The following is a 115,343-nucleotide window of genomic DNA, read 5'->3' on the forward strand; positions in this document are numbered from 1 at the left end:
TAAAGTTTTTGTATCTTTTGTAGTAGAGAAAAACGGAACCTTAACAGATGTTCAGATTACCAGGGGCCTTACAAAAGAAACGGATGATGAAGCAATAAGGGTATTGAGCAAATCGCCAAGATGGAACCCGGGCTTGGTAAGTGGCAAACCTGTGCGGGTGAAATACAACATTAATGTAAATTTCAAAATGGACTAGATTTTAAAATCCACAATTTACTTAAACGCACAAAACCCCAGCAAAAATTGCCGGGGTTTTATGTTTTCTCTCCTGTCTCGGAGGACTAAATTTAGGAAAATTTTAATGTATATACAAATATTACAGAATAAAATTTCTATTTAGGCAAAATTTTAATATGCAGACATAAGATTGTTGCAACTTTCGCAAACTTTTATTTCGCAGCTGCTTTGTTGTACTAGGTTTCGATTTTAAACCTTAGGCTTTCGAATGTTTTCAAAACATCAAACAAATGTTAAATCATGTATGAGTTTTCATGACAAGGCGACTAAGAAAACAACATTATTTAATAAATATATTGGTAATCCATTAACCTGTATTTAGGCAAATACCATGAGCATAATTGGGAATAAAGCTCCTTATTAAAACTAGAAAGCCCCCACAATGTGGAGGCTCAAGAATTCCGATGAATCGGAATGCACAGTATATTTTAAACGGTTTCTTCTGAAATGAATTTGGCAGAAGCGAAATCGCGGTTCATACGGGCTATATTTTCTAAAGAAATTCCTTTAGGGCATTCTGCTTCGCAAGCACCGGTGTTGGTACAGTTACCAAAACCTTCTGCATCCATTTGCGCTACCATGCTCTGTACCCTGCGGTAACGTTCTGGCTGGCCTTGAGGCAATAAAGCCAACTGAGAGATCTTAGCGGACACAAAAAGCATCGCTGAAGCATTTTTACAGGTTGCCACACAAGCACCGCAACCAATACAAGCTGCAGCCTCGAAAGCAGCATCTGCCTGCATTTTAGGAATTGGAAGGTTGTTTGCATCCTGGGCATTACCAGTGTTTATCGAAATAAAACCTCCAGCAGCAATAACCCTGTCAAATGCAGAACGATCAACCGTTAAATCTTTCACTACCGGAAAAGCAGCCGCTCTCCAAGGCTCAACTACGATAGTATCGCCATCTTTGAAAGAACGCATGTGTAACTGGCAGGTAGTAACCAGATCTTTGGGTCCGTGCGGACGGCCGTTGATAAACATTGAACACATTCCGCAAATACCTTCGCGGCAATCGTGATCGAATACAACCGGCTCTTCGCCTTTATTGATTAATTGTTCGTTTAATACATCGAACATCTCTAAGAAAGACATATCCGGTGAAATATCGGCCAATTTATAATCTACCAAAGCACCTTTGGTTTTGTTATTTTTTTGACGCCAAACTTTTAGCGTTAAGTTCATATTTCCTGTACTCATGATATTGAGATTTAAGCATCAAGTATTAACTATCAGGTATCAAGATTAATTAATTCAAGTCTTGATACTTGATCTTAGTTACTTAATACTATTTATAACTTCTTTGTGCTACTTTAATATTTTCAAACTTCAGTTCTTCTTTATGAAGTTCGAAGTTCACCCCTTCTTTAAATTCCCAGGCGGCTACGTATGCGTAATCTACGTCATCACGTAAAGCTTCACCTTCTTCAGTTTGATACTCTTCACGGAAGTGACCGCCGCAGCTTTCGTTACGGTTTAAAGCATCAATACACATTAACTCGCCCAGCTCAATAAAATCGGCAACACGGCCAGCTTTTTCCAATTCAGTGTTCAACTCATCAGCCGTACCAGGTACACGCACATTGCTCCAGAATTCGTGACGTAATGCCCTGATTTCTTCGATAGCCTCTTTTAAACCTTTTTCGTTACGGGCCATACCACATTTCTCCCACATAATGTGACCTAAACGTTTGTGGAAATGATCTACCGACTTGGTTCCTTTGATATTGATTAAAGTATTTAAAATACCCATAGCCCTTTCTTCAGCCTCAACAAAAGCAGGGTGATCTGTTGGGATTGCCTTTACAGAAATTTCTTTTGATAAATAAGCTCCAATCGTGTAAGGAAGTACGAAATAACCATCAGCCAAACCTTGCATTAAAGCAGATGCACCTAAACGGTTAGCACCGTGATCGGAGAAGTTAGCCTCGCCAGTACAATATAAACCTGGTACTGATGTCATTAAGTTATAATCAACCCATAAACCACCCATGGTATAGTGAACAGCAGGGTAGATACGCATAGGTGTTTCGTAAGGATTTTCGCCAGTAATCTGTGCATACATATCGAACAGGTTACCATATTTTTCCTTAATCACGGCTGTACCTAAACGCATACATGTTTCTTTATCAGGATTGTGGTTACCTGCTTTAGAAGCTTCGATTTTACCATAACGTTCTGTATTGGCTTTAAAATCTAAGTAAACCGCTAATTTAGAAGCACCTACTCCATAACCAGCATCGCAACGCTCTTTAGCCGCACGAGAGGCCACATCACGAGGCACCAGGTTACCAAAAGCAGGGTAACGGCGCTCTAGATAATAATCTCTTTCGTCTTCAGGAATTTCTGAAGCTTTACGGTTATCATCTTTCTTTTTAGGTACCCAAATACGTCCATCGTTACGTAACGACTCGGACATCAGGGTTAATTTTGACTGGTGATCGCCGGAAACCGGGATACAGGTTGGGTGGATCTGCGTGTAACAAGGGTTTGCAAAATAGGCACCCTGTTTGTGCGCTTTCCAGGCCGCTGTAACGTTACTACCCATAGCATTGGTAGAAAGATAGAATACGTTTCCGTAACCACCTGTTCCTAATACCACGGCATGACCGAAGTGACGTTCGATTTCTCCTGTAATTAAGTTACGTGCAATGATACCGCGTGCTTTACCATCGATTTTAACCACCTCAAGCATTTCGTGGCGGGTATACATTTCTACTTTACCCATCCCAATCTGGCGTTCTAAAGCAGAATACGCACCTAATAATAACTGCTGACCGGTTTGACCTGCAGCATAAAAAGTACGCTGAACCTGTGTACCCCCGAATGAACGGTTATCTAACAAACCACCATATTCTCGTGCCAAAGGCACACCTTGCGCCACACACTGATCTATAATATTTGCACTTACTTCTGCTAAACGGTGTACGTTAGCTTCGCGTGCCCTGTAATCGCCACCTTTAATGGTATCGTAAAATAAACGGTAAACGCTATCACCATCATTTTGATAGTTTTTAGCGGCATTAATACCACCCTGAGCAGCAATGGAGTGTGCTCTACGTGGTGAATCCTGAAAACAGAAACATTTTACTTTGTAACCCATTTCGGCTAAAGTAGCGGCTGCCGAGGCACCTGCTAAACCTGAACCTACGATGATTACCTCAATAGTTCTTTTGTTCGATGGGTTTACCAAAGGCACAGAAGACTTATATTTTGTCCATTTGCTGGTTAATTCGCCTTCTGGAATATTTGAATTAATATCTGACATATCTTTTGTGCTAAAAATTATTGAATAAGACCGAAATAAACTGCAATCGGCATGGCCGCGAAAAGGATCGAAATAATAATCGAATACCAAACGCCAGCTCCTTTAATGATACCGTTATATTTTGAGTGGTTCCATCCCAAAGTTTGGAAAGCTGAAGCAAAACCATGTAACAGGTGATAACACAAAGAAAACATAGCCAAAATATATACAGCAACCCTTACCGGATCCTGAAATTTCTCTTTCATTACGGCATAAAGATCTTCATGGCCGTTGGCATCAACTGTTGGGATTCCGGTAAAGCGAGAAACTACCCAGAAATCTTTCAGGTGGACAACCAAAAAGATCAGCAAAAGCGTACCTAATAAGCCCATAGAACGGCTATACCATTTGCTATTTGCTTTACCATCGTTTACAGCATATTTAACCGGCCTGGCTTTTTGGTTTTGCAGTGTTAACCGTAACGCCTGAAAAATGTGCGCAAGCAAACCAATAAACAACACAATTTCGCCTGCCCGGATAATCCAGTTGGTGGCCATAAAATGTGCGCCTACGTTAAATGTTAAACCACCGTCGTTAATAAATATTAAAGCATTAATACCGCAGTGTACAATTAAAAAAAGTATCAGGAACAAACCTGTAATACCCATGATGAATTTCTTCCCTATTGATGAAGAAAATGCATTTCCGAAACCACTCATTTGATTAGGATTTATATCTAAATTTCTTGCAAAAGTATCTAATTATGAGTTTAATTTATAAACGATTATGACAAAACAACGATAAATCATTTATTTAGAAACATTCTAAAGCATAATCGGAAATAATTGAAAGATTGGGAGGTTATTTATGGTTTCGAATGTTGATATCAGCGGTTATGCTAAATCATTTTACCAGCAGGAAACTGGATTTACCGTCGGTTATCCGTTTTTACCATTAAGGACATTAAGAATTTCTATATCTGCAATACTCATTTGTCCGGCAAAATCTTAAAATATTCATTAACGATAGGCACTATACTTTTGGTAATGTTATCAGTAAAAAAATTGATTAGCAATCCCTGCGGGGCACCAAGAAGTTTCATATAAGTTTGAAGTTGTGCATGATGCACAGGTAAGATATTTGCAATGGCTTTTATTTCCACTACAACACAATCATTAATGTATAGATCAGGTCGCAGATTTAAATCCATTGGCAAATCATCGTATATAACGGAAAGCGACAATTGCTGACAAACCTTGTATCCGTTTTTTTCAAGTTCGTATTTTAAACAACGTTCGTATATACTTTCCAATAATCCAGGACCAAGTACACTATGTACTTTAATAGCGAATCCTGTTATTTCGTATGATAATTGTGTAACCTCTTTTTTAGTCATCTCCTAGTTATTAATAACATGCGGTATTTAGGGATGATTGTAGGGAATTGTTAAGAAACTGCCTGTTTAGGAACTAAAATAAGAATTATTTTCTTGATTGTTAATAGTAAAAGATAAAAAGTAACGCAACAACTATTAAGTGATTAAGCACATTAAGAGAAGTAACCTATAACCTTAACTTTTTCTTAACTTCTTAATGATAAACAGATAAACCAAGGCAACAACCATTAAGTAATTAAGCACATTAAGAGAAGTAACCTATAACCTTAACTTTTTCTTAACTTCTTAATGATAAACAGATAAACCAAGGCAACAACCATTAAGTGATTAGGCACATTAAGAGAAGTAACCTATAACCTTAACTTTTTCTTAACTTCTTAATGGTAAAAAAGGATACATACAAAAGTTCACCCCACAAAAAAAGTCCCGGTTTGCACCAGGACTTTTTACGATTTATGTGTTCGAGTTTTCTTAAGCTACTTTTACATTTACCGCGTTTAGGCCTTTTCTACCTTCTTCTACATCGTAGTTTACGGTATCATTCTCGCGAATGTTGTCGATTAAGCCTGAAGCATGAACAAAAATTTCGGCATCGCCATTAGATGGAGTGATAAATCCGAAACCTTTAGTTTCATTAAAAAATTTTACTGTTCCTTGTTGCATTATATTGTATTTTAATTTGCTCCAAAGATAGAGTTAAATACCTATAAATCAATTTTTTATTTTTTATTATATAAATAATTGCTAAATATATTGAATATATGCCTTTTAAGCCCTATTTAGCTGCCCGATTTAATCCATCGGTGCTCGATGTATCGCCCGGTTTTATCAATAAAGCACGTTCAAAACAAGCCTTCGATTCGGGTTTTCTGCCTGAAAAAAGCAAAGACCAGCCTAGCATATGATTACCATCGTAGTCAAATGGATATAAAGCCACCACTTTTGCAAAGTATTTTGATGCGGCTGCATATTGTTTTTTGTTATAAATAATAATACCTGCCCAATAGTTAGCCTGGGTATTTTGTGGGTCGATTTTAAGGATGTTGTTGTATTGTTCCATCACTTTTTCCCAGCTACTTAAAAGAGACAGTGGTTTTATTAAGCCAAATTTTGCTTCAACAGCATTCGGTCTGGCGTTTATGGCCCTGGTATAATAATTTTGTGATGCCGTATAATTTTTTGCCAGATAATACAACCAACCAATACGGAGATTAATTTCATAGTTATTTTCGGCATAAAAAGGCATTACATCACTAATGGCTTCTGCATAATTCTTTTTGCCTTCTTCGTTATAACTATTCTGAAAAGCTTTCTGCAACGCAGCATTTGTTTGGGCACTTACCTCAAAAACAGATAAGCAAAACATTGCAAATACGGTAAATCGCTTTAAAAATTCCATGTAATGCCTCCGTTTATTGAGTGTTGTAAATAGTTAAATTTAAAAATATTATCAGATTTACGTTCAAATGTATAACTCAATCCTAAAACTAGGTGGTGTTTTAACAAAAAATAACAATTTGCACCTGCTTTAAACTTAGTTTTATCAAAACCATTATACATATATAGTGCATCGGCTTCTGCGTAATTATACTGATTACCTAAAGTAACCACACCTTCAAGCCAAAAATTATGGACAGGTTTTACACCAAATAATTGTTGAAAAACGAGATTATTCTCATTCAATACATTAAGAAGCGAGAACCTGCTGATGCTGTAAAAATTTAAATTACCTGATATATATTTAACAAACTGCAAATTATATTGCTTTGTTTTTTCGTCGCCGATTTGCGAAAGCACAAAATCTCCCTGCAAATCGCTTCCATTACCGGCATATTTAATACCTGCCAACAAAACATTATTCTGGTAAACCAAACGCCTTAAATTAGACCGCATATAATGGTAAGCGCCAATGAAACTGATTTGCCTGAAAGGAGTATAATTAAGTTTAGCATAATAACCCGGCTGGCTGATGTTATCGTTATGGACAGGCTGGTTATAATAAGAAAACGAAGTGGATAAATTTAGTTTATAGTTCAACCTCATATCGATAAAAGCCCTCGAAAAGGATGAATTTCCACGTTCGTAAATGTTGGTAAACTTTATCCCGCTTTCGGCTCCAATATCCAATAATTTAAAGGAATGGATGTGCTCCCCCTCTACCACATTACTATCTAAATGCGAAGCCAGATAACCCGCATTATCATCTCGGTTTAAATAAGTATTACATAAATACGCGCAATAAAGTGCAATCTGATTATATTTATCGTAATCTAAAACTTTATTGTAGTTGGTTAAAGCTTCAACATAATTTCCCCTTACATAATTTGCATAGGCGATCCTTAATCGCAACAAAGGAAAATCTTCGCCATTATTCAGTGCCTCCTTTCCGTAAACGATTAGCTTCTGCCATTCTGAAGCATTGAAAAGCGCCAAAGAAGTGCTATCCGTTTTTTGATAAGAGATTTGTGCTTTTCCGATCGTTACTAAAACAATTAAAAGCAATGCGGTTAAACAAAGTTTGTTTCCCATTTTACTTTTAATTTTTTGTTTTTGTATTCAAATTCCATTCCTGTTATGCCTCTGCTATCGAGATAGATTTTAGCATTTAGAAATATTTTATGGTGGTTAAAAATTTGTTTTTGTACCTCAGCAGTGATGCTCAATCCATCGTTTTTAGGCGTTATGTAATTAGAATAGATATTCTGGCTAAAAATAAAAAATGGAGCGATGAGGTCCTGGAGCCAGAGTGACGGTTTAAACTGCTCAGCGTCGATAGCATAATAATCTGTCGTTACGTGCGCAGAAAGATTGATTTTATAGGCAGATTGATAAAAAAGAAACAGGATTGATCTTTTATCACCATAAAACCTGGTAAAATAAAATACATTGGCATTATTTACAAAATAGGCTACAGCCTGGTTTTCTCGACAATAAAAATAAGTCGCATTAAACGCATCGGTAAATACTTCCCAGGTTTCCTTTTTTCCTTTATCATCCGTTATTACACCGATATATCCGGGCTGGAAATGAAAGGCATTTTTTAAATGGGGATTAATTTCCGGTTTTTGAATAATTTCGCCTGCTTTTGGAATCTGGAAAGATTTTGAATTGTTTGCTGATGAAAAATAAGCGAATGGATAAGCGAGGGTTTTAGAACCGATGTAAGGTGTAGCCTGTACCTGAAAATGCAGATGTGGTTCTGGAGAGCGGCCTGAATTACCACAAAGCCCAATAATATCGCCTTGTTTTACCTTATCGCCAACTTTAACCTTTGTGCTGTTCTTTTTTAAATGCGAAACTTTTGTAAATAAATATTCTGCATGTTTAATCACGATGGTGTTACCCCAATTCTGCTCCAGGTTAACCTGTCCGATTATATTATCGTCGATATGGCAGATCACTTCCTGAACAATTCCATCTGCTGCAGCAAGAACAGGTTTGTTAAAACAATAATAATCTTCTGGTCTTATACCGGGCAGCTCGTAACTTTTCCCATCGATATCGGTTAATACAAAATCTAGTGCATGCTGCCAATCACCTTTATGGGTAATTTCGCCATCATAACCCTGAGAAACCGTCCACGCACCCATAAAAGGCAAACCCAGGTTAAAGTATTTAAAATCTTTAAGCCTTTCTTCCCCGTTTAAAAACTGATAAAGGTTGGTTTCCGGCGAGTAGTTCTGCAAGGTGGTAAGCTGTAGTTTCCCCTGGCCTTTCCTGAGCATAAAGAAGTAAAGTAAACCAATACCGGCCAAACAGAATGGCATGGAGAATACAGGGAGATTATACATACCCACAACCCTGGAAAGTCCGTTTAAAACTAAAAATGCAAATGGTACCACTACAATTGCCCAACAATAGGAACGCCAAGATGGGATCAGAAAAAAGCCGCCTATTGCACAGCTTATCATCATAAAGTTTGCGCCGAGATAATAATTGCTGATACCATCAGGATAGGTACCGTTGATATTATTTACTAAACACGCGGTAATGAAACCGGTTAGCAATAAGCTAAAAGCAATACGCGAATGGATAAAAACCCCGATACTGATTAATATGCCAGCCAATACACTATTCTGAAATAACACAGCACTAACCGACCTGAAGAAAAGTAATGCGTACGCAGGTATTTTTAAATGATCGAAAAAGTGGCAAAGTTTGGTAAAATGCGAAGGTGCGTCGGTATTCAGCTCAAACAACAAAGAACTGCTTTTCTGCATTAACCCCATTCCTGGATAAGCACTTGCAGCAATTAAAACAACCCAAAAAGTAATGATAAATGGAATAGATAAGGTTGGCAGGGCGTACTTACCTAAAAATGAAGTTAAATTAACACTTAGCACTACGCAAAGCAAACATGCTGCTGATAACCAAAACCAAAAACTAAGGTTAAAATTGAAAAACGTACCAAAACCAATGCCCAGCAGTAACGAATTAAAACTATAAAGGCCTGACTTAATGTTTTCTCTATCGAACTTTAAAACGTTTACCAAAATTAACGAGCAACTAACACAAATCAGGCCTGAGAACCCTGCATTTAAATTAAACATCGAAACTACAAGCAATAACACACCTAAAATCTTATTCTGTGAAAAGAATAAGATTGCGTAGCTGTTTAAAGCTGCATTAAGATAGTATTGTAGTTGTTTTTTCAATTTTTGATTTAATCTTGGTCATTTAATCTCGGCATCATTAATTTTCGGGCTGAGCTTGTCGGCGCTTCCTGATAATCATATAAAACTTTTATCTTTCGATAAGCTCAGGACGACATCCTTTGTTTATTTTATCACTCAAATTAATTGCATTTACAGGGGGTTATTTTATTTTAAATGTACCGGCACTTCCTCCATCATTTCTAAATAGGCCAGTGTTTCAGGTTTTCTGATCTGGTGACTTTTTCCCTCCATATCGATCAATACCACCGCCGGCCGCATGTTGATAAACTGCATCCATTGGGTCATGTTATAGGCCCCGACTTTGTGTACCACCACTTGATCTCCACGCTCTAAAAGCGGCAAAGTGATGCTCTCCCGTACCACATCAATATTCATACATAAGGGGCCAAACAAAACAGTTTCTTCGGTATATTGACCGGCTTCTTTAGCAACGCTGATTTTATGATCGTACCAATTGGAAGTGAATAAAATATTGATACCAAAATCGAGGATGGTTGCCCGTCTTCCATCGCTCAACCGTTTGTTAGCCAACACACTTCCAATTAAGTAACCGGCATCATCAATGAGTACCCTACCACTTTCTAAAATTAAAAGAGGAAGTTCATCAGGCGCGAAGCCGAAATCCAAAATGGTATTGGTAATGGCTTCGGCAAAATCTTCAACAGATGGCACGGTATCAATCCCAGGCAGATAAGCGCCTTTTAAGGTATTGGTTGAAGGAAAACCTCCGCCTAAATCTAAATATTGGATAGGATTCTGCAATTCATTTTTACAGCGCATGGCCAAATCGCAAAGTTTGGTTGCAGCCACCGAATAAGCAGCGGCAGACAACATAAAGGTACCTATATGGCAATGTAAACCAACCAGCTCGAGCTGTTCGGCAGCTACAATTTTATTGATTGCCATCCACGCCTGCCCGTTTTCGTAGTTAAAACCGAAACGATCCCAAACAGGATAAACACCGGTATCAAAATTAACCCTAAGCGCTACTTTTGCTTTTTTATTGATGCGTTTACAGATGTCAATGATTAAATATAACTCGTCATTATGATCAATATGAATCAGTGAATGATTTTCTATAGCAAGGATTAAATCTGCTTCCTTTTTATCCGGTCCGTTAAATATAATCTGGTTACCAGCAACACCATTACCTAAAGCTTTATGGTATTCGAAACCTGAGACTACTTCAGCCCAGCTTCCTTCCTGGTGAAAAACCTTGCAAACGGCATTTAAATAATTGGTTTTATAACTCCAGGCGAATTGAACTTTCGGATAACGCGTTTTGAATGATCGCACGGCAGCCTGATAATTACGCCTGATTTGCTTTTCTGATAATACAAAAACCGGCGAGCCAAACTCAGCTGCCAAACTTTTAACCGGAACACCATCTATCGCTTCTACAGGATCGAAATCGCTACGGGTACCAAACTTGTTCATCAGTCCGGTATTCATCTTCCTTATGGTTGGTCGTTCGTATTTTTGTTTCATTGTTTTAGCGTTAATTTGTATAGTATCGAGTATCAGGCTATAAGTATCAAGATGTGAGTATTAAGTATCAAGTAGTGAGTATCAGGTATCAAGATTGAATTGATCCGGGATTAGTCGCCTTATACCTTACGCCCTAAAACTTCTACCTTTCTCATAGTTCTCCAAAGGCCGATAGCTTCTGGAATTCTTCTACATCTACAATATTATCCCAGGCATAGCGGATAAACATTTTACCCGCCTTATAAGTATTCATTTCGTCTGTCGGTCTGCCCAAAGCCAGATCTACCAAAGCTTTTGGCTGGTTTTGTCCGGCGGCAACCGTTAAGTACACCCAGGCCGGAAAGCGTGGATTTACCTCCATAATGTACAAGCTACCATCATCTTCCCTCATAATTTCGAGTTCGAAACCGCCTTTCCAATTGGTTGCTTTTGCAAAATCTTTGGCCAGGGTTATCAATTTTTCATCTTCGATCGTAATCCCTGCCCAGGCTTTACCCTTTTCAGTAATGTAAAGTTTACGCATCGGAATCACACTGATGGCATTTCCCTTTCCATCGCCTAATCCTGCAATGTTAATTTCGGTTCCTTTTATAAATTTTTGCAAAATGATAGGCAAACCCCATCTGGCATGCAGTTTATGAAAAGCTTTATGCGCATCGGCAATATTCAATGCGGTATGTGCCTCGTAAAATTTACCTTTCACCATTAATGGGAAGCCGAATTTATTCGCAACATTGTCTATTTCAGAAGCCGTAAAAATTACTTCATCAGCAGGTACATTAAACTGATACTTTTCGCCAAATTGGCGCAGGTTAACTTTATCCCGCTGCTCCAGTTGATGGTGTGATGGCAAAAAGGTCCTGATTCCCATTTGAAACAAAGCCTGCTCTATTTTTATAAAATTGTATAATTCTGCATCAAAATTAGGGATGAGTACATCTATATGCTCTATTTCCTGAATCTGCTGTATACGGGTTCTTAAAGCTTCAGTTCCGGCTGTTGGGTAAGGAATCCGATAGGTTTTATCGACCTGATCCCGCAAATAAATCGCCGGTTCCAGGGTTTCGTAAGCTAACCCGATAATGCGTAAATCAGCTCCAAAACCAGCACGCAATGCGCGTATAACTGCCAAACCAGGGCCTGGGTTATCGTTTGCATTTAAACCCGTAACCGCAATGGTGAGGTTTTTGCTTTTATTTAGATCTGGAGAAACGTTCATGATTGGTTTTTATTTTTTTGGTTACAAATCTAACAGATTCGCTTCCTTTAATTGTAACATGTAATCATCCCAGTCTCTTTCTAACTGATTTGATTCTACTTCGTAATGCTCCGATATTTTCTTTTTGATTTCTGCTTCACTTTTACCTAATTTCATATCAACTAAAATCTCGGCAGCAATGGCATTACTGGTAAATGAATCGCCGGTAGCGGGATTAAAAATAAACCCATTTTCGCTGGTTGCAATATTTGCTTTTAACTTCATATTCCTTTTTGCTGATTAATGAAACCGCTATATGCATCGCCAACAGGCAACTCTGCGCTGTTTAGGTGCACTTTTCTGTTATGAATTGATTTTATTTTAGACAATGCGGCAATAAAACTCCGGTGAATGCGGGCAAACTGATCTTCTGGTAATTTCTCTAAAACCTTTTTCATCGTCATAAGGGTTAAAACCGGCTTATCAATATTGGTGAGGTAAATTTTAAGGTAATCGCCCATACTCTCGATATATTCAATATCACGGAGCAATATTTTAATCATTTTATATTCCGAATACACATAAATACTTTCATCATTGGTATTTTCCTGTGTGGCATTTTTGTATTTATGATAATCGATCGCTTTTTCTACCGCGGCCGTAAAACGATTAAAATCTATCGGTTTCAACAGGTAATCAATGGCCTGTAACTCATAACTCTCGAAAGCATAATTCCGGTAGGCCGTGGTAAAAATTATCATCGGACTGTTTACCAAACTCCTTACCAGCTCCACCCCGGTAATATCAGGCATGTTAACATCTACAAAAAGTAAGTCGACTGGGGTTTGCTTCAGGTATTCAGCACCGGAAAGCGCATCTTCAAAAAGCTGCACCAATTGAAGGTCGGGGAATCGGGATACATACGTTTTGATGAGCTCGAGTGCCAATGGCTCATCATCAATAGCTACACATTTTAAGGCCATATCTGTTAATTTAGCAATCTACACAAAGTTTAACAGTGAATATACTGCTGGTGTTTTCTATGTCCAACCGGTGTTGCTGGGGATAAAGATGCGCTAACCTTTGACGGGTATTTGCAATTCCAATCCCGGAACGTTCTAAATTAGACTTGTGGTTATAAATTTTGTTCTGGCATGAAAAATCAATTCTTTCAGCATCGATGCTTAAATTGATATTGATGACCGTTTTTTCTTTTTTGGTTACACCATATTTAAAGGCATTTTCTATGAAGGTCATGAAAATCAACGGGGCTATTTTTTTACCGTCAGGTTTGCCCTGTACATTGAAATTAATTTCGGCATCAGCACCCAATCTTAACCTCTGCAGTTCGATATAATCACGCACACAATCAATCTCATCTTTCAGCATTACAAAATCCTGTGTTACATCATCTGTTACATAACGCATGATGTTCGATAGTTTCATGATGCTTTCTGAAGTATGCTCGCTATTGATAACCGATTGGGTATAAATGTTGTTGAGGGTATTGAATAAAAAATGTGGATTAATCTGCGCTTTGAGGAAAGAAAGTTCGGCAGTGGCTTTTTCTGCTTCGGCTTTTACCACTTTCGATTCGGCCGTTTGCCAACGTTGTACCGTGCTGGTGGCAATGCTCAAACCCATAATCATAAAGAAAATAAAAAGACTGATCACATCGATATTCATGGGCTGGTGCAGATCCAAAATTCCATCGGGCTTTCTTAAATTCGGATCCTGCATACGGAGATCTTCATTTGGCAGCGGACCAAAGGGCATTTCTACATTAGGGCCAACATCAGGGTCTTTACCCGGCTGTAAAGATTGGTTTAAACCTTTGGGTTGCGAATTGGGTGGGCCATTTAATGCAGCCATTACACTTTTGTTATGTCCCAATAAATTATCATAAGGTTGTGCATAGTACACAAAACTAAAGAGCAATAATACTGCAGCAACATATATTACATACCTTTTTTTAAACATCAGGCGTGGTACTAAAACCAGCGCATTGAAGTAAAACATGAGCATGTAAGTACCGCAGAAAAGCCAGTAATAAGGCGATGCAAGTAACAAAAAACTACTTTGCCCCGATTGTTCGTTATTGATGAACAACAGTGGAAAGGTGAGAAATAAAAGCCAACCAGCCGCATGAATGATGAAAGTTGGGGTTTTAAATTGCTGCATGCTACAAATTAATGATATTTTTTCGGGCTACCTGGTTAAACGGATGCTAAATTTAGCTATAAACCAGACTTTCATGATGCTGGTAATTCACGATCAGGTTTTCGGTGATCTTAACCATTAAAGTTTCTTCTTCATTACCATTATAGCTTAAAATCAGCAAATCGCCGATGATTTCGTGCAGGATTAATTTTGGACTGGTATAAGTTATGGAAACGACATGAGCACCTTTATTTAAAAGATCTGAGCTGCAAATATGTAATTCGGCCCAATCAAAAAGTATTGCCCTATCTTCAAGATCGTTTAGCACAGGCATTTTACGTTCTAATGCGGTGATGTTGTTCATTACCGAATACTGAAGTTTTTGATGCAGCGAACTTGCCTTTTCATTGGCCTGCTGCATCTGTAAAAAAGTGTGAAGGTGTTGGTTTAAACTGTATATTCTTGATTTTTTTTGAAACTCTTTGTAAGTATCGTGAAATATTCGTCTTTCAAAATCGGTTTTGCACATGAAATTGAAATATTGTTTTACACTGAGGTTAATGTGAGCTAAAGCCATAATATTCGGTTTTGGTTGCTGATTCAAATATGGGACAATAAAAAAAATTAATTTATAGAGTATCGGTAAACACTGATTATCAATCGGTAAATGGCGAAACTAAATCTTGATTATGAAAAACGGATGAATATTGCTTTCCGTATAAGAAACGGAGCTGATTAGCACCGATTTAAGGATTTTTAACAAATAGACCCGTCTACTGTACTCGAATCAATTGTCATTCTGAACGCAGTGAAGAATCCCTGTCATATGAAAACCTAAACAAACCAATACAAACCCTTGATCAGCATCCGATAGCTACCGGATCAGGATAACAATTCTCCGAATTAATCCGTGCATTCCGTAGCAAAAATATATCACTCTACAACCCGTGGCGACACAGGGCATGGGGTTAGTTCATTTTTTTTAAAAACAAGTTTAATTGCCTGCAGGTTATTACTATACAAAACATTTATAACCAAAATCTTAAACGATATGGAAACGAGAAATAACCATGGCTTAATTCAGGCTTTATTAGATTGCGCTCTGGCATGCGAACATTGTGCTTCATCATGTTTAAAAGAAGAAGATATCAATATGATGATCGGTTGCATTAAACTCGACAGGGATTGTGCGGATATCTGTACCCAGGCAGCAAGATTGCTCCAGAGAGACTCCGTTATTGCACACCAATATTTATTACTCTGTGAAGAAATCTGCAGGCTTTGTGCAGCAGAATGTGGCAAACACGATCATGAACATTGCAGGCAGTGTGCAGTGGCCTGCGAAGAATGTGCAGAAGCCTGCCATGCCAACCACGAACCGATTAACCAGGACTAAAAAAAAACTTCCCGATGTAAATCGGGAAGTTTTTTCAACTATTTTTTATCTCAATTAATTACTGTGCAGGGAAACTGTAGTTATACGAACCTTGCGCACCAACACCGGAAATACTCACCATGTTGTTTCTGCCTAGAGGCAATGCTTTTTGAACATCTGCCACAGAATTTACCGGTTGTCCATTTACTTTGGTGATGATTAAACCTTTTTCTACACCAATGTTATCGAAAGCTTTTCCGGTGGTAACTGAAGTTACAACCACACCACTGTTAATGCCATATTTCGTTTTTTGTGCCTGGGTGGCCGGAGCAAAAGTTGCACCCAACTTACCTACTTCAACACTTTTGCCTGCTGCATTATTTGCAGTTAAGCCTACACTTGCTTCACCTTTAAGGGTAACGGTATAATCTTTTAAAGCACCATCGCGTAATACGGTTAATTTAACTTTATCGCCAGGGTTTAAGCGACCTACCCTTTCCTGAAGGTCAGGTGAATCGTTAATAACCACCCCGTCAACTTTTTTGATCACATCACCTGATTTGATACCTGCTGCAGCAGCACCGCCACCAGCAACAACATCGTTCACATATAACCCACTAATTTCGTTGGTTTTAATACCTTCTGGTTTTTCTTCGCCACTTAGCGGCACGAAGTTAACACCAATATAACCACGTTTAACTGAACCATATTTCATGAAATCATCAACAATTTTACGGGCTAAGTTAACCGGAATTGCAAATCCGTAACCCTGGTTATAACCACTTTGCGAAGCAATTGCAGAGTTAATACCCACCAGTTCGCCATTTGCGTTTACTAAAGCACCACCGCTATTACCAGGATTAATGGCCGCATCGGTTTGGATAAACGACTCAATGCTTGTATTTGCCGGACGATCTGGTCTTTTACCGGTACGTTGATATTCGCGGTATTCTTCTTCTGTAATTTCGTTGCCTTGCTGCTCGCGACCAATAATACCGATACTACGGTTTTTAGCACTTACAATACCGGCAGTTACTGTTGTATTTAAATCTAAAGGGAAACCAACAGCCAACACCCACTCTCCTACCTGAACATTATCGGAATTACCCATTTTTACAACTGGCAAACCCGTTGCATTTACTTTAATTAAAGCTAAATCAGTATTCGGATCGCGGCCAATAACTTTAGCTTCTACTTTACGTCTATCCGTTAATACTACCTCAACTTTTTCAGCATTCTCTACTACGTGGTTGTTGGTAACGATATAACCATCCTGACTGATAATTACACCCGAGCCTGATGCTGCCCTTGGTTGGCGCTGCATTTGGCGACCGCCGCCTCCACCAAAGAAATCTTCCATCATATCAAACGGAGAAGATGATCCCTGCCCTTTTGATGCGGCATAAGTTGTTTTAATGTGAACCACACCCGGTGCAACTGCAGCTGCTGCCTGCGTAAAATCTGTAGCACCAGCTGAAGTTACTTTTAGTGGATTATTGGCAAAATACAAGTTCTGTTTTTCAGTAATGGTACTGCCAGTCTGGTTACGCTCAAATAGTTTGTAACCTCCAATTGCTGCTGCTCCACCTATAAAAGCAGCTAACACGGTAATTCCTAATATTTTTTTCATGTGTTTGTATATTGTTTTTTAAAGCCATGATTTTATAATAAGCTGTTTTGCTAGCTAATTGTTTAGCTTATCATATTTCATTTGTTAAATATTATTGTTTGCAGGAGCGCTTTTCACTTTGATTTAAGCAGAATGCTCCGGCAGTTTTTATCTGCTCAAATTTTCTTTCGTAAGTTTATTCAAATTTAATACCATATAAACGATATTTGTATCTTCAAAGCACTTAGTTTTGTGTTAAAAAATGTTAAATTAAAAAACACAATCCGCTTATTACCTTTTGCAACTCAAATATTGCATTAAAAAATGAAGCTTTCATGAAAATTAATTTTTATAAATACCAGGGCGCAGGCAACGATTTCATTTTAATAGACCACACTTCAGGTCCTTTAAAAAATATTGATAATCAATTGGTTGAACAATTATGCCATAGAAGATTTGGCATTGGTGCGGATGGATTAATGTTCATTACCAAACATGAAAATTACGATTTTGAGATGCATTATTTTAATGCAGATGGCAAATTGGGCAGTATGTGCGGAAACGGTGGCAGGTGCATTGTCGCCTTTGCCAAACAGCTTGGCATTATCGATCGCGAAACCAACTTTTTGGCAGTAGATGGACCACATTATGCCAGAATTTCAGAAAGCGGCGAATGGGTTGACCTGCAGATGATTGATGTAGATACCATTACCAAAGATGGTGAAGCTTACGTACTCAATACCGGTTCGCCACATTATGTTGCTTTACAAATTGATTTAAAAAACCTTGATGTTTTTCATGAAGGAAAAAGCATCCGTTACAATGCAACTTACGCCGAAAAAGGTATTAATGTAAATTTTGTAGAAGATAAGGGCGATCATTTGTTTGTGCGCACCTACGAGCGTGGTGTTGAAGATGAAACTTACGCCTGCGGTACGGGGGTAACAGCTGTAGCCATGGCCATGGCAAAACATAAAAACCAAACCGGCCATATTAAAACCGATATTAAAGTTTTAGGTGGCGATATTAATATAGAATTCGACTATAACGGTAAAGCATTTACCAATGTATTTTTATGCGGACCAGCTAAATTGGTTTTCGAAGGAGAAGTAGAATAATCTTTTTTTTCCAAACCTATCGGGTTTTAAAAACCTGATAGGTTTAATAATGTAAAACATACACCACCAACGCTTTTTATTGACTAAAATAAACAGCATTTATTTACAATAAAAATCCTCCGTAACAACCTGTTTTAACACCATTTAACATCTGTCGCAAGATATTTACACATTCATTTGAGCGATTTAAATTGAGATAAAAAGCTTTAAAACAGTGTTTTAACCCTAAAAAAGCGCATTTTTAATCACGAAATAAATCAATCGATTGATTAAATGACAGAATTTGGACAGAATTATTTTTTTTTAGGCTCTATTTTTGGGCAATTATTAGCGGAAATCGAAGTCTCATTTTTGACGATGCTCTTAATTCCGGAAATTTACATTTATACACACACAGAAATAATCCATGAGAAAAGTAACAACTCTCTTTTTTAGCGTAAGCATGGGTATGCTTTTAGCATCCTGCGGAAATAACGACGCCGCTAAAAAAGCAGCCGCTGCAGCAGCAGCCGGTCCACAAGCTTACCCGGTTTTTACAGTAACTTCACAAAACACGACTTTAGAATCTGATTATCCAGCAAACATCGAAGGGATCCAAAACATTGATATCCGGCCTAAGGTTGATGGTTTTATCGAAAAGATTTTGGTAGATGAGGGCGCCGTAGTTAAAAAAGGCCAGTTACTTTTTACCATTAATGCCCCTCAGTACGAGCAGCAGGTAAGAACAGCAAGAGCTGCCATTAGCAGTGCCGAAGCCGATGTTAATGCCGCTCAGTTAACCGTAAACAAAACCAAGCCATTGGTAGAGAAAGATATCATCAGCAAATACGATCTTGATGCCGCACAGTTAACACTACAAAGCAGAAAAGCAGCATTGGCACAAGCTAAGGCTGAGTTAGCAAATGCACAAGTTAATTTAGGCTATACTTCAGTTAAAAGCCCGGTTGATGGCGTAGTTGGAAGCATCCCTTTCAGAAATGGAAGTTTGGTAAGCAGTACCAGCACCCAGCCTTTAACTACCGTTTCTAATACCTCTAAGGTTTATGCTTACTTTTCATTAAATGAAAAACAGCTTTTAGATTTTTCTAAAACCTATAAGGGGAATACCCTGGCCGAACAAATGAAAAATATCCCTGCCGTGAGCCTCGTGCTTGCTGATGGAACAATCTACGCACAAAATGGTAAAATCGAATCCATCAATGGCCAGATTAATACCAGTACAGGTTCTGCAAGTTTAAGGGCAACTTTCCCTAACCCGATTTCTTTATTAAAAAATGGTGCCAGTGCCTCTGTTAGAATTCCTCAGCACATCGATAATGCCATTTTAATCCCTCAAAAATCAACAATCGATTTACAGGGTAAAAAGTTCGTTTATGTTTTAGGCGATTCTGCTAAAACCATCAGCACCGAAATCCAGATTATGGAATTGGCTAAAGGCAAGTTTTATGTGGTAACCAAAGGGCTGAAAGCTGGAGATAAAGTTGTTCTTGAGGGTTTCCAATCGTTAAAAGACGGAACAAAAATCAAACCTGAAGAAAAAAATGCAGATTCAGTTTACGCTGATATCAAAAAATAAAAATATAATCTTGCCAATCACACTATCACAGTGTAATCAATATTAATTATGTTTAAGAAATTTATAGAAAGACCGGTTTTATCAACGGTTATATCCATTATCATCGTAATTCTCGGTGTTTTAGGTTTAGCTACGTTGCCGGTTTCACAATATCCGGAAATTGCCCCACCAACGGTGCAGGTTTCTACTTCATACCAGGGGGCCAACGCCGATGTGGTAATGAACAGCGTTGTTGTTCCGCTGGAAGAGCAGATAAATGGTGTTGAAGACATGACTTACATGACTTCTACCGCCAGTAATGATGGTACCGCAACCATTACCGTAAACTTTAAGCTGGGTACAAATCCCGATCTTGCTGCTGTAAACGTACAGAACAGGGTTGCACGTGCTACCAGTTTATTACCTGCAGAGGTAACCAAATCGGGGGTTATTACCGCTAAAAGACAAGCGAGTAACGTATTGATTTTTGGCCTATATAGCGACGATCCTTCTTATGATCAAAAGTTTTTGCAGAATTATGCAAACATCAACATCATTCCGCAGATTAAACGTATTAACGGTGTTGGGGATGCGAGTGCATTCGGAACGTTGGATTATACCATGCGTATCTGGTTAAAGCCTGATGTGATGGCCACTTACGGTCTGGTTCCCAACGACATTAACGTTGCCCTTGCTGATCAGAACGTAGAGGCTGCTCCAGGACAATTTGGCGAACTGGGCGATCAGGCATTCCAATATACTTTGAAATATACAGGTAGACTTAAAGATGAGACTCAATTTGGCAACATCATTATCCGTACTACCGATAATGGCCAGATTCTTCGTTTAAAAGATATTGCCCGTATAGAATTGGGTGCACAGAGTTATGCCAGTTCGGTTAAATTTAACGGAAAACAGGCTTTAGGTATCGCGATTAACCAAACTGCAGGTTCAAATGCAAAAGAAGTAATCGAAAACTCCATCAAAACCCTTGATGAAGCCCAAAAATCTTTTCCTAAAGGCGTACATTATTCAACTTTGGTTAACGTAAACGACTTCCTGGATGCATCCATCGAAAAAGTGCTTCACACCTTAATAGAAGCGTTTATTTTGGTATTCTTAGTCGTATTTATTTTCTTACAGGATTTCCGTTCTACCCTGATTCCTGCCATCAGTGTTCCGGTGGCGATTATTGGAACGTTCTTCTTCCTGAGTTTATTTGGCTTCACCATCAACTTACTTACCTTGTTCGCCCTCGTACTGGCCATTGGTATTGTAGTGGATGATGCGATTGTGGTAGTTGAGGCGGTACACGCCAAGCTGGATGAAGGTTATACCGATGCCAGAAAAGCAACAATAGATGCGATGGATGATATTAGCGGTGCGATTATTTCGATCACCCTGGTAATGGCTGCCGTGTTTATCCCGGTAAGTTTTATCTCCGGATCATCTGGTGTATTTTATAAACAGTTCGGTTTAACACTGGCTATTTCCATTATTTTATCGGCCATTAACGCATTAACATTAAGTCCGGCATTATGTGCTTTATTCTTAAAACCACACAAAGAAGAGCACCAGAAATCTAAAAACTTTTTAAACCGTTTTTATGATGCGTTTAATACCTCTTTTGATGCTGTAACCGGAAAATATAAAAAATCGGTAGGTTTTCTATCCAGAAAAAAATGGATTGTTGGATTGGCTATTGCTTTCTTTGCTGTAGTATTGGTTTGGACGATGAATACCACACCAAAAGGTTTTGTACCAAATGAGGATTTGGGAACCATCATGAGTGATATTTCATTACCAGCAGGAACCTCACAAGAGGAAACCAATATTGTAATTGCAAAAATCGATAGTATCGCACACAAAATACCTGAAATTAAAAATACCTTAAGGGTTGTGGGCCGTAGTATGATTAGTGGTTCGGGTAGTTCGTATGGTATGGTAATTTCGCGTTTAACCCCTTGGGATGAACGTAAAGGCCGTGATGTAAAAACGATAATTGGCGAATTATTTGCAAAAACAGCAGGTATTAAAGGAGCTAAAATTATTTTCTTTGCTCCGCCAACCATCCAGGGTTTTGGTACTAGTGGTGGTTTCGAGTTCCAGTTACAGGATAAAACCGGTGGAGATATTAAAAAATTCAATGAGATCGGAAACGGATTTTTAGCAGCGTTGAGCAAACGCCCTGAAATCCAATATGCATCAACCTCTTTTAACCCCAATTTCCCACAATATCAGATTGATGTAAATGTGGCAAAAGTTAAACAGGCTGGCTTAAACGTTAGTGATGTATTAGGTGTAATGCAGGGTTACTATGGTGGTGTTTATGCCTCAAACTTTAACAAATTTGGTAAACAGTTTAGGGTAATGTTCCAGGCAGATGCTCAGTATCGTGCAAACGAGCAAACGCTAACGCGCATTTATGTTAGAAACTCGTCGGGTGGGATGGCTCCGGTTTCAGAGTTTATTACGTTAACCAAAGTATACGGACCGCAGGCTATTTCACGTTTCAACTTGTTTACTTCAATTTCGGTAACAGGTAACCCGAATGCAGGTTATAGCTCTGGTGATGCGCTGAAAGCGGTACAGGAAGAAGCGGCGAAAAACCTTCCGGCAGGATATGGTTATGAATTTTCAGGTTTATCTCGTGAGGAGATGGCCGGCGGAAGTCAAACTGTTTTCATCTTTTTACTTTGCGTAATCTTTGTTTATTTCTTACTTGCTGCACAATACGAAAGTTATATTTTACCATTAGCGGTTTTATTCTCGTTACCAGTTGGTTTGGCAGGTGTATTTGTTTTCGACAAAATTTTCGGAGTAGATAACAATATCTATACACAGATTACCCTGATTATGCTTGTGGGACTACTCGCGAAGAACGCGATTTTAATTGTAGAATATGCAGTAGATAGAAGAAGAAAAGGCATGAGTATTGCTAACGCGGCAATTGATGGTGCAACGGCACGTTTACGTCCGATTTTAATGACCTCTTTCGCCTTTATTTTGGGTTTATTGCCTTTGATGTTATCATCAGGTGTTGGTGCCGCGGGTAATACCTCAATTGGTACAGGTGCTGTGGGTGGTATGTTAATCGGAACCATATTCGGGGTTTTCGTAATTCCGGCCTTGTTTATCATATTCCAGTCTTTACAGGAGCGCATCAGTAATAAATCACCTTTTAACGAAGGTATTGAGCATGAACAAACGCCAGAGGAATATGAATTGGCTACTGCGAACAGCAAACATTAATATTAAGAAAATGAATTTTAGATATAAACATTCCATTTTAACCGGTTTAGCCATTATTACCCTGAGTGCCTGCGTAACTAAAAAATACGAGCGCCCCCAGGTAAAAAATGAAGGTTTATACCGCGATAACAATACAACGGATACCACCACCATTGCAGATTTGCAATGGAAAACGTTGTTTTCTGATACTGCTTTACAATCTTTGATTCAACAAGGGATCAATGAAAATCTAGACCTGAAACAGGCCATCGAGCGGATTAAAATTGCAGAAGCGACCTTAATACAAAGTCGTGGTGCGTTATTACCAAGTTTGCAGGCTGATGTTAACGTTACAGACAATAAAGCATCGGCAGCTGCACAAAATTTTCCGGCAGGGATTAACATTAATTTAGAAACCCAAACGTATAAAGCACAATTAAGCACCAGTTGGGAAGCTGATATCTGGGGAAAATTAACCAGCGCAAAACGTGGTGCTTATGCTACATTACTGCAAAGTGATGCCGCAAAAAGGGCGGTACAAACCCAGTTAATTGCAACCATTGCCAATAACTATTATACTTTACTGGCATTGGATAAACAACTGGCTATTACAGAGCAAACCATCAAGGTAAGAACAAAGGATGTGGAAACCATGAGGGAGCTAAAGCAAGGTGCGGTAGTGAATGGTGCGGCAGTTGTACAAAGCGAAGCTAATTTGTATGCTGCACAAGTAACCCTTCCGGATTTAAAAAGAAGCATTAAAGAAGCTGAAAATGCATTGAGCGTATTGGTTGCCAAAGCACCTAATGCCATTAACCGTACTACACTTGATCAGCAAACGCCGTACGCCAATTTACAAACCGGTGTTTCTGCACAGTTGTTAAAAAACCGTCCGGATGTGATTGCAGCTGAATTCGGTTTCAGGGCAGCTTTCGAAAACACCAATGTAGCTAAAGCTTATTTCTACCCTGCGCTAACCATCACCGCAGCAGGTGGTTTATCGAGCTTACAATTGAGCGATTTCTTCAGCAAATCTATCTTCTATAATTTAGTAGGTGGTTTAACACAACCAATTTTTGCAAAAGGCGCTAATAAAGCACGTTTAAAAACAGCAGAGGCTAACCAACAGATTGCCTTTTATAATTTTCAGCAAACACTTTTAACCGGTGGACAGGAAGTATCAAATGCATTGTATGCTTACCAAACGGCCGCAGAAAAAGAAGAAACGAGGACAAAACAAATTGCTTCGTTAACCAAAGCAGTCGATTTTACCAAAGAATTATTGCGTTACAGTTCAGCAACAAATTATACTGACGTTCTAACTTCAGAACAAAGTTTATTAAGTGCACAATTAAGTGGCATTAACGATAGGTTACAAAAACTGCAATCGGTAGTGAACTTATACCGTGCATTAGGCGGCGGCTGGAAATAAACAATAATTAACAAGCACATTTAAAGGCATTCTGATTTTCAGGATGCCTTTTTTGTTTTTAGCTTGTTTTGTCTGCGCTCGTTTCTAACGAGTGCACAAATAACAATGCGATTTAATCGCATAATCATAGTGTTAAAAAAACGCTTAATTCTAACACAAATTACTTAGAAAGCTTCCCGCTATAGGCGGCACCAAATCATTGGAAATAGTAGCAGTCATGTAATTTCACCTGTAGTATGAGGCAGAAAGCGCGGATTCAATAAATCTGATGTCATAAATTTACAACAACCCAAAACCCTGTTTATCAGCGGTTATCATTCCAAATCTGCGGGGAAACCTTGATTTATATTTCCAACAATGAACAAAAAAAGATTTTAACTAAAACCCTAGCCACTAAACTTTTATTTGTATTTTGGCTGCACCAAACAATTTTATGCGCTTCTCAAAATTTTTAGCCTTTATTGCAGGCTTATTTTTCTTCCAAAATGCTTATGCTCAAACTTATGTGGTTACCAGCAATGCCGATAGTGGCCCTGGAACATTAAGGGAAGGATTAACACAAGCGGCTGCAGCCAACAGAGCAGGCACTTTTACCATTAATTTTAATTTACCTGGTACGCCTAGCGATAACGCCAACCGCACCATCAGGCTGCGTAGCGCACTACCCATCGTATCGTCAAATGTGGTGATTGATGGTACCTCACAAACCGCATGGCCTGCCCTTGGCGTTTCGGGTGCAAAAGTTATCCTGGAGCCCGAATATACCAACACCACCTTTTCAGGCCTGGTGATCGGCCAATATGCCACAACACTGGTCCAAACAACCGGTGTAGAAATTTATGGTCTGTACATCCGTAATTTTGCTACCATCAATAATTTACAAAACGTAAATATGGGTCAGGGATCGGGTATTGTGCTCGATTACCGTGCAAATAATATCACCATTGGGGCACCCGGAAAAGGAAACGTAATCGGCGGCAATATCAATGGTATTGTTGTTCAGAACAGTTCTTTTTTCAGTACGGCGGTAAACACCAAGATAAAGATCCAATCCAATTTAATCGGGGTAATTTATGATGGTATTACACCCAACACCAACGTAACGGGCATTTCGGCCAGTCTTTACGATTGCGGACTGGATGTTGGTGGCGATAACGCCGGTGAAGGAAACGTGATTGCTGCAAACCGGATCAATGTAGATATTAACCGCTCATCGTACTCTACCACTGCAAGGTTTGATATCAATGTAATCAACAATAAAATCGGTGTGGATTATACCGGTAAAAAGGATTTCCATGAATTGCCGATTTTTCTTTCTTCATCCTCATTAGAAATTGCAGGTTTAAAGGTTAATGCGGTAAATACAGCGCTTTATGTACGCAACAACATTATCGGTGGAAATAGAACCACAGGGGTTTCGATTACCAATTCTGATTTTATTTTAACGGGTAACGCCATTGGTACTGATGCCGCCGGAACGGTAGTGATGGGTAATGGTTTAGGTATAAAAATAGAAGCAGGCGCAGGCGGAACCATTGGTGGCGCAACTCCTGCAGAAGCCAACTTAATTGCCAATAATAGTTTCGGGGTCGAAACCGTATCTTCAAAGCCGGTAAAAATCACGAGGAACAGTTTTTTCTGTAACAGGACATTTGGAATTGGAAAAACCTTAACCATTCTTCAACCTTACATTCAAATCCTGAAAAAAAGAACTGATTATGTTTCGGGCCGGGCAACGCCAAACGCTGAAGTAGAGCTATTTTATACCGTAAACTGTCAGGGCATTTGCGAGGGTAAAACCTACATTGCCACGGTACAGGCAGGCAGCGATGGCCGTTGGGAATATAATGGAGCACTTACCGGGATGGTTACCGCAACAGCTAGTTTATTAAATGCAACTACCTCCCCTTTTTCTACAGCTGAGTTATTACCAAATGAAGCTATAGTAGAACCTGTTACTTGTAGCGCCAATGGATCAATCACCATCCCTGAACCCCGCGAAGGTTTTACATTTACCTGGGTAAAAATAGAAACGGATGGTAGCCGGGTACCTAAAGGCAATACACAGAGCATTGCGGGCCTTGATGTAGGTACTTACGAAGTAACTGTTGATGATGGCTGTAAAGCATTTCCATCCGTATTTATCATTAAAGATCAAAAATTAACCAAACCAACCATCATACCAGTTAATCCGCTTTGCGGTCAAAGCACTTTCACGTTTACCGCAGAAGTTCTAAGAGGAAAAGGGGTATTGAAATATACCTGGATTAATTCGGCAACAGGAAATAATGTTAGTCTCAACAACCCGGCTACTTTACCCGAAGGCACCTATTATGTAAAGGTAACGGATGAGGCAAGTTGTTCGTTAGATTCTGATCCGATAACAGTTAAAAGGAAACCAAAAATCATCATTGCAACTACTATTCCATTTAAACATGCAACCTGTGGAAGCCAAAACGGCGCAATAAAAGAATTAAAATTTACCGATGTTACCGGAACAGCTACCTATAAATGGTATAAACCCGATCTTATTACAGGCGCATTGGGTGATGTAATTGCATTAACCGCCGACTTAGAAAATGTTGAAGGCGGTAATTATACCATTGTAGTAACTGATGAAGGAGAATGCGGATCTACTTCAGCCTCTTATTTTATCATTACCGATAATACCATACAGATTAGTAATGCTACAAGCGGAAGAAACGAAACCTGCAATAACAGTAATGGAGCATTAGGTGGAATTACACTTACTGACGCCGATAATTATGAATGGGCTGGGCCAAACGGATTCACCAAATCAGGCACTTATTCTGCCGGAACAATTTTGTCAATTGACAAATTAAAAGCAGGAACATATACTTTAAAGGCAATTAATAGCAAATCATCATGTGCTCCGGTAAGTAAACCTTTTACCGTGTTAGCCACACCAATTCCAGTTTATACATTTTCACAGCCTATCCCAGTACCAACAACATGCGGTTTAAACAATGGAAGTATCGAGCTTAATTTCAGTTCGGCACTACCATACCGATACGAATGGAAAGATGAATCAGGCAATGTTATTCCTAGTACAAAAACAATCAATTCTATTTCTATTAAAAATTTACCTGGTGGTACTTACACCATGTATGCCTATGACATTAATGGCTGTGATCCAATTATTATTGGTCCATACACCATAAATGTCACTCCATTATTAACCATTGTACCGAATACGGGAACACGAGTTGACGATGGTTGTACCTTACTTAGAGGCTCGGTTACGGGTGTTCAGGTAATTGGTGGTGTACCAGGTTACGATTTTAAATGGATAAATGAAGCTGGTAAAGCGGTTCAATTTACACAGGATTTGATAAAAGCCGGCGCAGGCACTTACCGTTTGGAAGTGTCGGATAAAACCTACAAAAACAACGATAAAAGCTGTGGCTACGCCATCAGCGAACCTTTTACCATTGTTGATGAACCATTTAAAATTTTAACGCCAATTGTTAACGATCTCCGCGTTTGTTATGTTTCTGATATTGTTCTTCCCGTAATTGCCCCTGAAGAAGGCACCTATCAGTTATTCGAAAAACTGGATGACACCAAACCATTTTTAGAAAGCACTATTGGTATATTCAAATTTAAGGTAGCCAAAACAGCCGATTATTATATTCGGCGAAAACTCGGCTCTTGTACCAGCGAGTTTACCAAAGTACATGTAGAGGTAACACACGATAACCTGGAAATTACCAATACCATTACCCCGAATGGCGATGGCATGAACGATGTTTGGCAAGTGCGCGGATTACCTGATTTTAAAGGTACCAACATCAAGGTTTATACCCGTGGCGGTCAGTTGGTGTACGAATCTATCGGCAATTACAATAAACCATTTGATGGCCGTTTCAGGGATAAAGAATTACCAGCAGGTGTTTATTATTATGTAATCGATTTACGGGCCGAATGTAAACCATTGGGCGGCAGTATTACACTTTTACGTTAAAACTGCCTGCTTGGACAAGCTACCTGATAACGGTTATTTAATAAAATACCCAATACAATTTCGTGGGTACCATTATTTACCGAGCGTAAACCTGAGGTATTTACATCATACGAGTAACTCAGGTTTACCAAAGAAGCAACATTAAATCCAGCCAATAATGAAAAGGAATCGTTATTTCTGAAACTGGTTCCCACCCAGAATTTGTCTTTATAGGCAAATTTCAGGTTGGCATCAAATGCTGCAGGCGCATTAGTCCAATAGGTAATCAAAGCAGATGGAATCATGGCAATATCTTCATCGAGGAATATTTTATAACCAGCGGTACCGTAAAAAGTAGCCGCCTGATAAGCATCAATTCTAATCTTATTACCTACTACGCTACTTTTATTCCCAATGAGCTGTTTGGCCGAAACACCTGCAAAAAACCTCGGACTATACAACCAGACACCAGCCCCCACATCAGGGCGGATTTTATTATTATAATCAGCTGAAAATAAGGGATCGCCAGATTCATCGGCTACAATTCCACGCACATCAACATTGATTGATTTAAAACCTGCAGATAAACCCAATGATAAATTGATCTCATTGGTAAGCCCAAGGTGGTAAGCATAGGTTACGCTTACGTTGGTTTGCCTGATTAAACCGGCCTTATCCGTCATCGCCACCAGGCCGATACCATGATGCGGCTCCGCTGCCGTATAGTTGTTTACATAACTCCTGCTCATGGGGTTTTCGCCATTACCGGCAAATGAATTTACATTGCTTCGCACAAAATCTTCGCCTATGGCTGTACTTAAAGAAAGGTATTGCGTACTCGGCGAACCTTCTAAACCTGTCCACTGTTTGCGCAGACCAATTTTTAAATCGGTATAGTTATCAATCCCCGATAATGCAGGATTTAACAAAATATTATTGAAGATATATTGGGTACTCCGTGGAATTTCCTGCCCATAGCCAGAAAAAAACAGACAGCTGAACAGAGAGAGCGCGTAAAAAAATTTCATTTAACCTATGATGATGCGTTAATTGACTGATAATAAAAGCTTACCAATCCAAGCGCTAAGATAATAAGTTGTAGTCAATTATAAAGTATTTAATATTTCTACCGCATTTTGTTTATTTTAGTTCGCAGGCAGCAAATAATTCAACTATATCTCTGCTAAACCATTGTTTTTCAGCTTTATTTTCAGCACAGGTAAAAAATCATTCATATTTTTATCCCAAAACCGTTCAGTTCTTTTGATGTAATCTCAAAATATTGTAAGTTTAAAGTTTTTTAAGCCCCTAGCTTCCAAAAATTTTATACCCATCAATGCTACGTGTCGATAGTTCTAAAGCCTGTAAAGTGGTGTACTCGTTGTGCAAACATGAGTACCTTGGCTATTTAATTGAACCTCACGTTGTTCAGTTAAATCCGCAGGGCGATTTTTCTTTTACTTATCAGCGGATTTTCACACACACTGCCGAAGAATTTAATGCTTGTTTAAACGAAATCGATTATAAGCTGATTAAAATTTTAGACGACATCGAACAAGATTCGCTGATTAAAAAGTATTATAAGAAATTAATCAGGCCAACTGAGTTTTTTACCAAAATTTTCGACGATAAATTTTACGAGAGTGTACGTCCGAAAATTGAAAAAAAACTGGCCGAAGCTTTAGAACTTTTAAAGGTTAAAAATGAGCTTTATGTAATGGATAAAGATGGCTGGCCAGTTGAACGTAAGATCGAACTTGCAGATGAACCAGCGTCTATCCTATTCCATTTCCGCCGGAATGAAACAGAAACGCGCTATTTTCCAACCATTAAGTACCAGAACCTGCGCATCGAATTTATGTTTAAAGAAGCGCAGATCATCAGCAACAAACCTGCCTGGTTATTGTTGAATGATGTTTTATACTTTTTTGATCAGGATATTGAGGGCAAGAAATTGCAACCATTTTTAAATAAACGGTTTATTGCCATCCCGAAAACAACGGAAGCGACCTACTTTGAAAAATTTGTTGCCCCGCTGATCGAAAAGCACCATGTTTACGCTGAAGGTTTCGAAATCAGGACCGAACAATTCGACGCTACACCTGTAATTAAGGTTTTATATGTGGACGGAGGTCTTTCGCAGATCCAGCTTTATTTTAAATATGGCGAATATACTTTCCCGGTAGAAAATGCACATAAAGTAACCGTACGTTTAGAAAAAACGGCCGACAACTATATTTTTCACCGGATAAAACGTTCGGCCGATTGGGAGAAAAAACAATTTAACCTGTTGTTATCGTTAGGACTTAAAAAAACAAGTTCATTATTCAGCAACCTCGAAGTGAGTGCTGCTGATGAAAACCCAAGTTATGCAGCCATTAACTGGGTAAATGAACATATTGAGTTATTAGAAACATCTGGATTTGAAATTGAACAAGCCACAGGGCAGAAAAAATTTGTTTTCGGTGCCAGCAAAATCGATCTCGAAGTTAAAGAAGGAAACGATTGGTTCGATATCCATGCTGTGGTGTGGTTTGGTAAATATCAGATTCCTTTTTTATCCTTAAAACAGCATATTTTACATAAAAAGCGAGAGTTTTTATTGCCGGATGGCGAAGTGGCCATTATCCCCGATAAATGGTTTACGCAATACGGCAGTTTGTTTAGCCTGGCAGAAGCCGGACAAACGCTAAAATTAAAGAAACACCACATCGGTTTAATTAACGATCTGGCTGAAGATAGTTTGGCCAATGTTACGCTCGAACGTAAACTTCAGCGCTTATCTGATTTTGAAGATATTGCCGATACACAAATGCCCGTACATTTTAAAGGCAGTTTGCGCGATTATCAAAAAGCAGGCTACAACTGGTTCAGCTTTTTACGCGAATACAATTTTGGCGGTTGTTTGGCCGATGACATGGGTTTGGGTAAAACCATCCAGACTTTGGCCATGCTGCAAAAAGTAAAGGAAGATGATCAGTTGCTCGAAACGCAAAGCACATCGCTGATTATCATGCCAACCTCTTTAATTTACAACTGGTTAACAGAGTCGAAAAAATTCACCCCAAAACTTAAAATCCTGGCACATACGGGCACTAACCGGAATAAGGATGTAGCCAATTTTGCCAATTACGACATCGTGATTACCACTTACGGGGTAACCCGGGTTGATGTTGATGAACTAAAAAATTTCTATTTCAATTATATTATCCTCGACGAAAGTCAGAACATTAAAAACCCGGCATCAAAATCATTCAAAGCCGTTAGAAGCTTAAAATCGAAACATAAACTAATTTTGAGTGGTACGCCTGTAGAAAATTCGGTGAGCGATTTATGGTCTCAATTGACTTTCCTGAACCCAGGCTTATTGGGTACGCAGGCATTTTTCTATGAAGAATATGTGCAGGCCATAGAAAAGAAAAAAGACGAGGAAAAAGCACGCAAACTGCAATCGATCATTAAACCTTTTGTACTTCGCAGAACAAAAGAACAGGTTGCAGCAGAGTTACCACCAAAAACAGAACAGGTAATTTATTGCGACATGAGTGAAGATCAGGCCGCTTATTATGAAAAAACAAAATCAGCTTACCGCAACGATCTTTTGCAAAGCATGGATGACGGAACTTTTGCGCAAAAACAGGTTCAGCTTTTACAGGGTTTAACCGCTTTGCGCCAGTTAGCCAATCACCCGGTAATGATTGATGGCACCTATATTTCTGATTCGGGCAAATTTGAAAATGTAATCCATACTTTAGACAATGTGCTTAAAGGCGGACATAAGGTTTTGGTATTCTCCCAGTTTGTAAAACACCTCGATATTTTCAAAAAGCATTTTGAAGCCGAAAATATTCCTTTTGCTTATTTAGATGGTTCTACCCGTAACCGTGGCGAAATTGTTTCCGAGTTTCAGCAAAATACCGATTTAAAAGTTTTCCTGATTTCTATAAAAGCAGGAGGCGTGGGTTTAAACTTAACACAGGCCGATTATGTTTTTATCCTTGATCCATGGTGGAACCCCGCAGTAGAACAACAGGCCATCGATAGGACGCACCGCATCGGTCAGGATAAAAAGGTTTTCATCTACAAATTCATCGCAAAAGATACCGTTGAAGAAAAAATCCTTGCCCTGCAAAACCGTAAAAAATCGTTGGCCAGCTCATTGATTACCACAGAAGAAAGTTTCTTTAAATCGTTGAGTAAGGATGATATTAGGGATATTTTGAATTAATCGCTAAAATTCGCCACAGACTTTGCTGTTTTTTCTACCAATGTGCTTCAAAATGTGTTTTTCAATACCTAAAAATCAATTCCTCTATTTTTTGCCACGGAGGCACTGAAAACACGGAGTAGGTTTAGCGGCTTCATGCTATTTTGCTATATTAGTGTATAACATCCCAAGTTAATTGAATTAAAATTATATTAAAACACTTGATATGGACATTCTACAATCAGACTTTCCCCTAAAAAACGAAACAAATCTCATTATTAATGCAGCCATTGAAATTCATAATCATTTAGGCTGTGGTTTTTAGAAATTGTATATAAAGATGCATTTTGCATTGAATTAGAAAGCAGGTGATATTTTTATGAAAGAGAAAAACTATATCAACTTTATTATAAGGATATTTTGTTGCCACACAGCTTTTATGCCGATTTATTATATTCGATTCGGTTATATTAGAAATTAAAGCCTAAAGCGCAATTTCAAGTGCAGACATCGTACAAACACTAAACTACCTCCGATGTTCTGGTTGCAAAGTCAGTCTTATTTTAAATTTTGGAAAGCAAAGTCTGGAGATCAAACGAGTTGTTTTATAAATAACCCAATCTCCGTGTCAATCCGCGCATCAGTGGCCAAAACAAAATAACAATTCCTACTTCCTGTGCAAATCTGTAAATCCGTGGCCAAAACAAAATAACAATTCCTACTTTCTGTGCAAATCCGTGCATCAGTGGCCAAAACAAAATAACAATTCTTACTTTCTGTGCAAATCCGTGCATCAGTGGCCAAAAACAAAAATGAATCTGTGTTTTCGCGATAAACTCTATCTTTTCAAAACTCAATCCATCCTTACTTGTTATACAGTAGTACATAAATTCTACCATCATGACAAATCAAGATTTTAATACCGCAGTAAACAACGTAAAAGAAGCCTGGAAATATCCGGAGTTATTCGAAAACGTTTCAAAATCAGAGCGTTGGTTATCTGGTGCAGCCGGTACATACTTATTATTTAAAGGCATTACCAGTATTTTTTCTCACCCGGTAATTGGTTTAACAGGTGCTGCCATTGGTGCGGGTTTATTATACCGTGGTATTACTGGTTACTGCCCAATGCGCGATTTGGCCGAACAACGTAAAGAAGATATTGCCCCTGATGAAGTGATTATAAGCGAAACCTATGTTGTTGACGATTTGGGGTAAAATTTTAAATACGAAATTTCCATTTCTTAATAAACTGGTTAACTTTAAAAAGTTAAACCACAATTATGAACAAGTACACACTATTATTTATTCCTGTTTTATTTGCAGGGCAAGCTATGGCTCAAGATAAAAAACCAGATCCTGCCAAAGACCCAAAAACAACCGAAGTTTGGGAACCCGTTCCTAAAATTGTTACACCAGGCAAATTGCCTCAGGATGCTCCATCTGATGCTACCATTCTTTTTAATGGCCGTAATTTAGATGCATGGCACTCCGTTAAAGATCCGTCTAAACCAGCAGCATGGACAATTGACGATGGATTTTTCACCGTAAAAAAAGGCACAGGAAATATCGAAACCAATAAAAAATTTACCGATTACCAATTGCACATGGAATGGAAAATTCCTGAAAATATTTCGGGCGAAGGTCAGGCACGAGGTAACAGTGGTGTATTTTTAGCTTCAACAGGTGGTGGTGATGATGGTTATGAAATCCAGATTATGGATGCCTATAACAACAAAACCTATGTTAACGGACAAACCGGAAGTGTTTACAAACAAGCCATTCCATTAGCTAATGCCAACAAAAAACCAGGCGAATGGCAATATTATGATATCATCTGGAATGCGCCACGTTTTAACGAGGATGGAACAATAAAAAAACCTGCAAGCGTTACCTTATTTTTAAATGGCGTGCTGTTACAGAATGGTTATGTATTAAAAGGCGAAACCCGTTACATCGGTGCACCTGAATATAAAAAACATGGGCCGGCTTCAATTAAATTACAAGATCACGGCGATCCAAGTCCAGCCATTAGCTTTAGGAACATCTGGGTAAGGGAATTATAACTTTTAACCTTACGGCCCTTGTTTGTACCGGGGATCAGCTAGCACTGCGATTTTATCGCTTACCACATTAAAATGTGAACCTCATACATCCCCGTTGCAAACGTTTAACGATAGCGAATTATAATTTCAACAAAACAATAAGGAACCTGCAGGCCAAAAACTTGCAGGTTTTGTTTTATAACATAATTTGACTGATAATTGTATCAGATTATTTAAGGTCGGATTTTTTTATGAACAAAGGCAGATTAGAAGCATTTAGTGATGGTGTAATTGCAATTATCATCACCATTATGGTGCTAGAGATTAAGGTACCGGAGCATGGCGAAACTTTAGCAAGCTTAAAACCATTGATCCCTAAATTTATCAGCTATATCTTAAGTTTTACCTATGTTGGTATTTACTGGAATAATCACCACCATTTATTGCATGCCGTTAAGAGGGTAAAAGGGGCCATGCTTTGGGCAAATCTTAATTTTTTATTCTGGTTATCACTATTTCCTGTTGCCGCAGGATGGATGGGTGAGCATCATTTTGCATTATGGCCCGTTATCATGTACGGTGTGGTGCTTTTCTTAACTGCTCTCTCTTACGCATTACTTGTTATGGTAATCAAAAAAACAGAAGGACAAAATTCGCTTGTGGTGCATGCTATTGGTAATGATGCCAAAGGCAAATACTCTCTTCTTTTCTATATTGCAGGTGTTGGTTTAAGTTTTATAAATCCCTGGATCGGTGTTTCGCTTTATTTTACCGTAGCCTGTATCTGGTTTATTCCCGATAGAAGAATAGAAAAAGCCATGCGTGAGCAGGGTTTAATTGATGATGAGAAAGCTAATTAGCATAAATACTATGCCGGCAGGGATAGGCAATTTGCCGGCAATAGCAACGCAGGCATACCCCCTTAGCCCAGATTGAAGTGAGCATCCCGATTTTACATTGGGATAAAACGTAAAGCGGGAAGAAACTTAAATAGGAGTAGCAAGCTGCGCTTCAAATAAAATAACAAACTAAAAGCGTGTTGGTATTAGCGGGCCTCTAGCATTTCCATATACAATTCCCTACCGATCATTTCTGCACCCAAACTCATTAAATGATCGTTTGGTAACTGACAATCGATTAAATCAATATTCATTTTGCTTAAAAAAATCAGCGCTGCTTTTGAGGCATTGCTTACATGGCTAAACATGCTTTCGCCACAAAAAACGCGGTTAACTTTTAATCCGTATAAACCACCAACCATCCGGTTTTCGTGCCAAACTTCTACGCTATGTGCATACCCCTGTTGATGAAGATTGATATAAGCCTCCTGCATTTCATTGGTAATCCAGGTGCCATCCTGTTCCTTCCGCACGGTGGTTGCACAATTCCTGATCACTTCCGCAAAAGCCTGATTAAAAGTGATTTTAAAAAGTCCATCCTTCAAAATTTTCTTCATGCTTTTACTAACCTTGATTTTATCGGGATAAATGACACAGCGCTCATGTGGCGAATACCAGAGGATCGGTTCACCTTCGCTAAACCACGGGAATATGCCGTTCGAATAGGCAATTAACAGCCTTTCCATACTCAAATCTCCCCCAATAGCTAGCAAACCATCTTCTTCTGCAAGGGCTGGATCGGGGAAACCGGGGTTATCATTTAGGAGTTGAAAAAACATAGGCGAAAATAAGAAAGAAAACAAAGATTAAACCCTTGCGTTTTAAATAAGTCATACTGTTAAATTGTCCATTATGAACGCAAAAGATAACTTCTTAAAAGTAAAACATCTTTACAACCGGGCAGGCTTCGGGATTTCTTATGCAGATTTACAGAAATTAAGCAAGAAAAACCTCGATAAAGTGGTAGATAACCTGCTTAAAGATTCTCAAAAAGATGCGCCCATCAAGTTAGTAAACGATTTTGAATCAAAACGACAGCTTTTGGTACAGGCAGGTTTATACGCTAAAAAAGACCTGACAGATGATGAAAAGAAAATGCGTCAGCAGATTGTACGCGAGCAAAATGAAGTAAGCCGCGACCTGAATATTGCTTTCATTAACCAGATGATTAATACCGATGTACCCCTGCGGGAGAAAATGACACTCTTTTGGCATGGGCACTTTGCCTGCCGCAACAACAATCCTTTTTTTGCACAACAGTTAAATAACATTCAACGAGAAAATGCTTTAGGGAGCTTTAAAACCTTACTGGTAGAAGTTTCTAAGTCGCCGGCCATGTTGCAATACCTCAACAACCAGCAAAACAGAAAAGGAAAGCCAAATGAGAATTTCGCCCGCGAACTGATGGAACTTTTCACCCTGGGTAGAGGAAATTATGCGGAACAGGATATTAAAGAATCAGCACGTTCTTTTACAGGCTGGATGTATGATAAAGATGGTTCTTTTATTTTCAGACAAAACCTGCATGATACCGGTACCAAAACATTTTTCGGTAAAATCGGAAATTTTGAAGGTAAAAACATCATCGATATTATTCTCGAAAAACCCGAAACCTCACAGTTTATTGCCAGAAAAGTATATAAATTCTTTGTAAACGATACTCCAAATGAGGATCATGTTAAAGAACTCGCAACACATTTTTACAATTCGAAATACGACATTGCTTCGATGATGAAAAAGATGTTTACATCAGACTGGTTTTACAGTCCCGAAAATGTAGGCACCAAAATTAAATCGCCAGCTGAATTTTTAGTTGGTTTAAGTCGCGAATTTTATGTTACCTATAACAAACCACAGGTTTTAATCCAGTTACAGAGCAGTTTGGGTCAGTATTTATTTAACCCTCCCAATGTAGCGGGCTGGCCCGGCGGACAAAGCTGGATCGATAGTTCCTCGTTAATGTTGAGGATGCGCATTCCATCGCTGGTTTTAAATGACGGGGAAATTGATTTTAGCGGTAAGGCCGATCCTGAAGATGAAGCTGTAATTGCATTGAGCAGGGTAGCAACCACCAATGCCAACGCCAATACAAAACCCAAATCGTACGTAAATGCAAATGCCGATTGGCCTAAGTTTTTAAACACTTTACCAAATGGATTAACACCATTAGAACTTACCCGCTTTTTATTACAGCCGAAGTTAAATGATAAAATTACAACGATGGTTAGTGATAATAAAGGATTGCGGAGTACCGCGGTTGAGATTACGAGCATGCCGGAGTATCAGTTGTGCTAACCGTTTACGGCTGATAGTTTGATGGCTCATCGTTCATAGCTGCTTCGCTAAACACCCAGGCCATCAACTATAAAACTATGAACCATCAACCATTGACTAATAAACGAATGAACCAGTGAACCAAAACACCATTTAACTAAACATTAACAAGATGAACAGAAGAAACTTTTTAAGAAATACAGGATTTGTGGCAGCAGGTTCGCTATTTGTTCCGGCTTTTATGAAACCGTTGGAGGCCATGGCACTTGATGAGTTGAGTTTATACAAAAACCTGGTTGTGGTGCAGCTTTCTGGTGGTAACGACGGTCTAAACACGGTTATTCCTTTTGGAAATGATATTTATTACCAAAAAAGGAAAAGCATTGCCATTAAACCCGAAGAAGTGATCAAATTGAACGACATGCAGGGCTTAAATCCCAATATGGCAGCACTGCAGGAGATACACGACCAAGGCTGGATGACCATCATTAATGATGTAGGCTATCCTAACCCCGACCGTTCCCACTTCCGTTCCATGGATATCTGGCAAACCGGTAGCGACAGTAATCAGTTCCTCTCTACCGGATGGATTGGCCGTTATCTAGATAGCAATTGCCAAACCTGCAAATTTCCTTATACCGCGATTGAGGTAGACGATTCGCTTTCTTTGGCAATGAAAGGACAAACTAAAAAGGGAATTGCCTTAAAAGATCCTGCCGCTTTGTTCCGCAATACCAACGATCCCTTTTTTAAGTCGATGTTGCAGAATGATAAGGAGCATTTAGATGAAGATAATTTAGGTTACCTCTATAAAACGATGATCGAAACTTCTTCTTCTGCAAATTATATCCAGAATACTTCAAAAATTTATCAATCTAAATCAACTTACCCTAACTCGGGTTTTGCAAACCAGTTGAAAACGGTATCTAAATTTATTTCTTCGGGATTAAAAACCAGGGTTTATTACGTTTCGTTAAGTGGTTTCGATACTCACGTAAACCAGATCGGTCAACAAGGGAATCTGCTTAAACAATATAGTGAAGGCATGGCCGCTTTCTTAAAAGATTTAAAAACAAATAATAAATTAGATGATACCTTAGTAATCACCTTCTCTGAATTTGGCCGCAGGGTTGAACAAAATGCAAGTAATGGCACCGACCACGGAACGGCCAATAATATGTTTGTTTTCGGCGGAAAATTAAAAAAACAGGGCATTTTTAATGCAGCACCAAATTTAAGTGATCTGGATACAGGCGATTTAAAATACCAGTTGGATTTTAGGCAGGTTTATGGTACCATTTTAGATAAATGGCTGGATGTAAACAATGCAGATATTTTGAATAAGAAATTTAACACCCTTGATTTTATATAATTATTGACGATTAAGTTTTTTTTTAAAAAGTCAGTCTTGAAAGAAAATAATCACAATTACCTACAAGTCCGTCATTTCGACTACAGTGGAGAAAATTTTTGAAATCTGTTACTAACTTAATAGATTTCTCCATTTCGCTACGCTCCAGTCGAAATGACGGCTACTCATTAAAATCGTTACTTACTGGTCAATTCCAGTTCATCTAAAGTTCCTTTGCTTTCCTGAAGCTCCTTTAATTCTTCCTTCTTTTTTTTTATTTCAGCATCAATATCTTCAACACTGTATTTTGGTAGCGCTATGGTTTTACCATTGGCGGTAATACTCGAAGCATAAACCTTAAGCTCCAGACCGAAATCTGCAAGTTTTGCATTTGTAACCGGGTATTTAACATTTCTCCATTTTTCAGGATTATTAATTTTTGCGTCCCTCAACATGCCACTATCATGCATCGAATCGCCCGGCTTTATGGTGTTGTTACCATCCCCGTCTCTGGACATTTGCGAAAAAATCACTTTTTTGGTCGAGATCTCTCTCACCTCAACATTAACATCAATGCTTCCGGTTATGGGCTGTTTGCCTGTATAAACATAATCGACTTCAAATTCGGGCACCTTTTCACCAAAAAAATCATCTTCCCTTATCGTCAGGCTAGTCACTTTAAATATATCCAGCTTTTGTTTATTAACCATTAGCTCCTTTTTCTGCATTTCCAGTGTATCAATTTCACCCGATACTTTTGCAGTTTCTTTTTTATTATGGGCTTGTAAAAGATCTTCTGCAAGGTTTACCACTGATGAATAACTTAAACCATCGATCATTTCCAACGAAATTTTATCGAAAGATTTTCCCTTATATTTCTCGGGTTCATTCCACTTTAAACGCATGGCTTCTAAGGCAATAACCCTGAGGGCTTTTTCCAGATTCACTTGCTCATCCTTATTCAGGTTTTTTACGATTTTGGCTTTAGAAACTTCAAATTCTTTTTCAGATTTCGCATTAAATTTTTCTCCGCAACCCGTTAACGCTGCTACCATAAATGCACAGCATACGATGATGATTGATAATTTGTTCATAGGTTAATTTTAGATGGAATGAAACGTTAACCTTTAAACGTTTAGCATAGCTGTAAGGTTTTATTTTCTTTTTAATACATAAACAGGCCTGTTGGTATCTTTGTCAATCTGCTCCGTATAAACGCTGAACAATTCGTATCCGTAACTTTTCATCTTGTTTACGCAATCAATTGCCGAATTAAATTCGAGCTTTTTATCATTATCATCTCTGATATACAATTCGCTGTAATCTCCCTTTTTTTGTCCGTATTCCAATACTATCCATTGTTTATTGGCTAACAGACTTTTTTCTGCCCGTACCTGAATATAATCTACATGGATGTCGGTCAGTTTCATTCCGTTTACATTTTGAGCTTTGGCATTAGATAGCCCAAAGCAAGTAGCGATTGCTACTGCAAGAATTAATTTTTTCATGTTGTGTTTCTTTTGTGTGTAATTCTAAATTACGAAGAATACATGATGATACGTATATCAACTGTAACAAAAAGCAAATTTTGAAATCTTAACCCAAACAAATACAATGAACTTTTTAGGCAACCTCATCTGGATTATTTTTGGCGGCATCTTTATTTTTTTCGAATACATTATCGGAGGTTTAATCCTTTGCCTCACCATTGTAGGTATTCCTTTTGGTATCCAGTGTTTTAAATTCGCCATTGTTGGCCTGGCACCATTTGGTGTTAAAATAACCGATACTTCATCAAATACAGGTTGTCTTTCTACCATTATGAACTTAATCTGGATTTGCTGTGGTGGTTTCTGGATTGCTTTAACCCATTTATTTTTTGGTATTCTACTTTGCATTACCATTGTGGGTATTCCATTCGGCCGCCAGCATTTTAAGTTAATGAATCTGGCTTTTACGCCTTTCGGAAAATCGATTTCATGAGTTCCGTCATTTCGATCGCGGTGGAGAAATCTGTAAACATTTTTTTCCCCAATCCATATTTGGTGGTTTACTAAACCGAGAAAACAAGCAATAGTTTTTTTTGAAAAGCAGGGTTCTGTGTTTATCGGATCCGAAAGTCCCGCCATACGCTGTAGCCCTCATAAAAAATTCGGGGCTATCGCTCCTGTCGGGTTTATTAAACTGTGGCCTGCTCCTATAAGCAAAAAACTTTTGTACTTAGCCCCGAATGAATAGATCCCGGCAAAGTCCTATCGTGTGGACACATCTTTTTTAAATTTTTGCGGCGTTATGCTAGCTTGCTTCGAAATAACACAGCCCTAACTGAAGAACTCCGTCAATCCCAAGTGGCGGAAGGATCAAAAAAACAGTTGCACAATAAAACAACTTGCGCTACCAAACCTGAAACGCAGTGGTTTTGTGAAAATATCACTCATTGAGCAGAAACGAGCAAAACAATTGCTGATGTTTTTTTTGATGAGCGTAGGATGGTGAGAAGCCACATTGCCGGATTGATAAAGCGCTTTGGGTAATTGGCGCCCCAAAATGCGCAGCATTCTTGAACACCATTAAAAACAACATTAACTGTGAAAAACTACCTTGCCCCCCGCGGCATAGAGCGGGAAAAGAATCTTTATAATTAATTGTCTCCATACGATAGAACCTTTAAGCGGAACTGCTGAAACTGATGAGCACAGCAATTGCGCTCCAAAAACTTATTGAATCAATCCTATAAATTTAGAATGCTTAATCGCTTCTTCACTATTATTAAATAAACAGGCCCTCACGCCATTATCCTCCACTTTTTTAAGTAATGCCCTGGTTTCTGCCCCTTTCTCTGGCCGAATATTACGGATATATACCGCTTCGATATTTTTAGGATATTTTTCGACTATGGAACTATAAATTTGAGGGTCGTGCTGTGAATTATCTCCAAAAAAGATAAACTTCTGATTAGGAAAAGCATCCAGAATGCGCATAACCCTTAACAGCTTCCCTTCATGACCGGTTTTACCTGTTTTAACCAGATCTTGCCAGCGTTTTAATGTATTTAGCAGAAAAGCTCCCTCGGGCAGTTGGTTAAACCTAAAAGTTTCTATCAGGTAATCGTATAAGTTCCATTCGCTGCTGCTCACATAAAAAAAAGGATTGGGCTGCTGTGCTTCGGTATGCGATAAAGCCAGTTGCTGGTAATGACTGGCCGCAGCTGGAAAGGTTTTACGGGTATGTGGATTTTTAATAAACAATTCCCTCAACCGCCTGCCGATGGTTGCCGAATGCGAAATCATTACGGTATCGTCTACATCAGAGATAAAAGCATACTGCGTAATGTGGGGCACGTAAACCTTACCTTCTCCAGCATTTAAAACAATGCCATCCTCACCAATTGCTTCTACCTTAACATCGTGCCAGCCCGCAGGAACATTTTGTTCGGCCTTCCACTCGAATTTAAAAAAACCATCGCCTTCGGTTTTGTTATAGATGGTTTGACCAAAAAACTGCAAACGAACCTCTACAAAGGCATAAGGTTTTAAAATAAAGAGCTTTAACAGATGTACAATATTTACGAAGATATTATTGCTGTAAACCTGTTGCGATTTTGCTTTATGTTTAAAAACATGACCATAAACAACCAAGTTATGTTCGTGACCATAACCGTGATATACTTTTACACTAACAGATTTATTCATTGATATTAAAACAGAGTTTATTAAAAGTTGTTTGTGAGGTAAACCATAAGGCAACCATATGAAATTACTATTCATCATCAATCCGGGCTCTGGCAGTCACGATATAAATTTAAAGGAAGTAATTTCTGCACATTTTGATGCAAAAAAGACCGAAGTTAATTTATTCGAATTGCCAAAAGATTGTTCTTTAGATAAGATAAAAACAAAAATAAAGGCTTCAAAAGCCGATCGTGTGGTGGCTGTTGGTGGCGATGGAACGTTAAAACTGGTTGCCGAATGTTTATTGAATACCGAAACGCCCATTGGGATTATTCCAGCTGGTTCTGCCAATGGCATGGCAAAAGAACTGGGCATTCCAACCGAGATTGAACAGGCCTTGGCGCTTTTAGAAGAAGGCAGATTGCAGAAAATACACGCGGTTAAACTGAATGATGAAATCTGTATCCATTTATCTGATTTAGGTTTTAATGCTTATCTGGTAAAAAAATTCGATACCCTGCCCGAACGTGGCATGTGGGGTTATGCAAAGGCTACCTGGCATGCCTTATGGAACCATAGGCGAATGGAGGTGCAATTGAAGCTTAAGGAGGAAACCATTACCTCTAAGGCGGCGATGGTGGCCATTGCCAATGCAACCATGTATGGCTCCGGATTAAAGATTAATCCGGACGGGAAATTGGATGATGAACTTTTTGAAGTGATTTTGGTAAAGGATTATTCTTATCTCGAAATATTAAAGATCTGGATCACCAAATTACCTTTTAATCCAAAAAAAATAGAAGTGTTCCAAACGGCAGAAGTAAAAATTTCTTCTAAACACCAGGCGCACTTCCAGGTAGATGGAGAATATATTGGCAGGGTGAATACGGTTGAAGCCAGCATTCTTCCAGCGGCCATTACCGTAATTTTACCAACGGTTTAACGCAAAGCGCCGCGATGGGTTTTGATGGTAAAATACAACCTGAAAAATTCAGCAATGAAACAGATGCGGAATAAAATATCGAACCAGCGATCGCCCAGGTTTAAAATTTCGGGCAGAAAAGTGATAAAACCTATAGAAAATACCCAAACCACTAAACGGAAGGGAAACTGAATGTAATAGGTGATAAAGCCGAATTTTTTGAATAAGATTAAACCTATCGCAGAAATAAATAGCGACACAAATAAAGGCAACAACAAAATCACCTTGGCCTGCGAAAGAACCTGGTCGGGAATTTCGTTTAAATGTGTGATAATCTGCCAAAACTGTTTGGCGAGCAATACAATACTGATGATATCCAATAAGGCAAAAAATCGGGTGGTGTTTTTCATTAATTGTTACTTACAATACTTAGATAAATAATCATCGGCCAGTTTACTGCCCATGTATTTAACAAAAGTAAAATCTTCGCATGCTCCCTGTTTATCGCCCTGTTTTATTTTTTTCAGTCCCATTTTTATCCTGTCGCCCAGATATTCATCATCAATACCAAGCTGGTTCTTAATCCTAATGATCTGAATTTCCTGTCCGGGTTTTGCCTGACCGATGTTCTTATAAAAATTGATTACTGAATTGGTTAAACCTTCTTCTGCCTGATAGCTTCGGATCGCTTCCTGCATATCATCGTTCGATTTTCCTTCGCAATTATACCCTGAAAGTACAAAATTAACCGGAACGATAATTGAAACGGTAGTATCATAACCTGCAGGTACTTGCCATTTACCACTACTCATCCGCACCAAACGTAATGCTTCTTCATCCAGGTCAGATAATATGCCTTTGGTTACTTTCGAAAAATAAACTTTTCCCTGGTCATCGAGTTTAAAACTCACGCTTACCGTGCCCTGAACGCAGTTATCCTTTGAAAACCGTGGATAAACAGTGTTTTCTCTGAGAAAATTGGTAAAACCATTTTTACCCGATTTAAACTGAACCTGGCCCATGGCCAAAGAGCAGCTAAAAAGTAAACAAAGGGTTATCAGGGTTTTCATTGTACTAATTTACGGTTTTAACCGCAGAGAAAGCAAAGTTTTTTGCGAAGTAAGTTGATATTTAACCACAGAGGGCACCGGGTTTTTCACAGAGAGAAAGAGGTTTAATCAGTCAGGCCGTCATCTCGCCTGCTCGCACTCCACTACTATTGACAGAATCAATAAAATACTCGTATTGCGAGGCACGAAGCAATCTTAAAGCGGATACTAATAGCGATCGTTGTAAGATTTATTCCCCGAAAATCGGGGCAGGCTGTCGGCTGAAAAAGCCTTCTCACAATGACTACTTTTTGCGCTTATAGCATTAAAACTCTGTTACCTCTGTGTCTTTTCTCTGTATTCTCTGTGGTTAAAAAGAAAAAGTAGCCTTCAAAATTAAATCCGGATCAGGGCAATTGGCTAAATACTTTTCCCTTTCGCTAAACTTACAAACACCCGGATAATCGCCTTTTAAGCTGCCCATATCTTTTATCAACTGAAAATGAAGGTGTGGTGGCCATGATCCGTTTTCTTCTTTTGCACCCAGTTCTGCAATTTTTGTTCCTGCAGGAATAAACTTACCTTCTTGCAGACCGCTTAATGAGGCTAAACTTAAATGCCCGTATAAGGCATTAAATTTAAAGCCATCTATTTGGTAAGCTAAAATAATGGTTGCGCCATAATCGCCCAGGTTGTTGTTAAAGGCAAAGCTTTGTACCGTTGCATCGTAAAAATTGTAGATTGGTGTTCCTGCCGGCCCCCAAACATCTACGCCTAAATGTAACCTTCGGGGTTCTTCTCCGGCATCAAAATGTGTACTTCTCGAATAAATGGTGCGATGTTCATTATATCCACCAATTCCGTAACGGGCGTTGTTTTTAGCCAGCTTTTCATTAACCCAATCGGAGAACAGATCGGTATCATCCAAAATTTCATTCGTTAATTCCGTATTGGCTGCTGTAAAATCCAAAGGTAAAAGCTGATCCTTTTTTACATCAAAATCAACAACTTTTTTGATCAACGAAATATTTGATTGAATAACCTGATCGAAAGTCTGCATCTGTTTTTATTTAAAAATATAAACGAAGTTATAGATATAGTGCGACAAAGCGCCTCCAATTACAAACAGATGCCACAATTCGTGACTATGCATCCACCTGGACAGCGGTTTATCTTTCGCGTAATAATAAGTTCCGCCGATATAAAAAATGCCACCAAGCAATAACCAGAAAATTGCACCAATGGGTAAAGTACCAAGCATTTTTTGTAGCAAAGGCACAATTAAACAACCCATTAAAATATAAATGGATAACGATATGGCCGTACTTTTTAACCGGTTGAAGATTTTGAGCAGGCAACCGACGATGGCAATGATCCATACGATGGCGAACAAACTCCAGCGCAGCCAGCCGTCAAAAACCAATAAAGCTGTTGGAGTATACGATCCCGCTATCATCAGATAAATGCAGCAATGATCGAATTTCTGCCAGAAACGTACACCATATTCGGTAGCGGGAAAACCATGATACATGGCACTTACACCAAAAAGGATAAAAGTGCCAATGCTATAAATCCAGGCGGCGGTAAATTCGATCGGGGTATTACACTTCTGGAGCAATATATATCCAGCCGGAATTGCAATTAATGCCGGGATAAAATGTGTGAAGAAATTAACGGGTTCCCTTAGCTTCCTCACAAAAATTTATTCGCTGTCTTCTTCTTTTTGCTTCGGCTCTTTTGCAATCTTATCGAAAAGATGATCCATGCGTTCTACGTATTCGTTGGTATCATCAACAAAAAATGTAAGCTCTGGCACCACCCTTACCTGATGGCGAATACGGCTGCCCAGTTTATACCTGATTTCGCCCGAATGAGCGTTAACTGTATTGATAGAAAGCGTGGTGTTATTGGTGTTAAAAAAGCTCAGGTAAACTTTAGCCACCGCCAAATCTGGCGAAACCCGAACACGGGTAATGGTTACCAATGTATTAGGCAAAAATGCAGCACCTTCACGCTGAAAAACCTGTGCTAACTCCTCTTGTAATACTCCTGCAAATTTCTGCTGACGTTTACTTTCCATAATGTTATAATTATCAATTACCAATAATCAATTATCAGACCATGTAGGGCCTAAAATTAAATTGATAAGGTTTTAAAATCATCAATCCAATAGTCAATTATCAGACCATAACTAATCTGCTAATATTAAATGGGAAAGACAATAAAATTTAAAAACGAATTATTAAACTGCTAGCCAGTTGCTAGCCTTTAGTTTTTTTGTAAAAATACTTATATTTAATTAATGAACAACGGAACAAATTTTAATCTTGAAGAAAGAACTTTTCTATTTGCTCAATCTGTTAGGTCATATTGTAAAAAGGTTACACATAGCATTATCAATATTCAAGATATTAAGCAGGTTGTTCGATCTTCTGGCTCCGTTTCTGCAAATTATATCGAAGCCAATGAATCGTTAAGCAAAGCTGATTTTATTTATCGGATAAAAGTCTGCCGAAAAGAAGCTAAAGAAACTAAACTTTGGCTTAACCTGATCGACATTGATGATAAAAAAGAACTGGAACCAACAAAGATAATTCTCGTAAGTGAAGCCAATCAACTCATGTTAATCTTTAATGCAATAATTAAAAAATCGCAATAGCCAGAAACCAATGGCCAAATCACAATAACCAAATTACAATCGAAAAAGACAATTTTGGTTATTTATATACCGATCTTTCTAAGCTCATCGCTACGGTTTGATCATTGAAAATTGGTGATTGATTATTAATCTACCAGGTTTTTTCCTAACGATTAATACAAGAGGTTACTATCATACGGGTATCTCGCTACGTGTGCAGTTTTAACCTTATCGTACAATAATGTTTTAAACTCTTCTAAGTTTTCTTTTTCTGTGGCCGATATAAACAATACAGGCACTTTATCGTGGCTCATCCAGCTTTTCTTAAAGTCTTCTAAAGTAAGCTTCCCATCATCTTCTTCATCTTCAACTTCAGGCGAAACATAAGCATCAATTTTATTAAAAACTAAAATCATGTCTTTATCAATCGCACCAATATCTTTTAAGGTTTCGTTAACGGTGTTGATCTGATCTTCAAAATTGGGATGCGAAACATCAACCACGTGGATCAATAAATCAGCTTCGCGAACTTCATCTAAAGTAGATTTAAAACATTCTACCAAATGGTGAGGCAGCTTGCGAATAAATCCAACGGTATCAGAAAGCAGGAATGGTAAATTCTCGATCACTACTTTACGTACAGTCGTATCTAAAGTTGCAAACAACTTATTCTCTGCAAACACTTCCGATTTAGAAAGCATGTTCATGATGGTAGATTTACCTACATTGGTGTAACCAACCAAAGCGACCCTGATCAGCTGTCCACGGTTTTTACGCTGCGTTTCATTCTGACGGTCGATATTCCTTAAACGCTCTTTTAACAAAGAGATTTTATTTAAAATAATCCTTCTATCGCTTTCAATCTGGGTTTCACCCGGACCGCGCATTCCAATACCACCCTTTTGGCGTTCCAAGTGGGTCCACATACCGGTTAGGCGAGGTAAAACGTATTGTAACTGTGCCAGCTCTACCTGCGTTTTTGCCTGTGCAGTTTGGGCCCTGTTGGCAAAAATATCCAGGATTAAATTACTTCTGTCCAACACTTTCACCCCAAGCTCACGGTCGATATTGCGAAGTTGCGATGGCGATAATTCATCGTCAAAAACAACTACATCAATCTCTTCTGATTTCACATAAGCTTTAATCTCCTCCAACTTGCCAGTACCCACAAAGGTTGCACGCTCTGGTTTTAACATCTTTTGTGTAAAAACCTTTTCCACCTTCCCACCGGCTGTATCAACCAAAAAGGCCAGCTCATCTAAATATTCTTTTGTTTGGGCTTCTTTTTCGCCAGGCGTAACTACTCCGACTAAAATTGCCCGTTCCTGCACAACGGCAGTATCATATGTTTTTTGTTTTCCCATGTAATTGATACAAAGATACGAAATTTGCCAATGTGTAAATCCATTAACAAACCATACGGATGCAATAAAGTTTTTATTTCCCTTTGGAGAAAAGTGATTGTCATCGCTTCTATGGCAATACGACCAAATCAAAACGCTTAGATGTTCTCAGGCGACTTAGGTGGTTAAATATTTTTTTGAAAAACAGGGTTCAGCGTGCTTCGGCGACGAAAGTCCTGCTATCGCTTCAAATCCTCGCTCGTACCTCGCTGTGGGTTTTCCGCTTTATCAGGTTTATTTAACAGAAGACTGAAGTCCTTAGTTTAAAGGTAAAGTGCAGTATAAACCTCGCAGGTTTTAAAAACCTGCGAGGTTTATACTAGTTATATCTGCGCTACAAATTCTTTAATAGCTGTTCCCGGATTATCTGTTTTCATAAAATTCTCGCCGATCAAAAACCCATTAAAGCCTGCAGCTTTTAAATCCTTAATGGTTTGCGGGTTGCTGATCGCGCTTTCTGAAATCTTTAAAAACTCATCAGGGATTTTATTTACCAGATCAAAAGAAGTTTGAATATCAACTGTAAAATCGCCCAGGTTTCTGTTGTTTACCCCAATGGCGTCCAGGTTCGGGCAAATGCTCCGCTCCAGTTCTTCTAAATTATGGACTTCTAAAAGTACATTTAAGCCTAAATCTTTTGCGAATTTCCCGAAATCGTTAATCTGCTGAGGTGTTAAAATTGAAGCAATCAACAGGATGATATCAGCTCCCCAGGCTTTTGCTTCCAGGATCTGGTATTCATCAATCATGAAATCCTTTCTCAAAATCGGAATATTATTTGCCGCTCTGGCGGCCAGAATATCGTCGGTTTTACCGCCAAAGAAATCTACATCAGTTAAAACAGAGAGTGCCGATGCACCTGCTGCGTTATAAGCTTGTGTTACTTCGGCAACATCGGCAATGCCGTTAATTAAACCTTTTGAAGGCGAACGGCGTTTAAATTCGGCAATAATGCCTGTACGATCTTCAGCAAGCAAAAACTCCTTAAAAACGTAAGGTGTTCTGTTAAAATGCGCCGAATTTTCTAAATCGGCTATCGAAACCAAAGCCTTCGCAGCTGCGATTTCTTCTTTTTTACGTAATACGATTTTATCTAATATGTTCGCCCCTAAATCCCCTGAAGGGGACTTTTCCGTTCTTCCGCTCATGCTTTATTATAATTAACCTTAATTTTTTATTTAAAATACTTTTTTGGCTTTCGCTATCTCCCATTTGTTATTCCCCTTTAAGGGGGTTAGGGGGTAGTTAACCAATTCTCCATCATCTGCTTGCCGTATTCGGTAAGTACACTTTCAGGGTGGAACTGTACACCACGTACATCCAAAGTTTCATGTCTTAACGCCATAATCTCACTTTTGTGATCTCTTGCCGTGATTTTTAAACACGATGGAAAGTTCTCTTTACTCACCACCCAACTGTGGTAACGACCAACATTTATGGTTTGCGGACATTCCCAAAACAAAGGCTCATCACCATCTACAACCGTTACGGGCGTGGCGATTCCATGCATTGGCCTGCCCAGGTTGAGTAGCGTACCCCCAAAAACTTCGGCGATGGCCTGCTGACCTAAACATACGCCGAAAATGCTTTTCGTTGGGGCGTAAGTTCTGATTACATCCAGTAACAAACCAGCTTCTTCGGGAATACCGGGCCCTGGTGAAAGCAAAATTTTATCATATTTATCTACATCAGCCAAATCGAACTTATCATTTCTCCAAACTTCAGCCTCATAACCAACTTCGTTAATTAGGTGAACCAAATTGTAGGTAAAACTGTCGTAATTATCGATAACCAAGACGGTTTTTTTGTTTATATCTTCCATTGTATTCTTTATTAATGGATTTTACTCCAAACTAAAAATTCTACACTCCAAACTATATTCCCACTGCCATCTCTACTGCTTTACGCAATGCGGCAATTTTATTATTTACTTCCTGCATTTCGGTTTCCGGCACTGAATCGGCTACAATGCCTGCTCCTGCACGGTAATGCAGTTCGTTATTTTTGCTCATAAAGGTCCTGATCATAATGGCATGGTTAAAATCTTCGTTAAAGCCCATAAAACCTATGGCACCGGCATAGAAATTTCTGCCCAGTTTTTCGTTTTCATCAATCAACTGCATGGCTTTATATTTTGGCGCACCACTTAAAGTACCTGCCGGATAGGTATCTGCAACTACTTTAAAAGCACTTACATTTTCCTGCAGATGTCCGCTTACCTTACTTACCAGGTGGATGAGGTGCGAATAGTATTGTACTTCTTTAAACGATTTCACTTCCACACGGTTACAGTGCCTGCTCAAATCGTTTCTGGCCAGGTCTACCAGCATTACGTGCTCTGCACTTTCTTTAGGATCTTGCTCTAATTTGCGGGCCTGTTCCGCATCTTCAATATCGTTTCCGCTGCGTTTAAAAGTTCCTGCAATCGGGAAGATGTTGGCTGAATTATTTTTAATGGTAATCTGTGCCTCCGGCGACGAACCGAATAATTTGAAGTTTCCGTAATCAAAATAAAACAGGTACGGTGAAGGATTGATGGAACGTAAACAACGGTAAACATTAAATTCATCTCCTGAAAAGGCTTGTTTAAAGGCCCTTGAAGGTACGATCTGAAAAACATCGCCACGGTAAATGTGTTTCTGTAATTTTGATACCAGATCCATAAAACCCTGATCAGTTAAATTCGACGATTCCTGCCCTCTCGTCTGAAACTTATATTCAGGATAATTTTTATTCTGAATCAGGTATTCCATTTTTTCCAATCCGCCCTCTTCTTCTCCTTCGAAAGTATTTTTGAAAAGGGTGATTTCGTTTTTAAAGTGATCGATAGCAATAATATACCGGTACAAGTGGTATTGCATTTCCGGAATCTCCTCTCCTTCCGGGGTTTCGGAAGTAAATTTGATATCCTCAAAATGCTGTACGGCATTCCAGGTAAAGTAACCGAACAAACCGCTTGAAATAAACTTAATTTCAGGCAATTCGGTTTCTTTGAATTTATCCTTAAAATCAGCTATTTCTTCGATCAGGTTTTTACTTTCAGTAATTTCTACTGTTCCATCAGGGAAATAGGTTTCCAACCGTGATTCTTTTAAGATAATACCGGCAACAGGATCGGCACATACGAAACTCATGGAGTTTTCCCTGCTATGGTAATCAGAACTTTCCAACAAGATACTGTTGGGGTACACATCCCTTAAACGTAAATAAATGCTTACTGGCGTAGTGGTATCGGCAAGCATTTTTTTGTAAGTGGTATTTATTTTATACATGATTTTACTATGTTGTCGTCATTGCGAGGCGTGAAGCAATCTTAATGCTATGGGTTGAAAGGCCTGCCATCGTTGTAGGATTGCTTCGTGCCCCGCAATGACGAATTAATTATTTTTTTTTAACAATAAAAAGCCCGGCGTGTGGTTCTACGCCGGGCTTTAATGGTTCTTTAATAAGGTTTAGGTTGATAAACTATATTTTTTTCATACGCAGCCAGCGCAATCCGTTTTCGAATTACTTTGCCAAAGCCATGTATGTATATTGTTGATCATGAGCCACAAAAATATAAAGAATTTTGAAAAATGGAAATATTTATGAAAATAATTGAGCGAACGGTTAATTATTTTGAGAGAATGATAGTTTATAGGCATTGTAATTGTTAACCGCAAAGGTCGCTAAGCGAGGCGCAGAGTAGGCAATAGTTAGTTTTTATATAAAAGGCCGCCATCTCGACCGTAACGCAGTGAAGCGGAGAAATCTATCCCGAGATAGATTTCTCGACTACGTTGCACTTCAGTCGTAATGACGACACCAGAAGAGCTTTACTATAAATGCCGGCTCAGCAATCTCTGCGTAAATCAGCGAAATCTGTGGGAACCTAACTTATTTTGTCATCCTGAGGGATAATTTATCGTATAAAAATCAATATAAATGACAGAGGCGTTTTTGAAGTGATAGACTGCGAAAAACCGTCATTGCGAGAAGGCTTTTTCAGCCGACGAAGCAATCTTTATGGCAAGGAGCACTACCATGAAAGATTGCTTCGTCGTTCCTCCTCGCAATGACGACCATTTTTTTGGGAATCCGTCAATGGTAGCACAGCGAAGGATCTTTTACATACGCTGCTTTAATTAAGGCCTGTGGCTCTTCGCTTTCAGATGCTTCATTGCATTCAGCATGGCAGCAATAAAAAAATCCCGCCCCGAACAGGGCAGGATTTAAATTATCAAGATACCACGAATGGTAGTCAGCTTAACTTATTAAGAAACGCCAAAAAACGATCTTCCCGGTACATCTTTAACCATTAATAGAATGGCAACAACAATCAGAATTAAAGCCAGACTAAAGAAAACAGCGATGGTACGGTGTTTTGCAACAGCATCTGTCACTTTTTTCGATTTTGCATTACCCACTGTAATTAAAATGATGGCAATAATCATCATTGAGGTATGCTCAGCCTTAAAATAACGACCTATAGCATCGCTCATCGGCAATTTTGTTAAGGGGCTTAAAAAATACAGTACCAAACCTATCACTAGCTGAATATGTGCACTGATGAGCGTAAATACATTTAGCTTACGGTTACCTTCTGTGTATTTTTTATTGCCCAACCAGCCCGATAAAGCATTGATTACAGCAATAACCAATAAAATTAATACGATGTAGCGCCATCCGGAGTGCGCAGATTTTAAGATATTGTACATTTTTATCAAATATGTTTAGTCAAAAATAGACATTAATTGTAAAAAATAGGATATTCAGCCAAATGAAGGCTAATTTATATTAGTTTTAAACAAATTAAACCCTAAACTTATTATGAAGAAAATTTTACTCGCCATTGGGCTGGTAATTTCTACTACATTTCTGTTTGCACAGCAAACCACCTTCCCTGTTAATGGCTCTTTTGATATCCGACCAGGAATGTTTGCCTTTACCAATGCAACAATAGTAGTAAATGCCAATCAAACCCTCACAAATGCCACACTTTTAATTAAAGGACAAACCATACAGGGCGTTGGTGCCGGTTTAGCCGTACCGAAAGGTTATGTAGTGATCGATCTTAAAGGAAAATTTGTGTATCCATCATTAATTGATGCCTTTACCAGTTATGGTCTTGCTGAAGCACCTGCACAGCAACGCGGTTTTGGTGGACAGCGCCAATCTATTTTCGTATCGGCAAAAAAAGGTGCTTACGGCTGGAACGAATCGATTAGACCGGAAACTTATGTAAAAAATATCTTTTCTACCGACAGTAAAAAAGCAGATGAACTGCGTAAGGTTGGTTTCGGAAGCGTTAATGTGATCAGCCGCGATGGGATTGCCCGTGGTGTTTCGGCCGCGGTAACTTTAAACGAGGGCGCTGATAATAGTGTGATTTTAAAAGACCAAACCGCAGCAAACTACTCTTTTAATAAAGGAACTTCTTCAAACGATTATCCTACCTCTTTAATGGGTTCGATTGCTTTATTGCGTCAAACGTATTACGATGCACAATGGTATGGCAAACAAAAAGAGGAGTACAATATCTCACTTGATGAATTTGGCAAACAACAAACCATGCCGCAAATTTTTGAGGTAGATGGATGGCAGAACATCCTTCGTGCGGATAAAATCGGCAAAGAGTTTGGCAAAAAATACATCATTAAATCAACTGGTGATGAATACCAGCGCATTAACGAAGTTAAAGCAACGGGTGCAAGTTTGATTATCCCTTTAACTTTCCCAAAAGCTTATGATGTGGAAGATCCTGCAGAGGCAAGAAACGTCAGTTTATCGCAGATGAAAGGCTGGGAACTCGCGCCAACCAATCCAGCCAGTTTGGAAAAAGCAGGAATTAAGTTTGCTTTAACGGCTTTCGGATTAGAAAACAGCCGCGATTTCTGGGCGAATATCCGCACGGCAATAGAAAACGGCCTGACCGAAAAGCAGGCTTTACAATCGGTTACCGAAATCCCTGCATCGCTTTTAGGCATCAGCGATAAAGTAGGTTCACTGGAAAAAGGAAAAGTAGCCAACTTTCTAATCTCATCTGATAACCTGTTCAAAAACGGAAACATCATTTTCGAAAACTGGGTACAGGGCAAACGTTTTGTTGTAAACAAAATGGATGTAAGTGATGTACGCGGCACTTACAATTTAAATGTTGACGGTGTTGGTGCATTAACCTTAAAAATTACCGGTACAGGTGGCGGCTCTACCGCTGCAATTGAAAGAATAGGAACAGACAGCGTAAAAACCACTGCTACTTTTACCCGCAACGGTGATTGGATCAGCATTAATTTTAACTTAAAGAAAAATCCTAAGGGCGATATTCGTTTAAGTGGTTACATTACTTCGGCAAATCCGGTTACCCTAAAAGGCGAATCTGCTTTGGCCGATGGTACCATAGGAAAATTTACTGCAACCTATAAAGAAGCGGTAAAAGAAACACCTAAAAAAGACGAACCTAAAGCTACTTTGGCCATGGGTACGGTAATTTATCCTTTCTCTGCTTTTGGCAGCACCGAATTGCCTAAACAGGAAACGGTATTGATTAAAAATGGTACAGTTTGGACAAACGAAAAAGATGGTATCCTTCAAAATGCCGATGTACTTTTAGAAAACGGAAAAATTAAAGCGGTTGGTAAAAACCTTTCTGCCAGTGGAGCCAAAGTAATCGATGCTACAGGCAAACACATTACTGCCGGTATTATTGATGAACACTCGCACATTGCTGGTGCTGGTGGGATTAATGAAGGTGCACAATCGGTTTCGGCCGAGGTACGTGTGGCTGATATTATCAACTCTGAAGATGTAAACATTTACCGTCAGCTGGCTGGTGGGGTTACCACTTCGCATATTTTACATGGCTCTGCAAACCCAATCGGCGGACAGTCGCAACTGATTAAATTACGTTGGGGGAAATCACCTGAAGAGTTAAAATTTGTTGGAGCCGATGGTTTCATCAAATTTGCACTGGGCGAAAATGTTAAACAGAGTAATTTCGGTACAGGTGCCCGTTTCCCGGTTACGCGTATGGGGGTTGAGCAAACTTTTGTTGATGAATTTACCCGTGCGAAGGAATATGAAAAAGCATTATCGGTAAAAGGAACCAGTGTACGTAAAGACCTTGAATTGGATGCGATTGTAGAAATCCTGAACAACAAACGTTTCATTACCTGCCACTCTTATGTGCAAAGCGAAATCAACATGCTTATCCACGTGGCCGATAGTTTAGGCTTTAAAATCAACACTTTTACACACATTTTAGAAGGCTATAAAGTGGCCGATAAAATGAAAGCACATGGCATTGCAGGTTCAACTTTCTCTGACTGGTGGGCCTATAAAAACGAAGTGGCCGAGGCCATTCCTTACAATGGGAAAATTATGCATAATGTGGGGATTACTACGGCATTCAACTCTGATGATGCCGAAATGGCCCGTCACTTAAACCAGGAAGCCGGAAAATCGGTTTTATACGGTAACGTTCCGGAAGAAGATGCCCTGAAATTTGTAACGCTTAACCCGGCCAAAATGCTTCACATTGATGATAAAGTTGGCAGTTTAAAGGCAGGAAAAGATGCAGATGTGGTAATCTGGACAGCTAACCCGCTTTCTATTTATGCAAGGGCCGAAAAAACCTTTGTTGATGGTGTGGCTTATTGGGATATCGATAAAGATGCGCAGGTAATCAAAGCGCAACAGGTAGAGAAAGCCCGTTTGATCCAAAAAATGTTAGAGAGCAAAAGCAAAGGTGGCCGCATGCAACGCCCAATGGGTGATGCACCGCGTTTATACAATTGCGAAACTTTAGAAAACTATTCAGCAGAATTAACCGAGAAAGAACATGCACGCTAACATGAAAACATATTTATTCAGTCTGGCTTTATCGGCAACAAGCCTGATGTGTTTTGCACAGGCAAACATATCGCCAGCTAAAAAACAAAGTAAAACCATTGCCATTACAGGCGCAACGATACATGTGGGTAATGGAACGGTGATTGAAAATGGCACCATCCTTTTCGGCAACGGGAAAATTATTTCGGTTACGGCCAACGGACAAGTGCCACAGGATGATGTAATGCGCATTGTGGCTACTGGTAAACACATTTATCCGGGTTTTATTGCAGCCACTACCAACCTGGGTTTAACCGAAATTGAAGCCGTAAAAGCCACCCTGGATTTTCAGGAAATAGGTGATTTTAATTCTCACATCCGTTCTATTGTAGCTTATAATACCGATTCGAAAGTTCCGGCAACCTTGCGCAGCAATGGGGTGCTAATGGCACAACCAACGCCACAGGGTGGCACCGTTTCAGGCAGTTCGTCAGTAGTTCAACTTGATGCCTGGAACTGGGAAGATGCAGCCATTAAAACCGATGATGCCATGCACATGACCTGGCCTGTTACACCCCGTTTCAGGGGCGGTTTTGGTGGTTTCGGTCGTCCACAAGCATCGCCGGAAAGCCTGGCTGAAAGAACACAGGCGGCCATTGCACAGTTAACTTCTTTCTTTGCCGAGGCAAAAGCTTACTCAGAAATGGGCAAACCCGAAGTAATCAATACCCGTTTCGAAGCGATGAAAAAGGTATTTGCGGGTAACGAGAAACTATTTATTGCGGCCGATAGTCAGAAGGATATTGTTGTTGCCGTTAACTTCGCTAAAAAATTCGGGATCACTCCGGTAATTACAGGTGCCGATGAAGCTTACCTGGTCATCGATTTCCTGAAAGACAACAACATTACTTTGGTGGTGAAACAACCGCATGCCTTACCGAACAATAATGATGATGATGTAAACATGCCTTATAAAAATGCTGCCGTATTGGCTAATGCAGGTTTAAATGTGGTATTGAGTATTGATGGTTACTGGCAACAGCGCAACCTTCCTTTTATGGCGGGTACAGTTACGGCCTGGGGACTGGATAAAGAAAAAGCTTTATCAACCATTACCTTAAATGCAGCAAAAGCCATGGGTGTTGATAAAACCACGGGCAGCATCGAAACAGGTAAAGATGCTACTTTCTTTATTTCAGCAGGTGATGCTTTGGATATGCGCACCAACAAAGTAGAACAAGCTTTTATTCAGGGCAGGGATATTAATCTTGATAATCTGCACAAACAGTTGGATAAAAAATTCAGCGATAAGTATACCGCTGAGAAGAAGTAGCTTTTTGAATGGTTAATTGTTAAAGCCTAAAATGAATGGCCGATATTAATTTATCGGCCGTTTTTTGTTTTAACAGATTATTCTATTTGTTTGGTGAGCTATAAACATAGATTTTAAATATTGATTCATTGGCTTTTTTGGGCTGGTATTAACGAATGATCACCAAAAATTCCTACGGACCGAAAACGTCAATTATAAAATTGGCTACCTAGGATTTGGCGCGATGTGACGCAAAGTCTTTTATCAATCAAAATCATCCCAATGAGCAATGTTGATTGTAAAGAATGGTCGTCATTCCCGCGCAGGCGGGAATCTTAATGCAACCTGCAATCCCTACTAAGGCATTACGATTGCCAGTCGAGCTGGCAATGACGATTATACGCACCGTCATTAAACCTCCAATGTATTTGCAAAATTCTAGAAAGCCCGTACCGATTTCCGGGAAAGCAATCTTACAGCGATCACTAATGAGATTTTGCGTGCGTCAGCGCATGCTTTAATCAAATCTATTTAGCTCGAGTGCTTCTTTACTAAATTTTAAATAGATAACAGTTAGTTTTATACCTGTTGGATAACGGGAGTAATCCTCCGGTTTTACCCTGATTCTTATTTTCTCGTTTTCTGATGGCCCTGCAAAAGTTAAATATTCTGCATGTTCTGTTTTATCGCGGTTGATCACCATACTAATCAATTTGTTTTTGCCATAGGTTTTATCCTTTTTCCAATTGGCGCTGTCGTAACGCATAACCAACCAGGCCATGCAATAGCAAAAACCATACATCGCAAAACCAGCACATACAAATAAGATATAATCATAGCATTTAAAACCGGCAAAATGATCCCTGATCAAAAAAGCAGTAAATGCCATCAATAGAAATACGCTTCCACCTAATACCATTGGAAGAACCTTTTTAAATCCTTTTTCCTGGGTTTCGATATGCTTTAAATCTTTATCATCCAAAGGAATATTCTCTTGTAAAGAGATTTTTAAATCGTCGATCATAAATTTATTTATCCAGGTGGTGCATTTAATGATATTCTTTTAAAAAGATAGAATTAGTTTGGCACATTTAAAATCGCTGCAGCTGTTAAATCTTTAAAATAAAGCCGATTGCATGTAGCGGTGCTTGTGTTTTTTAACCATTCATCATCCGGATGCCGTTCAGGTAATGAAAGTTTCAGGAAATCTAAAAAATCATAACCTAATCCATCGATAAATGCTACCGGATACAATACTTTACGCCACTTCGATTCATCAAAAAGGTATAAGCTTTGCAGCAGAGATAATGACACGTAGGGTTTTGCATCAAAATATATAATATAGTAATCGTTATCATACTTTCCTGCAATTGAATAACAGGGTTCAGTGTAAAATTCCTCCTTATAACCATGATTTTCAGAAATATTCAGAAATTTCGCACCATTGTTATCGTTTCCCGACTGGATAAAGCGGCCTTGTCCGAAATAAATAAAAATATCTTTTGTTACCACATTTTTAAATATAGTTTTCCCGAGTTCCTGCTGTTTCTCTTTTACCTGCCAATCCCAGTCTTCATCGTTCATCTGTTCAACCTGACTGATGATTTCTTCAACACCTTTTTTGTTTTTTTTCTTTTGAAAATAATATAAGAACCCGGGCACAATTGCAATTATCAGTATGATCCAAACTGTTTCCATTTATTTAAGGTCGCCATGAATTTCCCTAAGGTAAGAAAAGCAACTTTAAAATTTTCCTTTACCAGATATCCTGATTAAACACTTCAGCTAACATTGGCATAACATAAATAGCCCATATTAATTTACCTGCTGTTATTTATATTAACATCCCTCCAAAAAAGCGGCAAACAGTAAACCTATAATTAATATAAAATCAGAATTGAGTTAACAGCACAGTAACATCTTTGTGATCAAATAATCAGAAAACTAATCATGATGAAAAATTTACTATTTGCAGTGTTGCTACTGCTGTGCTGCACCTATAATGCGGCCCTTGCACAAACCACACAGGCATCCATTTCGGGTATCATTACCGATCAGCAGAAGAAACCCATCCCGGGCGTTTCCGTACAGATCAGAAACAACTCAACAGGTTTTACTACAAAAACCTCAACCAATGCACAGGGTGAGTATACTTTTAAAGAGCTTCCTTTAGGTGGCCCTTATTCGGTTAAAGCCATTTATGTGGGTTTTGGTGAGCAAACCAGAAATGGCTATATGTTAAACCTTGGCGATGTGGTTAGGGTGAGTATCAACATGCAGGAAGCTTCTCAAGATTTAGATGCCGTACAGGTTGTAGCTTCAGGTTTAAGGAATAAAGTCAGAAATTTTGGTGCTTCAACAGAAATTTCAGCTAAAACCATGAACCAGTTACCCGTTAACGGCCGTAACTTCTCTAATTTGATGGATTTATCGCCATTGAGTCGTGGTGGTGGCATTGCAGGCCAATTAGGTTCATCTACCAATTATACCATCGATGGTATGAATGCAAAAAACCCAACTTCTGCAGGTCCAACTACCAGCCGTAGCGGAGCTCCATATTCGATCTCTATTGAGGCCGTAAGAGAATTTAAAGTAGTAACCAATCAATACGATGTTACCTTAGGCAGGGCTGGTGGTGGTACTGTAACTGCCGTTACCAAATCAGGAACCAATACTTTAAGCGGTAGCGCTTTTGGTTATGGCCGTGCCGATTGGTTATCCTCATCTTACGATATAAGAGGGATTAAACGTCAAAATGATTTCTCTACTTACCAGTATGGTTTTACATTAGGAGGCCCGATCATTAAAGATAAGTTACACTATTTTATAGGTTTAGATCACCAGAAAGATTCTCGTCCGTTAATTATTGCCGACATCAATGGGCCGGCTGATGAAGCCAGGTTTAGGATTACCAATAGTACCCTGCAAGAATTTGTGGGCATTGCACGTAATAAATATGGTGTAGCCAATACTCCTCAATACGGTTCTTTCCCTAAAAAACGTGGTTCTGATGCTGCTTTTGCCCGTTTAGATTGGCAAATTGACGAGAAGAACCTATTAACAGTTCGTGATAATTATACCAACGACAGAAATCCACTGGGTTTGGCTGATAATACTGCCATTAATTTTTACGAAAGTTATGGTACTGATAAAAACGTTGATAATAGTTTATTGGCCACCTTACGTTCAACAATCAACAGTAAAGTAACCAACGAATTAAAAGTACAGCATTTATATACTTTCCAGGCGAGTTCACAAAATGACCAACTAACTGGCGCCATCCCAAGAGCAATTGTAGGTAATGTTCGCTCCACACTTTCGGATGGGACACTTGGTAATACCAGTATACAAATTGGCGGGCACCGTTTCGGACAGGAAGGTTTTACCAACAATGTATTGCAATTGGTAGATAATTTTTACTATAATACCGATAAAGTGAAATACACATTTGGTGTTGATGTACAGTATACCAATGCGAAGTCGCTTTATGGCAGTGAGGTTAACGGAAGGTTCGAATATACCAACTCTACAACAGCTACCGCGCTTGAAAACTTTAACAACCTTATTGCAAACAGGTTTTACAGAGAAGTTCCATTGGTTGCTGACCCAACAGTGAAAGCTGGCATCTGGAATACGGCAATATATGGCCAGATGCAGACTAAACTGGCTAAAGGATTAGAATTTATAGGGGGCTTACGTATAGATTACAGCGCTTACCCTAAATCGCCACTTAACCAACAACTGTTTGATGCGATTGGTGTAAGAACAGATAATGAGCTGAAACAATTTTTAATCCAGCCAAGAATCCAGTTTAACTGGGATGTTAATGAAAACAGAACAGATTTTGTTCGTTTTGGAGCAGGTATTTTTGGTTCAGACATCAACAATTACATGACGATCAACAACCTCACTTTTGATGGTAAACACTTTGCTACAGTTGACGTTTTTGCCGGTGATGTACCAACACCAAATTTTATAGGTTATAGAAACGGTAGTGTACCAACTCCTTCTTTACCTACATTACAGGTACCAACTATTAATACTTATGCAGCTGATGCAAAGGTACCGGTGGTTTACAAGGCAAACTTATCGTACAGTAAATTAATTACCGACAAATTAAAAGTGGGCATTACGGGTTATGCAACCCTGGGCCGAAACAACTACATGTATATAGACCGAAATATGGCCGCTAATCCATATTTTACTTTGCCAAATGAAGGAAACAGAGGTGTATTTGTACCTGTTATGCCCGATAATGGTTCGCCAGACTGGAAAACTGGTCGATTAAGCAATGCATTCGGCCGTGTATTAGAGATGAACAGTAAAGGTAAGGTAAACCAGTTTGCCGTGGTTTTAGATGCAACCTGGAACTACTTTAAAGACGGGGAAATTTCGGCAAGTTATACCTGGAACGATACGAAAGACAATACCTCTTTTAATGGTAACGTAGCCAACTCTGCAACTTTATCATTGCCGGTTAAAGACGATCCGAGAGATTTAAGTAAAATGTCGTACTCTGATGGTCAATTCCGCAGCAAGGTGGTTATTTATGGTACATTACCAACCTATTATGGTGTAACCATTGGTGTTCGTTATTCAGGCATTGGCGGTACTCGCTACAGCTTATTATCAGGTGTTAACAATAATGGCGATTTCGTAGCAACGAACGATCTTGCGTACGTTTTCGACAGGAACAATACTAGCGTTCCACAAAATGTGCGTAACGGATTACAGGCTTTGCTGGATAACCCTGATGCAAGCCAAAGTTTGAAAGACTATATCAATAAATATTCAGGTCAGATTGCTGAAAGAAATGGTGGAATAAATGGATTTTATGGCATTGTTGATTTAAGGATTGCTAAAAAAATCAAGCTGAATAAAAGACAGAGTATTGAAGTTTCCGGAGATATTTTCAATCTGGGTAACCTGATCAATAAAAAATGGGGTGTAAACGAAACTTTGGGTAATCAAGGATTATATGCACTAAATGGTACAGCAAAGGTGGCTGCTACCCCAACTACTCCCGAAATTCCGGCAGTTCCTAACTATAACGCTGCAAATAAATCATTTAATTACCGTGTAAACAACTCGGGTGTTGTTACTCCATCGGGCAATCCATGGCAGATACAGATTGGTTTACGTTACGGATTTTAAACAGATATTAGCTAAGTATCTTAGCTTAAAGTCATAAAAAAGGGGAATGGATTTTTATCCGTTCCCTTTTTTTATGTTTGCATTCACAAACAACAAAACTTTCATGGGATTATTACTTAACTACCTGAAACACCACAAGTGGATTGTGGCTTTAGCGTTATTGCTGGCAGGTATAAATATTGGTTTTTCACTTTTAGATCCATATATCACCGGTCGGATTTTAGATCGTTTTATCAATAAAAAAAATACGCTCACTTATGCCCAATACCTTTGGGGTTCGCTGGGTTTAATTGGCCTGGCTATTGGCGCAGCAATGGTATCGCGTATTGCGAAAAATTTTCAGGATTATTTTACCAGCGTAATTGTTCAAAAGGTTGGTGCTAAAATGTATGCTGATGGTTTACAACACTCCTTAAAATTACCTTACCAGGTTTTCGAAGATCAACGCAGCGGCGAAACTTTGGGTATTTTACAAAAGGTACGTTTAGATTCGGAGAAGTTTATCACCGCCTTTATCAGCATCCTTTTTGTGAGTTTAATCGGAATGATTTTCGTAATCGTGTATTCGATTTCGGTAAGTTACAAGGTTACTTTGGTTTATTTTTCGGCCATTCCGATCATCAGTTTTGTAAGCTGGTATTTAAGCCGCAAGATTAAAACCATCCAACGTTCTATCGTTGGCGAAACCACGGCTTTGGCGGGTTCTACTACCGAATCACTAAGAAACATTGAGTTGGTTAAGAGTTTGGGACTGGCCGATCAGGAAATCGAGCGTTTAAATAAAACAACGTACAAAATTCTTGGTTTAGAGCTTAAAAAAGTAAAATATGTACGCAGTATGAGCTTTGTTCAGGGTACTACGGTAAACCTGGTGCGCAGTACCATGGTACTGGTTTTACTCTTGCTTATTTTCGACAATTCAATTACTGCCGGGCAATATTTCTCCTTCCTTTTCTACTCGTTTTTTCTTTTCGGACCGTTACAGGAATTAGGAAATGTGATTTTATCATGGCGCGAGGCGGAGGTTTCGTTAGGCAATTTTAAAAAGATTTTAAGTACACCTATCGATAAAAAACCGGAGAACCCAATTTCTATCAATAAAATTAAGGATCTTACTTTTAGTGCTGTTGGCTTTAAACACCTTACGGCAAACAGAAGTGCTTTAGAAAACATTTCGTTTAAAACCCACAACGGACAAACCATTGCTTTTGTTGGCCCGTCGGGATCAGGCAAAACCACTCTGGTTAAACTTTTGGTTGGTTTATATCAGCCGAAAGATGGAGAGGTTTTATATAACGGCATTCCAAGCAATAACATCGATCTTGATGCTTTACGCGAAAAAATCGGTTTTGTAACACAGGATACGCAATTGTTTTCGGGTACCATCCGCGAAAACCTATTATTTGTTAATCCTAACGCTAGCGACGAAGAATGTTATAAGGTATTAAACCAGGCAGCCTGCCAAACTTTACTGGCCCGTGCCGATAAAGGATTGGATTCGTTAATTGGCGAAGGTGGCGTAAAGGTTTCGGGTGGTGAGAAACAACGTTTATCGATTGCGAGGGCATTGCTCCGTCAGCCTGATATTTTGGTTTTTGATGAGGCTACCTCTTCGCTCGATTCGATTACGGAAGAAGAAATTACCAAAACCATTCGTTCGGTTTCAGATTTAACCGATCATATTACGATTTTGATTGCCCACCGTTTATCGACCATTAAACATGCCGATAAAATTTATGTATTAGAGAAAGGCCGCATCATTGAGCAAGGGAAACATGAAGAATTAATTGCACAAAATGGCTTGTACCAGGCCATGTGGCGCCAACAAATTGGCGAGAGAGTTGTTGAAGCTTAGGAACAAAATATATTATCATGTTACTTGCACAAGCAGAAAGCAATCAAATCGCCATTATTGTTATCATTGCAGCCATATTATGGCTGGCGTTAATATTAACCGCATTGTACCACATATCGAGAAATAGCAGCATGGGTTTCACGGTAAAAGTGCTCTGGTTTATCATTATCCTTTTCGCTCCTTTTTTGGGTTCGATTATTTACCTGATGTGGGGAAAGAATAAGAAGTTTTGAAATAATTTTGAATGAAATAAATAGCAAAGATCCGTGTCTCCACGGACCTTTATTTTTTACAGCGCTCAATATTTTAACCACGGATGCATACAGATAAACACCGATTTTACACAGGATTCGTCTGTTTAATTGAAAATTGCGCATGAGGGATAATAGTGTAAATCCTTTTTTGATTTTTCTTCAAAAAAGATTGCAACGGATAGCCCGACCCTTGCGAAGCTTGGGGCATGCCCAAATAATCTTTAGCAAAACAGCCATTAATACGGTCAAAAAAAAGATGCTGAAATAACAGAATAGTTAAGCCGCCTTTGTGGTTTGCTCGTTAATATCCTGCAGACTCAGTTTCGTTAGCGATTTCGTTTTTAACCAGGTAATGCCAGCGATAGCAATCGTCATACTTCCGCCAAATACCACAGCAGGCACTAAGGTTAACAGCCTAGCCGAAAGCCCCGATTCAAATTCGCCGATTTCGTTCGATGAGCCGATAAACATACTGTTAACTGCCGAAACCCTTCCACGCATATCATCTGGAGTGAGCAATTGCATAATGGTTTGGCGGATAATTACACTTACACTATCAAATGATCCTTCGAGGAATAAGAAAAATAAGGTTAAATAGAAGTTTTTAGATAAACCATAACAGATGATGCTTAAACCGAAACCAGTTACGGCAATCAGCAGGTTACGCCAGGGTTTACCCATCGGCGAGAAGCGGGTCATGGCCAACATGGTAATTACAGCACCTAAGGATGCAGCACCCCTCATCATCCCTAAACCATAAGAACCCAGATGAAAAACATCTTTCGCAAACATAGGCAACAATGCCACTGCCCCTCCAAAAAAGACAGAGAAAAGGTCTAAACTCATCGCCCAAACCATCATTTTGGTTTTAAATACAAATTGGATTCCTTCTTTTAAGCTGTGGAATATATTCTCTTTGGGAACATAAGTTGAAGGATGTTTTTTGAGCGTAAAAATGCAGATTAATGAAATCGAGACTAAAACGACAATAAAGGCGTAAGCGGCCGTAATTCCCCAAAGCCAGTTTACAAAACCTCCGGCAACGGGGCCAATAATGGTTGCCAATTGCCAGCTGCTGCTGTTCCAGGTACTCGAATTTGGGTACAATTCTTTAGGTACAATTTTAGCCATTAAAGAAAAAGTTGCCGGACCAAAAAAGCCCCGGGCAATGCCAATGCAAAATACCAGACCATACATAATGAGTACGATAAGATCTTCCTTAAGGTGCAGGTATTTGCTGGTGATGATGAGCATTAACACAGAGGCCAGCCATACCCCCGAAAATATTTTAATCAGCAAACTCCGTTTCTCGCTTTTATCGGCAATATAACCGCCGTATAACGCAATACCAATAGCCGGAATTGCCTCACAAAGGCCAACTAAACCTAGTTTCAGCGGATCGTGTGTTAAATCGTAAATGTGATAACCAATAACAACAGCCTGCATTTGATAGGCCAAAGTAAAAAAGAATCGCATGCCCAGGAAAGATCTGAATTCCTTGTAACGCAAAGCTGCGAATGGATCTTGTTTTACAATAACGGGGTTGGGGTCTGAATCTGCCACAGAAAAAAGTTTATTTGCAAAACTAAGCTTTGAAAATTAAATATAGGAATAGAAAAACATTTGAGACCAACTCTTTTTCTATTAAAAAGTAAAAAAACCAAATCTGGTTGCTCAAATCTTTATTCTACAAAAAACCCGATGAATCAGCTGAATCATCGGGTTTTCTAAATGATTAACTAGTAACCAGGATTTTGTTCTAGTGAATTATTTTTATTTACCTCATCGCGGCTAAATGGCCTGAAATAAAGCTTATTGTCCCAGCTTCTGCTCTCCTGGGCATTTTCTTCAACCGGATTATAGGTATAATCGTAAATGGTATTATCATAATGATAAGGGGCCGACATGGTTTTGCCTGGCTTAAATTTTCCGGTTACTTTAATATAGGTTACTTTCCTGCCTAAAGTTTCGCCTGCAATTAACCACCTGCGGGTATCATGATAACGCTGTTCCTCGTAAGCCATTTCTATGCGGCGTTCGTGGCGGTAAACTTCCCTAAGGCCATCTTGATCTGTTGCTGTAACCGCTGGCATACCGGCCCTGAAGCGGATTTTGTTTAACCAATATACTGCGTCACTTAATTCTCCTAACTCAATGCTGGCTTCGATATAATTAAATACCGCTTCGGTGTACCTAAAGAATGGCCAGGGTACATTTTGCGACATAGAGGCATCTATAATGGTTGGATCCGGATCGATAAATTTATGGTAATAATAACCTGTCCAGCTGCCGTTCCAGTTTTCGATAGAACTTCCACGGGTATCTAAACCTTTAAAATCGATTCTGCCGGTATTGTCCATTAAATCATAAATGCCGGTCTGAATCTGGCTTGCGGGATCAACATTGCCTGATGCTTTATCGCGTGGTTTCCAACCTGCACCATCATATAAAACGGTAGCGTAAAAACGCGGATCCCTGTTTTGGTAAGGACTGGCTTTTTGCGCAGCGTTTGTCCAGCTAAATTTGCTACCATCCTGCATTTCATAATCATCAACCAATAAACCGATAGGCGTGTTACCGGCCCAGTTGTGGTAACCGTTCGGACCATTTTGCTGTGCATGTTTAATGTTGCTCTGGATAATAAAATAACGCGCAAAAATAAGTTCTGATGCCGCAGTAGCATCTATTCCTGGTGCCTTACTCGCTCCGCCCATGGCAATGCTTTTATAATTTATCTGGCCGCTGGCAACAGAAGCCGGAGCGGTAAAATCTAATTTGTAACCTGTACCCAGTTTCATTACCGCATCTGCAGCTGTTTTAGCCAATCGGTAACGTTCTGGCTGGCTGCCACTGGCGTAACTTAAAAAGTCTAATTTCTTAACATCGATATTTTTAACCTTGTTAGTAAGTTTAGCCCTATCATGCAAATCGCTTGCAGCGTAAATTAATACCCTCGATTTTAAGGCCAATGCCGCCAGTGCAGTGGTGCGTCCCTTTTCCATAACTTTACCAGTGAGCAACCTGTTGGCTTCATCGCAATCTTTTACAATAAAGTTTACACATTCTTCATAGGTATTGCGCTTCACATTATAATTATCATCAAGCACATAAATTTTTGTAATAAGGGGTACACCTCCATAATAGCGCAATAACTGCTGGTAAAAGTATGCCCTTAAAAAATATGCCTCGCCCAATAACTGATCTTTTAACGATTGACTACTTAGTGCATTATCGCCGCTGGTTATTTTTTCGATGGTAATATTACAGGCCCTGATGCGGGTGTACATTTGTTTATAAGCCCAGGTATCATCTACCCAACCTAATGTAGAGGGATTAATGGTGGCGTTGTTAACCAAATCTATTCCACGAGTAGGGTGTGTAAACATGGCTTCATCAGAAACCGAAGCCAGCATCTGTTCGGAGAAACCTCCATTTCCTAATCCATTGTAAATATCATTCACAAATGCCTGTGCGGTTGCCGGATCTTTCCATACAGATTCTGCAGGTACCTGGCCAGGCGACTCTACGTTTAAAAAATCTTTCTTACAGGAAACCGCAAAAAAGGTGATCAAAACTAATATATAGCCCTTTATATTTTTATTTATTGCTTTCATATTCTTGATTGTAACGGTTAAACTTGATACATGTTAAAAAGCGGCTTTAATACCAAAGTTGATTACCCTTGCCTGTGGATAATACTGTCCGCTTGAATTGGTTGATTCAGGATCCCAGATTTTGATTTTATCAAGCGTAGCCAGGTTGAGTCCGTTTGCATAAACCCTTACACTGTTTAAACCAACTTTTTCTACCAAATTAGTTGGTAATGTATAACCTAACTCTACATTTTTAAGCCTGATGTAGTTGTTACTCCTTAACCAGTAAGTATTGTTTAACGCATTGTTGCTATCGGTATAATAAGTAGCGCCCCGGTTTGATAAGCGTGGATTTACGGAACTCGGGTTATCAATACTCCAACGGTTTAAGTACGACCACTCTAAGAAGTTACCAATATCGCCCGATTCAGTTAAACCCACAATCTGCATCCCGCCAGTTGCGCCCTGAATCAATACAGATAAATCGAAACCTTTATATTGTAGATTGAAATTAAAACCTCCGGTAAAGGTCGGCGTACCGTTTTTATCCAAGCGAATTTTATCATCGGCGTTGATTTTGCCATCACCATTAATATCCTTAAACTTCATATCGCCAGGACGCAAGGTGCTGGTTAACGCACTATAATTTAATGTATTGGCATTGATTTCTGCCTGATCCTTAAAAACGCCATCATAATCGTATACCAACCACGAATTGGTTACCCTGCCAGTTGAGTGTTGCCATTCGGGAGCACCAGGTGTTTCATCCCAAAAAATGATTTTATTTTTAGCATAACCACCATTTACGCTCACACCATAATTTAACTCGCCAATTTTATCGTTATAACTCAATTTAAACTCGAAACCTTTATTATTTACTTTTCCCAGGTTAACAGGTGGTAAACGATCTGTTATACCTGAGCTTTCAGGCACCGAACTTCCCCTGCTAATCAGAATGTTTGTACGTTTGTTGTAGAAGTAATCAAATTCAAGTGATAATTTATTATTCAGGAAGGATGCATCTAAACCGATGTTGGTATTATTGGCCACTTCCCATCCAAAATTAAAATTAGGTACTTTTCCTTCTGTTAGCGTTTTGGTAACCAGATCGTTGAAAATATAATTTCCAAAATTCATTAAACTCAGGTATTGATACTCTTGCAGGGTATCGCCAAAATAAGCTTCAGCCCCCATCTGACCATAGGAAGCCCTTAGTTTTAAATTGTTTACGAACTTAACATTCTCTTTAAAAAAGGGTTCCTCAGATAAGCGCCAGCCTACTGATACGCCCGGGAAGAAACCAAAACGCCTGTCGGTTGGAAAGATGTAAGAACCATCTACCCGCCACAAAAATTCGGCAAGGTATTTTTCTTTATAATTATAGCCTGCACGTCCGAAATAACTTAAACGTGCCCTTTTAAACAGGTTATTCGGATCACCGGGATTATTCCCCAATGATTGTTCGCGCTCATCACCTGCGAGTAATTCCTGAACAGAAGTAGATATAAAATACCTTCTAAAAGCAGTAAAACCATCGTTATTTACCGTTTCGCGGGTTACACCAGCCATTAAACCGATATTATGGTCGCCCAGTTTTTTATCGTAGTTAATCATTCCCGTTAGGTTAATGGCAAGTTGTCCGCCTGCGGTTTCCCTGAGTCTTGGATCCGTGTATTGCGAACGTACCGTACCCGCGAGCACTGGCGTTACCCCATCAGCTTCAAAAGTTTTTTTATCCCAGTCATAGAGTGTCCACGGCAATTGCCAGTTTTTCTGCCGGCCAGAATATTTATCTATCGCAGCCGTACCGGTTACCTTTAAGCCCTCAACACCCGGAATTTTAATTTCTACTTTACCTGTAGTTTGAAAGTAATCCCGAACATCTTTATTGTATCCTGTTAAATCTGTAGTAGATACCACGGGATTATAACCATATTCGATATCTCTTCCCGGCTGTCCGTTTGGCCAAATGGCAATTTCGGTCGGTCTTCCCCGCATTAAAAACCTGAATATATCACCCGCACCAACCGTTGGAAAATTACGGTCTTCCTCTCTTGCAGTTACACCTAAGGTTGTGGTGATATACTTGCTGAGTTTTGCCTCCAGGTTAAAGCGTATATCATATTGTTTATAACCGGTTGCAGAGTTTTTATAATAACCATCCTGATCGAGATAACCCAGCGAAACCAGGTATTTTACGTTTTCACTCCCCCCATTAATCTGAACATTATGCCTTTGCTGGGGCGACCAGTTTTGGAAAGTGGTTTTAAACCAATCCGTATTAGGATAGCGTAACGGATCAGATCCATCACCCAATTTTCTAATTTCATTTGGCGTATAAGTCGCATTTATTGTTTTTCCTCCTGTTGAAAGATAAGAACCAGTGGTTTTAAAACTATTCCATGCCGCCGACCATTCGTTGGGATTGAGATCGGAACCAAAAATATTCAGTTCGTTCAGAATCTCTGCATATTGTACCGAGTTGGCCATTTTAGGGATGCGTGTTGGTTGTTGCAAACCATAGCTAAAATCGTAAGAAAACTGGGGTTTACCCGATTTCCCCAATTTGGTGGTAATTAAAATTACTCCATTGGCAGCTTGCGAACCATAAATAGCAGCAGAGGCATCTTTTAAAACCGATACACTTTCAATATCATTTGGATTTAGCCTTTCTATCCCACCTGCACGGTTGGGGATACCATCAATTACAATCAATGCATTGTTGTTACCGAGCGAATTTGTACCTCGAATCCGAATGGTAGAACCATCGTAACCAGGCTCTCCACTGCCCTGCAACGCCGTTACGCCCGGTAAGCGGCCAGCTAATGAATTGGTTAAGTTTACCGATGAAGATTTGGCCAGCTCTGTACCTTTAACTGAAGCCACCGCACCTGATACTACTGCTTTTTTCTGCGTTCCGTAACCTACTACAACCACTTCTGAAAGATTTTGGTTGTTTTCCAGTAACCGAACATTAATATTACCCTGGTTTTTTACCTGTATTTCCTGATCCACATAACCAACATAGGTAAATACCAGCGTTGCATCTTCGGGTACTTTGATGCTAAAATTTCCGGAGGCATCGGTTACCGTAGTTGCTGTACCTCCCTTTAATTTAACACTTACACCCGGAATTGGTCCTTTAGCGTCCGTAACCTTTCCTTTCACAATAATATCCTGGAGGGGAGGTTTGTAAAAATCAAAGGATTCTTTTTTGTGCGCTGGTTTGCCAGGCGATGTGCTGGCAGATGATGAAAAAACGAGACAACTACCACAAACAAGAAACATGCTACTTTTGGTAAAAGTCCTCAATAGATTTTTTTTCATAGTTTTCAATTTATTAGGTTAGATATTGATTGTAATACAACTTAATACTCATGAGTAAACATGAACTGTCGTTATTTGCATTATTAAAATCTGATCTATTGAAATAATTATCTACAATACGGCTTCGCAAAGAAATTACTCATTTCTCACCAATTAAGACAATAAATCATTGTTAACCATCATGAACCCTCTTATCTGATAGACAAACTATATTAGGACATAGAAAATACTGCGTAAAAGCATATACAGTTTTATAATCGTCTCCTTAACAGTTTATATTTGGTTACACGCAATATAGGAATATTAGGAATTTAAAAGAGATTCCTAAATGACAATTAAATGGCTATTATCTGTAATAAATACGTTACAAAACGACACAAAAGTAGGTTAAATAATACTATATACTGTATTTTTGCAAGAACAGATGTTGGGTTGACAAAAATTAGAGATCAGAGGTTAACTGATTTTATCAAAAAGTAACTTAAAGGAATTTAATAAAATTTATAACATTTATTGGCATAACTGGAGCCCCTATTATTTCCACCTGATGAATAGCCACGGTTTGGCAAATCCATTTCGTAAACAAAAGCACCTTCGGTAGTTCCTGCGGTATTGGTATAATTAATTTTAGAGGTTGTAGCATCGTGACTGATTCCAAAACGCATTCTGGAATAACTGTCAGGTCTTTTAAAAATATCGAATATTAGTGACAGCACCAATGCATCCTGCTGCTTTCCATCGCCACGGTACCACAACCCCAGGTTCACATTCCTATTTTTATACTGAACGCCTGCACTGAAGGAACTTAATCTCGCTTGATTATAAATAACTACTGATGGTATAAATGCTGCATTATCATCACGATCGTATGGCCTGGTTTTAATCATATAACTTACATGTCCACCATACCTGATTGGCAATCTAGAAGTGCTGCCGGTAAAAGATTCATCAGGTTTGTTTAAATGCTGTGCTGAAAACCCAGCCATAAAATTACCTGTTACAAAATTTACACCAGCACCCGAATCGAAAAAATATTTATTATTATAAATAGGATACGAAGCCGAGGTAGCACCCCCGGCAATAATGCCACCACTATTAATCTGATCAGGAAAAACCAATTTATCATAATCTATTTTTCTATTGGTAAGCCCAGCCTGTATGCCAAATGACAAAGTGTTTTCATTAAATTCTACACTATACGAATAAACGCCGGCAAAATTCGTTTTCGAGATATAAGCTGTTCCTTCGGTTGATTTATTCATAATCAGTCCAAAGCCACCACCAAAATTGGGTACCTGGTAATCAACCGCAAAAGAATAATTACTCAGTGCGCCCTGAATTTTTGTCCATTGGCTGCGGTAAATGGCGCTAACGCGTAAATCACCTTCAAACTGACCATTAAGGGCAGGATTTAAATAATTTGGCGCATTAAAAAATTGCGAATAAATTAAATCCTGGGCAACAGCCATTTTGGAAAAGGCAAGTATCATTAGCACCAACCATATTCCCCTTTGTTTTAAAATATTATTATCTAAGTTGATCTTCATATTACCTGATTAAATGAACAACCCCTGTTTTGCTTGCACTCTTGCCTTCATATTTCATCCCTTTCCAATCGGTACCGTTAATAAATTTTGCATCGGCACTCCAGTAATAAGCCCCCTGGGGAGCAGGCTGGCCGTTCATTGTGCCGTCCCAAAATTCTGTAGGCACACCTTCTTCATCCAGTTTACTACTTTGCCATATCATCTGCCCCCATTTGTTAAAAACCCTGAGTGTATAAGCAGACATACCCGTTGCCGTAACCTTAAAAATCTTTAAATCGGGTTTTGCATTTGCAGGCTCGAAAGCATTTGGCAGATAAAAATATCCTGGAACGCCTATTACACTCACCTGATCTTCGATTACATTGGTACAGCCCGATGCATTTGTTATGGTAAGTTTAATTTTATAAGTACCAACATCTGTATAATTATGGTCTATAACCGCTTTATCGGATGTTTTCCCATCGCCAAAATCCCATTTATAAGCCGTTATGTTTTCGTCGGTTTTAGTTTTAAAACTAAAACCGTAATCAGGAACTTTTACCGTTCTTGAGGGCGATATCACAATTTCTGCAACGGGAGGTGCAAAAACACTGATATAATTCAGCATCACCATTTCATCTGTACAACCGAAATCACCGGTGGCCGTTAATTTTACCGTAAAAGGCGATTTAACGAAATTGTAGGAATGCACCGGGTTTTTCTGTGTAGAAAACGATCCATCCCCAAAATCCCATAGGTATTGGCTTGAGTTATTGGACAGATTCTGAAAAGTAACGGTAACCTGGTTACAGCCCGATTTTACATCGGCCAGGAAACCAGCCTTTGGGGCATCGGCAATTTTAATGGTATGGTTAAAGATATCGGTACAAAAACTGTTTGATGCGCTTAATTTGAGTTCATAAATCCCCGCCTTGCCATAAATATGTTTCGGACTGTTGCCAACGTACACTGCTGATCCATCTCCAAAATCCCACGTGTAAGTGGTTGCGCCAATACTGGTATTGATTATTTCTACATCCAAAATGCCATTACAGCTTACATCCTGTTTAACCGTGAATGATGCTTTGGGGCTAGGGTAGGTAATGGCCTGTTTGGTAACATTATTACTGCCGCACCCGTATTGATTATCGGCAATTAATTTAATATCATGGATTTTATCCGGCTCATTAAAAATAATATTGGACGGAATTTTATCTGTTGAAACCAGAATCCCATCAACGTACCATTCAAATTTATCGGCATAAAGCGAGGTATTGGTAATCTGCGGCGTAAAAGGTGCGCAGGCTCTATTAATGGTTAGCGTAAAGTTGGCCTGTGGCAGAGGATTAAACTGAATGGTATGTTCAACACTATTTAGGCAGTCTAAAATATTAATGGCCTCCAGTTTAATGCGGTAAATATAAGGCAGTAAAACAGATGTAGGCGTATTAAATGTATGTACAAAATCTTTATTTGATGAGGTAAATATATCATTTATATACCATTTATAGGTTACAGCATCGGTACCGCCATAAGTAGTTTCATTTTTAAACTGAATGGTGGCATTTGGTCCGCAGATTAAATTCGTTGGAAAAGTAAATTCGGGCTTTGGTGTTTCGGTAATTTTCACCGTTTGCGTGGTTACTGCAGTACACCCTTGTAAACTGTAAGCTTTCGCAGTAACCAGATAAGTACCTGGTAAGGTATAAGTATGACTTGCGCTGTAGCCCGTTGCAATATTATCTGCACTGCTTGGATCGCCAAAATCCCACTCTATATTTGCTGCATTTGCAGGCGTGGTAGTTACTACCAGTTTAAAAGGCCCGCAGTTTAAATTACCCGCATTGGAGTTAAATGAAGCCACTGGGCCAGGGGTAATATCAACCGTTTGGGTAGTAGATGTAGTGCAGCTGCTGCCATCGGGGTATGTTTTGGTGGCAGTAAGCACCACTGTTTTTGTACCCGCTGTAGTGTATGTATGACCTGGGTTAATATCTGTACTTGTTTTACCATCTCCAAAATCCCAAAGGGCCGTAAACTGCTGGTCGGAAGTATTGGTAAAAACCACAGTTTCACTTAAACAGTATTCTGGTTTGTTTACTTTAAAACTGGCACTTACATTTGGATAAACGGTAACTGTTTGCTGGCTTTTTACAGTAGAGCATCCATTTGTAGCAGTAAGCGTAATGGTAAAATCGCCGGCACTTAAGTAACTATGCGTTAAAGGCTCGTTTAACCTGTGTGTTTCCTGAACAGGAGATCCATCACCAAAATCCCAAGTATAAACATTGGCCCCCGTTGATTGGTTAAGTGTTGTAAAATCGATGGTAAATGGAGCACAACCAAAACGTTGGTTACCCTGCAGCACCAATTTAGAAAATACACTTTGTGGCTGTACCACAATTACATATTCTATAGAAGCAACCTCGCCGCAATCGTTTTTGGTCCTAATTTTTAATTTAAAAGTTTTGGGCAGTGCTGTTTCGTTTTCATACACATGGCTAATGTCGCGCTCATCGGTATAAACATTTATAGCAGACCCATCACCATAATCAACCGTATAGGTATTGGCAAATGTTTTCGAATTTAAATTCTTAACGTTTATGGCAAAAGGGGCACATCCATTTTGACTAAAAGGACCAAATAATGCAGTTGGTGCGGGGTTTATCCTTACCACAACAGGATAACTATTGGCACTTGCACAGCCGCCTAAGCTCAGTTCGTAAATATAGGTTACATCAATTGGGTTAACAGTGGTATTAATCAATGTTTCAGAGATACTTCCTGCCTGATCGATACCGCTTCCGCTGGCAGCAGAATTGCTGATCCCCGTAACTGCAGCTCTTTTCCAACTAAACGTTACGCCAGCGGTAGAACTGCCTGGCACATAATTAAAGATGGTATTACTGCAGATTGCAGCAGGGTTTGCTATACCAGTAAATATGGGCTTAGGGTTAATGGTAATTTCATAAGTACTTGATACACCCACACAGCCATTTGCTTCTGGTGTGACGATATACTTAAGTGTTTCAGCAGCGGTACTGCTGTTTATAATGTTTTGGGCAGGTATATTTCCAGTACCAGATGTGGCAAAACCGGTTAGTGAAGGCGAAGCAGAACTTACCGTCCATTTATAAGTTGCGCCTACCACATTCGACGTTGGCACAAAAACACCAGTGCTACTGCCGGAGCAAACCGATTGCGATAAAGGAACGTTGGTAATTTTAGCTACCGGATTTACCGTAACCCTGTACAGAAAATTAACACCTGCACAGGCATTCGCATCGTTGGTACTTGCTGTTGCAGAATAAATAACCGTTAAAGGGGCATTGGTATTATTTGTTAAATTCTCAGAAGGGATAATTGATGTACCGTTCGAAACCGTAACGCCAGTTATACCTGCCGGAACAATACTATTCCATATAATTTTAGCTCCGGTAGTAGTTGATGACAAAAAAATCTCCGGCGAAGCGGTGCCTGAACAAATGGCAATATCATTTCCCGAAAACTGAACTTTTGGAGAGGGATTAACACTAACCGAAACCTGGATCGGAGCACCTTCACAACCTGTACTATTTCCTGTAAATTTTGGCGTAATGGTATAAGTTACCGTTTGTACCGTTGCCGATGTATTGATTAAAGGCTGATCGATGATATTGCCTGTTCCATTTACCGAGCCCGTAATATTAGGATTGTTGCTTACCGTCCAGTTAAAAACCGTACCGGCCACACCTGAAGTTAAACTGATACCGGTTTTGGTGCCCGAACATATTGTTTTACTGTTTTCGCTTGCGGTAACTGTTGTTGCAGGGTTAACTGTAATTTTATAGAAAAAAGAAGTTCCCGGACATTGTACAGCACCCGATGTTGAAGCTACAGTCTCATAAACCACTGTTAAGGGCAAATTGGTTGTATTGATCAGGGTTTGTGCCGGAATTTTATCCGTACCCGATAAAACCAAACCCGTAACTCCTGCAACAGGCTGCGCATTCCACGTAAAACCTGTACCCGGCGTTGCGCTGCTTAATGTTACCGCAACTGATGTTGCCGAACTACAAATAGTTTGATCAGGGATAGAAAAATTAATTACCGGCGCAGGATTAACCGTAATTTTATACACCGCGGCATTACCAGAACATTTTTTACCCTGATATTCGTAAGTTGGCACCACACTTATACTTACCGTAATGGGTAAAGTTGTATTGTTTACGGCATTAAAAGCCGGTATCTGCTGCCCATTTCCATTTGTTAGTCCAATTGCACCCCCGGTAACAGCCCAGTTGTAGGTTACCGTACCCCCGGCGAAAGAAGCAGCATCACTCGATAAAATATTTACCGGCACCAAACTCCCTGCACAAACCGTTAGATCGGCTAGGCTTGCTGTGGTAATGCCCGGCAGCACAGTTATTTTAAAATTGCTTGCAATACCTGTACAAATTTTGCCACCATTAGTATAATTTGGTGTCACCGTAATATTGGCTAAAAGCGGAACTTTTGATGTATTTTGTGTAGTAAATGATGGTAAATTTCCTACCCCCGATGCAAGTAAACCTATGCCGGTATTATCATTGCTCCAACTGTAACCAATATTCGGACTTGATATATTGCTCTGAAAAACTGTTACCGGCAATGATGCCGAATTACAGGCAATAATATCTGTAACACTTTGTATCACCGGGATTGGATTAACCGAAATTGTTACCGCTGTAGAAGTTGCAGAACAGGAACCACTACTGGTAATCCTCCTGTAATAAGTTGTTTGTGTTAATGCCTGCGGTTGATAATCAGCCGTATTTTCACCGGCAATTGCCGTAAAACCCGATGATGCAGAAGTTGTCGATTTTTCCCAGGTGTAAGTATAGCTGCCACTGCCACCTACAGGCGCATCGCCAATCAGTTTATCAGGCTGCGAGCCACTACAGATGGTTTGGTTTGCCGAAACCTGAAAATTGCTTAATGTTCCCTGAACAGAGATTTTAACCGGATTTGATTGAGAACTGCAGGGCAAGCTGTTTACTATGCGGCGGTAATAGGTATCTGTATTTAAAGCACCCGGTTGATAAGATGGAGCATTTGCATTTATGATATCTGTCCAGCTATTGCCATCAGCAGATTGTTGCCATTGATAAACATAAGTACCACTTCCACCAGATAAAGTATTGCCAGATTGGCCCAGAACAGCTGGTGTGCTGCCCATACAGATATTTTGATCGGATGCGATAACATTATTTGAGATTGGCGGATTAACTTTTACGGTAATTTCCAAAGGCAAACTTTCGCAGCCGTTTAAGGTTTGCGTAACATAATATTTAGTGGTTGCCGCTATAGCAGTAATTGGTATTGGTGCAGTTAAACTAAATCCTGTACCGGTTGGCAGGGTGGTATACCATTTCAAGTCAGTTCCAACTGCTGTTAATGCGACCGATGGATCGTTTAAACAATAATTTATTGTTAATGCTCCTGTTGGCTTTGCAGGCACAGGATTAACTGTTATGGCAGTGATATCAGAATATTCCTGGTTACAGCCTCCACTTTTTACAACAGCCCTAAATTGGGTCGTTTTGATAACCCCGGTGTAACTGTAGGTTAAGGCGCTAGAATTTATTATTGTCCAGTTGGTTCCATCTATTGATGATTCCCATCGAACAACATTTCCTACATTTCCGGTTAAAGTAATGTTTCCTGATGCTGGTCCACCACAAAAACCCTGCGCACCCGAAGTGTTACCGCCAATGGTTTTTGGCGAAACCGTTATTTTAACAATATCATTGGTTGCCGGGCAGCTACCAAGTCCATTTATTGTCCATTTAAATTCATAAACATTTCCGGCAGCCAAACCACTTACCATCGTATTGTATTTCGAGGCATCGGCAAAAACAATTCCTGCGGTTGGTCCTGTTACCTGGGTCCATTGCCCGGCAAATGTTGATGTAGGATCCGTACCCGATAGGGTAGCAGTTGTTACATCGCATAAATCCTGATCAAGGCCTGCATTTGCAGTAGGTTCAGAAGGATTGACCGAAATTTTAAATTGTACCGGGGTTCCATTACAATTACCCAGCTTCGGGGTAACAGTTATGATTGATGAAATTACATTACTGGTATTATTCGTTGCGGTAAATGATGGGATGGTTTTAGTGGTACCATTACCTAAGCCAATACCAGTATTGTTGCTTATCCAGCTATAAGTAACCGCACTGTTGGCTGGATTGGTATTAAAAGTGATTGTGCCCGTTGCCGCACCTTTGCACACCGTTAAATCGGTTATGGGTACCATTACCGGGGCAGCGTTAACGGTTATTTTTTGTAATGCTGATATTGTAGTACCACATTCGTTTGTTACTTCAAGCGTAACATCGTAAGTGCCAGCCGTTGGATAAGTAACATTTGTTGGGCTTAATGCCGTGGAAGTGGGTGTATTCGATCCCGGAAATTTCCATAGGTAAGTTGGTGTTGTACCCGAGCTACAGGTATTAACTGTGGCAACAGGAGAAATAACCCCACCCTCGCAAATAGCTGATAACGCAGCTACCGATACCGTTGGTTTTGCTTTTACTTTGATCTGCTGATCAACCTTACTCGAAACACAACCATTATCCGAATTTCGTGTTACCAACGATAGGGTATAAATTCCCGCATTTGTAAATTGAAATTTTGGATGCTGCGAAGTTAATGTGGTACCATTTAAAAACGTATATCCTTGTGTGCCTCCTGTGCAGCCAGGGAAATTTGCGTATGTAACCGTCCAAGTGTAGGTATTTGCACCACAATTTGGCAAGTTAGAAGTATTATTTGTTTGTACAACCAGCGGCCCACAACCTTCGGTCTGATCAACCGTAAAGGCAGCTACAGGTAAAGGGTTGATGCAGATTGTTAATTCTTTTTTTGTAGAACCACATCCATTTGTCGCCGTTAATATAACGTTATAATTGCCAGGAGAATTAAAAATATGCGTAGGATTTTCCAAATTTGAACTATTTGAAGAACTTGTTGGATCTCCAAAGTCCCATAAATATGATGTACCAGAAGAACATGTATTACCATAACTACCAGAAATACTTTTGTTAGTAAAACTTACAGATTTTCCAACACAACTTGTAGCGGGATTCACTAAAAAGTTTGCTTCTGTTTTTGTCCAAATAACAATGTTATTAGCTCTAAACTCTGTTTCGGAGCAAGCATTTGTTACAGTCAATATTGCTGTATAAAATTTTGCAGGGCAAGATGATTTTGTATAAAGATGATTGTAAGTAAATGGATCGCCAGTACTATTTAATGGATGGGTAAATGTTTTAAATTCACCATCACCAAAATCCAATTTGTAGATGGTTCCTGGCGAGTTATCCTTCCAGTTGTTAATTACAAAAGGTACTTCAACAGGCCCACATAAACCCGCTGTGTTTCCATTAGTTGCTAATCCACCCGCTGGATTACTTTGATTCGCTACAACCTGATTAAAAATGGTCTGGCAACCATCAAGCGCTATCCCCTTTACAACAAGTTGAAATGCTCCTAAGGCAGTATATGTATGGCTTATTGGAAAATTCGAGTTGTTGTATGTTATATCACCAGTATTGTCGCCCCAATTAATTACATAATTAGAAAAAAGAGCAGCATTCGGCGAATTATTTTTTAATGTTAGTGTATAGCTAGGGTTTATTAAACTAGGTGATTTATGGCAATTACTAAATGGAAAGTTTGAATCTACATCTACAATATCTAAACGTGGGATTTTTTTCGTAGTTACAGTAATGTTTTTTACCATTTCGCACGTTCCATTCCTTACCGTAAGTTTAACCGTAAATGGCTGGTTTCCGCTTCCATTGGTACCGATAAAAATGTGTTTAGGATTTTCTTCGGTTGATTTGTTTGCCGCCCCAGAATTTGGATCCCCAAAATCCCATTCATAACTGGTTACGGTACCTGTAGAAGTGCTTGTAAATGAAATTTCTTCGTTACTGCAATTACTTCCGCTTGCACTTGTAGTAAAGTTAGCCGTAGGAACCTGGTCAACCGTTACTACAATGGCGTTACTTTCTTCGGGAACTCCATCTTTAGTTGCCCTTAAAATATAGGTTCCCGAGACGGTTGCAATATAAGATCCGTTTGTTTCATTAGTAAGATCTACGCCATCCTTAATCCACTGATAAGAAATACCTGTTTCAGTTGTTGTTTGTAATTTTACCGAACCACCCTGACAAAAATTTACCGGCCCACTTGCTGTAATTGCAGGCGTAACATATTTATGGCTATTTTTAGTGGAAACACTAATTACATAAATTGAAAAGCCTTCATTGCTTAAAAAGCAGCATAAAAAAGCTACTAAGAGTAGACGTTTAATCATTATTCAAGAGCGAATGCCGAAAATAACGATTAAATGTGGATTAATAAATACTTATTTTCCGTAAAGTTGATGATAATCAACACAATAGAAAAATTAAGAAATCTTATCAAAAGAAATCCCTCTTTCCAGTTTTCGCAGGTAAGCTTTTAGGACTGCGTTTTCTGGCTTTTCCAACTGGGGATCTTCTGAAAACAGTTCGATAACCGTATTCCGTGCTTCTGATAGAATTACCTGATCTTTGGCCAGGTCGGCAAGTTTTAAATCCAGCACCCCGCTTTGTTGTGTTCCGGTAATATCTCCAGGGCCGCGTAACTGCAGGTCGATCTCAGAGATTTCGAAACCATTATTGGTCCTTACCATGGTTTCCAGGCGGACTTTTCCTTCTTTACTCAATTTATTACCGCTCATCAGGATGCAAAAGGATTGTTCGGCGCCACGGCCAACCCTACCACGCAACTGGTGGAGTTGTGAAAGTCCAAACCGTTCCGAGTTTTCAATCACCATCACAGAAGCATTAGGCACATTTACGCCAACTTCTATTACCGTTGTGGCTACCATAATCTGGCTTTTACCATCAATAAACTGCTGCATTTCGAACTGCTTATCTGCATTTGGCATTTGGCCATGTACAATGCTTAGCTGGTAATCTGGTCGAGGAAATTGATAACTCAGTTGCTCAATACCCGCTTCAAGATGTAGAAGATCAAGTTTCTCGCTTTCCTTAATTAAAGGATAAACAATGTAAACCTGCCTGCCCTTGGCAATTTCCTGTTTCATAAAACCAAACATCCTCAAACGCTGGCCTTCAAAAAGATGTTTGGTTTCTATTGGCTTTCTTCCGGCAGGCAGTTCATCGATGATAGAAACATCAAGGTCACCATATAAAGTCATCGCTAAAGTACGTGGGATTGGTGTTGCAGTCATCACCAGGATATGTGGCGGAATAACGTTTTTTCGCCAGAGTTTTGCTCGCTGCTCCACGCCAAAACGATGCTGCTCATCAATTACCACCAAACCCAGGTTTTTAAACTGTACTTTATCCTCAATTAGCGCATGTGTACCTATTAAAATATCAATTTCGCCACTTTCCAATTGTTCGTGCAAAATCGTACGGTCTTTCTTTTTAGTATTACCGGTTAAAATAGCCACCTTAACCAAATCATCAGTGATGAGTTCTGTCATGGAAGCGTAGTGTTGGCGGGCCAAAATTTCGGTCGGAGCCATCATACAAGCCTGATAGCCGTTATCATTTGCCAATAGCATACTCATTAGCGCTACTGCAGTTTTACCGCTTCCTACATCGCCCTGAACAAGCCTGTTCATTTGTACCCCGCGTTGGGTATCAATCCTGATTTCTTTAACCACCCTTTTCTGGGCATTGGTTAATTCGAATGGTAAAAATTCTTTATAAAAGCGATTCACTTTTTCGCCAACCTTTTCAAAGGTTACCCCTTTAAATTTTAACTGGCGTAAATGTTTATTATGTAATAACTGTAATTGAATAAAGAATAACTCTTCAAATTTTAGCCTTCTTTCCGCAGCATTTAAATCTTTTTGGTTCTTTGGGAAATGAATATTCAACAATGCCATTTTCTTATCCGGCAGCTGATATTTATCAATGATGTATGGAGGTAAGTTTTCCGGAACCTGTGGAATAATCTGATCCAACAAACCGGCTATTAAACGTTGTAATCCCTTAGAATCGAGGTTAAACTTTTTTAGTTTTTCAGTAGAATTGTATACTGGCTGAAGCGTCAGGTTCCCCCTTCCAACCTGCTTACGCTGATATAGCTCCATTTCAGGGTGCGATATACTAAACGTTCCATTAAAAATGCTTGGTTTACCAAAAGCCACATAAGCAGTACCAACTGTTATATTATCGTCAACCCATTTTAGGCTTTGGAACCAAACCAGTTCCATAATACCCGTTTCATCTTTAAAAACGGCAACAATCCGTTTTGCTCTTTTATCGCCGATTACCTTTTTACTGATTACACGACCAATAATTTGAATGTACTGCGAATCTGGATTGATTTGATTGATCTTAAAATATTTTGTACGGTCGATATACCTAAAAGGATAATGCGCAAGCAGATCCTGATAGGTGAACAGGCCGAGGTCTTTTTTCAAAACATCGGCACGACTTGGCCCAACGCCTTTTAAAAACTCAACAGGTGTATCTAATATCGAATTAAACAAAATATTTTACCGTTTCTTGTAAATAACAGTTTCATCAAAGTGCCTTAAAAGTAACGATCGACAGCAGTAAAAGCAAATAGACGTATTTTCATTCAAATCTATGTTTTCCTTAAAATAGAAAATGCAACACTATTGTTTTATGCTGTGCAAAAAAACGGGCATTATTCCCAGGTGATACAAGGAATAATGCCCGCTATGAAATTTCTGCTTTTGATTATGATCTTATTATCCTACAATGGCGATCACAGAAATTTCTACATTTACATTTTTTGGCAATACTGAAACCTGAACTGTTTCACGGGCAGGAAATTCAGCAGTAAAATATTGTCCGTAAATTTCATTTACTTGCGCAAAAGTTCCCATATCACTTAAGAAAATAGTCGATTTAACCACATGATCGAAAGTTAAACCCGCTTCCAATAAAACAGCCTTAAGGTTACGCATTACCTGATGGGTTTCTGCTTCGATATTGCTAATATTTAATTCTCCATTTTCAGGATTAATGGCTACCTGACCTGATACGAATAAAAAGTTTCCGGCCTGTACAGCCTGACTATATGGCCCAATTGGGGCAGGGGCATTAGTAGTATTAATAATTTGTTTCATACGATTTGAATTATTTGGCAAGCCACTGAATAAGCTTGTAGATGATACCTGCAAGAAAAATGGAAATAGCCAATGCATTAATAAAATGCATAATTTTAATATTGATATTATTTGGCCTGTTTGGATCTTTTTTTCTAAAGAAGTACATATGTACAAACTTAGCTAAAAAGCTTTATACCAAAAATTAAAAGGCACAAAAAAAGTCCCGACTTTCATCGGGACTTTTTTAAATCTTATATTGAAATACTAGTTTCTAGCAGTTTCAACACGACGGTTTTGGATACGACCTTCTTCAGTATCGTTAGAAGCAATTGGATTAGCTTCACCATTACCTTTAGTAGCAACTTGACTAGCGTTAACACCAGAGTTTACTAAGTAAGTTTTAACAGAGTTAGCTCTGTCTTTAGATAATTTCAAGTTATATGCAGCAGTACCTTCGCTTGAAGCGTAACCGTTTACAGTTACTTTACCACCGTTTTCACGTAACACTGAAGATAATTTATCTAAAGTAGGGTAAGACTCAGTTTTTAAAACTGAAGAGTTGAAATCGAAAGCGATTTTTTCGAAACCAGTTGCAGTGCTAGTAGCAGCAGTAGGCTCTGGTGCTTTTGGAAGAGGACAACCTGAACCATCAACAGCAGTACCAGCAGGAGTTCCTGGGCATTTATCGAATTGATCAGCAACACCGTCACCATCAGTATCTTTTTTCAAATCTTCAACAGATTTCTCAACAGCAGAAACACGGTTTTTCAATGCTTCAACTTCTTGACGTAAAGTTGGATCTTTTAACTCATCGTACATAGTAGCTAATGGGTTAGTCCACTCTAAACTTGGTTTAGCAGAAGAACCTAAAGAGAATTCTAAACCAGCATAACCGTAAGAGAATTTATCTTTAGTTTGACCTTTTGCATAAACTCCGTCTAAGTTATCAGCATCAACAAAGTTCATTGTGTAACCTAAGTTAAAGTTAACACGCTCAGAAACTTTGAATTTAACACCAGCACCAACTGGAATATAGAAACCTTTTACGTAATCTTTAGCATCATGTTTGTCATCAGAAGGACCAGTAGCACTACCTTTCCAATCGATAACTGTTCCGTTACCTAAAGTAACTTTTGGAGCGTAAGCCATATAACCAGCACCAGCAGTTAAGAAGAAACCAACAGAGTTCTCACGACGTAAGAAATCGATAGATCCTAAGTTAACAACACCACGTAAATCTACAGCATATTGTAATTGAGTTTCGAACTCTCTTGTAGCTGGGTTAGAAATACCTTCGTTAGTACCAGAAAGTTTACCACGTGTTCCGTTTAATTCTAAACCGAAAGAGTGACCTAATTGTTTACGGATGTTTAAACCGTAACCTAAGTTAGCATCCCATTTGTTGAAGTCGTTAGTACCACCGATAGCAACAACTGGCATTAAAACACCACCATGTACACCGATAGACCAAGTTCTGTACTGTCCTCTACCGCCAAATACCTTGACAGCAGAAGTGGTTGCAGGAGCATCCTGAGCGACAGCAAGAGAAGCAACTCCTGTTAATGCCACTAAAGAAAGCGCAACACTTTTCTTTAAAGTAGAATAATTCATAATCTTTTTTCTTTTTTAAGGGTTAAACAATTTAATTGATTAATTTTTCAGTAATCGCAAAATTAAACAAAATTTTAAATTTTCAAACTTTTATACAAACTCCGTTCCAAACTTCACAGTAAATAATCATTTTATTACATTTGGCCATTTCCATATAAAAATAACATTTTCATGAAATATCCTACTATCAATCAGTCATTATTCACCATAAATAGAAAAAATTTCACTAAACAGCTAAAAAACAACTCGTTAGCCATATTCAACTCAAGTGATGAATTTCCAAGAAGCGGCGACCAAAGCTTTGTTTTTAAGCAAAATCCTGATTTATTTTATTTATCGGGAATTGATCAGGAACAAACCATATTGCTCCTATATCCTGATTGTCCTAATCCTTTGTACAGAGAAGTCCTGTTTTTAAGACAGACAAACGACTATATCAAAGTGTGGGAAGGCTATAAGTATACTAAAGAACAAGCTAAGGCAGCATCAGGTATTGAAGCCGTTTATTGGTTAGAAGATTTTGATAACATATTACATAGTATTGTTAACTATGCTGAGCACATTTATTTAAACACGAACGAAAACGACAGGTATGCACACGAAGTCCCCTATCGTGATGTCCGTTTTATTGAGAAAATGAAAGCAAAGTACCCTTTGCACCATTATGAACGCTCGGCACCAATTATGCGCAGTTTACGCGCAGTTAAATCTGATGTTGAGGTAGAATTAACAAAAAAAGCCAGTGCAATAACCCGCGATGCCTTTATCAGGGTGCTAAAATTTACCAAACCAGGTGTTAAAGAATATGAAATCGAGGCAGAGATTATCCACGAATTTATCCGTCAGGGTGGTACAGGCCATGCCTATACCCCTATTATAGCCTCGGGCCATAATGCCAACATTTTGCATTATAACGATAACAACCAGGAATGTAAAGATGGTGATGTAATCCTTTTCGATTTTGGAGCTGAATACGCTAACTACAACGCCGACATGAGCCGATCAATTCCGGTAAATGGCCGTTTTACCCCCAGACAGAAAGCAGTATACAATGCGGTGCACCATGTAATGAAAGAATCCATCAATTTAATCAGCGAAGGTGTGTTGTGGAATACTTATCACGAACAGGTTGGAGAAATCATGACCGAACAACTGGTTAACCTTGGTTTGATCTCATTGGAGGATGTAAAAAACCAGACCGCGAGCTATCCGGCCTATAAAAAATATTTTATGCATGGCACTTCACACCATTTGGGTATTGATGTACATGATTTCGCCGGACGATACACTCCGTTTGCCGCCGGCAATATTTTAACTGTTGAGCCTGGCATTTATATTCCAGAGGAAGGTTTAGGTATCCGTTTAGAGAACAATATCCTGATTACACTAAACGGCAATATAGATTTAATGGCCGATATTCCGCTAGCAGCTGAGGAAATTGAAGAAATCATGAACAGTTAACTAGTTTTCAGCTGTCAATTTGCAATTATCAGTTAACCAGTTAGTTAACCATTATCAAACTCGTCAGCAAAACGATAAACATTAAATCCATCATTTTTTAAAGCTGCCTGAATTTTTTCCCGCAGCTTTTTTTTATCTATATGCTGCATTTTTTTTTGTTGGATGAGCCTCCAGGCTTTTTCGGCGAAAAGAAATGCTTTCCGGTTATTGTCTACAATTTGTGGGGTATCAATCCATGCGCACAGTTCTTCAAGGCCGATATTTTTATCGGCAACCGTTTTTAATACTGGAATTACTTTCTCACCTTGGTGAACGATTTTCTTTAAATTATTGGCAAAGGTGTCGGCTCCCTCCCTGTCGGCTTTATTGATTACAAAACAATCTGCAATTTCCATTAAACCTGATTTAATATTCTGAACCTCATCTCCCGATTCAGGCACCAGCACTACAATGGTTTTATCGGCCAAACCTGCAATTTCAACCTCCGATTGCCCTACGCCTACCGTTTCAACCATAATCAAATCAAAATTTGCCGCCTTTAAAACATCAACCATCTCGATGGTTTTTGCTGAAATCCCTCCTAACGAGCCCCGGGTAGCTAAAGAGCGGATATACACATTGGGATTGTTAAACTGACCGGCCATCCGGATACGATCGCCCAGTAATGAACCAAAATTAAAGGGAGAAGTTGGATCTATCGCCAATATGGCAATGCGTTTTCCTGCAGCTACAAAATAACTGGTTATGGCATTCACCAAGGTACTTTTACCTGCTCCCGGCGGCCCGGTAATTCCCAGAACAGGAGTGTTAGCCTTACCATCTAAATCCCTTAATATCGAATCAGCTGGTTTGATATTATTTTCAACAAGCGTTAATGTCCTTGCCAAAACTTTGTAATTACCTGCTTTTATTTCGCTTAAAATGGATAGATGTGTATTCATCAATAAAACTATCTTTGTACAAATAAACAAAAATTATTAGCTACAAAGCGTCATCAATAATGAAAGTTACCGGTTTTACCTTTTTAAGAAATGCAATTGTAAACGATTATCCGGCAAAAGAAGCTATACTTTCAGTACTGCCTTTGTGCGATGATTTTATAGTTGCGCTGGGAAACTCTTCAGACCAGACTGCTGAAATGGTTAAAAACATTGACCCAAAAATCAGGACCATCGATACCATCTGGGATGAAAGCATAAGAGAAGGCGGACGTGTATTTGCTGATGAAACCAATAAGGCCTTAGCTGAAATAGATAAAAGTACCGACTGGATGATTTATATCCAGGGTGATGAGGCCATCCATGAGGATTATCTTCCATTAATTAAAAAAGAAATGGAGGTGGAGCTTAACAACAGCAATGTTGAAGCGCTACTGCTAAAATATAAACACTTTTACGCTTCTTATGATTACCTGGCGGAATCGAGACGCTGGTACAGAAGGGAGGTTAGGGTGATTAAAAACCTGCCAGGCGTACATTCTTACCGTGACGCACAGGGTTTCAGGATTAATGACAGAAAACTGAAGGTTAAATTAATTGACGCCTATATTTACCATTACGGTTGGGTAAAACCACCAAAGGGCCTTCAGGGCAAGGTTCGGAACTTTAATCAGTTTTACCAAACGGAAGAATGGATTGAAGAAAATTATCCGGTGCAAAACACCTATGATATGCATAATGCAGATCGTTTGGTTCATTTTAAAGGGACCCATCCAAAAGTAATGCAGACCAGAATTGCTGCCGCAAACTGGAAATTTGAGAAAGATTTAACCAAAGAAACCCCTAAAATGAATTTCCGCAGAAGGATTTTACAAAAGATTGAAGACTTAACCGGATTACGTTTGTTCGAATACCGGAATTATAAAATTGTAAAGTAGCTACAATTTAAATCTGTCTATATTTGTATAATTTTTCAACCCCGTAAAAATCATTTAATGAAAAAACCTAAGGTCCTAGTCACTTTTGATTCAATGAAAGACGCCAATTGTGGCTATTTTTCGTTTGGAAAAGGATTAGGTGACGCATTAATTCAGGAAAATAAAGGGAAATTTGAACTGAAATTTTATCTTTTTAAACACACCAAATATCTTTTTAATGGTTTGGTTGACATCATTTATCTCTCCAGATTAGATCGGTTATTTTTTAAGAAAAAAAATGATTTCGACGTTGTTCATCTTTCCGACCAAACCTGCAGGTTAAGGCCCGGTAAAGTAAATGCAAAAAAAATAATGACCGTTCATGATATGAACAAGGTGCATTTAAAATTTAGCAAGCCACACAGAATTCAGGTTTATTTAAAAAAGCTTGGTAAACTTATATCCCAGTGTGATAAAATTGTTTGTATTTCTCAATTCGTTGCTAATGATGTTTTACATTATTTTCCGGAAGCCAATGGAAAAGTTAGCGTAATTTATAACGGGGCAGATAAATTGATTCCTAATGAGCATCATACACCTGATTTTGTTCCCCGAAAACCTTTCCTGTTTACAATTGGATTATTATCTGTTCAGAAAGGCTTTCATTTATTACCTGCGCTTTTAAAAGGAAACGATTTTGAACTGGTAATTTCAGGCAAGGAAACACCACACAAGCAAAGAATTTTAGAAGAAGCCGCAAAATATAACTGCCTGGACAGGGTACATATTACAGGGCCAATAAGTGAAGATGACAAAACCTGGTATTACAAAAATTGCAATGCTTTTTTATTCCCTTCAGTTGCTGAGGGTTTTGGTTTACCCGTAATTGAAGCCATGCATTTTGGAAAACCTGTGTTTCTATCAAAATTTACTTCATTACCGGAGGTGGGCGGAGATATTGCATATTATTTTGACAATTTTGAACCTGAACACATGCAAGAGGTGTTTAGCAATGGAATGGGTGATTTTATTCAAAACAATCGTTCCAGCGAAGCCGTTGTGCAGGCTGAAAAATTTTCGTGGGAAATTGCAGCAAATAAGTATTTGAACTTATACCAGGAATGCCTGGAAAACGATAAAGAGAAATAGTTTACCTGTTAAAATCCAATCGGAAAGGGCTTGGCAACAATTCTTATAACGCCATTTAATTATTACAATAATACAGCTACAATACGCATAAAACGGCATATCTATCCATTTAAACAACCAAGAATTGTAATTTTAATTCTGTAAGCTGACCATCAACTTATTGATATATATGAAAAAGCGTACATTTGCCTGAATTTTATTATAATCTTTTTACGGCTAGGTACTCCCTAAGTTCTGTTATATATACCATACATAATGAAAACTTATTTTCGTTTATTATCTTTTGCCAAACCTATAGAAAAGTTTGCTATACCTTACGTTATTGCAACTTTGCTTTCTATTCTATTCGGAACCTTTAACCTGGCTTTGTTATCACCCTTGTTCGAAACACTTTTAAATGCAAACAAGCAAGCTTGCAAAACGCCAAGCTTAACCGATAAAGCAGCCTCTTCCTTTAGCCTATTGGGCAAGTTAAGAGATTTTGTTAACTACTCTATCAAGGTTAACACCATAGAAAGTACGCTAATGTACATTTGTATTATCATTGTAATTTCTGTATTGCTTTCCAATTTATTCAGGTATTTTTCTCAACGTTATATGGAAGATTTGCGGGTTCATACCTTGCTAAACTTCAGAAAGCGGGTTTTTAACAATGTGATGAATCTTCATGTGGGATATTTTAACAACGAAAGAAAGGGTGATATTATTTCTAAAGTAGCCTCTGATGTACAGGTGGTTCAATTTACGGTTACCAATACACTTCAGGTTGTTTTTAAAGAACCGGTAACGCTAATTGTTTATGTTATCCTTTTATTTAACATATCAGCCAAGCTTACTTTATTTTCCTTATTGGTGATCCCAATTTCTGCATTTATTATCAGTAAAATTGTAAAAAGATTAAAGCAACAGGCTAAAGAATCGCATGAATCTTTTGCGAAAATGATTGGCTTTTTGGATGAGGCCTTAAGTGGGATTAAAATTATAAAGGCCTTTAATGCAACAGAAAGAATTAAAGATAAATTTAACCAGGAAAATATATTCTATTCTAACTTAACCCGTAAAATGGTTAGGCGCCAGCAATTGGGCTCACCGGTTTCTGAGTTTCTGGGTGTTTTAATGATTTCAATCATCGTTTGGTATGGCGGATCATTAATTTTACATAACGATAAAAATGCCCTTACAGCATCAGATTTTATTGCTTATATCGCTATTTTTTCTCAGGTGATGCGCCCTGCAAAAGCATTAACAGACTCATTTAGCGGAATTCATTCTGGAATTGCTGCAGGAGAACGCGTTTTAGAGCTAATTGATACGGAACCATTGTTGCTTAACCAACCAGATGCTAAAGTGCTTGATGGTTTTAACAGCGCAATCAGTGTTCAAAATGTATCATTTAATTATGGCGAAAAACAAATCCTCAACTCAATAACCTTCGACATTGAAAAAGGAAAAACAGTAGCCTTGGTTGGTCCTTCGGGAGGCGGAAAAAGTACATTGATGGATTTATTACCACGTTTCCACGATCCAAAATCAGGAACTATTACAATTGATGGCCACGATTACAGATCGCTTACCGTAGAAAGTATCCGTTCGCAAATGGGCACTGTTAATCAGGAATCCTTCCTATTTAACGATAGTATTTATAATAATATCGCTTTTGCTAAACCAGATGCCACGGAGGAGGAAGTTATTGCAGCCGCAAAAATTGCAAATGCACACGATTTTATCCTGAATACCGAAAATGGTTATCAAACAAATGTGGGCGATAGGGGCAATAAATTATCGGGCGGGCAGAAACAACGCGTTTGTATTGCCAGGGCAGTTTTAGCCAATCCGCCAATCATGCTTTTAGATGAAGCGACATCAGCATTGGATACGGAATCTGAAAAACTGGTACAGGATGCATTAAATAATTTAATGAAAAACCGTACTTCAATTGTTATAGCCCACCGTTTAAGTACCATACAACATGCCGATAAAATTGTAGTAATTGATAAAGGCGAAGTGGTAGAAAGTGGTAGCCATACCGAATTAATGAATAAAAACGGCTTATACAGGCGTTTAATCGACATGCAGGCTTTTAACGACTAAACATTTTAGATGAAGAAAGTATTATTTTTTATGCCTGATAACCCGTTAAAAAAAAATGCGGGGAATAGAACCAGGGCTTTAAGTATGTTAAGCTATTTTAAATCAAGAAATTTTGAAATTGATTTTGTAAGCGAATATTTCACCGGTCGTTGGAGCGAAACAGACATTGAAGCATTTGAGCAATCAGGACTGGCCAATAATACTTATGTAATTAAAAAAAAACCTTCTAAAAAAAATATAGTTTATTATCTTCTTTTTTATAAGTTACCAAATTTTTTCTATCAAAATAAGGCTTGGTTTTTTCCACTTCAATTTCCCGAATTGGTAACCATGAGGTTTAAGAGGGCTTTTAATAAAATTTTAAAAAACAACGATTACGATTACATCTTTATCAACTATGCCAGCTGGGCTACTTTGGTTGACAATAATTATCTTACTGAAAAATCAATAAAAGTACTGGATACACACGATTTCATAACTGCCCAGCTTCAAAAAAAAGTGAATATCGGTCAATCTTTTAAAGAAGAAATCAGAAGAATTTCTTTATTTGATATTGCTTTGGCCATTTCTGTAGAAGAACAGTATATTTTCAGTCAGTTTTCTAAAAACAGGGTAGCATTAGCCCCTATGATGCTGGATAAACCAGAAAAAAATCGGTCTCTTGAAGAAAAACCTTTCGATCTGATCTATGTAGCTAGTGATAATATCCATAATCAAAAATCGGCCAATTGGTTTTTTAACCTTGTATACCCGCTATTGCCAACCAATATACAGATATGCATCATTGGACAAATAAATGAGCACCTTTCTATAAAGGCACCTAATATTATTGCTGTAAATTTTGCTGAAGATTTATCGCCCTATTACCAAAAGGCTAAAGTAGCACTATGCCCAATGTTAACCGGCACCGGCACTAAAATAAAAGTGGTAGAAGCACTATCTTATGGCTTGCCAATAGTTTGTAATACGAGAGGTATTGATGGCTTGATCAACAAAACCAATAATGGTTGTTTGGTTAGTGATGATCCTCCTGAATTTGCGGATAATATCATGAGCCTATTAACAAATGAATCTGAGTATAAGAAGCAGGCAGAAAATGCATTGGCTGCTTTTAACACGAATTACGAAAAGGAACACTGTTATAAAAATCTTGACCAACTGTTTTTAAAATGACCTTATTTTTTACTGTAGCAACCATAAATTATCTGCCTTTTGCTGTATCATTATTAGATTCTGCTAAAAAGTATCATCCAGATTTTGAATTTTGCATTTGTCTTGCTGATTACATTACGGATGATGAAATAGAGCGTAATGAACTGATGAACAAATATCCAATTGTTCAACTTCATGAACTAGGTGCAGATGAATTTGATTTTATAACTCAAAATTATAACCCGATGCAATTGGCGAATTGTTCAAAAGTACTTTTTGCCAAATATTTTTTAGAACAAGTTCATATTAATCAAGTTATTTTTTGCGATTCTGATACATTCTTCTTCGGACCTTTACCCAAAAGCACCGTTAATGATCATGAGATAATATTAAGTCCACATTTTACACAGCCACCCAGCATTGATATGAAACGTCAAGAGCTGGAGGTTTTAAACGCTGGTTTGTATAACGGAGGTTTTTTTAAATTAAGAAAATCAGCACAAGCGTTTAGATACATTGACTGGTTACGCGAGCGCTCCGTTAAAGATTGTATATACGATTTTAAAAGGGGATATTATGGCGAGCAATTGTGGCTAAATCTTGTTCCTCTATATTTTAAAGACACTTTTATAGAAAGAAATGAGGGCGTAAATGTAGCATATTGGAATTTACACGAACGAGAAATTTCAGAAGTAAACGGTTCTTTCTTTGTCAACAATACTACTCCACTTAGCTTTTTTCATTATAGTGGCTGGGATTACTTCGCGCCAGAAGAAATTTCTAAATGGGCTTTAATTACATCAGAAATGCGCCCGGAGATTAAGCCTTTACTACTAAAATATCATGCAGCGCTTGAAGCCAACGAATACGAACACTATATTAAAAAGACCAACTATTACACAAGCAACAATAACTTAAATAAAAAATCGTTTTTTAGCGCTTTAAAAAAGAAGTATTTTAAACGCTAAATGATTTAAAACATTAAAGTCATTTGAATCGTATTCTTAAGTCATTTCATCTAAAATATTCTCTAAAATTGCAACTTGTTTTTTTACTTCGTAGCCGAGTGCCTGTCTTTTAATTTCTTCTTGATTAAAAGCTGAAAAATTACTTTCAATCTCCTTCATTGCATCAGCTAAGTCCTCAATTTTCCAGGAGTTAACAACTCTACCAGTATGTGGCTGTACAAATTCACTAATCCCTCCGGAGTTAAATCCTGCAATTGGTTTGCCTAAAGTAGCAGCCTCTAGCATTACCAATGGGAACGAATCTTCTCTTGATAGCAGCAAGAAGGCATCGGCCGAGTTAAGATAATTATAATATTCCTCCCGCTGAACGCCTAAAAACTTAACCCTATCAGGAAAATTAGTGTGCAAAGCTTTCTCTGTGTAATAATATAGCCCGGTATATTCATCGCCCCCAATCCAAATAAACTTGAAATTTTGAGGCACTACTTTAAGTAAAGCAACTAAAAAATCAATTCCTTTTATTAATGATGTTTTTCCTGAAATTGCCCATACAAAATCATCGCTACTCAAACCAGTAGCCGCTTTTACCTCTGAAGCTAATTTTGTATAAGTTATTTTATCAGTATCAACAAAACCATATAATAATTTCACATCTGTTCTGCCCATATCCCTTATCTTATTACACACAGCTTCAGAACAACCAATAAGGATTGATGAATAGTTGATAATACTCTTTAAATCATTATAGGTAATGAAATTATAAGCTATTGTTAGCTCGTGCACATGTGTTATAATTTTAACTCCTAGTTTTTGTGCTATTTCGTAAACTTCAGGAATTATTATAGTATTAACATACCAAAAATCAACATTATTCTTTTTATGAATTTGTTTTAACTGATATTCGAGTGGATTAACCTTAAAGGCCTTTAAAATAGCTCTAAATGCTTTGAGAAATAAATTTTTACTTTTTTTGTATGGCAAAAAGTATTTAATATGTGCGGGCAAAACATCAATAAAATCTCCCCTTTCTTTACAGAATATTAACGGAGTAAACTTATTTTTATTTAGATGATTTAAGGAATACCATAAAAGCATTTCTGAACCTCCTCTACCTAAATTTTGTGTTATAAATAATATTCTTTTCATCAGAAAATAATCAATTGAATAAAAATAAATCAGTTAATTTGTATAGTTCTACTCAAGATGCAAAATAAAGAATAAATAGTTTAAAAATTTTATTTAGTCTTATTTAGATTATTTTATTTCACTTTCGTAGTATCTTCGCAATTTAATAAATTCATCTTTCAGAATAAAAAATGGCAATTTTATTCGAAAACGACTAATACTTATTAATGAAAATTGTAAAATTATTGGGTGGCTTAGGCAATCAAATGTTTCAATATGCTTTCTACAGATCGTTACAAAATAAGGGCATCAATGTTTACGCAGATTTATCTGATTTTGAAGACTATCCTTTACATAATGGCTATGAGTTGGAAAGGGTTTTTAACATTCACGTAAAAACCCCAGGCAAATTTCTTTTAGAACTATTTAAGCCCAATCAATCAAAATGGATATTTAGAAAATTAAAAAGGATTTTAAATTTAAAGAATACATACAGGGTTGAAGAAAATGAATTAAGGTTCGATGCCTCTTTTCTAAATAACAACAACAACTATTATGCTGGGTATTGGCAAAATGAAGAATATTTCCAAACCATAGCCAACCAAATAAAGCATGATTTTAAATTCCCGGAAATTGAGGAGATAAAAAACCAAACCGTAATGCAACAGATTAATCAGGCCGAAGGCGTAGCGCTCCATGTAAGAAGAGGCGATTACTTAAAAGATCCTTTATTAGGCAACATCTGCGATTTAAACTATTATGAGCAAGCTATATTGACCATAAATTCAAAAATTAAAAACGCTCAATTCTTTGTTTTTTCTGACGACATGGGCTGGTGCCAGCAAAATCTTAAACTGGAAAATGTTACTTACATTGATTGGAATAAGGGAAACAGTAGCTATATCGACATGCAGCTGATGAGTAACTGTAAGCATAATATTATTGCAAACAGCAGTTTTAGCTGGTGGGGAGCATGGCTAAATAATAATACCAGTAAAATGGTTATCGCACCAAAAAAATGGGTAAATAACCTCGCCGCTGATGATACTGATATTTGTCCAAAAAACTGGATTAAACTATGAAAAGTCCTAAAATAACAGTCTTTATGGCTGCATACAATGTTTCGGACTACATCGAAGAATCTATATCGAGCATTCTAAACCAAACATTTAAAGATTTTGAATTTATTATTATCGACGATGGGTCAACCGATGATACATCTCTAATAGTTAAAAAATTTAACGATAGCAGAATCAGTTTCATACAAAATGATGGAAATAAAGGAATACCATTTACAAGAAACAGGTTACTTGAGTTAGCTAAAGGTGAGTATATTGCAATTTTGGACAGCGATGACATTGCTTATCCTGACAGGCTTCAGTTGCAGCTGAACTTTTTTTCAGCACATCCCGAAGTTGCGCTATGCGGAGGGCATGGTAAAGTCATTAATGAAACCGGAATAGAGACTGGTAAAAATATAATTGTGCCAACCGATAATTTGATAAATATGCGCATGTTATTTAACAATCCTTTTATAAATTCCAGTGCCATGTTTAAAACCCAAATTTTTAGAGAACTTAATGGCTATAAAGATTATGCTTTAGCTGAAGATTTTGACCTTTTTATCAGGATTTCTGAAAAATATAGCGTTGCAAATATTGATGCCTTTTTGGTTAAATATAGAATACATGGAGAAAATATAACCATAAAAAGATCGAAAGACCAAGAAAAGCACGAATTGGAAATTCTCGAAAACATGCAGAAAAACTTAGGCATTTCGTTTAACAAGAACAGTTTAAATATGCACAAAGAGTTATTCAGGAATAATTTAAATGAAGCTCACCTCTGTGGATATTTGGAACTATTAAGAGCGATGAAAATTGCGAATACAAAATCTAAACGATTTGATACAATGAAATTGAACCTCTTTTTGTTTAACAAATGGTATGAAATACTACGGTCAAAAAAAGCAAATGTTAAGGCATTAAGTTGGTATTTTAAAAAGGAATTATATCATAACGAGTATTTTAACTTTAAGCAATTCCGAAAAATATTTAAAATCTCGCTTAGAGGATTGATCAGCTAATTCCCTACCATCCACTTCATTCTTGTTTTGCCAATAGCTCTCGCCAAGAAAAAACTAACACTGTAGGTAACTAAAAACCTAAACAATAGTATTCCGGTATTCTGCCACACGCTAAGCTCAAGAAAGTTTAATTTTAAGGGTTGAAAAATTAAGGGAAGCCCTCTACCAATAATTACCACATGGATCAGGTAAATACCAAATGTGGTTTCCCGAGGTCGTAAATTTCGCTGTAGCCAATTTAAACTGCCAACTTTTAACAATAACGCAAACATGATCAAAGAGTATATAATATTACTAAAACGTAAGGTATTATATGCATCATTTATACCAATGCTGTTAAGATAAGTAGATTCTCCAACGCCAATGCTAAAGGTAACAACCGCTAAAAGTATTATTTTAAACCAAGAGGTCGCCTTAATTATTGCCATTACCCTATCGTAGTATTCATTAAAATAAACACCTAGCCATAAATAAAATACAAATCCAAAAATTGCGGTAGTATGGGTTGTAGCAATCCAGCCTTGATAAATATTTACGCTATAAAAAAGCGAAAATAACGCCAGAACCAAACCAAACCAGAGGTTATATAAATATTTTTTAAATAGCAATAAAATGGTAATACAGATAAGAAAGTTAAGGATAAACCAATAAGGACTAATGAGTACGAGACGGACAAAGGTTTCGTAAAAATATTGAAAAAAATTAGATCCAATCAATCCCATTACACTTCCCCTTGCATGAGCGATAAAACGATCTACAACACTTAACATAATTAATACCAATATCCAAAACAACCATGGTCCGATGGTTTTTTTAAACCTGTTTCTTAAATATTGGAAAGGTGTATATTCATCAAACTTATGGTTAATTAAAAAACCACCGATTAGAAAAAAAGCAATTGTACTGAACTTAAAAGATTGTAAAATACAACTTTCAAAAATATTTTCGAGCTGATTGCTATAGTGATTTGGAGGAACAACTCCGCAATGCTCAATGACGATGCCGATCATAGATATACACCTGATGGTATCAACAAATGAAAAGGTTTTTGTTTTAGGTGCTATTACTTTAACTGGCTCGGTGTTCATCAAATATTTTTTTTAATACAATTTGCTAATATCCATAAAAAATGACCTTATATAAAAAACCAAACTAGTTTTAACATATATGTATGAAGAATATTACGCATATCGCATGTAGCTATTAAATATTTGTGGTAGTTGATTTAAAATCTGTAACCGGTTTAAATAAGTTAATTAAGTTCGGTAAAAAATTTCACTAATAATTGCATTATCTTAGCCGTGCCAACAATTAATTCTAGTATGATTAAAAAATTAAGAAAAATATTTTCTAAAGAGAAGCCACAAATTGCAAAATTTAAAGCAGAATTTAAGCAATTGCTCAATCAGGAAAAGCTTTCAAAAAAACGTTTTTCTTTGGATGAAGAAAATCTTTATCCATGTTTATCAGATAGTACATCACAAACGGGCTTCGACAGGCATTACGTTTATCATCCTGCCTGGGCAACAAGAATCATCATAAACAATAAACCATCCAAGCATATAGATATCTCGTCTACGCTACATTTCTGCTCTACACTCTCGGCAATTTTACCTGTTGAGTTTTACGATTATCGGCCAGCAAAACTAGAATTACCAAATTTGAAATCGTTACCTGGTGACTTAATGAATTTACCCTTCGAATCAAATTCAATTGAATCAATATCCTGTATGCACACCGTTGAACATGTAGGATTAGGGAGATATGGAGATCCATTGGATTACGATGCAGATATTAAGGCTATAAATGAATTGAAAAGGGTACTCGCTATCAACGGTACATTATTATTTGTAGTGCCACTTGGATCTAAAGATACAATTTGCTTTAATGCACATCGAATTTATTCTAAAGATCAGGTTTTGAACCTGTTTTCAGATTTGGAACTTAAAGAATTCACCTTAATACCTGAATACGAGGCAGATGGAGGATTAGTGGTCAATCCATCAAAAGAGTTGCTTGAGAAACAGTTTTATGGTTGCGGTTGCTTCTGGTTTACAAAAAAATAAAAATTAATGATATTAAAAGAGCCTCAATTTATTATTGAAGCTCTTTTAATATTTATGTACGAAAATATTTCAGTACTGGATAAATAACATTAAAAACTATACATCATTCCTGTCTAATACTTAAGACTAAACAATTTATGGTTTTGTTTTATAAAGATACCCTGCAATTCCTTCATAGTGATAGCCAGGGTAATTGCCAGAAGCTGTTGCATAATAGTGATCTGTATTGTTATAGTATCTATACAATGGCACTGTACCCGGAAATTGATTTATATATATATATCCTACAATGCCTTGAAACTGATAGCCCGAATAACTACCATTAGTAGTTGTATAATAATGATCTGTGCCATTATAATATTGGTATAAAGGAACTGTTCCAGTTTCTTGGTATTTATAAAGATACCCTTCAGTTCCTTCTAGGTGATAACTTGGATAATTGCCAGATGTAGTTGTGTAATAATGATCTGTACCATTATAATATCTATACAGGGAGGCAACTTCTATATTTAATTTAGCTTGACCGTCTATTAAATACTGTATTACATAAGCTTTAACTGCTGCACTTTTTACCGGATCGGCAATTAAGTCCCAAATCGGAATCAATCCATCTTTTGTAAAATCAATTAACTCCGCATTATTTAAACTAGAAGAATTCTCCCATGCCGTTGTGCTAACTGAAGGAGCACTCCCAGCGGTTGCACTACCAGAAAGGCTCGCAGAGGGTTCTCCTCCAATAGTTTCATAAACCAGTTTCCAATTTGTATTATTAGTTGTTTGTTGTGTTGAGGAAGTCTGGCTTGTATTAATACCAAATATTCCCAATACATTCACATCAATACCAGATGTAGAAGCTTCTTTACGATCGGTAGTATTTGTTTCAGCTCGATAGTGAACAGAAAGTTTCGCTCCTAAAATAATATCTTTTAAAACGTGTGTACCGAATTTTGCAACTATTTGCTGCGGTGAGCTATTCTGAACATCAGAAATGAAAGCAGGTTGTAAATATTGCCTTAATAATTCTGCCTCTGCATTTATTTTTACCCTTTTTTGTTGAATTTTCAGGCTATAACTACTATATACATATTTCGAGGACCAAGCATTCGTATTATCAAAACTACTTGTAACACTTAATTTAAACAAAGGAATAGGAAGGTTTTTACCATCTGCCGGGGTTGTTTTTGGAATATCGCCTTGAGGAACAGAAGCACTGGCTCCAAGCTTATCTGTCAAATTACTCAAATAACTAGCTGCATTTTCACCACCAATAACCTCACCATACTTTCTGCTTGCTTCATCCTTCTCTACTCGATCAAAGTAATCAGCTTTTAGTTTTACAACATCTATAACTGAAAACTTCGAAGCACTACTATTTGCATATTCACCCGTTACATCATAACCATACCCTAGTAAATCCCAAACTCCATCGCCAGCAGATGCCTGCATATTATGCCTGTTTGTTAAAGTCTTTTCCTCTGCAAGTTCATTCTTCTTGCAACTACTAAATGCAGCTGTTAATACACATAGCAAGCAAATAATTTTTAATTTGTAATTGTTTTTCATCAGTAATTTATTGTTATTTTTTTTCAAAACTACCGACAAGAAAAAACAATTATGACAAGGTGAGGTTATCAATTTAATGATTTTTAATACAGATATATTAAATTAAACGCATAATATTAAAAAATTAATCATACAATAATTAATTCAAACAACTCATTCTTAGCGTTTTAATTTTAACCTGTTTTCTAGCATACCTATCTCACTTTGATTATTTAGAACTAAAGGAGTTGTAATTAAGTTTAGTTTCGAAATACTTGCCAATTTCTTAGGCTGCAATTGTATTTTACCTTCAATTGCAGCAAGAGTAGCTTTCAAACATACTTCATCAGCATCACCTAAAATAGGATTGTTTAGCATGGTAACATTCAAATCAGGTTCCATGCCGTTAAAATAATCGGACCATCCTAAAGCATTTTTAATTAAAAAGCTACTGAGATAAACGGTATACTGATCAATATTAATTCCAAAAAAACCGACTGGCTTTCCATATGTTTTTTCCCCGATCAACTTTACATTAAAATAAGGTTTTAGGCAGCTAATGAGTAATTCGCTAGCTGATGCGGTTTGGCCGGATACAATAATATATATGTCCTGAATCGACTCCAGCTTTCCTTTTTTATCAAATCTGTATGTATTTCCAATTTCTGTATAATCTACATCATTCAGTGTAGCTGAGCGACCTTTATAAATAATAGTTTTCCCCGTTTCATCTACATAAGGCTGGTGGCGTAAAATCGTTGCCTTACCATTTTGAAGCGTCGGATTAAATTGTTCTGAATACATTATTTTGCCATTTAACGTACTGGGCGCAATTAAATTGGCAACATATTCTGCTGTTTCTACATAACCACCACCATTAAAACGAAGATCTAAAATAAGATATTTAGGTTTTTCAGCCGCCATTTTTTCAAAAACTTCATTTAACTTAGGCCTAATACTACTTAGCGCTGGGAATGAACCTAAGGCAGTGTAAGCGATTACTTTATCGTCTAAATAAATCATATTTTCAGCCAATACTGCATCACCATCGGTTTTGCCAGCATGGAAGCCACCAGCGGTTCGTCCTACCTGCAGATAAGAATATTTTGGTGTATTATTATAATAGGGAGTTTCAAATGGCTTGTTTGTTACCTGATTTAGTTTAATTTGAGAAATATCAAAAAGTTCATTTTTAAAAGCACTTAATTCGGGCTTAATATTACCATATTTTCCCCTTGGTTTAAAGGTGCCATAATCAGGCAAAACATCATTCCACAAGTAAATCTGTTTTGCATACAAAAAAATAGAATCAAGCGTAAATTCAGTTCTTGTACCTGCAATTGGGGATACGATTTCCTCCTCTTCGATATCGACAGGCTTATCCTTTTTACATCCAAAGGAAGTTATCATTAAAAACAAAAGCAGGATGATTTTTTCAAATTTACACTCGGACATATCAATGTGTTATAAGTTTTTAATTTTTTAAGCTTAAAGTTTAATTAAAATGTAACTATCTGGCTGTTATGCATTAATTTTTTCAAGAATTTAAAACTTACGCAAATAACTAATTTTATTTACTAATTTTGACAAGTCCTTATTATCATTATTTACTTATTGCAGATACAAAAAGTAAATAATAAAAATACATAGTTATTAACGTTTCTCATCATGTTAGATATAGGGATTACACTCAGAAGGTACAGGGATAAATATCATTACACGCAGCAATACGTTGCCGATGTAATTGGCATAAGCAGGGTTGCTTATCGAAAGTGGGAAAATAATGAGGTAGATTTTTCCATATCTCAACTGGATAAAATTGCAGAACTCTACAATATATCCATTCACGATATCATCATTCAATCGGATTTTACAAAGAACAAAATAATTTCTTTCAAACAAAAAGAGGTTGTATCATAAATATAGATTTGTCCAATCCTGAGCTTGTCGAATCACCTGTTTAAATACTCTTTAAGATGTTTCGCCTACTTGTCCACGTTTTTCTTTGGGAAGCTCAACATGACGGCATCTGAGCTGAAATTATCTTTATGATACAACCTCTTACCTATTTATGCCTACTAAACTTTCGGAAAAAAACTATAACCTAATCGCTTCAATTGCATCACCTTTTGTAATTACTTTACAAACACATTTCAGATCTAAATCAGGATATGCCGTTACGAACTTTTTATATTTGGTCGGTTTGAACTGAACATCATTGTATTTAACTTCGTAAGCTATTCCTTTGTTTAGTTGCGTTTCTACTACAAAATCAACTTCATTACCATCTGCAGTACGCCAGAAATGTAAGCTGTCGGCATCATATAGTTGTCTTAATCTGCAATACACATAATTTTCCAGCAGTTCACCCTTATCTGCCCTATCGTTCAGTTTAGCAAAATTATTCAGCAATGCATTACGCAATCCATTATCATTAAAATAAACTTTTGGCATTTTGGTTAGCTCCTTGCGCACATTGCCATAAAAAGGAGATAGTAGTTGGACAACAAAGGTTTTCTGCATTAAATAAATATAATTTTCTATTGTTGAACTAGCCATTTGCAACGTGTTTCCCAACTCATGATTATTCACCAGATTGCCTGTTTGATCGGCCAGTAGCCTTGCCAGCTGAAAAAACTTGAGCTCTTCTTTAACCCCTGCTTCTAAAGCGTCTTTTTTCATATAACTGTTTACAAGCTCTTTAAGCATTTCCTGCTTTTCTTGTTCAGTATCTGCCAAAACAACTGCAGGATAACCACCATAAACCAGATATTCATCAAACAGTACATTGATACGATTACGTTGAAGTCCTTGATAATTTGGCCTCTTGATCATCTGGTCCCACTCCACAATTAAATTGTCTTCGCCCTTAAAATGCAAAAATTCATCGAAAGCGAGGGGGAAAAATTTAAATACCTTTTTTCTACCTGCCAAACTATCTTTAAAACTTTTATCAATATAAAATGCACTGCTACCGGTTGCAATAACTTTTAGTTTTGGCGAATATTTATCGTATAACAGCTTTAAAAAATTACTAGGGTCTTTTGCATATTGAACTTCGTCGATAATAATGTACAACCGCTTATCAGCAGGAACATCGCCAGGTAACATGGTATAATTGAATATATTTTCGGGATGATGATTTACGGCTTCTAAAATGGCAGGGTCTTCAAAGGTGAGGAAATAAACAAACTCGTTATCTTTTTCCATTTGTTCTGCCAATTGTTTAACAAGCGTAGTTTTCCCGATCTGCCTCGGCCCTATAATAATAGTATGCTGTGGCTTATTTAAATGATTTTTTAGGGATTTTAGTGCAGTCGATCTTTCCATAAAGATAAATATCAAATACAAATATCGATATTTTTAAGATACTAAATTAAAATTATCCGATAATTTTAAGATACAGGCTTAAAATTATCCGATAATTTTAAGATTAAAGTTTTAACAGGCATAAAAAAAGTGGCCTTTTAAGGCCACTTTAAATTTTATATTGTTGTAGTATTTACAGCTTTCTAGCTACTTCTACTTGTTCGTAAGCTTCTACGATATCGCCAACTTCGATGTTGTTAAAGTTCTGAATATTTAAACCACACTCATAACCTTTGTTTACTTCTTTCACATCATCTTTAAAGCGTTTTAACGATGCCAGCTCACCTGTGTACACGACAACACCATCTCTAACGATACGGATTTTGCTGTTACGGGTAATCTTACCATCCAATACCATACAACCTGCAATGGTACCCACTTTAGTGATTTTGAACGTTTCGCGGATCTCCACGTTAGCCACAATTTTCTCTTCAAATTCTGGATCCAACATACCTTCCATCGCCGATTTAATCTCGTTGATTGCATCGTAAATGATAGAATATAAGCGGATATCGATCTGCTCTGCTTCTGCAAGTTTACGTGCACCTGTTGATGGACGAACCTGGAAACCGATGATGATCGCATCTGAAGCAGAAGCTAACAATACATCAGACTCTGAAATCTGACCAACACCTTTACTGATGATATTGATCTGGATCTGCTCAGTAGATAGTTTCAATAATGAATCGGCTAATGCCTCGATTGAACCATCCACATCACCTTTAACAATGATGTTAAGCTCTTTAAAGTTACCGATAGCCAAACGACGACCGATCTCATCCAACGTAATGTGTTTCTGTGTACGTAATCCCTGCTCGCGTTGTAACTGCATACGTTTGTTTGCAATATCACGTGCTTCGGTTTCACTTTCTAAAGCATTAAACCTGTCACCTGCTGTAGGTGCACCCTGCATACCCAAAACCTGTACTGGTTGTGAAGGGCCTGCTGATTCTACTTTAGCACCACGCTCATTGGTTAACGCTTTTACACGTCCGCTGTAACTACCTGCTAAGATCGGATCTCCAACTCTTAATGTACCGGCCTGAACCAATACCGTAGTTACAATACCACGTCCTTTATCTAATGCCGACTCAATTACAGTACCTGTAGCCCTCTTATTCGGATTTGCTTTAAGTTCTAATAATTCAGCTTCTAATAATACTTTATCTAAAAGTAAATCAACATTTAAGCCGCTTTTACTTGAGATTTCCTGTGATTGATATTTACCACCCCAATCTTCAACCAAAATATTCATTACCGATAATTGCTCGCGCACTTTATCTGAATTGGCCCCTGGTTTATCAATTTTGGTAAAAGCAAATACCAACGGTACGCCTGCCGCCTGTGCGTGGTTAATGGCCTCTTTTGTTTGAGGCATCACCGCATCATCAGCAGCAATTACAATAATGGCAATATCGGCAGCTTTAGCACCACGTGCACGCATCGCAGTAAAGGCTTCGTGACCTGGAGTATCTAAGAACGTAACTTTTTTACCGGTTGGCGTAGTTACCATGTAAGCACCAATGTGCTGGGTAATACCACCTGCCTCACCAGCAACCACATTTGCTTTACGGATATAATCCAGCAATGAAGTTTTACCGTGATCGACGTGCCCCATAATCGTAACAACCGGAGCTCTTTCGATTAAATCTTCTTCTTTGTCTTCTTCTTCAATTACGTTTTCCTCATCTTCATCAGGTTTAACGAATTGAATTTCGTAGCCAAACTCATCTGCAACGATGGTTAAGGTTTCAGCATCTAAACGCTGGTTAATGGAAACGAACATTCCAAGGCTCATACAAGTACCAATAATTTTGGTTACCTGTACATCCATCATGCTCGCTAACTCATTAGCAGTAACAAATTCTGTTACTTTTAATATTTTCGATTGCGATTCAAGTTCGTTTGCGGCTTCTTCTGCATTGTAAGCAACATCATCACGTTTCTGACGACGTAATTTAGCACGTTGTGCAAATTTACCAGATTTACCAGCTCCACTTAAACGGGCAAGTGTTGCCTTAATTTGATCTTGAATTTCTTTCTCAGTAGGTTCTTCTTTAGGTCCGCTTGGTGTAGCATTTCTATTTTGGAAACCTGGTCTGTTATTATTGTTGTTTCTATTTCCCTGGTAAGGAGTTCCGCCTTGTCCGGCTGGTCTGTTACCCTGGTATGGAGTACCGCCACCTGGTCTGTTACCTTGATAAGGTTGACGAGGTTGGCCTGGTGCGCCACCCTGGCCCTGACCCTGACCTGCAGGACTATTTTGTCCTTGCTGGCCCTGACCACCGTGTTGACCTGGCTGACCTGGTGCTCCAGGAGTTTTTTTGCGTTTACGCTTACGTTTAGCAGCTTCACTATCGCTAGATGATGCTACAGGACCGTTTCTTCTGTCCGGAGTTGTTGGTAAAACAATTTTACCAATAATGTTCGGACCAGTTAATTTTACGGTACGTGCTTTAATTACCTCAGGCTCGTTGCTTACTGGCTTAGGAGCTTCAACTGGTTTTTCTTCCACTTTAGGTTGTTCAACTGGTTTTGCAGGCTCAGGGGCTTTAACAACTGGTGCAGGTGCAACAGGTGTTTCTTCCTTTTTAACCTCAATAACTGGTTTTTCTTCCACTTTAGGTTGTTCAACTGGCTTTACGGGCTCTGGAGCTTTAGCAACTGGCGCAGATGCAGCAGGTGTTTCTTCTTTCTTAACAGGGCGGGTTTTTGAGTTAAGATCGTTTAAATCAATCTTTCCTACAATCTTAACGCCTGGCAATCCGGTTTCTTCTGCTTTTTCTTCTGCCTTGGTTTCTTTTACTGGCTCAACTGCTGCCGCAGGAGCTGGCGTAGGTGCCGGTGCAGGTGCAGGTGTTTCTACCTTAGGGGTTTCAACTACCTTTGGTTTTTCTACCGGAGGTGTAAATGATTGAGCATTTTTTATTAAAATCTCTTCATTTTTCTCAAAATCGGTATTCTTCTTCGGCGCTTCTACTGGCTTTTCAGTCTCAGGCTCGTCACGACGTATTTTACCAATCACTATTTGTTTGGCTTCTTCTCTTACGATCTTATCTCCCTGATACTCTTTTAACAAGGCATTATACATGTCTCCCGTAAGTTTAAACATAGGGCTTTTCTCGGCAGAGAACCCCTTTTTGTTTAAAAACTCAACGGCCGTACCCATGCCTATATTAAGTTCTTTAATAGCTTTAATTAAAATGATTGGTTTGTCGTCTGACATTTAGCTCCTGTTATTGTTTTTTATTTAATACAAAAGTAGTGTTTATTTGGCAATTACACCACTTATTCAAATTCTGACTTCAAAATTTGAACCACTTCTTTAATGGTTTCCTCTTCAAGGTCGGTGCGTTTTACTAAATCTTCTACTGTAAGTGCTAATACACTCTTAGCAGTATCGCAACCGATAGCCTTTAATTCATCAATGATCCAGCTATCAATCTCATCTGAGAATTCTTCTAAATCAACATCCTCGTCGCTTTCTTCTCCAGCTTCGCGGTACACATCAATTTCGTAACCGGTTAATTTACCAGCTAATTTAATGTTGTGTCCGCCACGTCCGATGGCCAATGAAACCTGATCTGGTTTTAAGTAAACCGATGCATGTTTGGTTTCATCATCCAGTTTAATGGAAGTGATTTTTGCCGGGCTCAACGCACGGGTAATGTATAATGAAACATTATTGGTGAAATTAATCACATCAATGTTTTCGTTTTTCAATTCGCGAACGATACCATGGATACGCGATCCTTTCATACCTACACACGCTCCAACCGGATCAATACGGTCATCGTATGATTCTACAGCTACTTTAGCACGTTCTCCCGGTTCGCGTACAATTTTCTTAACGGTAATTAAACCGTCGAAAATTTCCGGAACTTCCTGTTCGAACAAACGTTGTAAAAACTCTGGTGCTGTTCTAGAAATGATAATTTTCGGATTCGCGTTGATCATTTCTACTTTAGAGATTACTGCTCTTACAGAATCGCCTTTTTTGAAATAATCTGCAGGAATCTGCTCGGTTTTAGGCATTAAAAGTTCGTTACCTTCATCATCCAAAACCAAAGTTTCTTTTTTCCAAACCTGATAAACTTCACCGGTTACGATTTCGCCTACCCTGTCTTTATATTTTTTGAAGATTTCGTCTTTCTCTAATTCCAATACTTTAGAAACCAAGGTTTGGCGAGCGGCTAAAATTGCCCTGCGACCAAAACTCTCTAAGGTAATCTGCTCGATATAATCATCGCCGACCTCTAAAGTGCTGTCTAATTTAGAAACTTCAGCAAGCTCGATCTCTAAATCATCATCTTCAGAAAATCCATCTTCCATCACTTTTCTTGTTCTCCAGATTTCCAAATCTCCGTTATCCGGATTCACGATAACATCACAGTTCTCGTCTGTTCCGTATTTTTTACGCAACATGCTACGAAAAACCTCTTCCAGCACACTGATCACCGTTGGGCGATCTATATTTTTGAAATCTTTAAACTCCTGAAAAGAGTCGATCAAATTAATTGTTGTAGTACTCATTTTTACTTAAATGAAATTAACACACTTGTTTCTAATATATCATTAAACGGTACAGCTGTTTCAATCGCTACCGCTTTTTTCCCTTTTTCTTTAACCGATTCTTCAATCAGCAGGCTATTTTCTGTAACGGATAGCAGTTTTCCTTCTTTTTTTAAACCTTCTTTAAGTTTAATGCTAACCGTACGGCCAATATTTTTTTGATACTGGCGGGTAAGTTTTAAAGGTTCGCCAACACCCGGCGAAGAAACTTCTAAATTATAAGCCTGCTCTATTGTATTTTCTTCTTCGAGATGAAAACCAACATGCCTGCTTATTGCCACACAATCCTGTATGCTAATACCTTCGTCACCATCAACATGAATAATTAATTTATTGTTTGGCAACATTTTTACTTCTACCAGGAACAATTCCGGGCGGTCTGCTATTTTTTCCTCAACGAGGGCTGCAACTCTCTTTTCTACCTGCATATTTTAACCTGATTTCATAGAAAAAGGGGACACTGTCCCCTTCTCTTTTCTTCGATTACGATGCAAATGTAGTAAATTTTTAGAAAAAATCAAACACTTGCTTCAATTATTATGCTGATTATTACCGTTTAAGTGTTTGTTTTTGCGGTTGCAGGTTGTGCTTTGTACCCCCTGCAATGAGACTGCCAACGGTAGCGAATTTGACGCCGATATAACTTTCTACCAAATAATCTTTGCCTTTAACAAAAGGTTGATCGGGTTTAAAAATGAGCGAATCGCCAAGAATTTTAACTTTTCCAGTTACCTCCAGTTCGTCCTGAATGCGATCTAACTCGCCGGGTTTAATTAAAACCGAAACCATATTAATGGTATCTGCATTAGCCTGATAGGCATTTTTAACCTGCAAGAGGCTTGCCTCATCAATATTTTTGATTATTATTGACGAACTGTCCCCAGAAAACTTAATGATTGGTTTGTTGTTTCTATTCGAACATGAAAATGCGGATATTGAAATTCCAACGATAACCGAATATTTAAAAAAGCGTTTAAACATTTACAAAAATAAACAATTATGAGATTTATTATCGAAATCCTTTTAACAGGATTAGCCTTTTTTATCGGCGCAAAACTGGTACCGGGTGTAACCATTGATGGTTATGGTAATGCTATTATTGCATCTGTGCTGATTGCGCTTGCAAATGCCACTATTGGTTTCATTTTAAGATTATTAACATTCCCTGTTAATTTCTTAACCTTAGGATTGGTATCGTTCATTATCACCGTTTTAATGATTTTACTGGTTGATAACATGATGACCTCTTTTAACACTACAGGTTTTATTGCCGCTGCATTTTTAGCTATCGTGGTGGCTTTGATTAAGGCAGTATTTAGCGCGGTAGCTGGAGAGAAGGATTAAGTTTGGAGTTTTAAGTTGAGAGTCTGGAGAAATAACAATAACCCCAAACTCATCACTAGGATTGAGTTAGGCGTTCGGAGTAGCAACTCCAAGCGCCCAGCTCAAAACTACCTAATCACTTCTCTCGAAATCACCATCTTCTGTATCTCCGAAGTACCTTCGTAAATTTGGGTGATTTTAGCATCACGCATTAAACGCTCTACATGGTATTCTTTTACAAAACCGTAACCGCCATGTACCTGCACTGCTTCTATGGTTACATCCATGGCTACTTTTGAGGCATAAAGTTTTGCCATAGAACCTGCCTGGGTATAAGGCAAACCCTGATCTTTTAACCAGGCAGCTTTATATACGAGTAACCTGGCAGCTTCTATTTGTGTAGCCATATCTGCCAGTTTAAAGGCAATAGCCTGATGTTCTGCAATGGGTTTACCGAACGATTTACGTTCTTTTGCATATTGTGTAGCCAGTTCAAAAGCCCCTTGTGCAATACCCAAAGCCTGGGCAGCAATACCGATCCGTCCGCCTTCCAGCGTTTTCATGGCAAATTTAAAACCAAAGCCGTCTTCACCTATCCTGTTTTCTTTTGGCACTTTAACATCGTTAAACATTAAAGAATGTGTATCAGAGCCACGAATGCCTAATTTATTTTCTTTTGGTCCAACCGTAAAACCTTCCATCCCTTTCTCTACAATAAAAGCGTTAATGCCTTTATGTTTTAATTCAGGATGGGTTTGCGCAATAACCAAATAGGTTGATGCGGTACTACCGTTGGTGATCCAGTTTTTGGTACCGTTAAGTAAATAATAATCTCCTTTATCTTCTGCTGTTGTATGCTGCGAGGTCGCATCAGATCCGGCTTCAGGCTCTGACAAACAGAAAGCACCTATTTTTTCACCTGCAGCGAGTGGCTTAAGGTATTTTTCTTTCTGGGTTTCGTTTCCATATTTTTCTAATCCGTAGCAAACTAAAGAATTGTTTACAGAAACCACCACGGAGGCAGAGGCATCGATTTTAGATAACTCTTCCATTACCAAAACGTACGATATGGCATCGAGGCCGCTACCATTATATTTTTCGCTCACCATCATGCCCAGAAAACCCAGTTCTCCAAGTTTTTTCACCTGTTCGGCAGGAAATTTCTGATGTTCGTCTCTTTCGATTACGCCAGGCTTTAATTCTTGCTGCGCAAAATCACGGGCAGCCTGCCGGATCATTAATTGTTCTTCACTTAATTCAAAATGCATAACATTTATGTATAAAAGGTTAGTAAATCAAATGTAGCATTTCTGATCTAAATTACTATGGCTGCATAGCAATTTATTTTTAAGTGATAAATGTTTGAATGTTGCCTCCAATAATCTTCCAACTTTTCAGCCTGTAACACTTCAACTATCAGGAATTTTAATAAGACCAATAAAAGTATTGACTATCATAACTTTGGCATTAACATAAGATTGTTATTTTTGCTAAATGAACTTAGGCCAACAAATATTATTTTTTTTTAGTGCCTTGGGTGCATTTAATGGTTTTATCATTAGCGCGTATTTACTATTATTCAAAAAACAGAAATCAATACCTTCTTATTTTTTAGGAATTTTACTCTTGTCGGTTTGTTTAAAAATCAGCAAATCTTTACTTTTTTACTTTCATCCGGCGCTCCCAGGTATTTATATTCAAATTGGCATTTTAGGAAGTGCTTTGGTTGGTCCATCCCTGTTTTATTTTATTAAATCCTCGCCAGGACAGGAAACGAAAATAACAACCATACAAAAAGCGACTTATTTTTTTTGGATTTTAACAATCCTAACTGCCGGTATCGTTGCCCCATATGACAACCTACCGAATATCTGGGAAAATTACATCGGAAGAATAATCTCAATACAGCTTACCATCTACATCATATTATCAATCTGGCTACTTAGAGGTGTTTTTGCCAAAATATTCATCAAAAGCGAAAAAATCTCTATAACCGAGTTATTATTAATTTCTGTACTTGCTGGAAATATAATGGTCCCTGCTGCATTTAAATTCCCTGTTTTTTCTTTTTTTAATGGCCCGTGTATTAGTGGTGCTTTATTTTTCTCTGCCGTTCTTTACCTAAATACTTTCTTGTTTATCAGCAGGAGGAAAACCAGCAATTTACTTTCAGGCAGCCGGGATTCGATGCGTTATGCAAACAAAAAAATTGCGCCACAGCAGGCAATGGCTTTAACTGAAAAACTTGAAAAAATCATCATGGGGGAGGAACTTTATAAAAATCCTGATCTTAAATTAAACGATCTTTCTAAAAAAATCAATATCTCGGGCCATCAGCTTTCGCAATTGCTTAACGATAATTTGGGCAAAAGTTTTGCGGCCTATATAAATGAATTTAGAATAAACGAGGCTTGTGGTTTAATTGTTAATAATAGCAGTATCAAGCTAGAGGCTATTGGTTACGAGGTAGGCTTTAATTCTAAATCCACATTTTATACCGCTTTTAAAAAGTACAAAAAAACAACCCCAACGCTTTACAAGGAACAATTAATGGTTGTTCCATCATAAGTGATTTGTACTGTTTTATAATTCCGGACTTCGAAATCTGAGAATCAAAACCGGTTTTATACTCCACTCTTTTAGTTTTGGTCATCTTAAAAACCAAATCTGAAAAGATGAAATCCATCATACTATTTTACCTTTTTTTCTCCGTGAGTACCTTGCTGAATGCGCAAATCATTACAGGAAAAGTGTTTGACAGCAAAACAAAGCAAAGTTTACCTTCCGCAAGTTTAACATTAACGCATCAAGATCGCCAGGCACTAATAAAATATTCGAGCAGCGATACTTCAGGATTTTTTCAGTTTAGTGAAATCTCCAGCGGTAAATACGTCTTATCGATAAGCCTAATGGGTTATCAAAAAGTACAAAGGGAGTTATTAATTGATCAGAATAGCAGGAAAATATTAGCGCTTGACAATATTTTTATGACAGAAGATATCAATTTGCTCAATGAAGTAACGATTACTGGTGGGGTGCCTGCCTTTAGCACTAAAAATGGTCAGATTAAAATAGGTATTGCCAACAACGTGTTCTTCAAATCGGCTTCTAATCTGTTAGATGTATTTAAAAAGCTGCCCGGTCTTCAGGTTAATGAAGACGGAACCATGTTAATGGCGAGCAGGGCAACTCCGACATTATTTGTTGATGGTAAGCCCATAAATATGAACAATGATGAAATACTATCTTACTTAAGCAGTCTATCGCCGGATATGGTCGAATCGATTGAAATGATCAACCAGCCCTCTTCAAAATATGATGGGGAATATCAGGGTATTATTGATGTAAAACTGAAAAGAAATTTGTCTTTAGGCTTAAAAGGCACCTATAATGCCCACTTTCAGCAAAACAATTACAGTTTATTGGATAATAATTTATCCATGGTGCTTAAAACAAACCGGTTTGTTTACGACTTAAGGCTTGGCAATACCAGCGGGAGTACTTTTTATAAGTATTATTCTTTGCAGTATTTAACCAATACAAATGCCATGACAACTGATACCAGAACCATTACCTCCAATCAGAATTTTAACACGCAGGCAAGAGTAACTTATGAGGTAAAAAAAGACCAAAACCTGGAAGCCTTTGTCCGCACTTACCAGATGGATAGAAATGCAGTATCTGGCAATCAACTCCTCACTCAAAGCAATAACTTAAATGAAACCATTGCCCTTGTTAAAAGCGATAATAATGCTTTTCCGAAGCAGCATAACTATTCAGGGGGCATCAATTACGACGCGCAGTTTAAAAACAGCGAACTTCATGTAATTACTTCTTTAGCCCAAATTAACAATAAACAAACAGAAGA

At 38.3% G+C, this 115,343-nt stretch carries 87 protein-coding genes (1 of these 87 running past the window's edge); 35 read left to right on the forward strand and 52 right to left on the reverse strand.

Translation table 11 applies throughout. From position 1 onward, the window contains the following. Window positions 1–196, forward strand: a 196-nt coding sequence (locus R2R28_RS15550) for an energy transducer TonB (RefSeq protein WP_316826607.1), incomplete at its 5' end; no start/stop codon positions are given. Window positions 197–665: 469 nt separating this feature from the next. Here R2R28_RS15550 and R2R28_RS15555 read toward each other — a convergent pair. The 14 genes from R2R28_RS15555 to R2R28_RS15620 form a co-directional block, all read right to left on the reverse strand. Continuing rightward, window positions 666–1,436, reverse strand: a complete 771-nt coding sequence (locus tag R2R28_RS15555) for a succinate dehydrogenase/fumarate reductase iron-sulfur subunit (RefSeq protein ID WP_316826608.1) — start codon at window positions 1,434–1,436, stop codon at window positions 666–668. An 88-nt stretch (window positions 1,437–1,524) separates the two neighbouring features. After that, the gene (locus tag R2R28_RS15560) at window positions 1,525–3,504 is read right to left on the reverse strand and encodes a fumarate reductase/succinate dehydrogenase flavoprotein subunit (RefSeq protein WP_316826609.1); all 1,980 of its coding nucleotides are present in this window, start codon (window positions 3,502–3,504) and stop codon (window positions 1,525–1,527) included. A 17-nt stretch (window positions 3,505–3,521) separates the two neighbouring features. Then, the gene (locus R2R28_RS15565; protein ID WP_187592683.1) at window positions 3,522–4,202 is read right to left on the reverse strand and encodes a succinate dehydrogenase cytochrome b subunit; all 681 of its coding nucleotides are present in this window, start codon (window positions 4,200–4,202) and stop codon (window positions 3,522–3,524) included. A gap of 269 nt (window positions 4,203–4,471) precedes the next feature. Next, a complete protein-coding gene (locus tag R2R28_RS15570; RefSeq protein ID WP_316826610.1) occupies window positions 4,472–4,879 on the reverse strand; it encodes a GxxExxY protein in 408 nt (135 codons plus the stop codon). Window positions 4,880–5,350: 471 nt separating this feature from the next. Further along, on the reverse strand, window positions 5,351–5,542 hold the full coding sequence (locus tag R2R28_RS15575) for a cold-shock protein (RefSeq protein WP_010599638.1): 192 nt from the start codon (window positions 5,540–5,542) through the stop codon (window positions 5,351–5,353). A gap of 112 nt (window positions 5,543–5,654) precedes the next feature. Further along, a complete protein-coding gene (locus R2R28_RS15580; RefSeq protein ID WP_316826611.1) occupies window positions 5,655–6,278 on the reverse strand; it encodes a tetratricopeptide repeat protein in 624 nt (207 codons plus the stop codon). After that, window positions 6,266–7,408, reverse strand: a complete 1,143-nt coding sequence (locus R2R28_RS15585; protein WP_316826612.1) for a hypothetical protein — start codon at window positions 7,406–7,408, stop codon at window positions 6,266–6,268. Before R2R28_RS15585 ends, R2R28_RS15580 begins: the two co-directional genes overlap by 13 nt. Beyond that, a complete protein-coding gene (locus R2R28_RS15590; protein ID WP_316826613.1) occupies window positions 7,387–9,534 on the reverse strand; it encodes an urea transporter in 2,148 nt (715 codons plus the stop codon). Before R2R28_RS15590 ends, R2R28_RS15585 begins: the two co-directional genes overlap by 22 nt. Before the next feature lie 165 nt (window positions 9,535–9,699). Beyond that, on the reverse strand, window positions 9,700–11,043 hold the full coding sequence (locus R2R28_RS15595; protein WP_316826614.1) for a hypothetical protein: 1,344 nt from the start codon (window positions 11,041–11,043) through the stop codon (window positions 9,700–9,702). A gap of 151 nt (window positions 11,044–11,194) precedes the next feature. Continuing rightward, a complete protein-coding gene (locus tag R2R28_RS15600; protein ID WP_316826615.1) occupies window positions 11,195–12,262 on the reverse strand; it encodes an ATP-grasp domain-containing protein in 1,068 nt (355 codons plus the stop codon). Window positions 12,263–12,283: 21 nt separating this feature from the next. Beyond that, window positions 12,284–12,526, reverse strand: coding sequence for a PqqD family protein (locus tag R2R28_RS15605; protein ID WP_316826616.1), 243 nt, complete (start codon window positions 12,524–12,526; stop codon window positions 12,284–12,286). Beyond that, a complete protein-coding gene (locus tag R2R28_RS15610; protein WP_316826617.1) occupies window positions 12,523–13,224 on the reverse strand; it encodes a LytTR family DNA-binding domain-containing protein in 702 nt (233 codons plus the stop codon). Before R2R28_RS15610 ends, R2R28_RS15605 begins: the two co-directional genes overlap by 4 nt. 10 nt (window positions 13,225–13,234) lie before the next feature. After that, window positions 13,235–14,422, reverse strand: a complete 1,188-nt coding sequence (locus tag R2R28_RS15615) for a sensor histidine kinase (protein ID WP_316826618.1) — start codon at window positions 14,420–14,422, stop codon at window positions 13,235–13,237. Window positions 14,423–14,474: 52 nt separating this feature from the next. After that, on the reverse strand, window positions 14,475–14,978 hold the full coding sequence (locus R2R28_RS15620) for a hypothetical protein (protein WP_316826619.1): 504 nt from the start codon (window positions 14,976–14,978) through the stop codon (window positions 14,475–14,477). A gap of 474 nt (window positions 14,979–15,452) precedes the next feature. On the opposite strand from R2R28_RS15620, the gene R2R28_RS15625 reads away from it, so the two are divergent. Continuing rightward, entirely contained in the window at window positions 15,453–15,797 is a 345-nt protein-coding gene (locus R2R28_RS15625) for a four-helix bundle copper-binding protein (RefSeq protein ID WP_316826620.1), read from the forward strand. 58 nt (window positions 15,798–15,855) lie between these two features. Here R2R28_RS15625 and R2R28_RS15630 read toward each other — a convergent pair whose 3' ends face one another. After that, entirely contained in the window at window positions 15,856–17,406 is a 1,551-nt protein-coding gene (locus R2R28_RS15630) for a trypsin-like peptidase domain-containing protein (protein ID WP_316826621.1), read from the reverse strand. Window positions 17,407–17,720: 314 nt separating this feature from the next. Here R2R28_RS15630 and dapF point away from each other — a divergent pair, with 314 nt between their 5' ends. From dapF to R2R28_RS15655, 5 genes are all read left to right on the forward strand, one after another. Continuing rightward, a complete protein-coding gene (dapF, locus tag R2R28_RS15635) occupies window positions 17,721–18,503 on the forward strand; it encodes a diaminopimelate epimerase (RefSeq protein ID WP_316826622.1) in 783 nt (260 codons plus the stop codon). A 406-nt stretch (window positions 18,504–18,909) separates the two neighbouring features. Beyond that, window positions 18,910–20,079: an efflux RND transporter periplasmic adaptor subunit gene (locus R2R28_RS15640; RefSeq protein ID WP_316826623.1), complete on the forward strand. Its 1,170-nt coding sequence runs from the start codon at window positions 18,910–18,912 to the stop codon at window positions 20,077–20,079. Between the two features lie 48 nt (window positions 20,080–20,127). Beyond that, complete coding sequence (locus tag R2R28_RS15645) at window positions 20,128–23,310, forward strand: efflux RND transporter permease subunit (RefSeq protein WP_316826624.1); 3,183 nt, start codon at window positions 20,128–20,130, stop codon at window positions 23,308–23,310. 10 nt (window positions 23,311–23,320) lie between these two features. Then, window positions 23,321–24,721 carry an efflux transporter outer membrane subunit gene (locus R2R28_RS15650; protein WP_316826625.1) on the forward strand — a complete coding sequence of 467 codons (1,401 nt, stop codon included), beginning with the start codon at window positions 23,321–23,323 and terminating at the stop codon, window positions 24,719–24,721. Window positions 24,722–25,154: 433 nt separating this feature from the next. Next, on the forward strand, window positions 25,155–28,706 hold the full coding sequence (locus tag R2R28_RS15655) for a gliding motility-associated C-terminal domain-containing protein (protein WP_316826626.1): 3,552 nt from the start codon (window positions 25,155–25,157) through the stop codon (window positions 28,704–28,706). Here R2R28_RS15655 and R2R28_RS15660 read toward each other — a convergent pair. Continuing rightward, on the reverse strand, window positions 28,703–29,713 hold the full coding sequence (locus R2R28_RS15660) for a type IX secretion system membrane protein PorP/SprF (RefSeq protein ID WP_316826627.1): 1,011 nt from the start codon (window positions 29,711–29,713) through the stop codon (window positions 28,703–28,705). The genes R2R28_RS15655 and R2R28_RS15660 overlap by 4 nt on opposite strands. 308 nt (window positions 29,714–30,021) lie before the next feature. Between R2R28_RS15660 and R2R28_RS15665 the strand changes: the two genes are divergently transcribed. From R2R28_RS15665 to R2R28_RS15680, 5 genes are all read left to right on the forward strand, one after another. Beyond that, window positions 30,022–32,913 carry a DEAD/DEAH box helicase gene (locus R2R28_RS15665; RefSeq protein WP_316826628.1) on the forward strand — a complete coding sequence of 964 codons (2,892 nt, stop codon included), beginning with the start codon at window positions 30,022–30,024 and terminating at the stop codon, window positions 32,911–32,913. 473 nt (window positions 32,914–33,386) lie between these two features. Next, window positions 33,387–33,503 (forward strand): GxxExxY protein, encoded by a 117-nt coding sequence (locus R2R28_RS29195; protein ID WP_410479184.1) that lies wholly within the window; start codon window positions 33,387–33,389, stop codon window positions 33,501–33,503. 289 nt (window positions 33,504–33,792) lie between these two features. Next, window positions 33,793–34,110: a DUF2892 domain-containing protein gene (locus R2R28_RS15670; protein WP_029278253.1), complete on the forward strand. Its 318-nt coding sequence runs from the start codon at window positions 33,793–33,795 to the stop codon at window positions 34,108–34,110. A gap of 65 nt (window positions 34,111–34,175) precedes the next feature. Then, the gene (locus R2R28_RS15675) at window positions 34,176–34,958 is read left to right on the forward strand and encodes a DUF1080 domain-containing protein (RefSeq protein ID WP_316826629.1); all 783 of its coding nucleotides are present in this window, start codon (window positions 34,176–34,178) and stop codon (window positions 34,956–34,958) included. A gap of 230 nt (window positions 34,959–35,188) precedes the next feature. Next, the gene (locus R2R28_RS15680) at window positions 35,189–35,797 is read left to right on the forward strand and encodes a TMEM175 family protein (RefSeq protein WP_316826630.1); all 609 of its coding nucleotides are present in this window, start codon (window positions 35,189–35,191) and stop codon (window positions 35,795–35,797) included. 185 nt (window positions 35,798–35,982) lie between these two features. Here R2R28_RS15680 and aat read toward each other — a convergent pair whose 3' ends face one another. After that, on the reverse strand, window positions 35,983–36,615 hold the full coding sequence (gene aat / locus R2R28_RS15685; RefSeq protein ID WP_316826631.1) for a leucyl/phenylalanyl-tRNA--protein transferase: 633 nt from the start codon (window positions 36,613–36,615) through the stop codon (window positions 35,983–35,985). A 73-nt stretch (window positions 36,616–36,688) separates the two neighbouring features. Here aat and R2R28_RS15690 point away from each other — a divergent pair, with 73 nt between their 5' ends. After that, window positions 36,689–38,131 carry a DUF1800 domain-containing protein gene (locus R2R28_RS15690; protein WP_316826632.1) on the forward strand — a complete coding sequence of 481 codons (1,443 nt, stop codon included), beginning with the start codon at window positions 36,689–36,691 and terminating at the stop codon, window positions 38,129–38,131. Window positions 38,132–38,282: 151 nt separating this feature from the next. Next, window positions 38,283–39,482, forward strand: a complete 1,200-nt coding sequence (locus tag R2R28_RS15695) for a DUF1501 domain-containing protein (protein ID WP_316826633.1) — start codon at window positions 38,283–38,285, stop codon at window positions 39,480–39,482. A gap of 176 nt (window positions 39,483–39,658) precedes the next feature. Here the strand turns inward: R2R28_RS15695 and R2R28_RS15700 are convergent, their stop codons facing one another. Both R2R28_RS15700 and R2R28_RS15705 read right to left on the reverse strand, forming a co-directional pair. Next, on the reverse strand, window positions 39,659–40,555 hold the full coding sequence (locus tag R2R28_RS15700) for a hypothetical protein (RefSeq protein ID WP_316826634.1): 897 nt from the start codon (window positions 40,553–40,555) through the stop codon (window positions 39,659–39,661). 60 nt (window positions 40,556–40,615) lie between these two features. Further along, a complete protein-coding gene (locus tag R2R28_RS15705) occupies window positions 40,616–40,969 on the reverse strand; it encodes a hypothetical protein (RefSeq protein WP_316826635.1) in 354 nt (117 codons plus the stop codon). Window positions 40,970–41,075: 106 nt separating this feature from the next. Between R2R28_RS15705 and R2R28_RS15710 the strand changes: the two genes are divergently transcribed. After that, complete coding sequence (locus R2R28_RS15710; protein WP_316826636.1) at window positions 41,076–41,444, forward strand: YccF domain-containing protein; 369 nt, start codon at window positions 41,076–41,078, stop codon at window positions 41,442–41,444. Window positions 41,445–42,178: 734 nt separating this feature from the next. Here the strand turns inward: R2R28_RS15710 and R2R28_RS15715 are convergent. Further along, a complete protein-coding gene (locus tag R2R28_RS15715) occupies window positions 42,179–43,153 on the reverse strand; it encodes an App1 family protein (protein ID WP_316826637.1) in 975 nt (324 codons plus the stop codon). Between the two features lie 58 nt (window positions 43,154–43,211). Here R2R28_RS15715 and R2R28_RS15720 point away from each other — a divergent pair, with 58 nt between their 5' ends. Continuing rightward, window positions 43,212–44,075, forward strand: a complete 864-nt coding sequence (locus tag R2R28_RS15720; protein ID WP_316826638.1) for a diacylglycerol/lipid kinase family protein — start codon at window positions 43,212–43,214, stop codon at window positions 44,073–44,075. On the opposite strand, the gene R2R28_RS15725 is transcribed toward R2R28_RS15720, so the two are convergent. The 5 genes from R2R28_RS15725 to rbfA form a co-directional block, all read right to left on the reverse strand. Then, entirely contained in the window at window positions 44,072–44,464 is a 393-nt protein-coding gene (locus tag R2R28_RS15725) for a hypothetical protein (protein WP_316826639.1), read from the reverse strand. The two genes, R2R28_RS15720 and R2R28_RS15725, sit on opposite strands and share 4 nt — an antisense overlap. Before the next feature lie 6 nt (window positions 44,465–44,470). Next, on the reverse strand, window positions 44,471–45,124 hold the full coding sequence (locus tag R2R28_RS15730) for an energy transducer TonB (protein WP_316826640.1): 654 nt from the start codon (window positions 45,122–45,124) through the stop codon (window positions 44,471–44,473). 349 nt (window positions 45,125–45,473) lie between these two features. After that, complete coding sequence (locus R2R28_RS15735) at window positions 45,474–46,163, reverse strand: peptidoglycan DD-metalloendopeptidase family protein (RefSeq protein ID WP_316826641.1); 690 nt, start codon at window positions 46,161–46,163, stop codon at window positions 45,474–45,476. 6 nt (window positions 46,164–46,169) lie between these two features. Beyond that, complete coding sequence (gene trhA, locus R2R28_RS15740; protein WP_316826642.1) at window positions 46,170–46,799, reverse strand: PAQR family membrane homeostasis protein TrhA; 630 nt, start codon at window positions 46,797–46,799, stop codon at window positions 46,170–46,172. Between the two features lie 6 nt (window positions 46,800–46,805). Continuing rightward, complete coding sequence (rbfA, locus tag R2R28_RS15745; RefSeq protein WP_316826643.1) at window positions 46,806–47,183, reverse strand: 30S ribosome-binding factor RbfA; 378 nt, start codon at window positions 47,181–47,183, stop codon at window positions 46,806–46,808. Window positions 47,184–47,405: 222 nt separating this feature from the next. Here rbfA and R2R28_RS15750 point away from each other — a divergent pair, with 222 nt between their 5' ends. Beyond that, on the forward strand, window positions 47,406–47,762 hold the full coding sequence (locus R2R28_RS15750; RefSeq protein ID WP_116249127.1) for a four helix bundle protein: 357 nt from the start codon (window positions 47,406–47,408) through the stop codon (window positions 47,760–47,762). Window positions 47,763–47,914: 152 nt separating this feature from the next. Here R2R28_RS15750 and hflX read toward each other — a convergent pair whose 3' ends face one another. The 5 genes from hflX to R2R28_RS15775 form a co-directional block, all read right to left on the reverse strand. Next, a complete protein-coding gene (hflX, locus tag R2R28_RS15755) occupies window positions 47,915–49,105 on the reverse strand; it encodes a GTPase HflX (RefSeq protein ID WP_316826644.1) in 1,191 nt (396 codons plus the stop codon). Between the two features lie 362 nt (window positions 49,106–49,467). After that, window positions 49,468–50,292: an indole-3-glycerol phosphate synthase TrpC gene (gene trpC / locus R2R28_RS15760; RefSeq protein ID WP_316826645.1), complete on the reverse strand. Its 825-nt coding sequence runs from the start codon at window positions 50,290–50,292 to the stop codon at window positions 49,468–49,470. 86 nt (window positions 50,293–50,378) lie between these two features. Continuing rightward, complete coding sequence (locus R2R28_RS15765) at window positions 50,379–50,966, reverse strand: aminodeoxychorismate/anthranilate synthase component II (protein ID WP_316826646.1); 588 nt, start codon at window positions 50,964–50,966, stop codon at window positions 50,379–50,381. Window positions 50,967–51,018: 52 nt separating this feature from the next. Continuing rightward, window positions 51,019–52,416, reverse strand: coding sequence for an anthranilate synthase component I family protein (locus R2R28_RS15770; protein ID WP_316826647.1), 1,398 nt, complete (start codon window positions 52,414–52,416; stop codon window positions 51,019–51,021). Between the two features lie 981 nt (window positions 52,417–53,397). Continuing rightward, window positions 53,398–53,841: a cytochrome B gene (locus tag R2R28_RS15775; RefSeq protein WP_316826648.1), complete on the reverse strand. Its 444-nt coding sequence runs from the start codon at window positions 53,839–53,841 to the stop codon at window positions 53,398–53,400. A 112-nt stretch (window positions 53,842–53,953) separates the two neighbouring features. On the opposite strand from R2R28_RS15775, the gene R2R28_RS15780 reads away from it, so the two are divergent. Further along, window positions 53,954–56,974: an amidohydrolase family protein gene (locus R2R28_RS15780; protein WP_316826649.1), complete on the forward strand. Its 3,021-nt coding sequence runs from the start codon at window positions 53,954–53,956 to the stop codon at window positions 56,972–56,974. A 1-nt stretch (window position 56,975) separates the two neighbouring features. After that, on the forward strand, window positions 56,976–58,286 hold the full coding sequence (locus R2R28_RS15785; protein WP_316826650.1) for an amidohydrolase family protein: 1,311 nt from the start codon (window positions 56,976–56,978) through the stop codon (window positions 58,284–58,286). Window positions 58,287–58,782: 496 nt separating this feature from the next. Here R2R28_RS15785 and R2R28_RS15790 read toward each other — a convergent pair whose 3' ends face one another. Both R2R28_RS15790 and R2R28_RS15795 read right to left on the reverse strand, forming a co-directional pair. Next, a complete protein-coding gene (locus tag R2R28_RS15790) occupies window positions 58,783–59,289 on the reverse strand; it encodes a hypothetical protein (RefSeq protein WP_316826651.1) in 507 nt (168 codons plus the stop codon). A 53-nt stretch (window positions 59,290–59,342) separates the two neighbouring features. Then, complete coding sequence (locus R2R28_RS15795) at window positions 59,343–59,963, reverse strand: hypothetical protein (protein WP_316826652.1); 621 nt, start codon at window positions 59,961–59,963, stop codon at window positions 59,343–59,345. A gap of 252 nt (window positions 59,964–60,215) precedes the next feature. On the opposite strand from R2R28_RS15795, the gene R2R28_RS15800 reads away from it, so the two are divergent. From R2R28_RS15800 to R2R28_RS15810, 3 genes are all read left to right on the forward strand, one after another. Then, window positions 60,216–63,419 (forward strand): TonB-dependent receptor, encoded by a 3,204-nt coding sequence (locus R2R28_RS15800; protein ID WP_316826653.1) that lies wholly within the window; start codon window positions 60,216–60,218, stop codon window positions 63,417–63,419. Window positions 63,420–63,522: 103 nt separating this feature from the next. Continuing rightward, on the forward strand, window positions 63,523–65,274 hold the full coding sequence (locus R2R28_RS15805) for an ABC transporter ATP-binding protein (RefSeq protein ID WP_316826654.1): 1,752 nt from the start codon (window positions 63,523–63,525) through the stop codon (window positions 65,272–65,274). Window positions 65,275–65,291: 17 nt separating this feature from the next. After that, complete coding sequence (locus R2R28_RS15810; RefSeq protein WP_316826655.1) at window positions 65,292–65,507, forward strand: PLDc N-terminal domain-containing protein; 216 nt, start codon at window positions 65,292–65,294, stop codon at window positions 65,505–65,507. 297 nt (window positions 65,508–65,804) lie between these two features. Here R2R28_RS15810 and R2R28_RS15815 read toward each other — a convergent pair whose 3' ends face one another. The 9 genes from R2R28_RS15815 to R2R28_RS15855 all read right to left on the reverse strand — a co-directional run bounded on the left by R2R28_RS15815 (window position 65,805) and on the right by R2R28_RS15855 (window position 86,716). Next, entirely contained in the window at window positions 65,805–67,091 is a 1,287-nt protein-coding gene (locus tag R2R28_RS15815; RefSeq protein WP_316826656.1) for an MFS transporter, read from the reverse strand. Window positions 67,092–67,267: 176 nt separating this feature from the next. Continuing rightward, a complete protein-coding gene (locus R2R28_RS15820; RefSeq protein ID WP_316826657.1) occupies window positions 67,268–69,142 on the reverse strand; it encodes a RagB/SusD family nutrient uptake outer membrane protein in 1,875 nt (624 codons plus the stop codon). Window positions 69,143–69,175: 33 nt separating this feature from the next. After that, complete coding sequence (locus R2R28_RS15825; RefSeq protein WP_316826658.1) at window positions 69,176–72,448, reverse strand: TonB-dependent receptor; 3,273 nt, start codon at window positions 72,446–72,448, stop codon at window positions 69,176–69,178. Between the two features lie 491 nt (window positions 72,449–72,939). Continuing rightward, complete coding sequence (locus R2R28_RS15830; RefSeq protein ID WP_316826659.1) at window positions 72,940–73,995, reverse strand: PorP/SprF family type IX secretion system membrane protein; 1,056 nt, start codon at window positions 73,993–73,995, stop codon at window positions 72,940–72,942. 1 nt (window position 73,996) lies between these two features. Further along, a complete protein-coding gene (locus R2R28_RS15835) occupies window positions 73,997–82,318 on the reverse strand; it encodes a PKD domain-containing protein (protein ID WP_316826660.1) in 8,322 nt (2,773 codons plus the stop codon). 93 nt (window positions 82,319–82,411) lie between these two features. Continuing rightward, entirely contained in the window at window positions 82,412–84,517 is a 2,106-nt protein-coding gene (recG, locus tag R2R28_RS15840; RefSeq protein WP_316826661.1) for an ATP-dependent DNA helicase RecG, read from the reverse strand. 225 nt (window positions 84,518–84,742) lie between these two features. Next, entirely contained in the window at window positions 84,743–85,123 is a 381-nt protein-coding gene (locus R2R28_RS15845) for a RidA family protein (RefSeq protein ID WP_316826662.1), read from the reverse strand. Window positions 85,124–85,133: 10 nt separating this feature from the next. After that, entirely contained in the window at window positions 85,134–85,271 is a 138-nt protein-coding gene (locus tag R2R28_RS15850; RefSeq protein ID WP_308421194.1) for a DUF6728 family protein, read from the reverse strand. 98 nt (window positions 85,272–85,369) lie between these two features. After that, the gene (locus tag R2R28_RS15855; protein WP_316826663.1) at window positions 85,370–86,716 is read right to left on the reverse strand and encodes an OmpA family protein; all 1,347 of its coding nucleotides are present in this window, start codon (window positions 86,714–86,716) and stop codon (window positions 85,370–85,372) included. Window positions 86,717–86,887: 171 nt separating this feature from the next. Here R2R28_RS15855 and R2R28_RS15860 point away from each other — a divergent pair, with 171 nt between their 5' ends. Continuing rightward, window positions 86,888–88,177 (forward strand): aminopeptidase P family protein, encoded by a 1,290-nt coding sequence (locus tag R2R28_RS15860; protein WP_316826664.1) that lies wholly within the window; start codon window positions 86,888–86,890, stop codon window positions 88,175–88,177. Between the two features lie 44 nt (window positions 88,178–88,221). Here the strand turns inward: R2R28_RS15860 and meaB are convergent, their stop codons facing one another. Next, window positions 88,222–89,118: a methylmalonyl Co-A mutase-associated GTPase MeaB gene (meaB, locus tag R2R28_RS15865; protein WP_316826665.1), complete on the reverse strand. Its 897-nt coding sequence runs from the start codon at window positions 89,116–89,118 to the stop codon at window positions 88,222–88,224. Between the two features lie 59 nt (window positions 89,119–89,177). Here meaB and R2R28_RS15870 point away from each other — a divergent pair, with 59 nt between their 5' ends. The 5 genes from R2R28_RS15870 (at window position 89,178) to R2R28_RS15890 (ending at window position 95,392) form a co-directional block, all read left to right on the forward strand. Further along, a complete protein-coding gene (locus R2R28_RS15870; protein ID WP_316826666.1) occupies window positions 89,178–90,053 on the forward strand; it encodes a glycosyltransferase family 2 protein in 876 nt (291 codons plus the stop codon). Window positions 90,054–90,110: 57 nt separating this feature from the next. Continuing rightward, complete coding sequence (locus R2R28_RS15875; protein WP_316826667.1) at window positions 90,111–91,181, forward strand: glycosyltransferase family 1 protein; 1,071 nt, start codon at window positions 90,111–90,113, stop codon at window positions 91,179–91,181. Window positions 91,182–91,436: 255 nt separating this feature from the next. After that, window positions 91,437–93,272 (forward strand): ABC transporter ATP-binding protein, encoded by a 1,836-nt coding sequence (locus R2R28_RS15880; protein ID WP_316826668.1) that lies wholly within the window; start codon window positions 91,437–91,439, stop codon window positions 93,270–93,272. A gap of 9 nt (window positions 93,273–93,281) precedes the next feature. Then, window positions 93,282–94,445: a glycosyltransferase gene (locus R2R28_RS15885; protein WP_316826669.1), complete on the forward strand. Its 1,164-nt coding sequence runs from the start codon at window positions 93,282–93,284 to the stop codon at window positions 94,443–94,445. Beyond that, window positions 94,442–95,392 (forward strand): glycosyltransferase, encoded by a 951-nt coding sequence (locus R2R28_RS15890; RefSeq protein WP_316826670.1) that lies wholly within the window; start codon window positions 94,442–94,444, stop codon window positions 95,390–95,392. Before R2R28_RS15885 ends, R2R28_RS15890 begins: the two co-directional genes overlap by 4 nt. A gap of 36 nt (window positions 95,393–95,428) precedes the next feature. Here the strand turns inward: R2R28_RS15890 and R2R28_RS15895 are convergent, their stop codons facing one another. Next, on the reverse strand, window positions 95,429–96,538 hold the full coding sequence (locus R2R28_RS15895; protein WP_316826671.1) for a glycosyltransferase family 4 protein: 1,110 nt from the start codon (window positions 96,536–96,538) through the stop codon (window positions 95,429–95,431). A gap of 206 nt (window positions 96,539–96,744) precedes the next feature. On the opposite strand from R2R28_RS15895, the gene R2R28_RS15900 reads away from it, so the two are divergent. Further along, window positions 96,745–97,599, forward strand: a complete 855-nt coding sequence (locus R2R28_RS15900) for an alpha-1,2-fucosyltransferase (protein WP_316826672.1) — start codon at window positions 96,745–96,747, stop codon at window positions 97,597–97,599. Next, complete coding sequence (locus tag R2R28_RS15905) at window positions 97,596–98,603, forward strand: glycosyltransferase family 2 protein (RefSeq protein ID WP_316826673.1); 1,008 nt, start codon at window positions 97,596–97,598, stop codon at window positions 98,601–98,603. The genes R2R28_RS15900 and R2R28_RS15905 overlap by 4 nt, the downstream gene beginning before the upstream one ends. Here the strand turns inward: R2R28_RS15905 and R2R28_RS15910 are convergent. Beyond that, window positions 98,600–99,691, reverse strand: a complete 1,092-nt coding sequence (locus R2R28_RS15910; protein ID WP_316826674.1) for an acyltransferase — start codon at window positions 99,689–99,691, stop codon at window positions 98,600–98,602. The two genes, R2R28_RS15905 and R2R28_RS15910, sit on opposite strands and share 4 nt — an antisense overlap. Before the next feature lie 234 nt (window positions 99,692–99,925). Here R2R28_RS15910 and R2R28_RS15915 point away from each other — a divergent pair, with 234 nt between their 5' ends. After that, window positions 99,926–100,669: a DUF268 domain-containing protein gene (locus R2R28_RS15915; RefSeq protein ID WP_316826675.1), complete on the forward strand. Its 744-nt coding sequence runs from the start codon at window positions 99,926–99,928 to the stop codon at window positions 100,667–100,669. Between the two features lie 135 nt (window positions 100,670–100,804). Here R2R28_RS15915 and R2R28_RS15920 read toward each other — a convergent pair whose 3' ends face one another. Together R2R28_RS15920 and R2R28_RS15925 are read right to left on the reverse strand one after the other, a co-directional pair. After that, window positions 100,805–102,232, reverse strand: a complete 1,428-nt coding sequence (locus R2R28_RS15920) for an MAC/perforin domain-containing protein (protein WP_316826676.1) — start codon at window positions 102,230–102,232, stop codon at window positions 100,805–100,807. 159 nt (window positions 102,233–102,391) lie between these two features. Further along, a complete protein-coding gene (locus R2R28_RS15925; protein ID WP_316826677.1) occupies window positions 102,392–103,666 on the reverse strand; it encodes a S41 family peptidase in 1,275 nt (424 codons plus the stop codon). Between the two features lie 213 nt (window positions 103,667–103,879). Here R2R28_RS15925 and R2R28_RS15930 point away from each other — a divergent pair, with 213 nt between their 5' ends. Beyond that, window positions 103,880–104,131 carry a helix-turn-helix transcriptional regulator gene (locus R2R28_RS15930; protein ID WP_316826678.1) on the forward strand — a complete coding sequence of 84 codons (252 nt, stop codon included), beginning with the start codon at window positions 103,880–103,882 and terminating at the stop codon, window positions 104,129–104,131. Between the two features lie 177 nt (window positions 104,132–104,308). On the opposite strand, the gene R2R28_RS15935 is transcribed toward R2R28_RS15930, so the two are convergent. The 5 genes from R2R28_RS15935 to R2R28_RS15955 form a co-directional block, all read right to left on the reverse strand. Continuing rightward, window positions 104,309–105,541, reverse strand: coding sequence for an ATP-binding protein (locus tag R2R28_RS15935; protein WP_316826679.1), 1,233 nt, complete (start codon window positions 105,539–105,541; stop codon window positions 104,309–104,311). Between the two features lie 172 nt (window positions 105,542–105,713). Beyond that, the gene (gene infB, locus R2R28_RS15940; RefSeq protein WP_316826680.1) at window positions 105,714–108,806 is read right to left on the reverse strand and encodes a translation initiation factor IF-2; all 3,093 of its coding nucleotides are present in this window, start codon (window positions 108,804–108,806) and stop codon (window positions 105,714–105,716) included. A 62-nt stretch (window positions 108,807–108,868) separates the two neighbouring features. Then, window positions 108,869–110,113: a transcription termination factor NusA gene (gene nusA / locus R2R28_RS15945; RefSeq protein ID WP_131529076.1), complete on the reverse strand. Its 1,245-nt coding sequence runs from the start codon at window positions 110,111–110,113 to the stop codon at window positions 108,869–108,871. A gap of 2 nt (window positions 110,114–110,115) precedes the next feature. Next, a complete protein-coding gene (gene rimP / locus R2R28_RS15950) occupies window positions 110,116–110,580 on the reverse strand; it encodes a ribosome assembly cofactor RimP (RefSeq protein WP_316826681.1) in 465 nt (154 codons plus the stop codon). Window positions 110,581–110,701: 121 nt separating this feature from the next. Beyond that, entirely contained in the window at window positions 110,702–111,133 is a 432-nt protein-coding gene (locus tag R2R28_RS15955; protein WP_316826682.1) for a hypothetical protein, read from the reverse strand. An 18-nt stretch (window positions 111,134–111,151) separates the two neighbouring features. On the opposite strand from R2R28_RS15955, the gene R2R28_RS15960 reads away from it, so the two are divergent. Beyond that, window positions 111,152–111,496 carry a phage holin family protein gene (locus R2R28_RS15960; protein ID WP_316826683.1) on the forward strand — a complete coding sequence of 115 codons (345 nt, stop codon included), beginning with the start codon at window positions 111,152–111,154 and terminating at the stop codon, window positions 111,494–111,496. A gap of 107 nt (window positions 111,497–111,603) precedes the next feature. Here the strand turns inward: R2R28_RS15960 and R2R28_RS15965 are convergent, their stop codons facing one another. After that, window positions 111,604–112,743, reverse strand: coding sequence for an acyl-CoA dehydrogenase (locus R2R28_RS15965; protein ID WP_316826684.1), 1,140 nt, complete (start codon window positions 112,741–112,743; stop codon window positions 111,604–111,606). 226 nt (window positions 112,744–112,969) lie between these two features. On the opposite strand from R2R28_RS15965, the gene R2R28_RS15970 reads away from it, so the two are divergent. Beyond that, window positions 112,970–114,043 (forward strand): helix-turn-helix domain-containing protein, encoded by a 1,074-nt coding sequence (locus R2R28_RS15970; protein WP_316826685.1) that lies wholly within the window; start codon window positions 112,970–112,972, stop codon window positions 114,041–114,043. A gap of 107 nt (window positions 114,044–114,150) precedes the next feature. Then, window positions 114,151–115,343, forward strand: partial view of an outer membrane beta-barrel protein gene (locus R2R28_RS15975; RefSeq protein ID WP_316826686.1) — the 5' portion only. Its footprint extends 1,186 nt past the window's final position; only the first 1,193 of its 2,379 coding nucleotides appear in the window; it begins with the start codon at window positions 114,151–114,153; its stop codon lies off the right edge, out of view.

This window comes from Pedobacter miscanthi, assembly GCF_032678605.1.
GTDB classification, from domain to species: Bacteria; Bacteroidota; Bacteroidia; order Sphingobacteriales; family Sphingobacteriaceae; genus Pedobacter; species Pedobacter miscanthi_A.

Bases quoted from the DNA above. Each gene is read 5' to 3' on its own strand.
- R2R28_RS15555 (WP_316826608.1), bottom strand. From the start codon at position 1,436: ATGAGTACAGGAAATATGAACTTAACGCTAAAAGTTTGGCGTCAAAAA.
- R2R28_RS15560 (WP_316826609.1), bottom strand. From the start codon at position 3,504: ATGTCAGATATTAATTCAAATATTCCAGAAGGCGAATTAACCAGCAAA.
- R2R28_RS15565 (WP_187592683.1), bottom strand. From the start codon at position 4,202: ATGAGTGGTTTCGGAAATGCATTTTCTTCATCAATAGGGAAGAAATTC.
- R2R28_RS15570 (WP_316826610.1), bottom strand. From the start codon at position 4,879: ATGACTAAAAAAGAGGTTACACAATTATCATACGAAATAACAGGATTC.
- R2R28_RS15575 (WP_010599638.1), bottom strand. From the start codon at position 5,542: ATGCAACAAGGAACAGTAAAATTTTTTAATGAAACTAAAGGTTTCGGA.
- R2R28_RS15580 (WP_316826611.1), bottom strand. From the start codon at position 6,278: ATGGAATTTTTAAAGCGATTTACCGTATTTGCAATGTTTTGCTTATCT.
- R2R28_RS15585 (WP_316826612.1), bottom strand. From the start codon at position 7,408: ATGGGAAACAAACTTTGTTTAACCGCATTGCTTTTAATTGTTTTAGTA.
- R2R28_RS15595 (WP_316826614.1), bottom strand. From the start codon at position 11,043: ATGAAACAAAAATACGAACGACCAACCATAAGGAAGATGAATACCGGA.
- R2R28_RS15600 (WP_316826615.1), bottom strand. From the start codon at position 12,262: ATGAACGTTTCTCCAGATCTAAATAAAAGCAAAAACCTCACCATTGCG.
- R2R28_RS15605 (WP_316826616.1), bottom strand. From the start codon at position 12,526: ATGAAGTTAAAAGCAAATATTGCAACCAGCGAAAATGGGTTTATTTTT.
- R2R28_RS15610 (WP_316826617.1), bottom strand. From the start codon at position 13,224: ATGGCCTTAAAATGTGTAGCTATTGATGATGAGCCATTGGCACTCGAG.
- R2R28_RS15615 (WP_316826618.1), bottom strand. From the start codon at position 14,422: ATGCAGCAATTTAAAACCCCAACTTTCATCATTCATGCGGCTGGTTGG.
- R2R28_RS15620 (WP_316826619.1), bottom strand. From the start codon at position 14,978: ATGGCTTTAGCTCACATTAACCTCAGTGTAAAACAATATTTCAATTTC.
- R2R28_RS15625 (WP_316826620.1), top strand. From the start codon at position 15,453: ATGGAAACGAGAAATAACCATGGCTTAATTCAGGCTTTATTAGATTGC.
- R2R28_RS15630 (WP_316826621.1), bottom strand. From the start codon at position 17,406: ATGAAAAAAATATTAGGAATTACCGTGTTAGCTGCTTTTATAGGTGGA.
- dapF (WP_316826622.1), top strand. From the start codon at position 17,721: ATGAAAATTAATTTTTATAAATACCAGGGCGCAGGCAACGATTTCATT.
- R2R28_RS15640 (WP_316826623.1), top strand. From the start codon at position 18,910: ATGAGAAAAGTAACAACTCTCTTTTTTAGCGTAAGCATGGGTATGCTT.
- R2R28_RS15645 (WP_316826624.1), top strand. From the start codon at position 20,128: ATGTTTAAGAAATTTATAGAAAGACCGGTTTTATCAACGGTTATATCC.
- R2R28_RS15650 (WP_316826625.1), top strand. From the start codon at position 23,321: ATGAATTTTAGATATAAACATTCCATTTTAACCGGTTTAGCCATTATT.
- R2R28_RS15655 (WP_316826626.1), top strand. From the start codon at position 25,155: ATGCGCTTCTCAAAATTTTTAGCCTTTATTGCAGGCTTATTTTTCTTC.
- R2R28_RS15660 (WP_316826627.1), bottom strand. From the start codon at position 29,713: ATGAAATTTTTTTACGCGCTCTCTCTGTTCAGCTGTCTGTTTTTTTCT.
- R2R28_RS15665 (WP_316826628.1), top strand. From the start codon at position 30,022: ATGCTACGTGTCGATAGTTCTAAAGCCTGTAAAGTGGTGTACTCGTTG.
- R2R28_RS15670 (WP_029278253.1), top strand. From the start codon at position 33,793: ATGACAAATCAAGATTTTAATACCGCAGTAAACAACGTAAAAGAAGCC.
- R2R28_RS15675 (WP_316826629.1), top strand. From the start codon at position 34,176: ATGAACAAGTACACACTATTATTTATTCCTGTTTTATTTGCAGGGCAA.
- R2R28_RS15680 (WP_316826630.1), top strand. From the start codon at position 35,189: ATGAACAAAGGCAGATTAGAAGCATTTAGTGATGGTGTAATTGCAATT.
- aat (WP_316826631.1), bottom strand. From the start codon at position 36,615: ATGTTTTTTCAACTCCTAAATGATAACCCCGGTTTCCCCGATCCAGCC.
- R2R28_RS15690 (WP_316826632.1), top strand. From the start codon at position 36,689: ATGAACGCAAAAGATAACTTCTTAAAAGTAAAACATCTTTACAACCGG.
- R2R28_RS15695 (WP_316826633.1), top strand. From the start codon at position 38,283: ATGAACAGAAGAAACTTTTTAAGAAATACAGGATTTGTGGCAGCAGGT.
- R2R28_RS15700 (WP_316826634.1), bottom strand. From the start codon at position 40,555: ATGAACAAATTATCAATCATCATCGTATGCTGTGCATTTATGGTAGCA.
- R2R28_RS15705 (WP_316826635.1), bottom strand. From the start codon at position 40,969: ATGAAAAAATTAATTCTTGCAGTAGCAATCGCTACTTGCTTTGGGCTA.
- R2R28_RS15710 (WP_316826636.1), top strand. From the start codon at position 41,076: ATGAACTTTTTAGGCAACCTCATCTGGATTATTTTTGGCGGCATCTTT.
- R2R28_RS15715 (WP_316826637.1), bottom strand. From the start codon at position 43,153: ATGAATAAATCTGTTAGTGTAAAAGTATATCACGGTTATGGTCACGAA.
- R2R28_RS15720 (WP_316826638.1), top strand. From the start codon at position 43,212: ATGAAATTACTATTCATCATCAATCCGGGCTCTGGCAGTCACGATATA.
- R2R28_RS15725 (WP_316826639.1), bottom strand. From the start codon at position 44,464: ATGAAAAACACCACCCGATTTTTTGCCTTATTGGATATCATCAGTATT.
- R2R28_RS15730 (WP_316826640.1), bottom strand. From the start codon at position 45,124: ATGAAAACCCTGATAACCCTTTGTTTACTTTTTAGCTGCTCTTTGGCC.
- R2R28_RS15735 (WP_316826641.1), bottom strand. From the start codon at position 46,163: ATGCAGACTTTCGATCAGGTTATTCAATCAAATATTTCGTTGATCAAA.
- rbfA (WP_316826643.1), bottom strand. From the start codon at position 47,183: ATGGAAAGTAAACGTCAGCAGAAATTTGCAGGAGTATTACAAGAGGAG.
- R2R28_RS15750 (WP_116249127.1), top strand. From the start codon at position 47,406: ATGAACAACGGAACAAATTTTAATCTTGAAGAAAGAACTTTTCTATTT.
- hflX (WP_316826644.1), bottom strand. From the start codon at position 49,105: ATGGGAAAACAAAAAACATATGATACTGCCGTTGTGCAGGAACGGGCA.
- trpC (WP_316826645.1), bottom strand. From the start codon at position 50,292: ATGAGCGGAAGAACGGAAAAGTCCCCTTCAGGGGATTTAGGGGCGAAC.
- R2R28_RS15765 (WP_316826646.1), bottom strand. From the start codon at position 50,966: ATGGAAGATATAAACAAAAAAACCGTCTTGGTTATCGATAATTACGAC.
- R2R28_RS15770 (WP_316826647.1), bottom strand. From the start codon at position 52,416: ATGTATAAAATAAATACCACTTACAAAAAAATGCTTGCCGATACCACT.
- R2R28_RS15775 (WP_316826648.1), bottom strand. From the start codon at position 53,841: ATGTACAATATCTTAAAATCTGCGCACTCCGGATGGCGCTACATCGTA.
- R2R28_RS15780 (WP_316826649.1), top strand. From the start codon at position 53,954: ATGAAGAAAATTTTACTCGCCATTGGGCTGGTAATTTCTACTACATTT.
- R2R28_RS15785 (WP_316826650.1), top strand. From the start codon at position 56,976: ATGAAAACATATTTATTCAGTCTGGCTTTATCGGCAACAAGCCTGATG.
- R2R28_RS15790 (WP_316826651.1), bottom strand. From the start codon at position 59,289: ATGATCGACGATTTAAAAATCTCTTTACAAGAGAATATTCCTTTGGAT.
- R2R28_RS15795 (WP_316826652.1), bottom strand. From the start codon at position 59,963: ATGGAAACAGTTTGGATCATACTGATAATTGCAATTGTGCCCGGGTTC.
- R2R28_RS15800 (WP_316826653.1), top strand. From the start codon at position 60,216: ATGATGAAAAATTTACTATTTGCAGTGTTGCTACTGCTGTGCTGCACC.
- R2R28_RS15805 (WP_316826654.1), top strand. From the start codon at position 63,523: ATGGGATTATTACTTAACTACCTGAAACACCACAAGTGGATTGTGGCT.
- R2R28_RS15810 (WP_316826655.1), top strand. From the start codon at position 65,292: ATGTTACTTGCACAAGCAGAAAGCAATCAAATCGCCATTATTGTTATC.
- R2R28_RS15820 (WP_316826657.1), bottom strand. From the start codon at position 69,142: ATGAAAGCAATAAATAAAAATATAAAGGGCTATATATTAGTTTTGATC.
- R2R28_RS15825 (WP_316826658.1), bottom strand. From the start codon at position 72,448: ATGAAAAAAAATCTATTGAGGACTTTTACCAAAAGTAGCATGTTTCTT.
- R2R28_RS15830 (WP_316826659.1), bottom strand. From the start codon at position 73,995: ATGAAGATCAACTTAGATAATAATATTTTAAAACAAAGGGGAATATGG.
- R2R28_RS15835 (WP_316826660.1), bottom strand. From the start codon at position 82,318: ATGATTAAACGTCTACTCTTAGTAGCTTTTTTATGCTGCTTTTTAAGC.
- R2R28_RS15845 (WP_316826662.1), bottom strand. From the start codon at position 85,123: ATGAAACAAATTATTAATACTACTAATGCCCCTGCCCCAATTGGGCCA.
- R2R28_RS15850 (WP_308421194.1), bottom strand. From the start codon at position 85,271: ATGTACTTCTTTAGAAAAAAAGATCCAAACAGGCCAAATAATATCAAT.
- R2R28_RS15855 (WP_316826663.1), bottom strand. From the start codon at position 86,716: ATGAATTATTCTACTTTAAAGAAAAGTGTTGCGCTTTCTTTAGTGGCA.
- R2R28_RS15860 (WP_316826664.1), top strand. From the start codon at position 86,888: ATGAAATATCCTACTATCAATCAGTCATTATTCACCATAAATAGAAAA.
- meaB (WP_316826665.1), bottom strand. From the start codon at position 89,118: ATGAATACACATCTATCCATTTTAAGCGAAATAAAAGCAGGTAATTAC.
- R2R28_RS15870 (WP_316826666.1), top strand. From the start codon at position 89,178: ATGAAAGTTACCGGTTTTACCTTTTTAAGAAATGCAATTGTAAACGAT.
- R2R28_RS15875 (WP_316826667.1), top strand. From the start codon at position 90,111: ATGAAAAAACCTAAGGTCCTAGTCACTTTTGATTCAATGAAAGACGCC.
- R2R28_RS15880 (WP_316826668.1), top strand. From the start codon at position 91,437: ATGAAAACTTATTTTCGTTTATTATCTTTTGCCAAACCTATAGAAAAG.
- R2R28_RS15885 (WP_316826669.1), top strand. From the start codon at position 93,282: ATGAAGAAAGTATTATTTTTTATGCCTGATAACCCGTTAAAAAAAAAT.
- R2R28_RS15890 (WP_316826670.1), top strand. From the start codon at position 94,442: ATGACCTTATTTTTTACTGTAGCAACCATAAATTATCTGCCTTTTGCT.
- R2R28_RS15895 (WP_316826671.1), bottom strand. From the start codon at position 96,538: ATGAAAAGAATATTATTTATAACACAAAATTTAGGTAGAGGAGGTTCA.
- R2R28_RS15900 (WP_316826672.1), top strand. From the start codon at position 96,745: ATGAAAATTGTAAAATTATTGGGTGGCTTAGGCAATCAAATGTTTCAA.
- R2R28_RS15905 (WP_316826673.1), top strand. From the start codon at position 97,596: ATGAAAAGTCCTAAAATAACAGTCTTTATGGCTGCATACAATGTTTCG.
- R2R28_RS15910 (WP_316826674.1), bottom strand. From the start codon at position 99,691: ATGAACACCGAGCCAGTTAAAGTAATAGCACCTAAAACAAAAACCTTT.
- R2R28_RS15915 (WP_316826675.1), top strand. From the start codon at position 99,926: ATGATTAAAAAATTAAGAAAAATATTTTCTAAAGAGAAGCCACAAATT.
- R2R28_RS15920 (WP_316826676.1), bottom strand. From the start codon at position 102,232: ATGAAAAACAATTACAAATTAAAAATTATTTGCTTGCTATGTGTATTA.
- R2R28_RS15925 (WP_316826677.1), bottom strand. From the start codon at position 103,666: ATGTCCGAGTGTAAATTTGAAAAAATCATCCTGCTTTTGTTTTTAATG.
- R2R28_RS15930 (WP_316826678.1), top strand. From the start codon at position 103,880: ATGTTAGATATAGGGATTACACTCAGAAGGTACAGGGATAAATATCAT.
- R2R28_RS15935 (WP_316826679.1), bottom strand. From the start codon at position 105,541: ATGGAAAGATCGACTGCACTAAAATCCCTAAAAAATCATTTAAATAAG.
- infB (WP_316826680.1), bottom strand. From the start codon at position 108,806: ATGTCAGACGACAAACCAATCATTTTAATTAAAGCTATTAAAGAACTT.
- nusA (WP_131529076.1), bottom strand. From the start codon at position 110,113: ATGAGTACTACAACAATTAATTTGATCGACTCTTTTCAGGAGTTTAAA.
- rimP (WP_316826681.1), bottom strand. From the start codon at position 110,580: ATGCAGGTAGAAAAGAGAGTTGCAGCCCTCGTTGAGGAAAAAATAGCA.
- R2R28_RS15955 (WP_316826682.1), bottom strand. From the start codon at position 111,133: ATGTTTAAACGCTTTTTTAAATATTCGGTTATCGTTGGAATTTCAATA.
- R2R28_RS15960 (WP_316826683.1), top strand. From the start codon at position 111,152: ATGAGATTTATTATCGAAATCCTTTTAACAGGATTAGCCTTTTTTATC.
- R2R28_RS15965 (WP_316826684.1), bottom strand. From the start codon at position 112,743: ATGCATTTTGAATTAAGTGAAGAACAATTAATGATCCGGCAGGCTGCC.
- R2R28_RS15970 (WP_316826685.1), top strand. From the start codon at position 112,970: ATGAACTTAGGCCAACAAATATTATTTTTTTTTAGTGCCTTGGGTGCA.